Raw genomic sequence first — 114,479 nt, 5'->3', positions numbered from 1 at the left:
GATCGGCGCCAGGATGCGGCGCACCATCAGGAAACCGGACATGCCGATCGAGCGGGCCGCCTCGATCTCCTTCGGCGACACGGCGCGGATACCGCCGCGAAAAATCTCCGCCGTGTAACCGGCGGTGCAGAGCGCCAGCGACAGCACGGCGCAGACCATCGGCTCGCGCAGGAACGGCCAGAGGAAGGAATAGCGGATGACGCCGAACTGGCCGAGGCCGTAGAACACCAGGAACATCTGGATCAACAGCGGCGAGCCGCGGAAGACGAAGATATAACCCTTGGCAAAACCCGACAGATAGCGGTTGCCGCTGACCCGCATCGTGACGATGACCAGCGCCAGCAGGCCGCCGAAGAAGATCGAAAGCGAAAACAGGATCAGCGTCGTCGGCACGGCTTTCAGCAGCGTCACCATGGTCGAAGCGAGAAAGGTGAAATCCATCGTCGCCTCCTTACGCCTGGCCCATGGCGGAGGCCGGCATGCTGCGATTGGCGCGGCGCTCCGCACCGTTGAAGATACGGTCGGAAAGGCTGGTCAGGATCAGATAGAGGCAGCCGCCGGCAATGAAGAACAGGAAATATTGCCGGGTCGAACCCGCCGCCACCTGGCTGGTGCGCATCAACTCGGCAAGGCCGGTAACCGAGATCAGCGCCGAATCCTTGAGGCTGAGCTGCCAGACATTGCCGAGGCCGGGAATGGCGAAGCGAAGCACCTGCGGCATGATGATGCGGCGGAAGCGCATGCCGCGATGCATGCCGATCGCCGAAGCCGCTTCGAGCTCACCTTTGGAGATCGCCAGGTAAGCGCCGCGGAACACCTCAGCCTGATAGGAGCCGGAGATAATGCCGACGGCAAGCGCACCGGCGGCAAAGGAAGGCAGGCCGAGAAAACCCTCGTAGCCCATCGCCTTGCCGATCGAGGTCACGGCAGAGGAGCCGCCGAAATAGATGAGATAGATGATCAGCAGTTCCGGCACGCCGCGAAACACGGTCGTATAGACGTTCCCGAGCGCGACGAGGAGAGGATTGCCGGAGAGCTTCGCCCCCGCGACGAGCGCACCCAGCACCGCGCCGATCGCCAGCGCCGTCGCGGTGACGGCCAGCGTCATCAAGGCGGCGAGAATGAGCAGCGCGCCCCATCCCGTCGAGCCGAAGCCAAGCAGTTCCAAGCTTGCCATATCGTCCGTTCCCCGTCCGTGGCAGTATTTTCTGGATCGAGAATAACATGCGGTCTCCGGCGACAAAGCCGGAGACCGGCGCCTGCGGCCAAAGGGCCGAAGCGCTTACTGCTGCGGGCTGACGTCGACCTGGAACCACTTCATCGAAAGGTTCTTGACCGTGCCGTCGGCGAGCGCCGACTTGATCGCCACGTTGAACTTGTCGCGCAGGTCGGTATCGGCCTTGCGGACGCCAAGGCCTTCGCCCTCGCCCCAGATCGAGCCGACGATTTCCGGGCCGGTGAAATCGAGCGTGCCGTTGGCGCTCTTGAAGGCATTGGCGAAATAGACGGCGTCGTCGAAGCCGAGGTCGATACGGCCGTTCTGCAGGTCGAGGTCGCGGTCGGCGCCGGTCTTGTATTCGCGGATCTCGGCAATATCGCCGAAATTGTCATAGACGAACTTGGCGTAGACGGTTGCCGCCTGGATGCCGATCGTCTTGCCCTTGAAGGCCTCCTTCAGCGCATCGATCTCCTTCACGCCGGTCTGGCCGGGCGTCATCTTGATCGTGGCGCCGGTGCCGGCGGCTTTCGCCAGCGGGCTGTCCTTGGCGGTGGCGAAGGCGGCGGGCGTGGCGGCATAGGGAACGGTGAAGTCGATGACCTGCTTGCGCTCCTCGGTGATCGACAGCGCATCCATGATGACGTCGAACTTGCCGGCATTCAGCGCCGGGATCATGCCGTCCCAGTCGGAGGCGACAAGCGTGCATTCGATCTTGGCGCGCTCGCACAGCACCTTGGCAAGCTCCGGCTCGAAGCCGCCGAGCGTGCCGTCGGCATTGGTGAGGTTCCACGGCGCATAAGCGCCTTCGAGCGTGATGGTCGCCTTCGTCCAGTCCTTGGCAAAGGCAGGGGCGGCAAAGGTGGAAAGGGCGGCGACGCCGCAAAACAGGATGGCGCTAAATTTCATTGATGAATTCTCCTCTGGAGTTGAAACAGACCTTGCGGCACCGCCGATCTCCGCCGGCTTGCCCTTTCCGTCCTATTTTTGCCTCAAGGACCGATTGGGAGGTTGTATATGGTACCATATGAGATATTTTGTGATATGCAAGAGGAAAGTCGATTATGTGGCAAATTGCATCCGTGCAAAAGGAATAGGCAATGAAGCGTTCCGGCGAGATGAAGCGCGACTTGGCGGAAAATGACAGCACGCCGCTTTATGCCGGCGTCAAGCAGGTGATCCTCGACCGCATCCACAGCGGCGAATGGCCGCCGAAATACCGCGTGCCGTCGGAAAACGAGCTGGTCGTCGAACTCGGCGTCAGCAAGATGACCGCCAACCGGGCGCTGCGCGAACTTGCCAGTGAAGGCGAACTCGTCCGCATCCAGGGCGTCGGCTCCTTCGTCGCCGAGCGCAAGGGTTATTCGGCGCTGTTCGAGGTGCGCAACATCGCCGAGGAGATCGCCGAACGCGGCCATACCCACGAAGCCTCCGTCGTCGTTCTGGCCCGGGAAACCGCCTCTCCCGAGATCGCCGACGCCCTGGAGCTGGCAATCGGCGCCGCTGTTTTCCACTCGCTGATCGTCCACAGCGAAAACGGCGTTCCGGTGCAGATCGAGGACCGTTTCGTCCATCCCGAGGCCGCGCCCGAATATCTCGAGCAGGATTTCACGAGCCTGACACCGAACGCCTATCTGACCGCCGCCGCCCCGCTCAGCGGCTCCGAGCACGTCGTCGAGGCGGCGATGCCGCAGGCCTGGGAATGCAAGCTCCTGACGATCCTGAAGAGCGAGCCGTGCCTGACGATCCGCCGGCGCACATGGTCGGCGAAACAGGTGGTATCCACAGCCCGCCTCGTCTATCCCGGCTATCGCTACCGGCTCGAGGCGCGCAGCGGCAAGATGTTCGAAGACTAAAAACACCCACGAAGTTGTATATGGAACTTACGGTTATTGCGACGCCGGGGTGAACCGCGCCACCAGCGCGTGACGATCGCCGGGATAGGTGAAGCGCACATGGGTCACCGGGCCGGCACCACTCCAGGTGCGGCGCTCCACGACCAGGCAGGCGGTGTTGCGGTCGATGTCGAGAGCGGCCGCCACCTCAGCGCTGGCGGAGACGGCGTGTATCCGGTGTTCGGCGGTGCTCCACGGCACCTGGTTGAGCAGCCACGGCCCCGGCGCCACGGTGAGGAAATCGGCATCGGCCGCCTCCGGCACGGTCGCAAGGCTGATCAGCCGCTCCTCCAAGCAGAAAGGCCGCGCGCCGGCATTGTGGATGCAGACCACCTCGACGACCGAGGACGCCAGAGGCAGCTCCAGCCGGCGGCTGTCCTCCGCCTTGGCCTTGCGGCTCGTCTTCTTCGACACCGCATAGGAATAGGGCAGGTTCAGCGACTGCACCTCGGCCTTGATGTCGTGGATTTCGAGAACCGCCGATTGCGCCTGCGGTTGGGTGACGAAGCTGCCGGATTTCTTCCGCCGCTCGATCAGGCCAGCCTTGGCGAGCTGGGTCAGCACCTTGTTCACCGTCATCCGTGAGACGTCATACTGTGTGGCGAGATCGACCTCGAAGGGAATGCGATGCCCCGGCGGCCATTCGCCCGAGACGATACGGCCTTCGATGTCGCCTAGGATGCGCTGATGCAAGGTGGTATCCCTGCTTTGATTCATCGCCACGTTCCGATTGGTTTCCCGATCTAGTCCGAATGCCCCGCTCATGAAAAGCTCTTTTTCAGGCGGCCAGCAACTCACCCATCGCAGCAAGGAAGCGGCGGTCGATGGCGTCACGCTTGCGATGGCGACCGCCCTCCACCTGCTTGCGGCCGCGTGCCCAGACGCAATCGACGAAGATGCCGCCGGCAAACAGCCAGTGATCGAGGATCTGGTCGCCTGTGAGATAAGGAGCGGCCGTGGCATCGAGCGAAACGAGATCGGCATGATGGCCTTCGGCGATGCCTGCCGGCGCCTTCAGCGCCGCACCGCCGCCGGCAAGCGCCTGGTTGAACAGCGACAGCGCCGTCGAACCACCGGGTGCTGCAATGACGTTGCGGGCGCGCAGCGCCAGGCGCTGCGAATATTCGAGCTGGCGCAGTTCTTCCGGCAGGGAGATCCGCACGTTGGAATCCGAGCCGATGCCGTAGCGCCCGCCCTCTTCAAGGAAGAGCGGCGCGGCAAAGGCGCCGTCGCCGAGATTGGCTTCGGTGATCGGGCAGAGGCCGGCGATCGCGCCGCTTTTGGCCATCCGCCGCGTCTCGTCCTCGGTCATGTGTGTCGCATGGATCAGGCACCAGCGTTCATCCACAGGCATATGATCGAGCAGCCATTGCACCGGCCGGGCGCCCGACCAGGCGACGCAGTCCTCGACCTCCTTCACCTGCTCGGCGACATGAATATGGATCGGGCCGTCGCCCGCCATCGGCACGAGCTTCGCTAATTGCTCGGGGGTTGCGGCGCGCAGGCTGTGCGGCGCGAGTCCGAGTTCGGCGCCGTCGAGCCGGCCGGTCACCGCTCGGCATCCCTCCATCAGCCTTTCGAAGCTTTCGAGCGAATTGATGAAGCGCCGCTGGCCGTCGATCGGCTGAGCGCCGCCGAAGCCGGAATGGGCATAGAAGACCGGTAGAAGCGTCAGGCCGATGCCGGTCTCCTGGCTCGCCGCGCCGATACGTTCGGCCAGCTCGGCGATATTGGCGTAAGCGCCGCCATCCCTGTCGTGATGGAGATAATGGAACTCACCGACGCGGGAAAAGCCTGCCTCCAGCATTTCTGCGTAGAGCTTGGCCGCGACCGCCTCGACATGTCCGGGCGTCATCGCCAAAGCGAATTTGTACATGACCGTGCGCCAGCTCCAGAAGCTGTCGTTTGCCGGGCCGCGCACTTCGGCAAGACCGGCCATTGCCCGCTGGAAGGCGTGGCTGTGCAGGTTGCCCATGGCCGGGATGATCAGGGCATGGCGCTCATCGCCGGGCGCGGCGGTAACGCCCACCTCGATCCGGGCGAGACGCCCGGCCTCGAGCGTCAGCCGCACGTCCTTCTGCCAGCCTTGCGGCGTCAGCGCAGTCCTCGCGTGAAGTATGGTCATGGCCTTTTCTCCCTTTCTGCCGCGCCGCCGATCTTTCTTTTCCAGAAGAGCGCGCAAAATTTCTCTTGTCACCTGCTTATTATGTATATACATGTTTCGGCATAAGGAAAGGCGCAAAGCTGATGACCGGGAACAATTTTTCAGACGAAACCCCATCTGCCGAGGTCAGGCCGGCGCTGTGGCGCAATGCGCGCCTGGCGACGCTCGCGTCTGACAGAGCCGGGCTCGGCATCATCGAAAAGGGCGCCGTTCTGATCGAAAACGGCCGCATCGCCTTTTCGGGCGCCGAAAGCGAGCTGCCGGCATCGGCCATCGAACGCTCCGACATCGTCGACCTCGAAGGCCGCTGGGTGACACCGGGTCTCGTCGATTGCCACACCCATATCGTTCACGGCGGCAATCGCGCCCGCGAATTCGAGATGCGCCTTGAGGGCGCGACCTATGAGGAGATTGCGCGGGCCGGCGGCGGCATCGTCTCCTCCGTTCAGGCAACCAATGCCCTGTCGGTCGAGGAACTCGTCAGCACGGCTCTGCCGCGGCTCGATGCGCTGCTTGCCGAAGGCGTGACGACGATCGAGATCAAATCCGGTTATGGCCTCAACCGCAGCGGCGAAGTGAAGATGCTGCAGAGCGCCCGCCTGCTCGGCCATATCAGGCCGGTGCGCGTCGCCACCAGCTATCTTGGCGCCCATGCGACGCCGGTGGAATATAAGGGCCGCAACGGCGACTATCTCGACGATGTCGTGCTGCCCGGCCTCGACGACATGTATAATCTCGGCCTTGCCGATGCCGTCGACGGCTTCTGCGAAGGCATCGCCTTTTCGACAGCCGAGATCGCCCGCGTCTTCGACAAGGCCAAAACGCTCGGCCTACCGGTCAAGCTGCATGCCGAACAGCTCTCCAATCTCGGCGGCGCCAAGCTGGCGGCCGCCTATGGCGCGCTTTCCGCCGATCATCTCGAATATCTCGACGAGGAAGGCGTTGCGGCGATGGCCACCGCCGGCACCGTCGCCGTGCTGCTGCCCGGCGCCTTCTACGCCATCCACGAAAAGCAGAGACCGCCGGTGGAGGCGCTGCGGCGGGCCGGCGTGCCGATCGCGATCGCCACCGATTGCAATCCGGGCACCTCGCCGCTCACCTCGATGCTGCTCACCATGAACATGTCGGCGACGCTGTTCGGCCTCACCGTCGAGGAATGCATCGCCGGCGCTACCCGCGAAGGTGCCCGCGCGCTCGGCCTCATCGGCGAGACCGGGACGCTCGAAGCCGGCAAATCCGCCGATCTCGCCGTCTGGAATATCGAGAGCCTTGCCGAGCTCGTCTACCGCATCGGCTTCAACCCGCTTCATACACGCGTCTTCAAAGGCGAAAGGAACGGTCGATGACCATTACGCTCCACCCGGGCTCCGTCTCGCTCAAGGATCTGGAAATCATCTATTGGACCGGGGAGCCGGCAAGGCTCGATCCCGCCTTCGATGCCGGCATCGCCAAGGCCGCCGCCCGCATTGCCGAGATCGCCGCCGGCAACGCGCCGGTTTACGGCATCAACACCGGCTTCGGCAAACTTGCCTCGATCAAGATCGACAGCGCCGACGTCGCCACGCTGCAGCGCAATCTCATCCTGTCGCATTGCTGTGGCATCGGTGCGCCGCTGCCGGAAAATATCGTGCGGCTGATCATGGCGCTGAAACTGGTCTCGCTCGGCCGCGGCGCCTCCGGCGTACGGCTGGAACTGGTGCGGCTGATCGAAGGCATGCTCGATAAGGGCGTCATCCCGCTGATCCCGGAAAAGGGCTCGGTCGGCGCCTCCGGCGATCTTGCCCCGCTCGCCCATATGGCCGCGGTGATGATGGGCGAGGCCGAAGCCTTCTTCGCCGGCGAACGTCTTTCCGGCGCCGAGGCCCTCGCAAGGGCCGGGCTGAAGCCGGTCGTTCTCGCCGCCAAGGAGGGCCTGGCGCTCATCAACGGCACGCAGACCTCGACGGCGTTGGCGCTCGCCGGCCTCTTCCGCGCCCATCGCGCCGCCCAGGCGGCCTTGATCACCGGCGCCATGTCCACCGATGCCGCCATGGGTTCCTCGGCGCCCTTCCATCCGGACATTCATACGCTGCGCGGCCATAAGGGCCAGATCGATACCGCAGCCGCGCTTCGCGGCCTGCTCGAAAACTCCATCATTCGCCAGAGCCATATCGAGGGCGACGAGCGCGTACAGGATCCCTATTGCATCCGCTGTCAGCCGCAGGTCGACGGCGCCTGCCTCGACCTCCTGCGTTCGGTTGCCCGCACGCTCGAAATCGAGGCCAATGCGGTCACCGACAATCCGCTGGTGCTGTCGGACAATTCGGTCGTCTCCGGCGGCAACTTCCACGCCGAACCCGTCGCCTTCGCCGCCGACCAGATCGCGCTTGCCGTCTGCGAGATCGGCGCCATCTCGCAGCGCCGCATCGCGCTGCTGGTCGATCCGGTGCTGTCCTACGGCCTGCCGGCCTTTCTCGCCAAGAAGCCGGGCCTGAATTCCGGCCTGATGATCGCCGAGGTCACCTCGGCGGCGCTGATGTCGGAGAACAAGCAGATGTCGCACCCGGCCTCAGTGGATTCGACGCCGACCTCGGCCAACCAGGAAGACCACGTCTCCATGGCCTGCCACGGCGCCCGGCGCCTGCTTGGCATGACCGAGAACCTGTTCGGCATCATCGGCATCGAGGCGCTGACAGCCGCGCAAGGGGTCGAATTGCGCGCGCCGCTTTCGACGAGCCCGGAGCTTTCGAAGGCAATCGCCGCAATCCGCGGCAAGGTACCGAGCCTTGATAGCGACCGCTACATGGCGGGCGATCTCGCCGCCGCGGCCGAGCTGGTGGCGACGGGCGCGCTGAACGCTTCGGTTTCATCCGGCATCTTGCCGGTTTTGGAGAGCTGAAATGATCGGGAAAGAAAAAGTCCCCTCCCCAACCCCTCCCCACAAGGGGGAGGGGCTAAAACTAGCCTCATGTTCTGCGTTCAAGACTGAATGCAGCGGGAGCCGCGAGGTAAGTCCCTCCCCCTTGTGGGGAGGGGTTGGGGAGGGGTTTTTGCCATGAACACCCCCGTCTTCGAAATCCGCCGGGGCACCTCCCCCGTCATCCTCGCCTTCCCCCACACCGGCACCGACGTGCCGCCGGCGATTTACGACCGCCTCAACGACAACGGCCGGATCCTCGCCGATACCGACTGGCACATCCACGAACTCTATGACGGCCTGCTGTCCGACGCGACGGCGGTGCGCGCCACCTTCCATCGCTACGTGATCGACGCCAATCGCGATCCAGCGGGCGTCAGCCTCTATCCCGGCCAGAACACCACCGGCCTCGTTCCTGAGACGGATTTCGACGGCAAGCCGATCTGGAAGGACGGGCAGGCGCCCGACGAGGCCGATATCGCGGCGCGGCTGCGGGACTTCCATGCGCCCTATCATGCCGCCCTTGCCGCCGAGATCGAGCGCGTCAGAGCAATCCATGGCGTCGCCATCCTCTATGACTGCCACTCGATCCGCTCACACATTCCCTTCCTCTTCGAAGGCAAGCTGCCGGATTTCAACATCGGCACCGATATGGGCAGAACATGCGACGGCGCTATCGAGCAGGCGACGCTCACCGTCGTCGAGGCCGCCGAAGGTTACGACAGCGTGCTCAACGGCCGCTTCAAGGGCGGCTGGACGACCCGCCACTATGGCCGGCCCGCGATCGGCGTGCATGCCATCCAGATGGAGCTTGCGCAATCGACGCATCTCCAGACCGAGACGCCGCCCTATGCCTATGACACCGCTAAGGCGGACCGGCTTCGCATCCATCTCAAAGACATTCTGGCGCGCATCGAACAGATCGCACCGGGCCTGAAACGCTGAAGATAGAAACCTGAGAACAGGGGAACCGTCATGACCAATCCACGCCATAACATCCGCGAAATCCGCGCGCCCCGCGGCAACGAGCTCAATGCCAAGAGCTGGATGACCGAAGCGCCGCTGCGCATGCTGATGAACAATCTCGATCCCGACGTCGCCGAAAATCCGAATGAGCTCGTCGTTTACGGCGGCATCGGCCGCGCCGCCCGCACCTGGGAAGATTTCGACCGCATCGTCGCCACACTGAAGACGCTCACGGAAGAGGAAACGCTGCTGGTGCAATCCGGCAAGCCGGTCGGTGTCTTCCGCACCCATAAGGATGCGCCGCGGGTGCTGATCGCCAACTCTAACCTGGTGCCGCATTGGGCGACCTGGGATCATTTCAACGAGCTGGATAAGAAGGGCCTCGCCATGTACGGCCAGATGACGGCCGGCTCGTGGATCTATATCGGCACGCAGGGCATCGTGCAGGGCACCTACGAGACCTTCGTCGAGGCCGGCCGCCAGCATTATGGCGGCAATCTCAAGGGCAAATGGATCCTGACCGGCGGCCTCGGCGGCATGGGTGGTGCCCAGCCGCTCGCCGCCGTCATGGCCGGCGCCTGCTGCCTCGCCGTCGAATGCAATCCTGACTCGATCGATTTCCGCCTGCGCACCCGCTATCTCGACGCCAAGGCCGAGACGCTCGACGAAGCGCTTGAAATGATCGACCGCTGGACCAAGGCGGGCGAAGCCAAATCCGTCGGCCTGCTCGGCAATGCCGCCGAAATCCTGCCGGAAATGGTTCGCCGCGGCATTCGCCCCGACATGGTCACCGACCAGACCTCGGCGCATGACCCGATCAACGGCTACCTGCCGAAGGGCTGGACGATGGCCGAATGGAAGGCCAAGCGCGAGAGCGATCCGAAGGCGGTGGAAAAAGCGGCACGCGCCTCGATGCGCGAGCATGTCGAAGCGATGATCGCCTTCTGGAACGCCGGCATCCCGACCCTCGACTACGGCAACAACATCCGCCAGGTCGCCAAGGAAGAAGGCTTGGAAAACGCCTTCGCCTTCCCCGGCTTCGTGCCGGCCTATATAAGACCGCTGTTCTGCCGCGGCATCGGCCCTTTCCGCTGGGCCGCCCTGTCAGGCGACCCGGAGGACATCTACAAGACCGATGCCAAGGTGAGGGAGCTGACCCCCGGCAATACCCACCTGCACAACTGGCTCGACATGGCCAGGGAGCGCATCGCCTTCCAGGGCCTGCCGGCGCGCATCTGCTGGGTCGGCCTTGGCGACCGTCACCGCCTGGCCCTGGCCTTCAATGAAATGGTCAGGAACGGCGAGCTTTCCGCCCCGATCGTCATCGGCCGCGATCATCTGGATTCCGGTTCCGTCGCCTCGCCGAACCGCGAAACGGAAGCGATGAAGGACGGCTCCGACGCCGTCTCCGACTGGCCGCTGCTGAACGCCCTCCTCAACACCGCCTCGGGCGCCACCTGGGTATCGCTGCATCATGGCGGCGGCGTCGGCATGGGCTTCTCCCAGCACTCCGGCGTCGTCATCTGCGCCGATGGCACCGATGATGCGGCCAAGCGCCTTGAGCGGGTGCTCTGGAACGATCCGGCGACTGGCGTCATGCGCCACGCCGATGCCGGCTACGACATCGCCCTCGACTGCGCGAGGGACAAGGGCCTGCGCCTGCCCGGCATTCTCGGGAACTGAGCTCCATGCGGATCCTGCGGGCCGGCGATCACAAGCGCATGCCGTGGAAAAACGGCGGCGGCGAAACGGTGGAGATCGCCGTTTCGCCCGAAGCCGCCGGCCTAGCCGGCTTCGACTGGCGCGTCAGCATGGCGACCGTCGCAGCCGACGGGCCCTTCTCGATCTTTCCCGGCATCGACCGCACGCTGGTGATTCTCGACGGCAACGGCATGGTGCTCGACATCGAAGGCAGCCCGCCGGTGCTGCTGACGGCGGAGAGCGATCCGCTGGCCTTCCCGGCCGATATCCCGGTCGCGGCCAGACTCCAGGACGGCGCGATCACCGATCTCAATGTCATGACCCGCCGCGCGGGGCTTGCCCACAGGCTGGTCCGCATCGAAATCGATGGCGGCAGGATCGTGCCGCTGACGTCGTCGACAAGCCTGCTGCTCTGCCACCGCGGCACCCTGTCGTTCCGGCAGGGCGACGAGACCGGCACGCTTGCATCAGGCGATGCGCTGCTGATGACGGATGCGGCGGGAACCGAACTCAAAATCGATGGCAAGGCAATCTGTTATCTTGCTTCGATCGCCACCGGCTGATCTTAGCGCAACCGATTGAAAAAGATGGGCAATCGAAAAACGGCCCGGGCATTCGCGTGAACCGTTGCTATTTCGGGCCATGGACGTCATTCCTGCTTTCGGTCTAAACTTCGCCTTTCTGATGCAGAAGAAGACCTAGACTGCCCACCACGTTGGGTAGCAAGGGAGCAGGCGTGACGGATCCATACGATATTCTCGGCGTTGAACGCGATGCGAATGAGGCGCAGCTGAAGGCCGCCTATCGGCGTCTGGCCAAGGTCGCCCACCCCGATTCGGGCGGAGATACAGACGCTTTCGACAAGTTGCAGAAAGCCTATGGGCTGCTTCTCGATCCCGTCCGCCGCAAGGTTTATGACGATACCGGTTATGACGTCGAACTCGCCGACGCCGCCGAGTTGCAGGCGCTCGTCATGATCGAGAAGCTCGTCACCGACGCAGTGCTCGACGAGCGCCTGCCCGGAAGTTTCGATCCCGTCGCCGTCATGCAGGAAAGCCTTTCCGAGGAACTGCGCAAGGCACGGTTCAGCAAGAGCGAGCTGGAACGCCACGCCTCGCGCATCGGCCTGCATCTGGAACGGCTCGAAAAACAGTCCGGCCGCGATGTGCTCGCGCACATGTTCCGCGCCCGCATCGAAGCGATCGGCAAGGCGGTCGCGGAAACCGAGGCGAAAATCAAGGCAGCCGAACGCGCCGCCGACATGCTCGCCGGCTATGTCTACGACGTCGATCCGTCACCGCTGCCGGAGGCTTCGGTCGCCAATCTCGAATGGATCGAAACGTCGAGAAACCGTTCCACCGGCTGAAGGAGCAATCTGGCCGGGGGTGACCGGAATCAGCGCAGCCCAAGGTATGCCAATGGCGGCTTGCCGAACGCACGTTTAAACATGATCGTAAACGCGGCCGGGTTCTCGTATCCCAATTCCATCGCCACTGAGGTCACAGATTGACCGGCGGAGAGTTGTGGCAAAGCTGAAAGAAGACAGGCCTGCTGCCGCCACCCGACAAAACTCAACCCGGTCTGCTGTCGGAAAATGCGTGTGAAGGCACGCCGGCTCATCCCAAGCTCCCTGCTCCAGTCATCGGTCGTCTGATGAATGTTTGGCTGCCCCACGAACTCCCGGCACTTTTTGGCCAAGCGTTCGTCCGATGGAAACGGCAGTGACAAAGGCAGACTCGGCAGCCGTTCCATCTCGTATAGCGTTAAATCCATCAGTGCCTGACTGCGACCGTCGGCTTCTCTATCGAGAGAAAGCCCCACCACTTCGCCTATCAGACTCCTCATGAAAGAAGTAATCTCAAGAACCTGGCAGTGTACTGGCATCGCTTCTGCGCGGTCGGGTTCGACATACAGGCTTTGCATTCGGACCAGACCCACCGCGCGAACGCTATGCCGCACGCCCGCTGGGATCCACATACCGCGATGCGGCGGCATCACCCATTTTCCTTCCGGTGTGGTCAGGACAATGAGGCCTGAGGTCGCGTTCATAAGCTGGCCGCGTCGATGTTCATGGGGCTCTATCAAAAATCCGTCGGCGTAATCGTGGCCCAGCCCGATCACCGGCCGGGGAAGGTGATCAACCTTATCGATGCGAGGACTGCGCATACCGTGGCCCACTTTCGTAACATTGAGGCCCAACATCGGTGGATGGGTATCAAACCGAGCTTTAAACTGGACTGCACGATGGGGCAACCGCTCCACTCTTCCCTCGAGGTTGTTGAATGTCGATTGCTACATCACCGCCCATTAAAACCGAAACGGCAGTCTTCTCGGTTCTGGGTGCAGCCAGCTTATGTCATTTTCTAAATGACATGATGCAGGCTCTGCTTCCTGCCGTTTACCCGATCTTGCAAAGCAACTTTACGCTTTCGTTCGCGCAAATCGGAATGCTGACTCTCGTCTACAACCTGACGGCGTCAATTCTGCAGCCGTTCATTGGGGCATACACAGATCGGCGGCCTATGCCGTATTCACTCCCAGTCGGCATGGCATCTTCCATGTTAGGCCTCATCACCCTTGCCTATGCCCCAAGCTACGAGGTGCTGCTTGCGGGCGGGGTGTTGCTGGGGCTTGGCTCATCGATCTTTCATCCGGAAACCTCCCGGATAGCGCGTCTGGCTTCAGGTGGTTCGCACGGCCTGGCACAATCCCTGTTCCAGGTCGGCGGCAATTTCGGGTCAGCTGTGGGCCCGCTCGCTGCGGCATTCATTATCCTTCCGCGGGGGCAAGACGGCCTTGCGTGGTTCGCTCTGGCCGCGTTGGCAGGCATGATTATCCTGACGGCTCTGGGGCGCTGGTACAAACAGAATGGCCACGCGGAACGCCCGAACGCTGGCACTGTGGTTCGACACTCGACCCTTTCCCGAAAAAAGGTGTTGGCCGTCATGGCGGTGCTAATCGCTTTGCTGTTTTCGAAATACATCTACCTCGCCGCCTTCACGAGCTATTACATATTCTACCTGATGGAAAAGTTCGGCTTGAGCACTCGGGATGCACAGCTTTACCAGTTTGTGTTCTTCGCGGCGGTTGCGGCCGGCACGATCGCTGGCGGGCCGATTGGCGACAGGCTTGGCCGGAAACTGGTGATTTGGGTTTCCATTCTAGGGGTTCTTCCCTTCACCCTGGTTCTTCCGCATGTGGGTCTTGTCCCGACAGTTGCTTTGAGCGCTATCATAGGTTTCGTCCTCGCTTCCGCGTTTCCGGCGATCGTTGTCTATGGGCAGGAACTGATGCCAGGCCGGGTTGGAATGGTTTCCGGGCTGTTCTTCGGATTCATTTTCGGGATTGGTGGTCTCGGCGCGGCGATGCTTGGCGCATTGGCCGACTGGAAGGGCATAGTTTTCGTATTCGATATCTGCGCCTTCCTTCCGGCGATCGGCATCCTCACCATTTTCCTCCCGAATGTGCGGGAAATCAAAGCATGATGCCGGCGAACTCGCAGGAGGCACTGTGAAAAAGGTAACACTTGTCACCGAGCATCTGAGCACACCAATCGGAACCCTCTTCCTTTTCAGTGAGGAAGACGGGACACTTCGTCTGGCGGATTGGGAAGATCTGTCGGAGCGGATGAACAAGCTTTTGATCCGCCATTTCGGCATCGACTGCTTGATAAACCGAGCCAGCAACCAGCGAAGCCCGTCCCACGAAGCCCTAGAGGCCTATTTTGATGGTGACCTCAACGCCCTTGCAAACGTACGGGTGAAAACCAGCGGAACCCCATTTCAGATCAAGGTGTGGGAGCAACTTTGTCTGATTCCGCCTGGTTCAACGATCAGCTACGCAGAGCTTGCCCGCCGCGTCGGGAATCCGGCCAGCCCCCGGGCAGTGGGCGCGGCGAATGGAGCAAACTTCATAAACATCGTCGTCCCGTGTCATAGGGTGATCGGATCCGATGCCTCATTGACGGGGTATGGGAGCGGCCTTTCGCGCAAACGATGGCTCCTCGATCATGAAAACGGAGCAAAGCCTCTCTTCGTTTGAACAGACCGGTTCAGCGAGAACATGTGCCTAACAGCCTATTTGATCCCGGGGAGGCACTCCATTCTCCCCCAATTGGGGAGCGCCACCGGTGCTCCCCTTTTTTTGCTTAAATGAAAATATCATGGGTCCGTCGGAACTCAATAGGACAGCTTCGGATACCAGTCCGGCGCCCGACCTTCGGGCGTGCAATCGAGCACGGTCCAGAGCGGCATCAGATCGGGCGCGCCGCGCGGGTCCTCGCCGGGATCGGCCGTCACACCGCCCATCTCTCCGCTCCAGAAATGGCGGATGGTGCCGTCGCGCCGCGTGAAGACGTTGAAAGCCGCGTCGTCGCTGCCGTCTTTGCCGATGGCGTGATAGTCGCGGCTGTATTCATCCGTCGTGTCGGAATAAAGCGGCAGGTGATGCCAGCCGCGTTCCTTCTTGAAGGCGAGCAGCCGTTCGAGCGGCGAGCGGGCGACGACGGCAAGCCCGACGCGCTGCTGCATATCAGGTACCTCGCCGTCCCAGGCCGACAGCAGCGAGGTGCACATCGGGCACGGGCGCTCCCGCTCGGGGCCGAACATATAGCTGTAGACGACCAGCGTTTCCTTGTCGGCGAAGAGTTCGCTGAGCGAGATCGGCCCGCCGGCGCCTTCGAAGCGATAATCCTTCTTGACTTCGCCGCCCGGCGGCAGCGCCCGGCGCTGCCTCGCGACACGCTCGATGTGCCGGCGCAACTCGATCTCTTCAGCGAGCAGCGCGTCGCGGGCGCTACGATATTCCTCGGTCTCATTGGGAAACCGGACGCCATTCTTTGCCGCAAGCACGGCTGCAGGGACCAGATGCTGGTTATCCATGACATGTCCTCCTTCTGTTGCCGCGCGTCTCTGACGCGCCCAAGGACGCGCTGAAGCCGCAAGGGGAATTCTAGCACATCGTGGGCATGACGATCGGAGGATGCGAAAATCGACAAGGGCGACGGGAAAAATCCGCCTTTGAGGAGCAGCGGAACAGAAAAACTGCACAAGCGGCCGAGACGGCCGGCATGAAGAGCGTCATGCCGGCCGTTGGGGTTTACGCGGCGCGGGGCCGCGTCTCCGTCTTTCAGTGTTTGAGAACGACCTTCCCGGGAGCACCTGCCGCAACCGCATTCTGGGCAAGGCCGATCTGCTCCAGGGTGAAGGTGTGGGAAATCGGGATCGCCAGCTCACCGGTGGCGGCGGACGCCAGAATAGCGTCGAGAATGGCCGCGTCGGTGCGGTGGTAGAGTTCACGGACGATAACGCGGCCTGCGGCATTGGCGCCTTCCGGCACCGGAACGATGCTCGCTATGGTGCCACCGTCGCGGACATGACCGATGAGGTTGCCGGCCACCGGGCCGGCCGTGCTGATCGCATAGTCGAAGCTCGAGCTTGCGGCGGCAACCGTGATGTCGAGCGCTTCGCCAGCCAGCGCCCGGCCTTCGTTCAGCCGCTCGGGCCGGACGCCGGCAACCGGCTGGGCGCCGATCTGCTTGAGGTATTGAATGGCGGACCGTCCGACCGTGCCGAGGCCGCCGGAAACCAGAACCTGGTCGCCGGCCTTGACGCCGAGCGCTTCCACGGTCTGCCGGCCGGTAAGACCTGCCTTGACCAGCGAGGCGCCCTGCTCGAAGCCGAGGGCGGCGGGCAGCCTTGCGATGGATGTCGAGGGAACGACACCATACTCTGCATGGGCGCCTTTGCCGTTTGCGGCAAAATCGGCGACGACCCGCTCGCCGACCGCAAAACCGGTCACGCCTTCGCCGAGGGCCGAGATGGTGCCGGCGGCGTCACCGCCGAGCACGGCCGGCAGCGGAAGCGGGATATACTGGGCCATGAAGCCCTGGCGGAGAATGAGATCGAAAGGATTGACGGCGGATGCCTCGATCTTGATCAGGACTTCGCCCGGTCCGGGCTTCGGCACCGGAAGGTCCGCGATTTCGAACTGGTCGACATCACCGTAGGATTTGAGAAGTGCCGCTTTCATGGCGTCTCCAGAATTTCAGCGTTGCGTTGCGCCTATGCCCAACTGCCGCCCGGCAGCTGGGCATAGGCGATTTCCGGATGACGCCGTCTCAGGCCGTGGCGGGACGACGCGTGTTGTCGAGCGTCCAGGCTCCGCCGCCGGCAAAGGCGATGTAAAGGAAGATGAAGCAGAACAGGATGGCGCCTTCACCCATGTTCAGCGCCGGCCAGAAGCCATACGGCATGTGGCCCATGAAATAGGCGGCAGCCATTTCGCCCGAAGCGATGAATGCTGCGATGCGCGTTTGAAATCCGACGAGCATCAGAGCAGAGGTGATCACCTCGATTGCGCCTGCAACCAGCAGGAGGGCGGGCAGCGGATAGGGTACGCCTTGAATCGGACCCGGAAACTGCAGAAACTTCATGGTGGCATGTTCGAGGAAGAGCAGGGCCGCCATGATGCGCAGAAGTGCGAGGACGTATGGCGTCCATTTGCCGGTATTGATCATCGAGTTTCTCCAAAGAGGTTGATGGGAGGTCAGACGGCGGAGGCCGCCTTCTTCAGTTCCTGGTTTTCTTTCCAGAGCTTCATCGACATGGCGAAGACCCCATCGACATAGTTCCGGTAAACCGTCATGCCCGCCGGATCACGGCCGGCCTTCGCTGCGAAAAATGCAATGATATCGTCGGATTCGGTGACATAGCGGCCGGGCTCGAGCTGCGCCGAAGGAAAGCTCACTCTGTCGAGATGCGGCGAAAGCTCCGCCCGGATCTTCTCTTCCTGCTCGGTTCCAGGAACGAAGTCGCGGCTTTCCACGTCCGATGCCAGACCCGATTCCAGAAGGAAGAGGCGAACCTTGAGGCAGAAGGGGCAGTTTTCCTTGAGGTAGACGATCGGCTTGAAGGTTTCGCTGGTCATTGCGCATCTCCATGTGATCGAGGGGTCGAGGGCACGCGGCCGAAACGGAAGCTCGATGCGGTGAGCCCGCCGGCGAAGTCCTTCTGGTGATAGGTGGTGGCGCCGGCTTCGTTCTCGGCGGCGCCGACCACCACCATCAGCGGGATGAGATGGTCTTCGCGCGGATGCGCCGCCCGCGCAGCCGGCGCCTGCTGCCATTCGATCAGCCGCTCGGTGCGCTTGTCGCAGGCCGTGTGAACCAGCGTTTCCTGAAGCCAGGCGTCGAAGCGGCGGGACGGCTCATATCCGCCCGTGCCGCGCATGGCCGAAAGGTTGTGATAGCTGAGACCGCTGCCGATAATCAGGACGCCCTCGTCACGCAACGGCGCCAGTGCCCGGCCGACGCTGATGTGCAGCGCCGGATCGTAACCCGCATCCAGCGAAAGCTGCACGACGGGGATGCTCTCTTCCGGATAGAGCGGCTTCATGATGCTGAAAGTGCCGTGATCGTAACCGCGGGTCGGATCGAGCACCGCTTCGATGCCGCTCGCCCGCAGCAGATGCTGCACGTGGTTTGCGACATCGGGCGAACCGGGGGCATTGTAGGTGATGTGATAGAGGTGTTCGGGAAAGCCGTAATAATCGTAGACCATGCCCGGCTTGACGCCCGACGATATGGCAAAACCATCCTCTTCCCAGTGACCCGAGACCACGAGGATCGCCTTCGGCGCATCAACGAGTTCGGCGCGCATGTCGACCAGCGACTGTTCGAGCACATCGAAGTTGCGGCGGAATTCGCCCGTCATATAGGGCCAGGGGCCGCCGCCATGGCTGACGAAATAGGTCGGGAGTCTGGAATTTGTCACCGGAATTGTCCTTCGCATCATTGCCATGAGCATTGGGGGCGGCGCTTCGATGGAAAGATTTTGATTTTTTCTCTGCTATTGATCAATGTGGCGGATATTGAAGAACCATTTCCTGAATGTTGATGACCAATGGATACGTTGACGAGCCTGCGGGTGTTCTGCACCGTCGCCGAACTGAAAAGCTTCACCGCTGCCGCCGATCGCCTTGGCGTCTCACCGGCAATGGCGAGCAAGCATGTGATGCAGCTCGAGAACCGGCTGGGGACGCGGCTGCTCAACCGAACCAGCCGCCATGTCAGCCTGACGGAGACCGGGCGGCTTTATTTCAACCAGACCAGGGAGATGCTCGAACGGCTGGACGAGGTGGAAGACGCCATCGGCAATGTGACGGTGGCGCCCCGCGGTACCCTGAAATTGAGTGCGCCGGTTTGGGCGGCAACCGGCTATTTTACAGACATGCTGGCAGCCTATAACCGGCGCTACCCCGATGTCTGCCTTGACTTGGATCTCAGCGGCCGGCTGGTGAACCTGGTTGACGAAGGTTTCGATCTTGCGCTGCGGGCAACGTCGCAGGACCGGCTCGATCCGGGTCTCGTCGCCCGCCCGCTGACGAATGTGCAGTTTCGTCTCATGGCCTCGCCGGATTACCTCGCGCGAACCGGGCGGCCTCAAAACGTCGCCGAACTCAACGGCCACGCCCTGCTTCGCTACTCCGGCGTCAACCTCGGGGAAAGCATGTCGCTGGAAGGTCCTGACGGCCCACACAAGATCACCTTCCGCACCGTGATGCTCAGCGACAATGAGACAATTATGCATCTCACGGCCCTGCGCGGCATGGGCCTCGCCTTCCTGCCGGCATGGATGGCTGAGCAGGATATCGAAGCCGGCCGTCTGGAGATCGTGCTTCCGGCCATCATGCTCGGTTTCAACAGCACACTTTACGCCGTTTATCCGAGCCGCAAATATCTCTCCGCCAAGGTCCGCACCTTCATCGACTTTCTGACGGCGAGCACCCGGGAGATGGGATAATCCTGCTCAGCGAGAAAACGGCGGGATGAAAAAAATCCCACTTCGGAATCCCGAAATCCCCCCGCTTCGGGATTCCGAAATCCGACGCGTTTTCAGCGCCGTCGCCGCAGGAAAATATACAGCGATTTCAACGGCGCAGCCAATTTCGGGATTCCGAAGTGCTATATAGAGTATGGTGGGAGTTGATCCCCATCGCACCAGCATGAACCCAAGGCCGTTAGAGCCTTTCCTGGTTAGATTGAAGCATTCTGCCGGAGCAGGTTTTCGTCAGGGCAAAGGCGATTGGCGAAGGACATACCTCTTGGTACGTCCGAGCCGATCGCCTTTGATCCTGGCGGAAAAATGCCCGGCCCTTCGGGTTGGCTGAAACGGGCCGGCTGATCGACCGGCCGGCTTGGCCGTAGAGCTGGGCTACGACGCGCGCCGGCCGGTCGACCATCCGACTCCGTTTGAGCCACAGAATGCTTCAATCTAACCAGGAAAGACTCTAGTCCAGCCGATATCCGAAAAGCAAAAAGGGCGCTCGACCCTTGCGGGGAGCGCCCTTATCCTGTCGGACAGCGAACAGTTCGACGACGTCGATACCGCGCGCATCCATTTTTCAGGCAGGACCGCTATATGTGCCCTTTGCGTCGCGGTTTCAAGGGCCGATCTGCGTCATAGTTTTGCGATCTCTAAAAGGCGACACCGGTTACGGGGTTGACCACCGGCCGTTCGCTTTTGTCGCTCGCGCCAGCCGGCTGGACGGCCGGCGGTTCCATCGATACTGCATCGGCAGGTTCTGGCTTGTCGGGGACGGCGCTGACATCTTTGGGTCGCCGCTGCTCGGGCTTTACGTTTTCGTCATTCGTCGACATTGTCTGTCTCCTTTCAAGCAAGAAGTCACGGCCGCCGACATGGTTCCGCTGACGGAATGGAGGATTGCCGATGCTGGACCGGTTTCTGCTGCAAGGCCCGCACGATGCGCGCTTCACGATCCTGCTTGCGCATGGCGCTGGCGCGCCGATGGATTCGGCGTCGATGACGGGGGCGGCGGAGGCGCTTGCCGGCGTCGGTTTTCGCGTCGCCCGTTTCGAATTCGCCTATATGGCCGCCCGCCGCACCGGAGCCCGCAAGCCGCCGCCGCGGGCCGAAACGCTCAATCCTGAATATGAAGCAGCGATTGCCGAACTCGGCGTTGACGGCCCCTTGATCATCGGCGGCAAGTCGATGGGTGGCCGGGTTGCCAGCATGGTCGCCGACGATCTCCATGCCAGGGGAAAGGTCGCCGGCCTGCTCTGCCTCGGCTATCCCTTCCATCCGCCCGGCCAGCCGACGAAACTGCGCACCGCTCACCTCAAAGGGCTGACAGCGCCCGCGCTGATCTGCCAGGGGACCCGCGACGAATTCGGCACGCGCGACGAGGTGCCGCACTACGATCTCTCTGACCGGATCGAAATCCTCTGGCTCGAGGACGGCGACCATGATCTCAAGCCGCGCAAGACAATCTCCGGCTTCTCCGCTGCCGATCATCTCACCACGATGGCGAAAGCCGTCAAGGCTTGGGCCGAGCGCCTTTAGGCGGCCAGTCTCCTGACATCGATGCGACGGTCGGCAGCGAAAACGGTGATTTCGAAGTGATCGGCCTGAACCACGTCGCGAATGTTGCGCGGCCGGTGCGCCGCGATGTTGACGCCGCCTCTCAGCCGGACGCTGTCATAAAGGATGCCGGCGCCGCCGCTCGAACGCACCTCTTCGCCCAGCAGCTGCGACGCCGTATAGCTCTTGCCGTCATAGACATCGGGCCGCGATGTCTGTTCGCCGCGAATATCGAGATAGTCGCCGATCAGGGTGGCCGCGTAGCTTCGATAGGTGCGCACCATTGTCGTCACACCGCGGGCGACAGCCTCGCGCCGGAGATGATGGCCGACCTCGGCGGCGGCTGTGTTGAGATTGTCGGCGGCATACCAGGCGCCGAGATCGGGGCCGTTGAAGCGCATGCCACCGGGGGCGACGTGCAGGAAAGCCGCCATGACGATGCTGGCGTTCGCACTCCCGTAGACCCATTCATCTTCGGGAAGTCGGTGGATGCGGTCGGCGACGAGACGGTCGTTGGTCCAGCCGACGAGTTCCATCACGGCCTCGAGGTCAGCCGCCCGCGCGACCGTGTCGAAAAGCCCGATCGGCGGAAATTGCGACGGGATCAGCCGGTAGGAGGGACGCGGCGCCTCGGCAAAGCGCTCGCTCACCGGAAGACGACGTCCGCATCTTCGTAAGGCGTGAAGGCTTCGTCGAGCCTGTTCGGCGGCATGTAGACACCGCCGCGGGCGCCATCGAGGAAACGGCGCACGGTCATCAGCCCGTCCTGGGTTCCGTTGGTGACGATATCAAGCGGTGGATGGCCGCCGAACACCGGCGCCTGATGCGGCACGCGCAGCCAGGCGACGCCGGCGCGTTCGTCGGCAAACAGCACGCCGAGTGCCTGATGGATGCCGAGCACGGCGGAAATCCGGGTCAGCGTATCGACATCAAGCGTGAAGGCCCCGTGCTCGCGCGCCTGCTTGGCCCAGCTGTGATAGGTCGAGCGCGAGGGGTAACCGAGCACCAGCAGCCGCTGCTCTTCGCTTAAACCCCAGAGATCGGCGATCGCCAGGAAGGTTCGCAAGGCCGGTGCACTCAGCCTTTTGCGATTTGCCGGCGCAAACCTGTCGGTCTCAAGCCGCTGCGGCCCCTGGCCTTCCCGCTCCCTGCGTCGTGCATGCTGCATAACAGCCTCCTGTCTTGAAATAGACATAGTCCAAATCTGGGCAGGCGACAAGCAGATTTAAAGAGCTGAGTCGTTAGGAAACTTCCCTGGCCGCCTCGCGGATCGTCTGCATCAGGATCGATTGCGGCACCGAAGGCACGGCATCGGCGCGCATCGTCAGGCCGACCGGCCCCCTGGTCTCGCCGGTATCGACCGGCAGCAGCGCCAGCCGCCCGTCGGCGACGTCATCGGCCACCACGCCGTTGGAAATGATCCAGATCGCGTCGCTCGAGCGCAGGAAGGCGCGGCCGAAGGAATCCGAGACCGTTTCTATCTGGTTCGGCAGGCTGGAGACGCCGTTGGCGATGAGGAAATTTTCGACCACCGGCCGGATGATCGAGCCCCGCGTCGGCATCAGCACCGTGTACTCGCCGAAACCCGAGAAAGGCGATTGGCCGCCCTTGAGAAGCGGATGGCCGGCGCGCACGGCAAACACCACCTGCTCGGAATAAAGATGCTCGAAGGAAAAGCCCGCCATCTTCTCCGCCCCCGCCAGGCGGCCGACGACGATGTCGAGATCGCCGACGCGAAGCTGCTCCAGCAACACGGAGTTCTCGCCGGTGACGATCTTCACCCGGCTCCAGGTCTGTTCTTTGAGAAAGAGCTCCATCGCCCGCGGCATGATGCGCGACGACACCGTCGGCAGGGCGCCGATGCGGATCGGCGGCGCATCGGCGAACTGCTCCTGCGAGACGGAATCGAGACCCTGGCGCAAAGCCGTCAGCGCCGCCCCGGCATGCCGCAGAAAAACCTCGCCGTACCGGGTGATCTTGATGCCGCGGCCATCGCGCTCGAAGACGTCGACACCTAGCGCCTGCTCCAGCTCGCGGATCGTCTTCGTCACCGCCGGCTGGCTGACATGCAGCAATTCCGCCGCCTTCATAACGCTCTTCTGCCGCGCCACCTCGACAAAGGTCTGCAGATGGCGAAACTTGACGCGGCTGTCGATCATCGCTCGCATAACTCCAAGGTTATAGAAAGCCTGATAAATATCATTTTACTTAACCGGATCAACCGGTCAGTTTCATCTTTAGGAGTATGTGCCGTTGGATGGCCTCCTCCCACCCTCCGTCATCCTCGGGCTTGACCCGAGGATCCATGCCGCGGCTGCTTATGGGTGCCGCGTGGATGCTCGGGTCAAGCCCGAGCATGACGGAAGCGCCAAGGGCTGCCCCTCACCCTAACCCTCTCCCCGCAGGCGGGGCGAGGGGACGTGCCAAACGCAGCGTCGAGGTTTAGGGCGCGGCATATCTCCTTCTCCCCGCTGGCGGGGAGAAGGTGGCGGCAGCCGGATGAGGGGCCGCCCCGGCTGAATTGAGGAGATTGACGTGCAGTTCGCCCGCATAAACGACGTAACGATCCACTATCAGGTCATCGGCGCGCCTGCCGATCGGCCGGTGATCGTCTTCATCAATTCGCTCGGCACGGATTTCCGCATCTGGCGCGATGTCGTGGTGCGGCTGGCCGGGGACTACGCCATCGTACTCTACGACAAGCGCGGCCACGGGCTTTCCGATGTCGGCCAACTCCCCGCGTCGATCGAGGACCATGCGACCGATCTTGCCGGCCTGCTCGATCTGCTGTCGGTCAAGGACGCCGTCATCTGCGGCCTCTCCGTCGGCGGCCTCATCGCCCAGTCGCTCTATCAGCGCCGGCCGGATCTCGTCGGCGCGCTCATCCTCAGCGACACCGCCCATAAGATCGGCACATCGGAAAGCTGGAATGCCCGCATCGCCGCCGTCGAGAAAAACGGCATCGGCAGCATCGTCGACGCCATCATGGAGCGCTGGTTCACGCCTGCCTTCCGCCGGCCCGAGAACACCGCCTATTCAGGCTATTGCAACATGCTGACGCGCCAGCCGGTCGAGGGTTATATCGCCGCCTGCGAAGCGATCCGCGATGCCGATTTCACCGAAGCGGCGAAGAGCGTCGCTGTCCCGACGATCTGCATCGTCGGCGACCAGGACGGCTCGACGCCGCCCGATCTCGTGCTGGCGACCGCGAAGCTGATCCCGGGCGCCCGTTACGAGGTCATCCCGGACTGCGCCCACATCCCTTGTGTCGAGCAGCCGGAGGCGCTGACGGCGATCATCCGCGCCTTCCTCACATCTCTTCCGTCTGGAGAAACCAACCGATGAACGAGACCGCCTCCTCCGAGCGTTACCGGCAGGGCATGGCGACCCGCCGCGCCGTGCTCGGCGACGCCCATGTCGACCGCGCTGCGGCGGCTGCGACCGAGTTCGACCGCCCGTTCCAGGAGCTGATCACCGAAGCCGCCTGGGGTCATGTCTGGTCGCGGCCGGGGCTGAGCAAACGCGAGCGCTCGATCGTCACCATCGCGCTGCTGGCGGCGCTCGGCCAGGACGATGAGGTCGCCATGCATGTGCGCGCCACTGCCAATACGGGTGCGACCCGGGAGGATGTCTGCGAGGCGCTCCTGCATGTGGCGATCTATGCCGGCGTTCCCGCCGCCAATCATGCGATCAAGATCGCCAAACAGGCCTTTGAACAAATGGACGCCGAAAAGGCGGCCTGAGGGAGGAAAATGTCCGAATTACCGAACCGCAAGCCTGAGACCGGCGCCTTCTTCGCCCGCGACCGCGCCTGGCACGCGCCGGCGCTGACCCCCGGCTACAAAACCTCGGTGCTGCGCGCGCCGCAGCGCGCCCTGCTCTCGCTCGACGGCACGATCTCGGAAACGACAGGCCCGGTCTTCGGCCATTCGATGATCGGCGAACTCGACAACGACCTGATCCTGAATTATGCGCGGCCCGGCGAAAGCGCCATCGGCGAGCGCATCATCGTCCATGGACGGGTGCTCGACGAACGCGCCAAGCCGGTGGCCGGCGCGCTGGTCGAATTCTGGCAGGCCAATGCCGGCGGCCGCTATCGCCACAAGAAGGAATCCTATCTCGCGGCGATCGACCCGAATTTCGGCGGCTGCGGCCGCGCCGTCACCGACGAGGACGGCCGCTACCATTTCCGCACGGTGCGGCCCGGCGCCTATCCCTGGCCGAACGGCGTCAACGACTGGCGTCCGGCCCATATCCATTTCTCGATTTTCGGCCATGGCTTTGGCCAGCGGCTGATCACCCAGATGTATTTCGAGGGCGACCCGATGATCTGGAAATGTCCGATCGTCGGCACCATCCCCGACAAGGCGGCGATCGAACAGCTGATCGCGCCACTCGACTGGGGCAACACGATCCCGATGGATTCACGCGCCTATAAATTCGATATCGTGCTGCGCGGCCGCCGCTCGACAATGTTCGAAAACAGGCTGGAGGGCAATTGACCATGCAGCAGCTCGGCTACCTCAAGGAAACCCCGTCGCAGACGGCCGGGCCCTATGTCCATATCGGCCTGACGCCGAATTTCTGCGACATCACGGGCGTCTACGATGCCGATCTCGGCACCCAGATGGTCAACGACAAGACGCTCGGCGAACGCATCACCGTTACCGGCCGCATCCTCGACGGCGCCGGCGCGCTGGTGCGTGATGCCGTTATCGAGATCTGGCAGGCCGACAGCGCCGGCCTCTACAACAGCCCCTCGGAAATGCGCGGCACCGCCGATCCCAATTTCACCGGCTGGGGCCGCTGCCCGACCCGCAGCGAGGACGGCGTCTACAGCTTCGAAACCATCAAACCCGGCCGCGTCCCCTTCAAGGACGGCCGCAGACAAGCCCCGCACATCACCGTCTGGATCGTCGCCCGCGGCATCAATATAGGCCTGCATACGCGGATGTACTTCCCGGAGGAGACGGAGGCCAACGCCGCCGACCCGCTGCTTCTGCGCATCGAACATCGCGAGCGTGTTGCAACCATGGTCGCCGCCCGCGACGGTGCCACCTGCCAATTCGACATCCATCTGCAGGGTGCGAAAGAAACGGTGTTTTTGGATATTTGAGGGCTGGCCAGCGGCTTGTCCTTGAGGTTCAGTGCAAGGAGCCCCCTCACCCTGCCCTCTCCCCGAGGAGAGAGGGGAACAGTGCCATACGAGAGCAGCTGCCTATAAGCGCCGACACCGCCCCAAATCCCTTCTCCCCTCGGGAGAAGGTGGCGGCAGCCGGATGAGGGGGCTACCACCACAAACGAGCAGACCATGACCGCATCGCCCTTCGACCACCCCTTCCTCTCCGGCCTCGTCGGCGACGATGAAATCGCGCCCTATTTCTCCGCCGAGGCCGATATCCGCGCCATGCTCTCCTTCGAGGCCGCGCTGGCGAGGGCGGAAGCCGCCCATGGCCTGATCCCTGCGGAAGCGGCAAGAAAGATCACCGAAATCTGTGCCGGCTTTTCCCCGGATCTCGCCTGTCTTCGATCGGCAACGGCACGGGACGGAGTCGTCGTTCCCGAGCTCATCAAGCAGCTGCGCGCCGAGGCCGGCGAGGAGGCGGCAAAAAGCCTGCATCTCGGCGCCACCAGCCAGGATGTCATCGATACCAGCCTGATGATCCGGCTGAAGGCCGTGGTCTTCCTGTTCACCGGCCGGCTTTCCACGATTGCCGGAGCGCTCGATGGGCTCGACCGCCGGTTCGGCCGCAGCCGGCTGATGGGCCACACCCGCATGCAGGCGGCGATCCCGATCAGCGTCTCCGACCGTCTTGACGCATGGCGCGCACCGTTGGAGACCTATCGCGACCGCCTGACCGAGCAGAGTTTTCCCATTCAGTTCGGCGGCGCCGCCGGCACGCTGGATAGGCTCGGGCCGCAGGCGGCAGCCGTTCGCGCCGCGCTCGCCCAGGAACTCGGCTTGATCGACACCCGGCAATGGCAGAGCCGGCGTCTGCCGATCGCCGATATCGCCGGCCTATTTGCATCGATCTCCGGCAGCCTCGGCAAGATCGGCCAGGATATCGCCCTGCTGGCCCAGGCCGGCCAAGAGATCGAAATCGCAGGCGGCGGCACCTCGTCGGCAATGGCCCACAAGCAGAACCCGGTCGCCGCCGAAACCCTGGTCGCGCTCGCCCGTTTCAACGCGACGGCGCTGTCGGGCATCCACCAATCCCTCGTCCACGAACAGGAACGCTCGGGTGCTGCCTGGACGCTCGAATGGCTGCTGCTGCCGCAAATGGCGATGGCAACCGCCGCTTCGCTGCGGCTGGCGGAGGAATTGGTGGGGAATATCAGGCGGCTTGGAGCGGCCTAAAGCGCGCCACGATCTTTCAGATTGGCTACCTGCGCTTTTGCCTCAGCCGAAACAAGGCACGCTTCATCGAAGGTGCGCATCGTTTCCTTGTCGGCTGTGCCGGCGACGTGCATGGCTTCGACCGAACTGTGGATCGCCTCGAAAGCATCGCTTTTGAATTTACGCTTCGTCTTCATCATCTGCCTCCGCGAGCGCCGCGTCATTGCAATCGCGCGATCCTGAACAACTCCAGCTCCAGTCATCAACCGAGCTTGGCGATTGCCCGCAAATTGTCGGCCGTCGTTGTCGGGAATTCGAAGAATTCGAGATAGGCGGGGATCTGTTCGAACAGCATATCCGTGCCGACCTGAAAGGCGCAGCCGCGGGCCCGGGCCGCCTCCAGGAAAGGGGTGATCTCCTTGCTCATCACCACCTCGCCGACGAAGGTCGATGGGGAGATGCGGTCGACGTCGATCGGCAGAGGGTCACCCCGCCGCATTCCAAGCGGTGTTGCGTTGACGACGATGTCGAAGCCTGTCGGGTCGAGCGAGCCGACCGTCACCCGCAAATGCGGATAATATGTCTTCAACCGGTCGAGCAGCGCGGAGGCGGTCGTCTCGTTGGCGTCGAAGAGCGCGAGATGGGCGACGCCCGCCTTCGCTAGGGATGCCGCGATCGCCGAGCCGACGCCGCCGGCGCCGACCACCAGCGCCTTTGCGCCCTCGACCTTCTTGCCCTTGCGCAGAACACCCCGCACAAAGCCTTCGCCGTCGAACATATCGCCGATCAGCCTGCCGTTCGAAGCAAGACGCACCGCATTGCACGAGCCCGCGACTTTGGCGTTGGTCGAGGTTTCGTCGAGCAGCGCCATCGTCGCAATCTTGTGCGGCATGGTGATGAGCGCACCGTGAATATTGGAGAGCCGGAAGACAAGTTTCAGGAATGCCGGATAATCCTCCGGCATGCAGCCCATCGGCACGACGACCGCATCGATGCCGTTTTTCTCGAAATACGGATTGTAGATCAGAGGCGCCTTGAATGACTCGGTGGGATAACCGAGGTGCGCAATGAGTTTGGTCGTCCCGGTGATCATGTGGCTAGACTTTCTGGGGATCGGCAGAGACGCCGGCGTCAGAGAGGTGGATCATCTGCCCCGAGCGCGCCGATCTTTTGATCGCTTCGACGACCCTGAGGGTGGCAAGGCCCTCCCGCCCGCTGACGAGCGGTGCTGCTTCACCGCGAATGACATCGCAAAAATGGCTGAGCTGACGGCAAAGCGGATCGGCGGCTTCGCAAGCCACGCGCTCCTCGGCAAGCGGCGCCAGCCAATCCGGCTCGGCGGTGCTCGTCCAAAGCGTCAGATCGGGAATGCCGAGCGAGCCCTTCGTGCCGCCGATCTGATAGCAATGTTTGGGATAGCGGGGATATGCCGGGTTTTCGCCGGTGGTCGCCTCCCAGCTCCAGGGTGCGGCCACCGCATCGCTGCCGGTGAGCGTCGCAAGAACGCCGTTTGCGAACCGCAACGAGACGACTGAACTATCCTCGACGGCGGATTGGCGCACGGCGTGCGATTCCATCGCATGCACGGCCTCGACCTCGCCGAACAGAAATCGGAACAGGTCGACATCATGGATCAGGTTGACGAAGATCGGGCCGGCGCCGGCCTCCCGCCGCCACGGGATGTCGAAATAGTCATCAGGCTTGGCGACCCAGAAGGTGCCGTGCACCGCCACGATCCGGCCGAGCCTGCCGCCGTCGACGATCTGTTTGGCCGCCTGGATCATCGGGTTGTGGCGGCGGTGATGGCCGACGAGGAGCGGTATCCCCGCCCTCTCGCCGGCTGTCACCAGCGTTGCGGCAGCGTCGACGTCATCGGCGATCGGTTTTTCGATGAGAACGGGAATGCCGGCGGCGATAATCTCCATGGCATTCTCGACGTGCAGCTGGTTCGGCGTTGCCACGATGACGCCGTCCGGCCGGTCCTCGCCAGGGATGTCCCGGAAGGAGGCGTGGCATCGGATGCCGGCATTGCGGGCAAAGTCGCGGCCGGCCGCAGACGGATCGATCACGGCGGAGAGAACGGTTCCGGGCTCGCATATGACGCGCTCGGCATGGCGTCTGCCGATCAGGCCGGCTCCCATGACTGCAATCTTCAATGGCTTCATGTTCGGCTCCGCAATTGGACGAGGCATCGGCCCTGAGACCGCTTATTTCCGCAGGATTTCTCCGAGAAACTTTCTGGTGCGCTCGTGCCGCGGGTTGGTGAAGAATTCGGCGGGCGGGGCTTCCTCGACGATCGCGCCGCTGGCCATGAAGATCACCCGATCGGCGACCTGGCGGGCAAAGCCCATCTCGTGGGTGACGCAGATCATCGTCATGCCCTCGTCGGCCAGCGCGATCATCGTATCCAGCACCTCCTTGACCATCTCCGGGTCGAGTGCCGAGGTCGGCTCGTCGAACAGCATCACTTTCGGCCGCATGCAGAGCGCGCGCGCGATGGCGACGCGCTGCTGCTGGCCACCCGAGAGCTGGACCGGATATTTGTCGGCCTGTTCCAGGATCTTGACCCGCTCGAGCAGCCCGCGCGCCCGGTCCTCAGCCTCCGCCCTGCCGACGCCGATCCCCTTCATCGGCGCCAGCATGCAGTTCTGCAGCACGGTCAGATGCGGAAACAGATTGAACTGCTGGAAGACCATGCCGACCTCCCGGCGGATGGCGTCGATGGTCTTGGCCTGGTCGCTGAGAACGATGCCGCCAACCCGGATCTCGCCCTTCTGGTAGGTCTCGAGATGGTTGATACAGCGAATGAGCGTCGATTTTCCGCTGCCGGAAGGCCCGCACAGGACGATCCTCTCGCCGCTGCGCACCGTCATGTTGATATCGTGAAGGGCTTGAAACGAGCCGTACCACTTTTCCACCTGCGCCATGGTGATCATGGTTTCCGCGGCCTGGGCGGGAATGGGACTGGTCATCGGTAGAGCTCCAATATTGGCGGCAGGGCCGCATCGAAGAACAGGGGATGCGGTCAGCGCGCGGAAGCGGCAAACTTTCGCTCGAGGCGCGCGCCGAGGATCGTCAGCGGGCAGCACATCAGGAAGTACAGGATGCCGACGACGCCGAAGACCGTCAGCGGCTGGAAGATCTGGTTGGAGATGATGTTGCCGGCCCGAGTCAGCTCGGTGAAGCCGACGATCGAGGCAAGCGAGGTGCCTTTGATCAGTTGCACGAGGAAGCCGATCGTCGCAGGCAGCGAGATGCGCAGCGCCTGCGGCAGGATGACATCTCTCATGCGGGAGATGTAACGGAGGCTGAGCGCCTTTGCCGCTTCCGTCTGGCCGCGCGGAACCGCTTCGATCGATCCGCGCCAGATCTCGCCGAGATAGGCGCTGGCATGCAGCGTCAGGCCGATGGCGACAGCCACCCAGGCATCGAGCATCAGTCCGAGCAGGGCCAGGCCGTAATAGACGACGAAAAGCTGCATCAGAAGCGGCGTTCCCTGGAAGACGGCGATATAGCCGGCGGTCAGGCGTTCCAAAAGCGGGTTGCCCGAGACGCGGGCGAGAGCGACGCCGAGCCCGGCGATGCAGCCGCAGACAAAGCCGACGGCGGACAGGACCACGGTCCATTTCAGGCCGATCAGGAGGAAGACGAACTCGTCGTGACCCATGGAATTCCTCCTACTTGACGGGATATTTGAAGTAGCGGGCCGAAAACGCCGCAAACAGGCGCATCATCACCCAGGAAATCACGAAATAGAAAAGCGTGACCGTGAAGTAGACCTCGAAACTGCGGAAGCTCTCCGATTCGATGCGCTGCGAAACGGAGGTCAGCTCATAGGCCGAGATCGCCGAGGCAATGCTGGTGGTCAGCGTCAACAGCACGAACTGGCTGGTGAGGGACGGATAGATCGCCCGCAGCGCCGGCTTGAGGATGATCAGCCGGAAGACCTGGGCCTTGTGCAGGCCAAGCGCCAGGCCGGCTTCCATCTGCCCCTTCGGGATCGACTGGACGCCGCCGCGAATGATCTCGATCGCGTAGGCGCCGCCGTTGATGCCGAGCGCGATGATCGCCGTCGGCGTCGGATCCAGCCGGATGCCGGCGAGCGGAAGCGCGAAATAGATGAAGAAGATCTGCACCAGGAACGGCGTGTTGCGGATCAGCTCGACGAAGGCGATGACCAGCCCCCGCAGGGGTTTGAGCGCGGAGTCGCGTAGGGCAACGCCGCCGATCCCGATGACGATGGCCAGCAGCATCCCGCAAATGGCCAGCAGGAAGGTCCCGAGGCAGCCGAGCAGAAGGCTCGGCAGCCCATCGATGACAGGGGTGAAATCCAGCTTGTAATTCATGCTTTCGCTGCTCCCGCCATGTCGGCCATTGCTTCGATGGCAAGCTCATAACCGCGGGCGCCGAAACCGATCATGATGGCGGTGGCGACGCGCGAGATCAGCGAATTGTGGTAGATGCTTTCGCGCGCATGAACATTCGAGATATGCAGCTCGATCTTCGGCGGGTCGAACATCTTCAGCGCATCGAGAAGGGCGATCGAGGTGAAGGTATAGCCGGCGGGATTGATGATGATGCCGCAGGCCTGTTTGCGGGCCTGATGCACGCTTTCCACCAACTCGCCCTCGAAATTGGTCTGGCGGAAGTCGATGGCAAAGCCGAGGCTCTCAGCCTTCGCCAGGCACTTCTCCCTGATATCGGCGAGCGTCGTCGAGCCGTAGACGGCGGGCTCGCGCTCACCCAGCAGGTTGAGGTTCGGGCCGTTGAGCACAAAAATGGTTCTGGTCATGTCGCGCACCTCAGGGCCTGGGGCATGGCGGTTGCGTGGACGGGCATTGGCACGCCCGCCTTCATTTCGGTCTTTCTCTGGACGTCAAATTCCCGCGCTAGGAGATCGCCGCTTGCCCCTCATCCGGCTGCCGCCACCGACCGGGGTCGAGCCACGGGTCTCGACCCGTCCTTCGGACCCCCGCTCGCGGGGAGAAGGGGGTATGCGGCAACCTCTCCGTCCCTCGCCAACATCTCGTGGGGTACGTCCCCTCTCCCCGTCCTTACGGGGAGAGGGTTAGGGTGAGGGGCAATCGGCAGCCACCGACGCGAACCAATGCTTGCTCAGTTCGCCGCGAACGGAATGCCTTCCAGCTTTTCCGGGAATTCCGGGACCGGGACCTTCATCCACTTGTCGTAGACGGCCTTGAGATCGCCGTTTGTCTTGATCTTGTCGATGAAGCTATTCAGCGCCGCATTGATTTCCTTCTCGCCGAGACGCGTGCATGCGCCGTTGTAGAGTTTCTGGAATTCAAGCTTGTTTTCGAATTCGCCCGGGCGCGCCTTGTTCACCCTGTCCATGTAGAAGATGTTGCCGCCCAGCGTATCGACCTGGCCGGAGACCAGGGCCTGGACGCTGGCAGCGTCTCCGTCATAGCGCCGGATCGTCGTGCCTTCAGGCGCGTTCTTCGTCACCTGCGTATCCTGCGCTGCACCCTTGGCGACGCCGACGCTGAACTTGGCCATATCGGCATTCGTCTTGATCTCCGCCGATTTGGGACCGATCAGGACGATGGCATTGGCAACATAGGGCTTGCTGAACTGCACGGCCTTGGCGCGATCCGGCAGCATTGCCATGGTCGCGAACAGAACGTCGACGCGCCCCGCCGTCAGCGCCGGAATGCGGTTGTTGACTTCGAGCGGCACGAACTCGACGGAAACGCCCAGTTCCTTGGCGAACAGCGTCGCGATGTCGGCGTCGAGGCCGTCCTGCTTGCCGCCGCTGGTCACAAAGCCCCAAGGCGGGTTGTCGCCCTGAATTCCGACGATGATCTTACCGCGAGCCTTGATTTCGTCCGGCGTGATGGCCGCGGCCGGCTGCGCCAAGGTAACGGCAGCCGCCAGGGCCGCGGCTCCGAGCATCGCCTTGCGGCGCGTCAGCATAGATTTGAACATTATGTTTCCTCCTCTTTGGCGGTCGTTCGACCGGACAGCCACCTCACCTTTTGACTGTGGGAAGAATGATTGCCAGAGACGAACGTGCAAATCAACAGAGTTTTTGAAAATCATATGAGATTTTATAATGCATCAATCTATTTGAATTCCTCAAGAGATTAGCGATAATAGGTGAGAGCGATTTTTCGCAGCTGGCGGTGAATGCCGAAAGGGCTTTGACATGAAGACCTCGATTGCGACTGTGACGATCAGCGGCGAACTGCCGGAGAAGCTCGAGGCGATCGCCCGAGCGGGCTTCGACGGCGTCGAAATCTTCGAAAACGATTTCCTGGCCTTCGACGGAAGCCCGGCCGATGTTGGAAAACTGGTGCGCGACCATGGCCTGGAGATCACGCTGTTCCAGCCGTTTCGCGACTTCGAGGGCATGCCGGAGCCGCTTAGAAGCCGCACTTTCGATCGCGCCGAACGGAAGTTCGACGTGATGCAGCAGCTCGGAACGGATCTGGTGCTCGTATGCTCCAACGTTTCGCCGGCCGCCATCGGCGGCATCGACCGGGCGGCGGAGGATTTCCGGGAACTCGGCGAACGTGCCGCCCGGCGCGGACTGCGGGTGGGCTACGAGGCGCTTGCCTGGGGTCGCCATATCAGCGACCACCGCGACGCCTGGGAGATCGTGCGGCGCGCCGATCATCCGAATGTCGGCCTCATCCTCGACAGCTTCCACACCTTGTCGCGCAAGATCGACGTCAATTCGATCCGCTCCATTCCCAAAGAGAAGATCTTCATCGTTCAGCTCGCCGATGCGCCGCTGATCGACATGGACCTGCTCTATTGGAGCCGCCATTTCCGCAACATGCCCGGAGAAGGCGACCTTCCCGTCACGGCCTTTACCGAAGCCGTCGCTGCCACGGGTTATGACGGCTATTTCTCGCTGGAGATTTTCAACGATCAGTTTCGAGGCGGCCTGTCGCGGCCGATCGCCGCCGATGGTCACCGCTCGCTGATCTATCTCGGCGATCAGGTGCGCCGCGATCTCGGCACCGGCAGCATGACCGGGGCGGCGATGCCGGAAAGGGCTGCCGTCAAGGGCGTCGGCTTCGTGGAGTTTGCCACGGACGAACAGGATGAGGTCGAGCTGGTGGCCTTGCTGCGTACCCTCGGTTTCAGACAGACCGCCGTCCACCGCACCAAGAAGGTCTCTCTCTTCGAGCAGGGCGAGATCCGTATTCTCGTCAATGTCGATCAGGCGGGTTTCGCCAATGCGGCCTATGCCGTGCATGGGACGTTTGCCTATGCCATGGCCCTGGTCGTCGACGATGCCGCAAAGGCATATGCGCGTGCCCTTGCGCTCGATGCCGAGCCCTTCGCCCAGCCTGTCGCGGCCGGCGAACTCGAACTGCCGGCCATTCGCGGCGTCGGCGGCGGCATCGTCTATCTGATCGACGACAAGAGCGCTCTCGGCCGCTTTTCCGAAATCGACTTTCACCCGGTCGCCGACGACACCGGCGCGGCGTCTGCCGGCCTTATTCGCGTCGATCACGTCGCCCAGACGGTCGGCTATGATGAAATGCTCACCTGGCTTCTGTTCTACACGTCGATCTTCGAAACCCATAAGACCCCGATGGTCGACATCATCGATCCGGCCGGAGTGGTGCGCAGCCAGGTCGTCGAAAACCAGTCGGGGGCGCTGCGCATCACCATGAACGGAGCCGAAAACCGCCGCACCCTGGCCGGACATTTCATTGCCGAAAAGTTCGGATCCGGCATCCAGCACCTGGCGTTTTCGACCGGCGACATCTTTGCAACCGCCGAAAAACTTCGCAGCTGCGGTTTCAGATCCCTGCATATTTCGCCGAATTACTACGACGACGTCGAAGCCCGCTTCGGGCTCGATCCCGTCATGACCGAGCGGCTGAAAGCGGAGAACATCCTCTATGACCGCGACGAGCACGGCGAATATTTCCAGCTCTACAGCGGCACTTATGGCGAGGGTTTCTTTTTCGAGATCGTCGAGCGCCGCGGCTATCGCGGCTATGGCGCCCCGAATGCAATTTTCCGCATCGCCGCGCTGAAAAAACAGATGCGCCCGGAAGGAATTCCGAAAGACGCTTATTAGTCAGAGAATGCGGCCGCTCTTCAGCACGTGCTCGACGCCGCTTTGAACATGCCGCCTGACCACCTCGGTTGCGCCGACGACGTCGCGTTGAATGGACAGGTCGAACAACAGCCGGTGGTCGTCGACGACAGGCTTTCCGCGAAAGCTTTCGGCCAGCATATGGTAACGGAGGAAGCGGTCGAAGACCGACGACAGGGTCGCCATCAGCGTCTGCGAATTGCAGGCCGAGACGATCGCCTGATGGAACTCCCAATCGTAGCGGACCCAGTCGACCGTGCGCGACATATCGCCTGCCAGCAGCTTGCGCTCGGCGGCGGCCAGCCGATGATGCGCGGCGACGATGCGCCCCTCCCATTCGAGATTTCCCGCAGCGAATGCGAGGCCGATCGCATGCGTTTCAAGAACGATCCTCAGGTCGGCGAGCTCCAGCAGTTCCCGCCGCGAGGCCGGGCTGACTTCGAAACCACGCTGCCCTTCGGCGACGACGAGGTTCTCCGTGGTCAGGCGGCTCAGAATTTCGCGCAGCGACGAAATGCCGATGGAGTAGCGCTCCTTGGCCTGCTCCAGCTTGATCTTGGCCCCCGGCGGCAAAACCCCCGATATGATATCCTCGCGGATCTGCCGGAAAACGACATCGCTTACGGTTTCGGCCGGATCGTGGACTTGCTTGAGCATGGCTTTTCCTGGTTTGCCGAGAGGTGTGATGGTTCTGACCTTCGAAGAGGCGTCCGTTGCTATTTCAGCGTCCCTTTGGCGAGCGCATGTTCCACCCCGCCTTCGATATGAAACGCAAGCACCCGCTTCGCCGTCTCCGCATCCCGCCGCAAGGCCGCATCCAAAAGCTGCTGGTGTTCTTCGGCGGCGACGTCGCCCCGGTAGGACAGGGCGACCATCTGATATCGCAGATATTTGTCGAAGATCACCGAGTGGGTCTGCATCAGCAGTTTTGATCCGCAGGCGGAAATCAGCGCCTGGTGGAATTCCCAGTCGTAGCGCTTCCAATCCTCGGCCCTGCTGGTATCGCCTGACGCCATGACCTTCTCCATCCGCGCCAATTTGTAATGGGCCGCGACCAGCGGCGCCTCCCATTCCACGTCTCCACGCGCGAACGACTGCTCCAGGGCATGGCTCTCGAGGAGCAGTCTCATCGCTGCCGTCTCCTTGAGGTCGGCAACCGACACCGGAGAAACTTCGAACCCCTTCTGTCCCTCGGCGACGACAAGCCCCTCGGAGGAGAGCCGGTTCAGCACCTCCCGCAGCGTGCTGATGCTGGTCTCGTAGGACTCTTTCAGGCTTTCCAGCTTCAGCTTTTGGGCAGGCGCCAGCCGCCCGAAAATAATGTCGGCCCGAATGCGCCGGTAGCTGCTCTCGGCAATGGTCTCGTTTACGACGGGCTGCAGCATCACCGAGTCTCTTATATTTCCATTATCATCGGATATATCGCTTTTCGGCGAGTCCAATCAAGGAAACATTCGCGCGGAAGCCAGCACAATTTTCTCAGAGGATGCTGTTTTCTCCAGACATGGAAATGCGGATGAGAAATCCGTTCATGCCGCATCGGCATATTCAGCTGTGTTCAGTCTGCCGCAAAGACTTTCAGCGCGAATGGCTTGTCACTGAATTCGGGGGTCGGACGGACGGCAATTGTTTTTTCAATCGCGCGCAACCATCTAATAGGCATGACTTACGGGAAAATGTCCCCGCCCCAGCAGCCCGTTTACCGAAAACGAACCATACCGGGTTGCTTTCCGACGCGAAAGCCGATTGCTTAGGAAAATCTACTTCTTCTTCCGCTAGCGGTTAGGAGAATGCAAGGGGGTACAGGCAAACCCGTGGAATTCTGCTGCTTCGCATCGGGATAAACTATGTTTACGATGGCGATGCGGGAAGGCCGGTTTGAAGAAAGATGACGACAGAACTATTTCAGGTAAAATTTTGGGGCGTCCGCGGCAGTATTCCCGTCTCGGGGCCCGAGTTCGACCGCTACGGCGGTAACACTTCCTGCATCGAAATTCGCTGCGGAGAACACAGGATGATCTTCGATGCGGGCTCCGGCCTGCGCGAGGCCGGCCTGTCGTTGCTCGCCGACGGCGTCAGCGACGTCGACCTGTTCTTCAGCCACTGCCACTACGACCACATCATCGGCCTGCCCTTCTTCAAGGCGATCTACTATCCCTCGATCAACGTCAACATCTGGTCGGGCCATCTGGACGGCAAGATGAGCACACGCGAAATGGTCGAGCAGTTCATCAGGCCGCCCTGGTTCCCGGTTAAAACCGACATCTGCCAGGCGACGATGAATTTCAGCGATTTCCATCCCGGCCAGGTGCTGACGCCACACAAGGGCATCGAGATCAAGACCTTCATGCTCAACCATCCGGGGGGCGCCATCGGCTACCGCATCGAATGGCAGGGCCGGTCGGTCGCTCTGATCTACGACATCGAGCATACCCCCGGCAGCCACGATCCGGTCTCGCTGGAGATGATGAAGGACGCCGATCTCGTCGTCTACGACTGCACCTACAATGAAGACGAGATGCAACGTTTCAAGGGCTTCGGCCATTCGACCTGGGAGCACGGCACCGAGCTGGCGAAGATTGCCGGCGCCAAACGCTTCGCCCTCTTCCACCACGCCCCCTCGCGCACCGACGAACAGCTGGCGCAGATGGAAGTGCAGGCGCAGGCCGCCTTCCCCGAATCCTTTGCCGCCCGCGACAATCAGACCGTGGTGATCTGACAGCTGCAGGCCGCTTTTGCCGCCTGCAGCGGGGAACCGATCCCGAGCCGGACCGTTTTCTCCGTATCGCAAGATCGTCGAAATGGGTATCAGCCATGACCGTGTTTTCCGGACAATGCCTTTGCGGGCAGGTGCGTCTCTCTGTTCGCGGCGAGCCCAGCCGCGTTGGGATCTGCCATTGCATGGACTGCAGGAAGGAAAGCGGTTCGGCCTTCACCTTCTATGGGATCTGGCCCGCCGGCCAATTCGAACATGCGGGGGAAACCGGCGCGTTCCAAGGCCGGCATTTCTGCACCGGCTGCGGTTCGCGGCTGTTTTCCGTCGATGACGAAGAGGCGGAAATCAAGCTCGGCATCCTGTCCGAGGCACCGACGGCCCTGGTGCCACGCTACGAACTCTGGATCAAGCGCCGCGAACCGTGGCTGCGGCCGGTCGAGGGCGCCGAGCAGTTTGAGGAAGACCGACGATGAGCGGCGCCGCCGGAGACGCTCCGACGGCGGCCCTCGTCCAGCATCGCCGGATCACCGTTGCCGGCGTCGAGACGTTTTATCGCGAAGCCGGAAGGCGCGATGCGCCTGTCTTGCTGCTGCCGCATGGATATCCCTGCTCCTCCTATGAATTCCGCAATCTCATGCCGCGCCTGGCTGACCGCTGGCGGTTGATTGCGCCGGACTTCCCCGGTGCCGGCTATAGCGGCACGCCCGACGATTTCGACTACAGCTTCGATGGCTACGCCGCCTGGCTGGAGGCTTTCGTCGACGTGCTGGAGATCGACCGCTTCGCCCTTTACCTCCACGATTTCGGCTCGCCCATCGGTGCGCGACTGGCCATCAAAGATCCCAGTCGCATCGTGGCGCTGATCATCCAGAACGGCGATATTCCCTACGAGGATGCGCTCGGGCCGAAATATGCGGATATCGAGGCGACGTGGTCGCTGCCGCGATCGGAGATGAGGAAGGTGCTGGCCGAGGCGATCAGCAAGGAGACCTTCAAGGAGGAATTCCTCAACGACCTGCCGCCGCCTCTGGCCGCCGCCATCCCGCCGGATCTCTGGACGCTGCACTGGTCGCTGATGACGCCGCGGCGCCAGGAAATCGCCATCGATCTGATCGCCGGGCTGAAAGAGAACCGGGCGTGGTTTCCGCAGCATCGGACATACCTCAGGGAAAACCGGCCTCCGGCCTTGATCGTCTGGGGTCCCAACGACCACTACATGCCGGAACAATCGGCGCGCGCCTATCTCCACGATCTGCCGGATGCCGAACTGCATCTGCTCGGCGGCGGCCACTGGCTGCTCGAGACGCATCTCGATGAGGTCACCGCACTGATGCGAGATTTCCTCGGGCGCGTTCATCCCAGTTGATCGGCCAACTGATCGGCCATCGACCGGCAAGCCTCACGGCTTGAGAAGTGCCGATGCCGCCGACCAGTGGACGGCGGGATGCCGTCCCGTTGCGGCAAACAAGGCCGACAGGAAATCCCAGGCGGCGGCGTCGTGCACCAGATGGTGGGCGAGCACGCCGATCGGCTCGTCGCTGCCGGCAAACCGGTCGCGCAATTCCGCCACCAACTCGGCCACCAGATCCGCCTCGCTCCGCCCGCCGCGCGTGCCGTGCCAGTCGATGATGTCGACATGGGTGTTGAGAAGTGGTATCGGCCCGCCCTGCTTTGCCCGCCCATAGACCGAAAGCGCTGCGAAGCCGAGATCCGGCAGCGCCGGGATGAGGGTGGCGTCGATCCGGTTCCACGGCGGCACCAGCACCGGCAGGAAACGGGCCGGATGGAGCCGCTGCAGCAGCCGGAACCCGTCACCCAGCTCGCCGAGCACGATCTCCGCCGGCCGGTCACTGCCGAGCTCCTGCTTCTTCCGCTCCGGCCCCGCATGGTTGCTATGCGACCAGCCATGCACGGCAACCGTAACGCCGGCCTCTGCCGCCAGCCGAGCCGCCAATGCCTCGCCCGTCAGGCCAGGAATGACGGCCAGCGTCAGGGGCACCTTGCTTTCGCCGCTTAACGCCAGCAGCCGCTCCAGATCAGGCGTCGGCTCGATCGCATCGTCGTCGCGCAGCCACAAGCGGGCCACACGGCCGGCGGCCTGCCAGCGGTCGAGCTCACGGCGCAGCGGCTCCCAGCTCGTCATGTCGGTCATCGCCTTACTCCTGTTGCCGCATTGGCTCGCAAAATTCCGTCCAGCCGCTCGGCCGCCATCGCCAGCGAGCGCTCGCCGAGCACGAAGCGGCGCGCCGCCTGGCCCATGGCGTCGCGCCTCTCCCCATCGTCCAGCAGGGCAGCCACGGCCGCGGCATAGGCGGCGACATCGCCATCCCGCGTCAGCAGGCCGGTCACCCCGGCCTCGACCACCGAAGGGACCCCTGCCGTTTCCTGCGCGACGACAGGCAGGCCGGCGGCCTGGGCTTCGAGATAGGCAAGGCCGTAAGCCTCGCCGCAGCCCGGCCAGACATAGATGCCGCCGCGCCCGAGCAGGCCGGCGATTTCGGCCGCATCCCGCTCGCCCAGCCATTCGATGCGGCCGGCGGGAAAGGCAGAAAACAGCGCCTCCACTTCGTGCCGCATCGGGCCATCGCCGATGACGGCAAGCGTCCAGGGCCGGTCTTCGATCAGCCGCAGCGCTTCTGCGAGCATCGCATAACTCTCCATCTTGTCGCCGGCCCGCATCATCGCCACCACCATCAAGCGCTGCGGATCGGGCGCCGGCGACACCGCCTCGAACAGCGCCGTGCCGATGAAGGGTTTGAGGCCGGCAAGCCGCGCCTGCGGAAAGGCGGCCGAAAGGCCCGCCTGGTCGCGCTCGGTGAAGCTGATATTAACCGCCGCCTGCAGGATCGCCTCGCCCACGCGTTTCTGCACGCCTGCCCAGCCGGTGCTGTCACGTTTGGCCGCATAGGAGGCTTCGGCGGTGACATAGGGAATGGCGAATTCGGCGGAAATCACCGGCCCGAGCGGATCGGGCGATTTGTAATAGGGGTGGTAGCAAAACCAGAGATGAGGTGGAGGCACTGATGCCCATTTTTCCCGCAGCCGCTGCAGCTCGGCATCGATCGCCGGTTCGAGCGTGGCTGCCGCTTCCGGTGTCGCGGCATAGGTGCGGAATTCGGAGGCGACCTCGACCTCATGCCCGGCAAGCTCCAGCGCCTTGATCAACAGCCGCGCCATCAGCCGGTCGCCTGACGGCACCGGATGGTTCGGCGATTTCATCGGCGCGTAGAAAGCCACCCGCATGCATAACCCTCATATGAAGACACTGTGTTTCCAACCGGCATGGCCGGCGGCGAAACTCCGCTATTGTCCATTTCCCTAAAACTTGCGCATAAGCATATGGAATGTGATCGCGATGGAAGCAATTCCGCCTCTTTCTCAATTTCTATGAGCCTGCGGTTGCATCGACAAGAACGGGAATGAATGACGACGGTCTCGGCCACAGGGATTTTTTCGGAGCGTACGATCAGAAGGGCAAGGCTCGGTTCCGGCCTCGTCATTTTCATCTTCGTCCTGCTGCATTTGTCGAACCATGCGATCGGCCTGATTTCAGTCTCCGCCGCCGATAAGGCCGCCCGGCTGTTCATGGCGATCTGGCGCAATCCTCTGGGCACCGCCATTTTCTATTCGTCGGTTCTGATCCACATGGCGCTGGTGCTGCGCGCCATCTATATGCGCCGCAGTCTGGTCATGCCAAAGGGCGAAATGGCGCAGATCGTGCTCGGCCTGCTGATCCCGCTTCTGCTCATCGATCATGTCATCGGCACGCGTATCGCCCATGAACTCTACGGCTATATCGACGACTACGAGACTGTCGTCGGAACGCTGTGGATCAGGGCGCCGGCCAACGGATTGCGGCAGGCCGCCGGTCTCGTCGCCGTCTGGATCCACGGCTGCATCGGCCTGCATTTCTGGCTGCGCTACCGCCCCTGGTATCCGGGCCTGGCGCCGCTGCTGCTGGCGCTGGCGATCCTCGTGCCAGTGCTCTCGCTGCTAGGCTTCGTCGAAATGGGCCGGACGCTGGCCGACCCTTCCTACCAGCAGGCAATCGCCAACAGCCCCTATAAGGCAACGGTCAACGCCCGTTACGCCTCGAACCCGGAAGTGCACCGTCAGGTCTCGACGATCCGCGCCGGGCTCTACGGGGCTTTCTCGGCTTCGTTGCTGATCGTCGTCGCCGCCCGCGCCCGGCGCAAGCTGAAGGAGCGCCTCGATCAGGTCGCCGTGCATTATCCGGGCGGCGAGGTGATCCGCGTGCCGCGCGGCTTCTCGGTGCTTGAGGCAAGCCGGCTCGGCGGTCTGCCGCATTATTCCGTCTGCGGCGGCAAGGGCCAGTGCTCCACCTGCCGTGTGCAGATCCTCGGCGATTACGAGAACCTGCCGACCCCAGACAAGATGGAACAGACGACGCTGAGGCGCATCAATGCCGGCCCCGATGTGCGGCTCGCCTGCCAGCTGCGCCCGAACCGCGATGTCGCGGTGGCGCCGCTGCTGGTGCCGGCGCTCGAGGCCGCCCTTCCCGTCAACAGCCAGGAGACCAGCCCCGGCCGCGAGCGCGAGATCGCCGTGCTCTTCGTCGACATCCGCCATTTCACCACGCTGACGGAAACACGCCTGCCCTTCGACGTCGTCTTCCTGCTGAACCGCTATTTCGCCATCATCGGCAAGGCGGTGGAGCAGGCGGGCGGGCGGCTGGACAAGTTCATCGGCGACGGCGCCATGGCGCTGTTCGGCCTCAACACCGCGCCGGAGGAAGCCTGCCGCCAGGCGCTCAACGCGGCTGCCGCGATCGTCGCCGAGATCGAGAAACTCGCCGCCGAACTCGCCGAGGAATTGGCGCTGCCGCTGCGCATCGCGATCGGCATTCATACCGGCCCGGCCGTCGTCGGCACGATGGGCTACGGCCGGGTGCGCAGCATGACGGCGATCGGCGATACGGTGAATGTCGCAAGCCGGCTGGAAAGCGCGGCCAAGGAATTCGAAGCGGCGATCGTTATCTCCGAGCCGGTGGCGACGCTTTCCGGCGCCGATCTTTCCGGCATCGAAAGCCGTGACATCAGCGTGCGCGGCCGGGCGCTACCCTTGAAAGTCTACGTCATTCCGAGAGAGAAAGCGGCAGAACCGCTCGAAGGAAAAGACTGATGCCCGGCACACCCTGGCTGACCACCAAATATTGGAGCCGCCGGCTGCGCAAGGCGCGCAATGCCGCGGCCTCCCGCTTCTTCGACACCCGCTTCGGCCGCCGGCTGCTGATCGAAAATATCGGCCCGCGCGTCGTCTCGATGACGGTCGATGCCGGCGACCATCTGATGACCTTTTCGCCTTCGGATTACATCGGCCGCAAGGTCTTCCGGAAGGGCCATTTCGAACGCGACGCGGTCGACCGGCTGATCGCCATCCTGCGCGAGCGCGGCCTGCTCCGAAAGGATGCGACGCTGCTGGAGATCGGCGGCAATATCGGCACCCAGACCGTCTATTTCGCCTTGAGCGGTACCTATGCCAGGGTCGTCAGCATCGAGCCGGACCCGCGCAACTTCCCGCTGCTTGCCCTCAACATCCGTCAGAACCGGCTGGAGGAAAAGGTCCGCCTCGTCAACTGCGCCGCCGGCGAGCGCGAAGGCGAGATCGACTTCTTCCTGAACCGCAACAATCACGGCAAGAGCAGCGCCATCCGCCAGAGCCCGACCGACAAGAAGATCAGCGTGCCGGTGAAGCCGGTGTCCGCAATTCTCGCCGGCCTGTCGATCGACCCTGAAGCAATCGGTCTCGTCTGGATGGATATCGAAGGCTACGAGCCGATCGCCTGCCGCTCGATGCAGCCCCTGCTTTCCCGCCGCGTGCCGCTGCATATGGAATTCACGCCTCTGTTCTACGGTCCAGAGGGGACAAAAGCCTTCATCTCAACGCTTGCCGGCTTCTACGAGGACTGCCTCGTGCTCTTCGAGGACCGCGAGGAGGAGATGAAGGTGCGGGATCTGCCGGGGGAGTTTGATCAGTATAACGTGCTGTTTCTGCCGTAGAGGCGGCTTCGGAGCCTCCCGTCTGCGCCCCTTGCGCTAAGGTATCAGCAAAATACTGCCTGCGGCCCGCCCCGACTCCAATTCGATATGCGCTGTTGCAACATCTGCCAGGCTGAATTCGGCAGCAATCTGGCAGACGATCCCTGCCTCCATGGCCTGGACTGTCGCCTGCGCCGCCTCGCGGTATCTTGCGACATCGGCGCACCAGGCCATGATGCTCGGGTGAGAGAGCGACTTGCCAGGCCGAAGCTCCTCGACCGGAACCGGCGGAACCGGCCCGGCGGCTTGCCCGATGGTAACAGCCATCCCGAAAGCCCGCACCGAACGAAGACTTTTGACCAGCATATCGCCGCCTATGCCGTCAAAGGCGACGTCGACGCCGTTGCCATTCGTGAGCCGTTGGACCTCGGCAACGATATCGGCTCCTCGCCCGACGATGAGATGATCCGCGCCGAAGGACTTGGCGAGCACTGCCTTTTCGGGTGTGCTGACGGTGCCGATCACCGTGGCATCGAGCGACTTGGCCCAGCGAACGAGGATGCTCCCAAGCCCACCCGCGGCCGCATGGATCAAAATACGGCTTCCGGCGCGGACATCGCACGTCTTCTTCAGCAGCATATAGGCCGTCATGCCTTTGAGCAGCGAACTCGCAGCCGTTTTCGCCGAAATCGAGTCGGGAAGCCTGATCACTCTTTCAGCGGCAATGGTCCTTGTCGTGCAATAGGCTCCGACCGGTGGTCCCGCATATGCCACCCGGTCGCCCTCCTTCAACTCCGTCACGTCAGGACCGACCGTTGCCACGACACCCGCGGCCTCGGCACCGATCACGGCCGGGTAGGAGGGCATCGGATAGATGCCCTTCCGATGATAGACGTCCAGGAAATTGGTGCCGATCGCTTCATGACGAATTTCTATCTCGCCGCGACCGGGAGGAGCGGAACGATGATCCTGTACCTGAAACCGGCTGACGTCGCCTGGGGCGTTCAACATTATGATCTGATCTGTCATCGTTCGATCTCCTTGATGCGCACAGGCTAGCGGCTGGCCAAGCGTGTGAAAATTCCCTATTGATTCACAATGAATGGGAGAAAATTCACAAAACTCGATTGGGACGACCTGCGGCATTTTCTGGCGCTGGCGCAATCGGGGACGTTTCTCGGCGCAGCAAAGCAGCTCGGCGTCGAGCACGCGACGATAAGCCGGCGCGTCTCATCGCTTGAAGCAACACTGGAACGCAAGCTCATCGACCGCCGCGGGCGGCGCATCATTCTCACTCTGGAAGGCGAGAAGGTCGCCAAGCATGCCGCTGTCATTGCCTTGCAGACTGCCGCGGTCGAGCAGATCGGGCGCAGCAGCGCGACGGAAGTGCGGGGACATGTGAGGATCAGTGCCCCGCCCGCTCTTTCGAGCGCGCTTCTGGCAAAGCCGATCGTAGCGATGCGGAAAGATCATCCGGGTGTGCAGATTACGCTTGTTGGCGAGAAGCGGTTTACGTCGTTGAACAGGCGCGAGGCAGACATCGCGATCCGACTGTCAAGACCGGAAGATGGCGACTATTCGATCACCAAGCTCCAGGAGCTGACGTTCAACCTCTTCGCTTCGAGGCGTTACCTCGAAACCGTTGCACCGTCCGAATGGACGTTTATCGGCTATGATGAAGCGATGAATTCCTCGCCGCAGCAATTGCGTCTCAACGAGGTGGCCGCCGGCCGCCAAATTGCGTTGAGATCATCCGTTCTGGAGTTTCAGGTCGCCGCCGCAAGGCTTGACGGGGGTGTCGTCATGCTGCCCGATTTCGCGGTCCCTTTCGATCTTCAGCGGATCGAGGGCGAACATGCTCTCGTACGGGAACTATGGTTGGTCGTGCACTCCGAGATCAAGGACGTTCCGTCTGTTCGTGTCGTCCTGGACGCGTTGAAGAACGCGTTCAAAAAGAAGCCTCATGCCGACCCGCCCCGTTTGTCCGAGTAGATCAACGATATCGACGAGGGCCGGAAGATCGACGTGCTCGCTTCGCCGCATCGGCAGGCACGGCAACGACGCGGCGACATCCTCACGGGGCGTGGGCGCTACGCGCGCCATCCCGTTAGGGCAGCGGAACCGGCGTGTCGGCGAGCGTTCTGAGATAGGCGATTACATCAAGCCGATCGGCTTCCTCAGGCGCGCCACGGATTTCCATGTCGACGCCAGGCGTTGTCAAAGTGGGACCCGCGAGAAATATGTTGAGGTCCTCATACGTCCAGGACCCCTCCCAAGCCGACAGCGTTTTGGAGTAGCCGTCGAACTTGGTCGAGGCCTTGTCGCGCCCGACGACATTCCACAGGCTCGGCCCCCTGGTCGGTCCACCTTGCGCAAGGATGGCATGACAGGAGGAGCAGTTGGGGGCAAAGAACGCCGCGCCCTTTGCCGGGTCGCCGTTCGCCAGCTTCGCGGAAATCGGCTCGGGTTTCAGAATGGTGACGCCATGCGCCAGCAGATAGGCGGCGATATCGGCATGATCGTCGTGTTTTGCAAGATGGTAGGCCGTGACAATGGCCGGCAGACGGGCGGGGTCGCCCCGGATCCAGACGGCATTGACGTCTGCCCCGGCTTCCACGAGCAGCTTGACACAATCCAGACAGCCGTTCGCGACCGCGAAGTGCAGCATGCGCTCGCCCCTTGCTGCGGCATTAGGGTCAGCGCCATGCGCCAACAACAGCCGCACGAGGTCGACGGCGTTCGTCAGGACAGCGCCGGTCAGCGGCAGGCCCATCGCCGACGGATTGTTCACACCCGCCCCGCGCTCGATCAGCAATTCCACGACTTCGGAATGGCCACTACGAATTGCCAGGAAGAGAGGTGTGGCGCCCTTGTCCTGCTCCTCGATGTCGGCGCCGGCATCGAGCGCCGCCGCGATCGCGGTCAGGTCGCCGCTCCTGACCGCCTCGTGAAGCGGACCGCCTTGGGCGGTTACAACAGCACTCAAATAGATGAGAAGGCTTCCGATCAGCTCACGCATCTGGCTCTCCCCCGGCCAATACGGTGATCGACAATGATATACCCGATCACACCCACCGGCCAGCGCAACCTAGCGCGGCTACAGGGGCGGCAGACGACGTTTGACAGAAGTGCCCTTGATGACAGCCGTGCTGGTGACGGCGTGTTCGGAGAGAGCTTCGAGAACATCGTCCATTTGCTCGATCGAATGGACGACCAAGCGGGCGAGGAATGGATCGTCGCCGGTAATCTTGTCGCATTCGACAAACTCCGGGCGCTCCTGAATGAGCCTTTCGACAAGGTGCAGCTTGCCCGGTAAAGGCCTGATCCTCACCATGGCCCGTATCTGATAGCCGATCGCACGCGTATCCACATCAACGGTAAATCCTCGGATAACACCGGTCGCCTCCAGCCTGCGAACGCGCTCCGAAACACTCGGCGCGGACATGCCGACGAGGCGAGCAAGCTCGCTCATCGACAAGCGGGCATCCGAATCGAGCGTTGCCAGAATGCGCGCATCGGTCTCGTCTAGCGTCGAGTTTCCAGATTGAAGGTTCCGAGGTGCCTTTGCCTTTGACATAGAGAGGAAGTTAACCGCTGATCCTTTGTGTTTCCATATAAAACTGCCGCGTCACATCGCATGATCTCCGCCAAAAGGAGAACATCGTGCTGCTTGGGATCATCGCCGGCCTTACGACTTGCGCATTGTGGGGGCTGACGTTCGTCGCCCCGCGCGCCGTCGCGCCGTTCACCGCGTGGGATTTGACCATTGCCCGCTACGGCATCTTCGGTCTTGCCTGCCTGCTACTGATGATCAATCGACGGTTTCGGCCTGCTGGAATGGCGCCGTCCCGGCTTTTGGTCGGCCTGCTTCTCGGGGGCGCGGGATATGTGGGATACTTTGTCAGCGCCGCCTTCGCCGTCCAGCTCGCGGGCGCTGCTATTCCCCCTGTCATCATCGGCACCATGCCGGTGCTTCTGGCGATTATCGCCAATATCCGTGACCGCTCTGCCCCATGGCAGGTTCTCGCCTTGCCTTTGATGCTGATCGCGGTCGGGGTAGCGATCGTCAATATCGCGACGATCCACACAGCAGATCCATCTACCAAGGCGACAATCACTCTCGGCATCCTCGCCAGCTTCGTGGCGCTTGCAATCTGGATCGTCTACGGGTTGGCAAATGCGGCCGTGATGCAGTCAGCCGACGCGCCGGACGGGCTGCAATGGACAGGGCTGCAAGGCATCGGCGCGGCGCTTGGGAGTCTGCTCCTGCTGCCGCTGGCTTCGTTCGATCTGGTGGATACGGCGTCGATTTCCGACGTCGCGAATTTTGCCGGTTGGGCGTTGTTAATGGGGCTGGGCGGCTCCTGGTTTGCGACCTGGTGCTGGGTGATCGCATCACGTCGCCTGCCGCTGGTTCTCTCCGCCCAGCTCATCGTTGCGGAAACGTTGTTCGGCCTCGCCTACGGCTTCAGTTTCGAGGCGCGTTTGCCGTCTTCTGTGGAGGCGATTGGCGCAGCATTGCAGTTCGTCGGCGTCTGTGCTGCCGTCGCAGTGTTCAGCAAGCGGCCTATCCGACCTGTCGCAAAATTCATATCACGCATGAACGCATCTCAGCGGAGGCCGCACGAACGTTAACAAACCGGAGTCCGCATCCAACGACATTGGCGGTGCTGATGTCTGATCGGCTTCCCAAGCTCCCCGCCACTCTAAGCCGGTGCCCGCTTCGAGCCATAACCGACCGATGTTGTGGTCGTCACATGATACCGCTTACGACCTCCGATACAGAAAATACCGCCCTTCCTTGATCCCCTCCGGCAGCGGCAGCGCCACCAGCTCGGCGTGCTCCAGCGGCAAGCCGCTGACGGCGATGCCGTTTGGGGCCAGCACGCCGGCCATTAGTTGCGGCAGCCAGGTGAGCGTCACGGCGTCGATCTCGTCATGGCCGGTGCCGATATCGGCATGGGCGAGCGCCGCACCGATGCCGAGGAAGGCCTGGCCGGATTCGCGGATATTGCCGGTTACCATATCCTCCGCCGCCGGCGTCGAGGCCGAATAGGAGCGGACCTCCCAGTCGAAGGCGACGATGCGGCGGCCGGGGAAATTTTCGCGCAGGTGATCATAGGTGCGGCCGTTGCCGAGGCCGAACTCCAGCACCGGGCCGTCGATTTCGCCGACCAGATCGATAATCGCGTTCAAAATGTCGCGCTGCGCCGTCAACCGGCGAATGAAGCTGTCGAGGCGGCTCATCTAATCCATATCCGTCATGAAAAATCGTGAGCGCGTGCTAACACATGAAACCTTGCCAAGTCGATTGCCGTAAATGGGAAATGGCGTTGCAGTGGCAACATGGGTCTGTGCTAAGCTGGATGACATGAAAACCGTGACCGACGAAGAATTCTTTGCCGCCGTGCCGCTGTTCAGCGCCTTCGAGGGCGTGACCGATGCCGCCAATTACCGGCCGCTGCCGGATGGGTGGGTGCTGGCGCTTGCCGATATCGTCGGCTCGACGCAGGCGATCGCCGGCGGCCGCTACAAGGACGTCAATATGGCGGGCGCCAGTGTCATTTCGGCGGTGCTGAATGCCGTCGGCAAGGGCGATTATCCCTTCGTCTTCGGCGGCGACGGCGCGCTGATCGCGCTTCCCGGCTCGCTGGAGCAGGCGGCGCGCGAGGCGCTTGCCGCCGTGCAGGTCTGGGTTGAGGAAGATCTCGCCCTGATGCTGCGCGTCGCCATCGTTCCGGTCGCTGACACCCGCGCCGAGGGCCTCGACGTGCGCGTCGCACGATATTCGGCAAGCCCGCATGTCACCTATGCGATGTTCTGGGGCGGCGGCACCAGCTGGGCGGAACGGCAGATGAAGCTCGGCCATTACGCCGTCGGGCGCGCCGCCGCCGGAACACGCCCCGATCTCACCGGCCTCTCCTGCCGCTGGAGCCCGATCGACGCGCAGAACGGCGAGATCGTCTCGATCATCGCCGTTCCCGGCGAAGGCCGGCCGGGCGAGGAATTCCGCGACCTCGTCAACGGCATCGTCGCCATCACCGGCGAGCAGAACCGCGGCAGCCATCCGGTGCCGGCCGACGGCCCGAACTTCGCCTTCTCGCTGCACGGCATCAACCGCGAGGCCAAGGCCACCGCACCCGCCGGCCGGCGGTTGCGTCAGAAGCTCTTCATCGTCCTGCAGCTCGCCATCACCGTCCTCTGCTACAAGCTCGGCATTCCGCTCGGCCGTTTCGATGCGCGCCGCTACAAGCGCGATGTCGCCGGCAATTCCGATTTCCGCAAATTCGACGACGGGCTGAAGATGACGGTCGACGTCGACGCCGACCATCTGAAACGCATCGAGACGCTGCTCGAAGCGGCGCGGGCCAAGGGCGTCGCCCGCTACGGCCTGCATCGGCAGGCCTCGGCGCTGATGACCTGCTTCGTGCCGACGCCGATCTCGCGCGACCACATGCATTTCATCGACGGCGCGTCAGGCGGCTATGCGGTGGCCGCCAGCCGGATGACCGGAAAATCGCTTTCCGGCGTTGCCGTCACGCCTTGATGACGTGATCGGCCGAAAGGCCGAGCCGGTTGAAAACGTTGCGGGTGTCGATGATCAGCGCAGCGCTTTTTGCCAGCGCCGCATAATCGACGCTGTCATGGTCGGTGGCGACCAGTACCGCATCGTAGCCGGCGATAGTATCAGGCGTCAGCGCCACCGACCGGCGGCCCTTCAGCGCCTGGTATTCACGTGTCGGCGGGATCTCGGCGACGAAGGGGTCGTGATAATCGGCCCGTCCGCCGCGTTCCTCGATGATCTCGATCAGCCGCAGCGACGGGCTCTCTCTTATATCGGCGACGTTTTTCTTGTAGGCGAGCCCGATCACCAGCACCTTGCTGCGGCTCAGCGCCTTGCCGGCGCGGATATCGAGCGCTTCGGCAAGCTTGCCGACGACATAACGCGGCATCGCCGAATTGATCTCACCGGCGAGCTCGATGAAGCGGGTGGGGAGTTCGTATTCACGCGATTTCCAGGTGAGGTAGAAGGGATCGATCGGGATGCAATGACCACCGAGGCCCGGGCCGGGATAGAAGGGCATGTAGCCGAAGGGCTTGGTCTTGGCCGCGTCGATCACTTCCCAGACGTCGATGCCCATCGCCGCATAGACGGTCTTCAATTCGTTGACGAGGGCGATGTTGACCGAGCGGAAGATGTTTTCGGTGAGCTTCACCGCCTCGGCCGTCGCATTCGAGGAGACCGGAACGACGGTCGAGACCGCCGCGCCGTAGAAGGCCCTCATCAGCGCCAGCGCCTCAGGCCCGTCACCGGCGACGACCTTCGGGATGGTGGCGGTGTGATAATGCTGATTGCCGGGATCCTCGCGCTCCGGCGAGAAGCCGACGAAGAAATCCGAACCGGATTTCAGCCCGGTGGATTCGAGAATGACCTTGACGATATCGTCGGTCGTGCCGGGATAGGTGGTCGATTCCAGCACCACCAGCTGGCCGAGGCGCAGATGCTGGGCGATCGAGCGCGAGGTCGCCTCGACGAAGGAAAGGTCGGGATCGCGATGTTTGGTGAGCGGCGTCGGCACGCAGATGATGATGACGTCGCAGGCGGCAAGACCGGCGAAATCGGTGGTCGCCTCGAAGCGTCCCGCATCGATCTCGGCGGCGAGTGCCGCATCGCTGACGGCATCGATATAAGAGCGGCGGGCAGCGAGCGCCACCATCTTGGAAGGGTCGATGTCGAAGCCGGTGACCGCAAAACCGCTGCGCGCCACCGCCATTGCCAGCGGCAGGCCGACATAACCGAGCCCGATGACGCCGGCACGCGCCGCGCGGGTTTCGATCTTCTGCAAAAGCGTATCGAAGGTGGAGGTGGCCAAGGCGGGATCTTTCAAACGGGGAAGAGGAAGCTGATCTAATGCATGATCGCGGTGAATTAAACCCGGGGGTCGCTTCTCCCCGGCGGCAATAGCGTCGGTCGGCGACTAAGACCCCTCCCCAACCCCTCCCCACAAGGGGGAGGGACTTAACTTGCCGCATCCTCTCACTCAAAAATCATCGCCGAGAACGCCGAGGTCGGAAAATGGGCAGGTTGGCGCCGCGGGTTAGTCCCTCCCCCTTGTGGGGAGGGGTTGGGGAGGGGTCTTGGGTTGTCAATCGACGGCATGGCTGCCCAAAACCCCTTAGCCGGGGTGTGGCCGAAATGCCCCGGCACAATCCTTTGTTGCAACTTGAGCGCACAAAAAAATACCGGTCCCATTGTTTCGCAATTGCAGCATCCCTATTTTGACTTTTGATAATGAACCACCGTGAAAGGACAACCCGTCCGGTCCTCCGATACGGGGAGCAGAGGGTGCCGCTGCCAGGCTCTCGGCAGGTCGTTGACAAATAATACCGCTCGTACATCCTGATTTCCTTGTGACCTGCGCATGAAAATGTGCCGGCCGAGGGATTTTTTTCTCTGGGATGGCGTGCCTTATGAGGATCATACCGAGAATGAGCACGATCGAATCCAGCGTCTCCTCCATCCTGTTGGACCGGGTCGCTGAATGGCTGACGAACTCTTCGCTGGCCGGAGACGAGCTTGAAAACATCGTGCGCGGCTTCTGTGAAAGGATCGCGGCGGCCGGGCTGCCGATCGCGCGCGTGCATCTGACCTTTTCGATGCTGCATCCGCTCTATGACGCGCTGAGCTTCACCTGGCGGCGCGCCAGCGGCGTCACCATTGAGGGTTTCCGCATGCCGGCCGGGCAGAAGCCGGACCGTTTCCTCCAGAGCCCCTATTATTACCTGCTCGACAACAACCTGCAGCACATCCGCCGCCGGCTGATGCAGGAAGGGCCGGCCGAATTCCCGATCTTCGAGGACCTGCGCAAGGACGCCATCACCGATTACCTTGCCTTCGTGCAGCCCTTCGGCGACGGTTCGGTGCAGGGCATGATGGGCTCCTGGTCGACCGACCACCATAACGGCTTTTCCGACGATATGATCGATGCGCTGATCAGGATGCAGAACCATCTGGCGGTCGCCGCCAAGATGGCGGTGCTCGGCAAGCTCGCCAACAACATGCTGACCACCTATCTCGGCGGTGACGCCGGCAAGCGGGTGCTGAACGGCCAGATCCGCCGCGGCGACGGGGAGACGATCCGTGCGGCGCTCGTCATGGGCGACATGCGCGAATCCACCATGTATGCCGAAAAGGAAGGCCGCCAGGCCTATATCGACACGCTGAACCAGTTCTTCGACGCGATCGCCGCCCCCTTCAACCGCAATGGCGGCGAGATCCTGAGCTTCCTCGGCGACGGCTTCCTCGCCGTCTATCCCTGCGGGCGCCACAAGGACCCGTCGAAAATCGCCTGCGAGGCAGCCCTTTCCGCCGTCCATCAGGCGCAGGCGCGGGTCGCCGAGCTCAACAGGGACCGCGAGGCGAAAGGCCTCAGCAAGGTCGGCTACGGCATCGGCCTGCATGTCGGCAACGTCATGTTCGGCAATGTCGGCCTCAAGGACCGGCTGACCTTCTCTGCCTTCGGCTCGGCGGTCAATGAGGTGCAGCGTCTGCAGATCCTGACCAAGAAATACGGCCGCGAGGTCGTCGCCAGCCAGGCATTCGCCGGTTATTGCGGCGGCGAATGGACGACGCTCGGCGAAGAGAAACTGCGCGGCATCCGCCAGAAGGTGACGGTGCTGCAGCCGCGGGCGCCGGCCCCCGCGATCAACGTCGAGGAGGGCTTCCGCGAGGCTGTTCAGAACGGGCTTTCTGAAGCCGAACAGGTCATTCTTCTGCACCGTGACGCGAAGAAGCACGTCGAGCGTACAACCGTGGAGAAGTTCATCCAGTAAAAGCGCGAACGTCTGCCAAAATTTTACGCGTCTCGCCTGGGGAACTTCGGCGGAATGCTACGGTTTTCCCTGGATTGTCATCTGCTAGACACCCCGTTTGCGGTACGATAGTGTGCCTTAACGGGAACACAGAAGACTGGGGAATTTCATTGGTATGGCGTCTGCAGCCGATTTGTTGCGTATTGAAAATCTCGACGTCTCCTTCTCGGTTTTCGGCGACCGGCTTCGCGTCGTAAAGGAAGCCAATCTTCGCATTCTTCCGGGCAAGGTCACCGCTCTCGTCGGTGAATCCGGCTCCGGCAAATCGGTGATCAGCCAGTCGGTGATGGGCATCCTGCCCAATCCGGCGAGGGCCTCCGGCCACATCCTCTTCACCGATCCGCTCGACGGCAGCACGACCGATATCCTGTCGCTCTCGCGTGACAGCGAGGAAATGCGCGACCTGCGCGGCCGGCGCATGGCGACGATCTTCCAGGAGCCGATGACCTCGCTCTCGCCATTGCACACGGTCGGCAACCAGATCAGCGAAGTGCTTTTGATCCATACCGAGATCGACAAGCAGGAAGCGCGTGAGAAGACCGAGGAGATGCTCGGCCTGGTCGGCTTCTCCAATCCACACCGCACCTACGACATGTATCCGTTCGAACTGTCCGGCGGCATGCGCCAGCGCGCCATGATCGCCATGGCGCTGATTTGCAGGCCGGCGCTGCTGATCGCCGACGAGCCGACGACGGCGCTCGACGTGACGATCCAGGCGCAGATCCTCGAATTGCTGCGCGAGCTGCAGGCCAAGCTCGGCATGGCGATGCTGCTTATCACCCACGATCTCGGCATCGTCGCCAACATGGCCGACGAAGTCGTCGTCATCTATCACGGCGAAATCATGGAGGCCGGGCCGGTCGAGGCGATCTTCCGCAATCCGCAGCATCCCTATCTCAAGGCTTTGATGGCCGCCGTTCCGCATTTCGACATGAAACCCGGCGAGCGGCTCAAGGCGCTGCGCGACGTGCCCGTCAATCTCGAGACCCTCGTCGGCAAGAAGAAGCCGCTGCAGGCGGAGGCGCCGGGCACACTGCTTTCGGTCGCCAACCTGTCGAAGACTTATAAGACGCGCAAGCGCAGTCTGCTCGGCAAGCACGAAGCCGCTGTCGTGCACGCCGTCGACGATGTCAGCTTCGACATTCGCCGCGGCGAATGTCTCGGCCTCGTCGGCGAATCCGGTTGCGGCAAGACGACGCTCAGCAAGATCCTGATGCGCGCCATCACACCCGACGGCGGCTCGGTGGTGTTCAACGACGGCAAGGACGTGATCGATGTGCTTTCGGTGCGCGGCGAAGCGCTGCAGGATATGCGCACCAAGATCCAGATGGTGTTTCAGGATCCGGTCTCCTCGCTCTCGCCGCGCATGACGGTGCGCAACATCCTCAGCGAACCGCTTGAAATTCACGACCGCGGCGACAGTGACGAGCGCAAGCGCAAGGTCGAAGGCTTGATGGCGGCGATCGGCCTCGACAAACGTTACCTCAGCCGTTACCCGCACAGTTTTTCCGGCGGTCAGCGCCAGCGCATCGGCATTGCCCGTGCGCTGGCGCTCGGCCCGAAGCTCGTCATCCTCGACGAGCCGGTCTCGGCACTCGACGTCTCCGTCCAGGCGCAGATCCTCAACCTGTTGAAGGACCTGCAGAAGGAGCTGGGGCTGACCTATCTGTTCATTTCGCACAACCTCGCCGTCGTCGATTACATGGCCGACCGCATCGCCGTCATGTGCAAGGGCCGCATCGTCGAGATCGCGCCGCGCGAGATCATCCTGCGCGATCCGGTGCATCCCTATACGAAATCGCTGCTCGCCGCCGTCCCCTTCCCCGATCTCGACCGGCCGCTCGATTTCAAGGCGCTCCGGGAAAACGGCGCCGCCGACAAGCAGAATTGGGGCGTGACCTTCACCGCCGAGCATGACGACGCCTCCGAGCTTGCCTATGCCGATCTCGGCGACGGCCATCTGGTGCGCGCCCGCAAAGGCGCCGATGCCAAGGAGTTGCGCTGATGGTGACGCGTCGCATTTTTCTGGGCGGCCTGGTCGGCGCGGCGATCGCCCCCACAGTGCTTCGGGCTGAGCAGGGCGGCGAGCCGGAATTTCTCAAGGAGCGGCTGGCATCCGGCAGCCTGCCTGGTATGGCCGAGCGCATTCCCGCCCGCCCGCGCATCGTCAACCTGAAGGAGATGGGGCTCGAACCCGGCAGCTACGGCGGCACGGTGCGAACCATCATCGGCAGCCAGCGCGATATCCGCTTCATGACGATCTACGGCTATGCCCGCCTGATCGGCTACAACAAGCACCTGCAGTTCCAGCCGGATATTCTCGCCGATTTCAGCTCGGAAGACGACACTGTCTTTACCTTCAGGCTGCGCGAAGGCCATAAATGGTCCGACGGAGAGCCGTTCACGGCCGACGATTTCCGCTACTGGTGGGAAGACGTCATCCTCAACGAGAAGCTGACGCCGGGCGGCGGCGCGCTGGAACTTCGCCCGCATGGCAGCCTGCCGCGCTTCGAGATGCTCGATCCGCTGACGGTGCGCTACAGCTGGGACAAACCCAACCCGATGTTCCTGCCAACGCTCGCCGGCCCCATCCCGCTCGTCATCGTCGGACCGGCGCATTATCTCAAGCAGTTCCATAAGAAGTTCCAGCCCGACCAGGCGAAAATGGAACAGATGATGCAGGCCAACCGCGTCAAGAAATGGCAGGACCTGCACATCAAAATGGCCCGTTCCTACCGGCCTGAGAATCCCAACCTGCCGACGCTCGATCCGTGGCGCAACACGACGGCGCTGCCGGCCGAGCAATTCGTCTTCGAGCGCAATCCGTTCTTCCACCGCGTCGACGAGACCGGCCGGCAGCTTCCCTATCTCGACCGCTTCATCCTCAACGTCTCCTCCTCGTCGATCATCGCCGCCAAGGCAGGCGCCGGCGAGGCCGACCTGCAGGCGACCGGCATCGACTTCAACGACTACACCTTTCTGAAAGAAGCTGAGAAGCGCTTCTCGGTGAAGGTCAATCTCTGGAAGGTGGCGCGCGGCTCGCGCATCACGCTGCTGCCGAACCTCAACTGCGCCGACGAGGTATGGCGCGGCCTCTTCCGCGACGTACGCCTGCGCCGCGCCTTGTCGCTGGCAATCGACCGGCACGAGATCAACATGGTCGCCTTCTACGGCTTGGGCACGCCGAGCGCCGACACCGTCCTGCCCGACAGCCCGCTGTTCAAGCAGGAATATGCCGATGCCTTCGTGAAGTTCGATGCCGACGAGGCCAACCGCCTGCTCGACGAGATCGGCCTGACCAAGCGCGGCAGTGACGGCATAAGGCTGCTACCGGACGGGCGGCGCGCCGAGATCACCGTCGAAACCGCCGGCGAGAGCAATCTCGACACCGACGTGCTGGAGCTGGTGCACGATCACTGGGCCAATATCGGCCTTGCGCTCTATACCCGCACCTCGCAGCGCGACGTCTTCCGCAACCGCGCCATGAGCGGCTCGATCATGATGTCGATCTGGTACGGCCTCGACAATGGCGTGCCGACGGCCGACATGTCGCCCTCGGGACTGGCGCCGACCCTCGACGATCAGCTGCAATGGCCGCTTTGGGGCATGCATTACCTCTCCGCCGGCCAGGAGGGTGCCGCCCCCGATCTGCCGGAGGCGGCCGAACTGGTCGACCTGCTCAAACAATGGGGCTCGACGGCGAAATTCGAGGAGCGTCAGGTGATCTGGCACAAGATGCTGTCGCTCTATACCCAGCAGGTGTTCTCGATCGGCCTGATCAACAGCACGCTGCAGCCGATCCTTCGCGCCGCCAAACTGCAGAACCTGCCGGAGAAAGCCCTCTACGGCTTCGATCCCACCTCCTATCTCGGCATCTACATGCCGGATGCATTCTGGTACAAGGAGGCCTGAGGCGTGCTCAGATATATTCTCTGGCGCATCGCCGCCATGGTGCCGACGCTCTTCGTCATTTCGGCGCTGGTTTTCACCATCATCGAGCTGCCGCCGGGCGATTTCTTCGAGAGCCAGATCGCCGAGCTGCGCGCCTCCGGCGAGACCGCCAACCTCCAGGAAATCGAGGAGATGCGCCAGCAATACGGCTTCGACAAGCCGGAGATCGTGCGCTATTTCTACTGGGTCGGCGGCATGCTGCACGGCGATTTCGGCTATTCCTTCGAATACCAGATGCCGGTTTCCGACGTAGTCGGCGAGCGCCTGTGGCTGACGATCCTCGTCTCCTTCACGACCATCCTGCTCACCTGGCTGATCGCCTTTCCGATCGGCATCTATTCGGCCACGCACCAGTACAGCTGGAGCGATTACGGGCTGACCTTCCTCGGCCTGCTCGGCATCGCCATCCCGAACTTCATGCTGGCGCTGATCCTGATGTATTTCGCCAATATCTGGTTCGGCATCTCGATCGGCCATCTGATGGACCAGCAATATATCTCGGCGCCGATGAGCTGGGAGAAGGCACGCTCGATCCTCTCCCACCTGTGGATCCCCGTGATCATCGTCGGCACGGCGGGTACGGCCGGCATGATCCGCCGGCTGCGCGCCAACCTGCTCGACGAAATGCAGAAGCAATATGTGACGACGGCGCGCGCCAAGGGCCTGCATCCGATGCGGGCGCTGCTCAAATATCCGCTGCGCATGGCGCTCAACTTCTTCGTCGCCGATATCGGCTCGATCCTGCCGTCGATCATTTCAGGCGCCGAGATCGTCGCGATCGTGCTGTCGCTGGAGACGACCGGGCCGATGCTGATCAAGGCGCTGCAAAGCCAGGACATGTATCTGGCCGGCTCCTTCCTGATGTTTTTGGCCTTCCTCAACGTCATAGGCGTCTTGATCTCCGACATCGCGCTCGGCTTCCTCGATCCCCGCATCCGTCTGCAAGGCAGGAGCACCAAATAATGTCGCCCCTTCCCGCACCCGGCGCGCCGCTTCCCCATTACGTCTCGACCGCGCCTTTCGATCCCTTGGCGACAGAGACCATGACGGCGGCGCAATCGCGCATCCATCTCGCCTCGCAGAAGCAGCTGATGTGGTGGAAGTTCAAGCAGCACCGGCTGGCCTTGATCTCCGGCATCTTTCTTGCCGCCGTCTACCTGATGATCCTGATCGTCGAATTCCTGGCGCCCTATGGCCTGCACACGCGCAATGTCGATTTCATCCACGCGCCGCCGCAGCAAATCCATTTCTTCGACAAGGGCAATTTCGTCGGCCCCTTCGTCTACGGCCGCAGCATGACGCTCGATCTCGACACGCTGCACCGCGTCTATACCGACAGGCCGAACGACGTGCAGCCGATCCGGTTCTTCTGCCGCGGCGATAGCTATAAATTCTGGGGCTTTGCCGCCTCGAATTATCATCTGGTCTGCCCGGCGATCGGCGGCCAGATGTTCCTGCTCGGCACCGACCGGCTCGGCCGCGACGTGCTGTCGCGCATTCTCTACGGCGCGCGGATATCGCTGACGATCGGCCTGATCGGCATTTCGATCAGCTTCGTGCTCGGCATCGTCATCGGCGGGCTTGCCGGCTATTGGGGCGGCATTTTCGATCTGATCGTCCAGCGCCTGATCGAAGTGCTGCAATCGCTGCCGAGCCTGCCGCTCTGGATGGCGCTGGCCGCCATCATGCCGGTGACCTGGAGCCCGATCGTCATCTATTTCGGTATCACCGTCATTCTCGGCATCATCGACTGGACCGGGCTAGCGCGTGCCGTGCGGTCCAAGCTCCTGGCGCTGCGCGAGGAGGATTACGTCCAGGCGGCCCAGCTGATGGGCGCCAGCACGCCGCGCATCATCGGCCGGCACCTGGTGCCGGGCTTCATGTCGCATCTGATTGCCTCGGCGACGATTTCGATCCCCGGCATGATCCTCGGCGAGACCGCGCTCTCCTTCCTCGGCCTCGGCCTTCGCCCGCCGATCACCAGCTGGGGCATTCTGCTGACCGAGGCAAAAAGCGTCAGCGTCATCGCCTTTTATCCTTGGCTGCTCTATCCGATCATTCCTGTTGTTCTTGTCATTTTGGCGTTCAACTTTCTGGGAGACGGCTTGCGTGATGCGGCAGATCCCTACAAATAGCAGAAAACCCGGCGGCGCCTCATGGCACCGCCTCCGCCACGTGGCCTCCGGACGGTGGGGGTACTAACGCATGTTGTTCACCCCGGAGGGAACACCCATGGCCAGACGTCTCGAAGATGCGCGCATCCTCATGTACAGCCACGACACCTTCGGCCTCGGCCATCTCAGGCGCTGTCGTGCCATTGCCCATGCGCTGGTCGAGGATTATCGCGGCCTCAACATCCTGATCATTTCGGGTGCGACGATCGCCGGCGCCTTCGATTACCGCGCCCGCGTCGACTTCGTGAAGATCCCGAGCGTCATCAAGCTGCGCAACGGCGAATATACCTCGCTTGCCAGCCATATCGACCTGCACGAGACGCTGAAGATGCGCGAATCGAGCATTCGCCACACGGCCGAAACCTTCCAGCCCGACATTTTCATCGTCGACAAGGAGCCGATGGGGCTGAAGGGCGAGGTCGAGGATACGCTTGCCTATCTCAAGGCCCGCGGCACGGTGCTGGTGCTCGGCCTGCGCGAGGTTATGGACGCGCCGCATCTGCTCGAGGCCGAGTGGAAGCGGAACGGCATCATGCAGAAGATCGACCAATATTACGACAGCGTCTGGGTCTATGGCCCGCCTGACTTCTACGATCCTTTGATCGGTCTCGACGTGCCCGCGAGCCTGCGCCGGAAGATGGATTTCGTCGGCTTCCTGCAGCGCAGCGTCTCCAAGGGCAAGACCTCGATCAACGCCCGCAAGGATAATTACCTGCTGGTCACCACCGGCGGCGGCGGCGACGGTTCCGATCTCGTCCACGACGTGATGAACGCCTATGAGGCCGATCCAACACTGACGCAGAAGGCGCTTGTCGTGCTCGGGCCCTATATGCCGGCCGCCGAGCGCGCCAAGCTGGTGCAGAAGGGCGAAGCCATTCCCTATATCGAGGTGATCGAGTTCGACAACCACATGGAAGAGCTGATCGACGGCGCCACCGGCGTCGTCGCCATGGGCGGCTACAACACCTATTGCGAGATCCTCTCCTTCGACAAGCCGGCCCTCATCGTGCCGCGCGTCAAGCCGCGCGAGGAACAGCTGCTGCGCGCCAAGCGCGCCAGCGAGCTCGGCTTGGTCGACATGCTGCTGCCGGAACAATCGGTTGATCCCACCATCATGGCCGAGGCGCTGAAGCGCCTGCCCTCGCGCCTGCCACCGTCGAAGAGCGGCAGCAATATGCATCTCGAAGGGCTCGACCACATCTCGCAGACGGTCGGCCGATGGATCGACGGCCGCGCCAGCCACCTTTCCCTCGTCGCGGAATAGGGCACAGCCTTGCCGCCACGCCGCAAGATTCTCGTCGTGCTGAAAGGCTATCCCCGCCTTTCGGAAACCTTCATCGCCCAGGAGCTGCTCGGCTTGGAAAAGGCCGGCTTCGACCTGACGCTGATTTCGATGCGCCGGCCGACCGACAAGAAGCGCCATCCCGTGCATGACGAGATCAAGGCGCGGGTCGTCTACCTGCCGGAATATCTGCACGAGGAGCCGATCCGCGTGCTGAAGGGCCTGATCGCCGGATTCTCCAAACCCGGCTTCAAGGCGCTGATCAAGCGTTTCCTCGCCGACCTGCCACGTGACATCTCCCGCAACCGCTTCCGCCGTCTCGGCCAGGCGCTGGTGCTGGGGCGCGAATGGCCTGATGGCGGGCAATGGCTGCATGCCCATTTCATCCATACGCCGGCTTCGGTGACGGAATATGCCAGCATCCTGACCGGCACACCCTGGACCTGTTCGGCGCATGCCAAGGATATTTGGACGTCGCCCGACTGGGAGCTGCAGGAAAAGCTCGGCAGCGCCCGCTGGGCCGTCACCTGCACCCGGACGGGCTATGAGCACATGCGCAGCCTGACCTCCCGCAAGGACGCGGTGCACCTCAGCTACCACGGTCTTGATCTCGCCCGGTTCGGCGCTTTTGCCGGCGAGCGGTCGGAGAGGACCGGCAGCGACGCCGACGATCCCGCCTTCATTTTGAGCGTCGGCCGCGCCGTCGAGAAGAAGGGCTACGATGTGCTGTTGCGCGCACTCGCCCTGCTGCCCGCCGACCTTCATTGGCGCATGGACCATATCGGCGGCGGCGAGGAGCTTGCGAAGCTGAAGGCATTGGCCGCCGAGCTCGGCCTCTCCCACCGCATCGTCTGGAAGGGCGCCATGGCGCAGGAAGACGTGCTCGATCATTACCGCCGCGCCGACCTCTTCGCGCTGGCCTGCCGGATTGCCGCCAATGGCGACCGCGACGGCCTGCCGAATGTGCTTGTCGAAGCCTCGAGCCAGCGACTGGTCTGTGTTTCCACGACGGTATCCGGCGTGCCGGAACTCTTGAAGGACGGCGAAAACGGCCTGGTCGTGCCGCCGGAAGATCCGGCGCTGCTGGCCAAAGCGCTGGAGGCGGCGATCCGCGACCCGGCCTTGCGCAAGCGCCTCGGCGATGCCGCCGAAAAGCGGGTGCGCGACGATTTCGACTATCACTCCAGCATCCGGCAGCTCAGCGGCCTGTTCGAGGCCGAATGGCAGAAGGCGTCATGACGGCACCGCGTATCTTCTTCTACGTCCAGCACCTGCTCGGCATCGGCCACATCGCCCGCGCCAGCCGCATCGCCAACGCCCTTGTCAAGGATGGTTTCGACGTCACCGTGGTCACCGGCGGCCTGCCGGTGCCGGGTTTTCCCGGCGAAGGCGTCAAGACCGTGGCGCTGCCGCCGGTCGTCGCCAGCAATGCCGGTTTCTCCGGCCTCGCCGATGCAGATGGCCGGCCAGCGGGCGAGGAATTCCTCAATGCCCGCCGCGATCTGCTGCTTGAGGCCTTTCATGCCGCCAGGCCCGATGTCGTCATCATCGAAGCCTTCCCCTTCGGCCGGCGGCAGATGCGCTTTGAACTGCTGCCGCTGCTGGCGGCGATCGACACGGCCGAACCGCGGCCGAAGCTCCTCAGTTCGGTGCGCGACATCCTCCAGGAAAACCGCAAGGCCGGCCGCGACGCGGAGACCGCGGCACTGGTCAGGGCGCATTTCGATGCCGTGCTCGTCCACGGCGATCCCGGCTTCATCAGGCTGGAGGACACTTTCCCGCTGACGGCGGAGATTGCCGACAGACTGCGCTACACCGGCCTCGTCGCCGCGCCGCCGGCGCCGGAACCGAGCGAAACCTTCGACATTATCGCATCGGCGGGCGGCGGCGCGGTCGGCGCCGCGCTGATCGGCGCGACGAAAGAGGCGGCAGCCCTGCTGCCGGCCGATCTTCGCTGGCTGCTGATAGCAGGCCCGAACCTGCCGGAGGCCGATTTCGCCGCGCTGTCGCAGGACGTCGCCCCAAACGTGACGCTGGTGCGTTTCCGCAAGGATTTTCCCTCGCTGCTGCGCGGCGCGAAGGTTTCGATCTCGCAGGCCGGCTACAACACGGTCGGCGACCTCCTGCGCAGTCAATGCCGGGCGATCCTCATCCCCTTCGTCGCCGGCGGCGAGACCGAGCAGACGGTGCGCGCCGAACGGCTGCAGGCACTCGATCTCGCCGATATCCTGCCGGAAACGGGACTGACATCAGGCCATGTCAAGGAAGCCGTCGAAAAGGCGCTCACAGCAGCAGGGCGCGGCGCGGTATCGCTCGATCTCGACGGGGCGGTGAAGACCGCCGGCATCATCCGCGCCATGCTGACCGGCAATTGAAAGCTTTGAGGATTTCGACGAGCGCCCGCGGTTAAAGAAGCGGGCGCACGGTTTCGGCACGGCCCGGCAAATCTCATCCTGCCAGTATCTGGCAGCAGCAAGCCTGTATAAGCTTATCTCATGTCTCGTTCCGAACGCCTCCTCGACCTTCTCCAGGTATTGCGCCGCCACCGCCGGCCGGTCAGCGGCGGGGTGCTGGCCGACGAGATCGGCGTCAGCATCCGCACCCTCTATCGGGATATCGCCAGCCTTCAGGCCCAGGGCGCCGCGATCGAGGGTGAACCCGGCGTCGGTTATGTCCTGAAACCGGGATTTCTGCTACCGCCGCTGATGTTTCCGCCTGAGGAAATCGAAGCGCTCGTGCTCGGCTCCCGATGGGTGGCAGACAGAGGGGACGATCACTTCCGCGATGCAGCGCGCAATGCGCTGGCGCGGATCGCCGCCGTTCTGCCGCCCGAATTGCGCGACGCATTGGAGGCCTCCGCCCTTCTGGTGGGGCCAGGCGTCAAACTCCCTGTCGACTCGGTCGATCCGGCCCTGCTGCGCAAGGCGATCCGCACCGAACGCAAACTTTCGCTGTCCTATAGCGACGGCGCCGGCGTGGCGTCGGAGCGTGTGGTGTGGCCGTTCGCGCTTGCCTTTTTCGACCAGGTGCGCCTCCTCCTCGGCTGGTGCGAACTCCGTCAGGATTTCCGCTCGTTTCGCACGGATCGGATCGTTCATGCGCAAGTGCTCGACGCGCGCTATCCCAAGCGCCGGCAGACGCTGCTGAAACAATGGCGGGAGACCCAGGGAATATCGGCCCCCGAACATTAGAAGGGCACAGATATATGCGGCAGGTGGATCATGCAAAGAACGGAACGGGGCGAAAGCCGTGTTCGTCAACGGTGGGTTTTCCTCCTGAACGTAGCCGCCAGGCAGTTTCACATACTCCCATGAGAGCGGGATAGGCTCTAAAGCACGTGCTCCCGAACGGCATACCCGGCGTTGCGCATAACATCGACGACGCGGCCGGTATAAATCGCGTTCCAGTATGATGGCGGTGAAGACTCGATGCCCTGATCGACAGATTTTCCTGTCGCGGAAGCGGCCGACACGATGAAGATTCACGACGCGCAGAAGGCTTTTGCGACTTTCGCACTTGTTTAGCTCCACGGTCGTTGTCTTGCGCAAGTGCTCGTCGTCGATCCAGTCGAGGGTGAACAGTGTCCGCTCGCGATCCGGCCGTCTGCCGGGGCGCCCGGGCAAGACCGCTCTTCAGCTAAGTGTTCGGCTGCGGGATTGCCAGCCCATCCACCAGAGTGGCAATGGCTGCCTCCAGCGGCGCCGATCCGACTTTTTCTGGCACCAGAAGTCCATCGATCGCGAGCAGGGTGATGCCGTGAATAAGCGCCCATGCGGCGGTCGCCTGTCCCCTGACTGGCCGCTTGCGAATGGTGCCAGCAGCCTGACCGCGTCCGAGCATGTCAAGCACTACGTCGAATACAGCGAGCGCCCTTTGATCGAGATGCATTCCTACGGCCCGCCCCTCCTCCGCGCTGAACATCAGGCGATATAGGGCCGGGTTATCGGTTCCGAACGCGACATATGCCAGAGAAATCGGAGTGATTTCCTCGAGCAGAGATCGGGGGGCTTCCGGTTTCGCCTTCACTAGCGCCTCGCGTAGTCGATCGAACCCAATCATGGCGAGTTCTACCAGAAGAGCAGTCCTGTCCGGAAAGTGCTTGTAGGGCGCCGCGTGGCTGACGCCTGCCCGACGGGCGACTTCCCGCAGCGTGAACTGCCAGTCCTTCTCTGTCCGAAGCATGTCCAGAGCAGTTTCAATAATCGCACGGCGGAGATCACCGTGATGATAGGGGCGGTGGGGTGTAGCCTGCATGGTACCTCGAAGTTTCTCTCAGAAACATTGTTGACACTGGTAACTTTGTCGCCTATTTAAAGATTATGTTTCTTCTGCCTACATCGGAATGCACCATGAACGCCATAGCAAAAAGTCACCGACGCCGATCAAAAGGATGCAGTCTGCCAGCGGAATAGGTGCCTATCACGGCGTCGAGAGCTTCAGGCGACTGAGCCATGCCAAAGGCATCTATGAGCAGGGACGGTGGAATATTGTGAAACTGCTCCAGCCCCATTCGGAACACTCACCGAACGCATCTTGAGCTTCCTGCTCCGGTAAACGTTCGAATTCTATACGGGCAAGTAAAGGCCAACATTGTGCCAGCTCCCCCAGAGATCACGTAATTAAAAGGAAAACAGATGCAACACGTTGCTAACGCGGAAACGCAAACGTCCCTCGTAGGAAAATTGAATGGTGCCGCAGCGAAGCGGGCCCTGATCACCGGTGCGTCCAGTGGCATGGGTCTCGAATACGCCGAACTTTTGGCAGCGCAGAAGGTAAATCTCGTGCTCGCCGCCCGGCGCAGGGAGCCGATGGAGAAGCTGGCCATAGAGCTTCGGCAGAAATATGGTGTCGAGATCGTCGTCGAACCGATCGATCTTGCAGTCCCTGGTGCTGCCGCTCGCTTGAAAAGCAGTCTGGACGACAAGTCGCTGCAGATCGATATTCTGGTGAACAATGCCGGGTATGGGTTGCATGGGGACTTTCTGGACACCCCGCTGGAGCGCACGACCGATATGATACAGCTCAACATCACGGCGGTAACGGAACTGAGCTTTATCTTCGGACAGCATATGGCAACCCGCGGGTCGGGACAGATACTTCTCATAGGGAGCATTCTGGCATTCCAACCCGTCCCTGGGTTTTCTGCCTATGCAGCAACGAAGTCTTACGTGCTGTCGTTTGGAGAAGCTTTGCACGACGAACTCAGCCCTCGAGGCGTGACTGTCACCTGCCTTTGCCCAGGACACACCGAAACCGGATTCGATTCGGCCGCTAGCGCCCCTGTTTCGCGCATGCTGCGCCTTCTGACGATGAAGCCCCGCCCCGTCGCCGAAAGCGGTCTCCGCGCGCTGTCACAAGGCAAGCCCTCCGTAGTTGCCGGGTTCATGAACAAGATCATCATATTTTCAAATCGCCTGACACCGCGTTCGATGCAACGAGCCGTCATGAAAAGCGTTACGGGCGGATAGAACTGCAGTCGGCCGGCGACCGACACGTTCGTTGCCAGTCTGTCGATCTTGGCAGCCAGTGTGCATTTTCAGGAAGGTCGGCCTCCGGATGGCAACGGCGAATCCCGCCCGTATCACTATCTGTGTCCATCTGATGCTCGGGGCTCGCATCGAGACGTACGATACTGCCAGAATTTGGCAGTATCGGGTCATAAGGTTCTGCTGTCCAACGAACAACAGGAGAGCCTTATGACGGCCAGCAACAGCATTCTTCTCTACGTGACCGACGCGCCGGCGAGCGCCCGCTTCTACGCCAAGCTGCTCGGCACGGAGCCGGTGGAAGCGAGCGAGACCTTCGCCATGTTCATCTTGCCCTCCGGCCTGGGGCTCGGTCTCTGGGGCAAAGCGGGCGTCGAGCCCGCGCCGGCAGCGGCGGGCGGCGGCTCCGAAATTGGGTTCAAGGTCGCCGCCACCGACATGGTCGATGCGACCCATACTGACTGGCAGGCCAAGGGCGCGAATATCGTCATGGCCCCGACCGATCTCGATTTCGGCCGAAGCTTCGTCGCCGCCGATCCCGATGGGCACCGCCTGCGCGTCTACACCGTGACGGAGGTTTGAGCCATGGCCAAAGCCTGGATCGCCGTCGCCTCCGCAGAGCATGTGCGCATCGGCCGTCAAGCCGGCTTCATGCAGGTCTGCCACGGCAAGGCATCACCCCTCAGGCGGATCACGCCCGGGGATCGCGTGATCTATTATTCGCCCACCGTGGTCTTTGGCGGCAAGGACCGCCTTCAGGCTTTCACCGCGATCGGCATGGCCCGCGACGGCGCGCTTTACCAGGTGGAGATGGAAAGCGGTTTCAGGCCCTGGCGGCGGGATGTCGACTGGCAGCCTGCGCAGGAAACCTCGATCCGGTCGCTGCTCGGCCGCCTCGCCTTCACCAGGGTCGGCCCCAATTGGGGCTATCAGCTCCGCTTCGGTTTGTTCGGCATCGGCGACGAGGATGCCGATATGATCGCGGAAGCGATGAGCCATGCCAATCCGAATACCATGCTTCGCGACGTCGCGGCGTGAACCCGACCGCCCGGACCAATGACCGGCCCTCGGATTTTTCCGGGGGCTTCTTTGCGCGCAGCGCCGATCCCGGCAAGATTGCGGACCGGCTCGGGGATAAAATTATCCAGCAATTGCAAGCCTTACCGCCTCCTTTGCGCGTCTTTTCAAACGCGCGGCGCTGTAATCCAAAAATCCTGTGATATAAGCAATGTTCCGGCGAGAATCGGCACGTCTGCAGCCGGTCGCTTCGCCTTGTATTCATTGCGATATCGGCGGTCCGGCTGCATGGTCCTGTTCTCAGAATTCCTCCCCATCCCGGCCCCCGGAATTTCCCAGCACGCTGACGGTTAAGCCATGGAAAAAAGCCTCGCCCGCTACATCTGGAAGAACACGCGGCTGCAGCAGCTGTGGATTCTGGCTGTCGTCGCCGCCTCGATGGTGCCCTATTTCCTGTCCTTCGATCTGCCGAAGCAGATCGTCAACGGACCGATCCAGGGCGACGGTTTCGAAGGTCCGGGCGCAAGACAGACCTTCATGCACATCGCCTACGACATTCCGCTGATCGGCCATGTCGAATTCTTTCAAGGCTTGCAGCTCAACCGCTTCCAGATGCTGATGGCGCTCAGCCTGGTGTTTCTGGCGCTGGTGGTGCTGAACGGCCTCTTCAAGTTCTATATCAACACCTATAAGGGCCGCCTCGGCGAGCGCATGCTGCGCCGTATCCGCTTCGAACTGATCGACCGGGTCTTACGTTTTCCGCCCATCCACTTCAAACGGGTGAAATCGGCCGAGATCGCCACGATGATCAAGGACGAGGTGGAGCCGATGGGCGGCTTCACCGGCGATGCCTTCGTCTCGCCTGCCCTTCTCGGCGGCCAGGCGATCACGGCGCTCGCCTTCATCATCGTCCAGAATTTCTGGCTCGGCATGATCGCAGCCGGCATCGTCGGCGTCCAGGCCGTCGTCATCCCCCGCATGCGCAAGCGCCTGCTGGACCTCGGCCGCCAGCGGCAGCTGACGGCCCGCGAACTTTCCGGCCGCGTCGGCGAAATCGTCGACGGCATCGGCACGATCCACGGCAACGACACATCAAACCTCGAGCGCGCTGACATCGCCTCGCGGCTCGGCCGGATCTTTTCGATCCGCTACGACCTTTACCAGTGGAAATTCCTGGTGAAGTTCATCAACAACTTCCTCGCCCAGGTCACGCCCTTCCTGTTCTATGCGATCGGCGGCTACCTGGCGCTGCAGGGCCGGCTCGACATCGGTCAGCTCGTCGCCGTCATATCAGCCTATAAGGACCTGCCCGGGCCGCTAAAGGAACTGATCGATTGGGATCAGATGCGCCAGGACGTGCAGGTGAAGTACCAGCAGGTCTACGAGCAGTTCAACGTCGAGCCGCTGATCGACAGCCGCATCCAGGAACTGGCGACCGCACCCGTCGGCGCGCTGACCAGCGCGCTCGTCGTCACCAATCTCTCACTCTCCGACGACAGCGGCGCCCGCCTCGTCGACCACGTCTCCGTCGAGATCAAGCCGAACGAGACGGTGGCGATCGTCGGCCCGAACGGCAGCGGCGCCGAAGCCTTCGCGGAAGCGCTCGGCCGTATGGTCTGGCCGGACTCCGGCCGCATCACCATCGACGGGCGCGACCTGCTGGACCTGCCGGAATCGATCACCGGCCGGCGCATCTCCTATGCCTCGGCCGACACTTTCTTCTTCCACGGCTCGCTCGCCAGCAATCTGCTCTACGGCCTCAAACACGCGCCGATGACCGATCCCGTCTACGACGAGAAGGAAGCGCTCGAATATAAATGGCATTCCGTCGAGGCGGTGAAGGCCGGCAATCCGACGCTCGATCTCAACAGCGACTGGGTGGACTACCAAGCGGCCGGTGCCAGCGGGCCGGAAGATCTGCTGAAGGCCATCCGCCCGGTGCTCGACGCCGTGCTGATCTCGCAGGACATCCTCGATCTGGCGCTGCGCTCGAACGTCAATACCGACGTACATGTGGCAGTCAGCGACCACGTCGTCGCCCTGCGCGCCTCGCTCCGGGACCGGCTGCGCGACGAAGGGCTCGACGGCATCGTCGTGCCCTTCGATTTCGACGCCTATAACGCCCAGGCGACGGTCGGCGAAAACCTGCTGTTCGGCACCATGAAGCGGCCGCTGATGACCAACCGCCGGCTGGCTGCCCATCCCTATTTCCAGCAGCTGTTCCGCGAGACGGGGCTCAGCACCGATCTCTACGCCATGGGCCTCGAGATCGCTGAGAACGCCGTCGAACTCTTCCACGACCTGCCGCCGGACCATCCGTTCTTTCAGCAGCTGACCTTCATGACGGCGGACGACATTCCGACTTACCAGGCGCTGCTGCAGAAGCTGCAAAGCCGCCGCTTCGAAGATGCGACGCCCGAGGAACGCTCGGCCATCATCCGGCTGAGCTTCGCCTATATCGAGCCGCGTCACCGCTTCGGCCTGCTGACCGACGAGCTGATGGACAAGATCGTCAGCGCCCGCAAGCAGTTCCACGAGCATATCCCGGCCGATCTCGCCGAGCTGATCGAGCGCTACGACGCCGAGCGTTTCACCCCGTCGGCCAGCCTGATGGACAATGTGCTCTTCGGCCGCATCGCCTATCAGCAGGCCGATGCCTCCGACCGCATCCGCGCCATCATGGGCGAGCTTTTCGACGCGCTCGATCTTTATGACGATGTCCTGTCGATCGGGCTGGAATTCGACGTCGGCTCCGGCGGCAAGCGGCTGACCATGGTGCAGCGGCAGAAGCTGAATCTGGCGCGTGCATTGTTGAAACGCTCGGACTATTTCATCTTCAACCGGCCGCTGTCGGCGCTCGACCAGCGCGTTCAGGATCAGATCGCCCGCAACATCGTCGAAGACCTGCACGAAGAAGGCAAGCGGCCGGCGATCATCTGGGTGCTCTCCAATGCGCGGCTCGCCGAGATGTTCGACCGGATCCTGCTCTTCGACCGCGGCGGGCTGGCGGAAGCCGGAAACTATCCGGAACTTTCCGAGAAAAACGGGATGTTCAAGGAACTGTTATCGTAATATTCTATTGCAGCGGCGATGGTAGGCGTTCCCGGGGGGACGCCCGGAATTGAAGGCGCCTGGTTCCAAGAACCCTGCGTCAGGGGATTGAAACGCTCATGCTGTTGAGAGACGAAGTCGAAATGCTGCGCCGGGTGCCGATCTTTTCGAGGATTGCGCCGGCCAAGCTCAAGCTTTTGGCCTTCACCTCCGACCGCATGACCTACAAGGCCGGCCAGGATCTCTTCCATCAGGGCGATGTCGGCGACGCCGCCTATGTCATCCTCTCCGGCAGCGCCGACATCATCGTCTCCTCGCCGGCCGGCGAGATCAAGGTCGCCGATGTCGAGCTCAATTCCATCGTCGGCGAAATCGCCATCCTCTGCGACGTCTCGCGCACGGCCACGGTGCGCGCCACCTCGCCGCTCGAAGTGCTGCGCATCAGCAAGGAGCACTTCCTCAAGCTGCTGAGCGACTTCCCCGAAATGGCCGTCGAAATCATGCGCGTGCTCGCCGACCGCCTGAACCACACCACCGCCGAACTGACCGCGGCCCGGGCGGCGAAGCAGCCGCAGATGGCGCAGTAAAACGCATTTGGCATTGCGGCGGCCATTGCTGGGCGCCATGAAGAAGGCGCAGTATTTCCACTTGACTGACGTTCTGGCGAATACGATAGATCACGACAAAAGATGTGCGTGAAATGACCAGTTCGCGCGTTCCATCGATTCGTCCGGGCCGGCCGATCTCCGGCTGATCGATGAGCAAATCGGTCTGACGCTCGATCTCATCAAGTTGGCTTATCGCGGCGCCGACATTCTGGTCGGCGATAAACTGAATGGCTCTTTTGCGATCGGATGCAGCTTTCGCAAGCCAGACGAGCTTCACTTGCTCTCGCCCTTAAGCCGCGCCAACAGTTCCGCCCGTTCGCGCGCCATCTCTTCCTTGACGACTTCGTGCGGGATCCAGACCGCGTTCGGATCATCGGCTTCCCGAATCGCTTCCTCGACCTGTTCGCGGAACCACTTGTCGTATTCCGCTGCCTCATGGGTCCGACGCAGCGCCGCGGCCCGATCCGGCCGCGATGCCGTCTCGGGAACGTAATCGGCCGCATCGACATCGAACTGCGAGATGCCGACATCCTTGAGATAGGACACCAGCGTATCCATGCGCTTGAACACACGCACCTGCCGGCTGCGCTGGGCGGCGAGCGGACGCTCGGCCTTGCCGTAGCGGATGACGACGGACCAGCCGCCGGTTTTGCCGACGACATGCGCGGCATCGACCGCGCCTGCATCGACAAGACGGGAAAGGGTCGAATGATCGATGGTTTCCGCGGCCATGGCATATCCTCGCTGATCGCGGATATGATATGCAATTAATTATAGATTGCAATGCATTTAATAATTGAGTTGCATTGCCCGAAATGAAAGTTCGCTTTGATTCTTCTGCCCGGTCGGTGCCGATAGCCGCCCCTCACCCTAACCCTCTCCCCGTAAAAACGGGGAGAGGGGACGTGCCCAGTGAGAGCTTGGCGAGAAACGGAGAGGTCGCGGCTCAGTCCCTTCGCCCCGCAAGCGGGGAGAAGGTGCCGGCAGGCGGATGAGGGGCGGGCCTCGACGCCCCGCCTATTCGCGCTGTTCCAGCGCCCTGCTGAAGGCGAGCGCCGCCAGTGTGCAGATGGCGCCGGAGAGCAGGTAGTAGCCGACGAAGGTCAGGCCGAAGCGGCTGGAGAGGCTGAGCGCCACCAGCGGCGCGAAGCCGGCGCCGATCAGCCAGGCGAGGTCCGAGGTGAAGGCAGCCCCGGTATAGCGATAGCCGCGGCCGAAGCGCGACGAGATCGAGCCGGTCGCCTGGCCGAAGGACAGGCCGAGCACGCCGAAGCCGATGATGACGAAGGCGTCGTGGCCGTTATTGCCGGAGGCGATCAGGATCGGCCCGACGAAGCTGAAGACGGCGATCAGGACGGCGCAGATCGCAAGCTGGGCGCGCCGGCCGATACGGTCGGCGATCAGGCCCGAGGCGATGATGGCGACGATGCCGACCATGGCGCCGACCACCTGCACCACCATGAAGGCGCCGATCGGCTGGTTGCCGTAAAGGCTCATCCAGCCGAGCGGGAAGATGGTGACGAGGTGGAACATGGCAAAACTGGCGAGCGGCACGAAGGCGCCGATCAGAATGTCGCGGCCGTGAACGCGCAGCACGTCGAGGATCGGTGCGGCCTCCAGCTCGTGCTGCTCGAGCAGCGTGCCGAATTCCTTGGTCATCACCAGGCGCAGACGCGCAAACAGCGCCACGACGTTGATCGCGAAAGCGACGAAGAAGGGATAACGCCAGCCCCAGGAGAGGAAATCCTCACTGGAAAGATTGGCGACGAAATAACCGAACAGCGTGCTTGCCAGCGCAAAGCCGATCGGCGCGCCGAGCTGCGGGATCATCGCATACCAGCCGCGGCGATTGGCCGGCGCGTTGAGCGCCAGCAGCGAGGCAAGCCCGTCCCAGGCGCCGCCGAGGGCAAAGCCCTGGCCGAGACGGAAGAGCGCCAACAGCGCGATCGACCAGACGCCGATCTCCTCATAACCCGGCAGGAAGGCGATCGAGGCGGTGGAGCCGCCGAGCAGGAAGAGTGCGATCGTCAGCTTGGTGCCGCGCCCATACATCCGGTCGATGGTCATGAAGACGACGGAGCCGACCGGGCGGGCAAGGAAGGCCAGCGAGAAGATGGCGAAGGAATAGAGCGTCGCCGTCAGCCTGTCCGGCGCGAAGGGGAAGACCAGCTGTGGAAAGACCAGGACCGAGGCGAGGCCATAGACGAAGAAATCGAAGAATTCCGACATGCGGCCGATCACCACGCCGACGGCGATGCTGCCAGGCGAAACCGGTTTGTCGTCGTGAATACGCCGCGCGTCGCGTTCCAGCGACGATGATGACGGCCCGTAATGCGATGTTGTTGCCATAAACGCCTCCTCGTTAAGGCGCTTCCGGCAAGGCGCCCCAAGCGTGATCTTGATCAAACCCGCAGGCTTATCAAGTCCGTAAGACTGAAATAGTTGATCATCACGGCGCAAATGAAGCGCAGATAGGAAAAATTGCATGACCCGAATGGTGATTTTCCCCTGCAAATGCTGGCCCGGCCGGTTCTTGGGGATATATTGGACTGAAACATGCCCCGGCGACAAATCCTTCTGGATTTCATCAGGATTTCAACGCTATAGCACACCATGATTTACGCCGCAGTGCGGCATGCTTGCTGCACTGCGACCAAAGGCCTCATGTCGCGATCAGGTTCAGTGCTTTAGTCGCGAGACAAACGAAACAACAAGAGCTTAGAGACGTGCCAAAACTCATGAAGTTTTCCCGCCTTCTATCCGTCTTGCCGCTGCTTTTCCTGGCAGGATGCAACATGGTGGTCATGGCGCCCTCAGGCGACATCGCCGTGCAACAGCGCGATCTCATCGTCATTTCGACGGTGCTGATGCTTCTGATCATCGTCCCGGTGATCTTCCTGACGCTGCTCTTTGCCTGGCGCTACCGCCACTCCAACACGGCCGCAACCTATGCGCCGGAATGGCACCATTCGACCCGCCTCGAAATCATCATCTGGGCTGCACCCCTGGCGATCATCATCGCGCTCGGCGCCGTGACCTGGATTTCCACCCATAAGCTCGATCCCTACCGGCCGCTCGACCGCCTCGATGCGGCGCGCGCCATTCCGGCCGATACCAAGCCGCTGACCGTCGAGGTCGTGGCGCTCGACTGGAAGTGGCTGTTCTTCTATCCCGAACTCGGCATCGCCACCGTCAACGAGCTTGCCGCGCCGGTGGACCAGCCGATCAATTTCAAGATCACCGCCTCCTCGGTGATGAATTCCTTCTATATCCCCGCCCTTGCCGGCCAGATCTACGCCATGCCTGGTATGGAGACGACGCTGCACGCCGTCATCAACAAAGAAGGCGAGTATGAGGGCTTCTCCGCCAATTACAGCGGCTCGGGCTTCTCGCATATGCGCTTCAAGTTTCACGGCCTTCCCCGCGAAGGCTTCGACGCCTGGGTGGCCAAGGTCAAGCAGCAGGGCACGATGCTCAACCGCGACGCCTATCTGAAGCTCGAAAAGCCGAGCGAGAAGGAGCCGGTGCGCTACTATGCCGGTGCCGATGCCGACCTTTACAACGCCATCCTCAACATGTGCGCCACACCTGGCAAGATGTGCATGAACGAGATGATGCATATCGACATGATGGGCGGCGGCGGCAAGGAGAGCGTGGAGAACCGCGAGAAGCTGCAATATGACAACCGCCATGCCGACGAAGGCATCGTGGCGCCTGCCGCCACCGTGCCGGCAACGGGCGCTCCGGCGCGCAGCGAACCGGCCAAGTCAAGCGATGGCAACAGCATGCAGCACGACATGCCCGGCATGGACAGCACGCCCGGTACGGACATGCAGCATGACGGCCATTCCATGCCCGGCATGACCAACGGCGCCGATCCTGCGCCGGCGCAGCTCAACAACAACAATTAACCTGGCGCTTTGCGTCGCAAGACATAATGAACGGGTTGTTCCATGTTTTCCAATCCTGACCTCCTGAAGTTCGTCTTCGGCCGGTTGACCCTCGATGCCATCCCCTATCACGAGCCGATCCTGGTCGTGACCTTCATCGGCGTCGTCATCGGCGCCATCGCGGTGCTCGGCCTCATCACCTATTTCAAGTTCTGGGGCCCGCTCTGGAACGACTGGATCTGCAGCGTCGATCACAAGAAGATCGGCATCATGTATGTGATCCTCGCCGTCATCATGCTGTTGCGCGGTTTCTCCGACGCCATCCTGATGCGCATCCAGCAGGCGATCGCCTTCAACGGGTCCGAGGGTTATCTGCCGCCGCACCACTACGACCAGGTGTTCACCGCCCACGGCGTCATCATGATCTTCTTCGTGGCGATGCCCTTCGTCACCGGCCTGATGAATTTCGTGGTGCCGCTGCAGATCGGCGCGCGCGACGTCTCCTTCCCCTTCCTGAACAATTTCTCCTTCTGGATGACCACCGCCGGCGCGATCATCATCATGCTGTCGCTGTTCATCGGCGAATTCGCCCAGACCGGCTGGCTTGCCTATCCGCCGCTGTCGGGCGCCGCCTATAGCCCGGGCGTCGGTGTCGACTATTATATCTGGGGCCTGCAGGTGGCCGGTGTCGGAACGACGCTGTCGGGCATCAACCTGATCGCCACCATCGTCAAGATGCGCGCGCCGGGCATGACCTTCATGAAGATGCCGGTCTTCACCTGGACGGCGCTCTGCACCAACGTCTTGATCGTCGCCTCCTTCCCGATCCTGACGGCAACGCTCGCCCTGCTGTCGCTCGACCGCTACGCCGGCACGAACTTCTTCACCAACGACCTCGGCGGCAATCCGATGATGTACATCAACCTCATCTGGATCTGGGGCCATCCGGAGGTTTACATCCTGGTGCTGCCGGCCTTCGGCATCTTCTCCGAAGTCGTCGCCACCTTCTCGGGAAAACGCCTGTTCGGCTACGCCTCGATGGTCTACGCCACCTGCGTGATCATGATCCTGTCCTATATCGTCTGGCTGCATCACTTCTTCACGATGGGCTCGGGTGCTTCCGTCAACTCCTTCTTCGGCATCACCACGATGATCATCTCGATCCCCACCGGAGCGAAGATCTTCAACTGGCTGTTCACCATGTATCGCGGCCGCATCCGCTTTGAGGTGCCGATGCTGTGGACGGTCGGCTTCATGGTGACCTTCGTTATCGGCGGCATGACCGGCGTCATGCTTGCCGTGCCGCCGGCCGATTTCGTGCTGCACAATTCGCTGTTCCTTATCGCCCACTTCCACAACGTCATCATCGGCGGCGTTCTCTTCGGCATGTTCGCCGGCGTGAACTACTGGTTCCCGAAGGCCTTCGGCTTCAAGCTCGATCCCTTCTGGGGCAAGCTGAGCTTCTGGTTCTGGCAGATCGGCTTCTGGTTCGCCTTCATGCCGCTCTATGTGCTCGGCCTGATGGGCGTCACCCGCCGCATGAGCCAGTTCGAGGACCCGTCGCTGCAGATCTGGTTCATCATCGCCGCCTTCGGCGTCGGCCTGATCGCGCTTGGCATTGCCGCCTTCCTGATCCAGATCGTCGTCAGCTTCATGAAGCGCGAGGAACTGCGCGACGACAGCGGCGATCCGTGGGACGGCCGCACGCTGGAATGGTCGACCGCCTCGCCGCCGCCGGACTACAACTTCGCCTTCACGCCCGTCGTCCACGACCATGACAGCTGGTACGACATGAAGAACCGTGGTTATGCGCGTCCGCTTGAGGGCTTCCGGCCGATCCATATGCCGAAGAACACCGGCACCGGCGCCATCCTCTCAGGCATCAGCGTCGCGCTGGCCTTCGGCCTGATCTGGTACATGTGGTGGCTGGTCGTCGCCTCCTTCGTCGCCCTGCTGGTCGTCGCGATCGGCCATACCTTCAACTACCGACGCGACTTCCACATCCCCGCCGAAGAGGTGACCGAAACGGAAGGCAAGCGCACCGCGCTGCTTGCCGAGCAGGTGTAACCATGAGCGATCAGACCATCGACACGGCCGCAAAGCCTGAATTCTACCTGACGGAAGATCATCATCCGGAGAACAGCACCAATCTCGGCTTCTGGCTCTACCTGATGAGCGACTGCCTGATCTTCGCGGTGCTGTTTGCCACCCACGGCGTGCTCGGCCGCAACTATGCGGCCGGTCCGTCGCCGGCCGATCTCTTCGATCTGCCGATCGTCGCCCTCAACACCTCGATGCTGCTGTTCTCGTCGATCACCTACGGCTTCGCGATGCTGCAGATGGAGCGCAACGCCAAGGCGGAAACGCTGTTCTGGCTCGGCGTCACCGGCCTGTTCGGCGCCGCCTTCATCGGGCTCGAGCTCTATGAGTTCATCCATCTGATCCACGAAGGCGCCGGGCCGACGCGCAGCGCCTTCCTCTCCTCCTTCTTCACGCTGGTCGGCACGCACGGTCTGCACGTCACCTTCGGCATCATCTGGCTGATCACGCTGATGGTGCAGGTGTCGATGCACGGGCTGGTCGAAGCCAATCGCCGCCGCCTGATGTGCCTGTCGATGTTCTGGCACTTCCTCGACGTCGTCTGGATCGGCGTCTTTTCCTTCGTCTATCTCCTGGGAGTTCTCGGATGAGTTCGCAAGCACCCGCGCATGAGGATGCCCACGAGGCCCATCACGGCCACAGCCACGGTCATCAGGCCGGCCACGGCACCTTCCGCAGCTACATGATGGGCTTCGCGCTCTCCGTCGTCCTGACCGCCATTCCCTTCTGGCTGGTCATGGCAGGCGTGTTCGCCAGCCCGGCGGTGACGGCGGTGCTGGTAATGGGCATCGGCGCCATCCAGATCGTCGTCCATATGGTCTTCTTCCTGCATATGAACCCGCGCAGCGAGGGCGGCTGGACGATGATGGCGCTGATCTTCACCATCATCATCGTCGCCATCGCGCTCTCCGGTTCGCTCTGGGTCATGCATCATCTCAACAGCAACATGATGCCGATGAGCCCCGAGATGATGAAGAACATGCCGTGATCATCACCGAGCGCCGGCGGCAGCGTCGCCGGCATCGGGTCAGCCGATGAGCGAGTCTTTCCCGGACAAATCGGAACGGCGGCCTTTTCAGGCAAAACGCATGATCTTCTGCGTCTGCCTGGCCCTGCTTGTCGCAGCCCTCGCGGCGCTCGGCACCTGGCAGGTGCAGCGCCTCGCCTGGAAGCGCGATCTCATCGCCCGTGTCGATGAGCATGTGCATGCCGCACCAGTGTCGGCACCGGCGCAGGCCGATTGGGGCAAGGTCAGTGCCGCCGATGACGAATATCGCCGGGTGATCGCAGGCGGGACGCTGGCGAACGACAAGGAAACGCTGATCTACGCCTCCACGGTGCTCGGTCCGGGGTATTGGGTGATGACGCCGCTTATCCTTGCCGACGGCACGGCCATTCTCGTCAATCGCGGCTTCGTGCCGATCGACAGACGCGATCCGGTCACCCGTCGCGCCGGCGAATTGTCAGGTCCGGTCGAGATCACCGGCCTCATGCGGATGACCGAGCCGAAGGGATCGCTGCTGCAATCCAATGACCTCGCCGCCGACCGCTGGTATTCGCGCGATATTGCGGCAATCGCTGAAGAGCGCGGCATCGGCGCGGTCGCGCCCTATTTCATCGATGCCGATGCGACCGCCAATCCGGGCGGCCTGCCGGTCGGCGGCCTGACCATCATCCATTTCCCCAACAACCATCTCGTCTATGCACTCACCTGGTACGGGCTGGCGGCAATGGCGCTCGCCCTGCTGGCGTTCATCCTTCGCGGCGAGATCGGAAGAGGCCGCCGGGAGTAGTGCGGCCCGGCAATTGGTTGCGCCGGCTGGCTTCAGCGCAACCGGATTAATATCGTGTAAAGCGATCTCCGATATTTCTGACCGGAACAGAATAGATAAAGCTGCACATGAACCGGCCGGATTACATTCCCAGTCTCGATGGCCTGCGCGGTATCGCCGCGCTGCTGGTCGTTCAAGCCCATGTCGGACTTATCTTTCCCGGCACATCGGCGCATGTAACGACCATGGGCAGCGAAGCCGTCGGCTTGTTTTTTGCCCTCAGCGGCTTCCTGATGGCCCATCTCTACGGTTCGCGGCCGGTGACCAGAGAAAGCGTGCTTGATTTTCTGGTGAGCCGCTTTGCCCGCATCTATCCGGTTTATCTCGCTGCCGTTCTGCTCGTGGCGATGCTGTCCGGCATACAGAATCTGGACTTCGTCCAGCCCATCACCGGCGCCACGGACTTTGTCCGCCATGTCCTTCTTCTCGGCTCGAGTGGTGTCTTCTGGTCGATTCCACCCGAAATTCAATTCTATCTGCTCTTCCCGATCCTATGGCTTTGCCTGGCCCGCCCGCAGCGCTACAGCGGCGTCATCGTCGGTTTCGCAGTCATCGTCGTCGTCGATGGTCTGCTGGAATTGCCTGGACCTGGAATATTGCTCGTTTCCAAACTCCCCTACTTTCTTTTCGGCGCACTTGCCGGGCGGATGCATTCCTACTGGGATAGATGGACGCCATCCGCGCTCACGGGAATTTTGACGCTGTTCCTTCTGGTGGTGTTCTTCACCTACCGGAATCTCGCGCCTGGTTTTTCCCCTGAATTCTGGAGCCTGCAAAGCGCGGCCGCCGCAGCCGTCATCGTGGCGCTCGTCGCACGACAACCTCCCATTGCCGCCCATGTCCTGGCAGCCGCACCGGTGAGGTTTCTCGGGACGATCAGCTTCTCCCTCTATCTTTTCCACGTCCCCATCATGTTCCTGGTGCATCGGAGTTTTGAGACTGTGATGCCGGAACCGGCGCTCATCGCGGTGGCGCTGTTCGTTGCGGTGGGAGGCGCATGGTTCCTGCATGAGACGATCGAAGTCCCGAGCCGACGCCTGCTCGTCGGCTTCTGGCAGCATCACCGGTGGCGCGTTACCGCGCGCGAAACTCCGGCTGAGCAGGTCGAACGAGCCATCCTTGACCTGCAGGAGACCGAAAAGCGCCTCCTGAGCGGCGCAGCTTCAGTCACGGCGGGCGAACTGCGGGAGGGAACAGGTGGCGATGTCATCCAGGATGATGGCGGCGAGAAGCGTCGCGCCTAGAGCATGATGCCGAAAAGTGTGAGCGGTTTTCGGACGACATCATGCTCTAACTCTTTAATTGAGAACAGGATTCAGATTTTAGGCCAACCGAGCCTAAAATCATCCTGTTCTAGCACAGCCGCTCCAGCTCGTTAATTTTGCGCAATTCCGGACGGAAAGCCGCGTCACATTTTTCCTGGCATTGCTCTAAGAAGCCACCCGGCTGATCGCATCGGCGAGTTGCGCCTGCGAGAAGGGTTTGCCGAGGCGAGGCAGGTTGGCCATGCCCGTTCCTTCGGGGAGCTCGGCGTAACCGGTTGCGAGAATGATCGGCATCTCCGGCCATTCCCCGCGGATCGCCTCGGCGAGCTCGGCGCCGGTCATGCGCGGCATGGCATGATCGCAGATGACAAGATCGACCGGCTGCCGGCGCAGGATCTCAAGCGCTTCGGGACCCGCCATCGCCTCGAACACGGTATGACCGAGATCCTCCAGCATCAGCGTGGTATTCATCAGCACCAGGCCATCGTCGTCGACGGCGACGATGCGCAGCCGGCGCGGCGCATTTGCTGCGCGTTGCGGCGGCTCGGCCGCGACCTCGGTCACCTGCTCGGCATGGACGACCGGGAACCACAATTCGGCCGTCGTGCCTTCGCCGACGCGGCTCTTCAGCATCAGGCGGCCGCCGGACTGGGATGCAAGGCCCTGCACCATGGAAAGGCCGAGACCGGTGCCCTTGCCGACACCCTTGGTGGTGAAGAACGGCGTGACGGCCTGCTCCATCGTCTTTGCATCCATGCCCTCGCCTTCATCGATCACCGCGATCCTCACATAGCGGCCATGCGGCAGCGGACCCTTGCCTGACGGCACGGTCTCCTCGGAGGCGCGCAGCGCGATCCGGCCGCCGGAAGGCATGGCGTCGCGGGCGTTGACCACGAGGTTGAGGATCGCCATCTCCAGTTGGTTCGGATCGGTGACGATCGTCGGCAGCCGGACGGGATAAGAGGTCTCGATCCTCGTCAGCGGCCCGAGCGAACGGCTCAGCATGTCCATCATGCCGCGCACCAGCCCGGAGACGTCGATCGGCTCCATATGCAGTTCCTGCCGGCGGGAAAAGGCCAGCATACGCTGCGTCAGCGCCGCGCCGCGCTGCGCCCCCTGCATGGCATTGTCGACAAGCGATGTCAGCGACAGATCCTGCGGCATGCGTTTCTTCAGGATTTCCAGACTGCCGAGCACCGCCATCAGCAGATTGTTGAAATCATGGGCGATACCGCCGGTCAATTGGCCGATCGCCTCCATCTTCTGCGACTGAAACAGCTCTTCGCGGGCCTGCTCCAGCGCCCGCTGGGTCTCCATCTTCTCGGTGATATCGCGGGTGATCTTGGCAAACCCCAGCACACCGCCTTCATCGTCGCGGATGACGTCGATAACGACGCTGGCCCAGAAGCGGGTGCCGTCCTTGCGGACGCGCCAGCCTTCCCGCTCGAACCGGCCTTCGGCGCGCGCGATGCCGAGGGCCATCTGCGGCACGCCGGCTTCGCGGTCCTCCGGGGTATAGAAGGTCGAGAAATGCCGGCCGATGATTTCATCGGGCCGATAGCCCTTGATGCGCTCGGCGCCGAAATTCCAGCTGCTGACATTGCCGTCGGGATCGAGCATATAGATCGCATAATCCGAAACGCCCTGGACCAGCCGGCGGAATTGCTCCTCGCTCTGGCGGATCGCCTTTTCGGCCGCTCTGCGTTCGGTCAGGTCCCGGGTGATCTTGGCATAGCCGATGAGGTCGCCGGAGGGACGGCGGATCGGGTCGATGATCACATGCGCCCAGAAGCGGGTTCCGTCCTTGCGCTGGCGCCAGCCCTCCCCCTCGAACCGGCCGTGCTCCTTGGCGGTTGCGAGCGCGCGCTCCGGAATTCCCGCGGCGCGGTCCTCTTCCAGATAGAAGCGGGAAAAATGCTCGCCGAGAATTTCCGAGGGCTTGTAACCTTTGAACCGCTGAGCACCGGTGTTCCAGCTGGTGACGATGCCTTCGGGGCTGAGCATATAGATGGCGTAGTCGGTGATGGCATCGACTAAAAGGCGAAAGCGCCCCTCTTCGTTAAGGGACGTATCTTGTCGATTCAGCACTTCCATCGGCCCCTCTTACTCACCAGCGCTTTATAACGCGGCGGCAGGGCGGATGGTTCCGAAGCGGCCTCAAAATTTCAGACCGCCTTGACCTGCGGATAGAACTGCGCGCCGACCCGCTCGGCAGCGGCATAGGCCTGCTGGACGATCTCCGGCACCAGATCGATATCCGGCAGGCTGCCGAGGCCGAGCGGGCCGATGGCAAAAAGGCCGGCGACGGTCGAGCCGTCCTCCAGGAAGGGCTCGCCGCGCGCATTGACCGCCAGCCCGAGCGAGAGTTCGTCGGGCATGGCGAGGCCGGCGGAAAACAGGCTCTCGATCAGCGGCGCGGATAGATCCGGCGCCTGACAACGGCAATCGATGACGCGCTCGGCATGGATGACCTCCTCGACCATGGAACCGGCCGGCGTGAAGAACAGGCCGCTGAGGCCCCGGCGGCCGGCTCGGCCGCGGCGCAAAACGGTGCGGCCTTCGGCGAGCTCGCGTTTCAGGCGCAGATGCATCGCCTCCGGCAGGCGGTTGCGATGGCTGTCGTAGATTGCCCGCAAATGCCGGTTGAATTGGTGTTTGTGGCGCGCCGGCAGCGAACGCCAGAGCGAGCGGGCGTGTTTCCTCAGGCCGTTCATCACCGATTGCCAGCTTCGGCCCTCCTCCTCAGCCTCGCGGCAGGCCTGGCGGACGAAACGCACGATGTCGGGCAGGCTCTGCGGCAGCGTTTCGGCCGGAAAGACCGGATCGGCGGAATTCGGCGTATGGCTCTGGGGCAGGAAACCGCGCCGGGAAATGATCGTCACCTGGCCGGCGTAACCGGCATCGCGCAGTTGCAGCAACTGGTCGACGACGCGGATGCCGCTGCCGAGCAGCACCGCATGCGGCCGCGCGACAAGCCGCTGCGCCCTGACCGGCGAAGCCTCCTCGCCGCCGGCGCCCTCACCGTTCAGGCCATAGCCGGTGGCCAGCATCACGGTGTCGAACAGCGGATTGGCCGGATTGGCGCTTTCGAGCAGGAAGCGGTTGCCGTGGCTCCTGCGGATCGCCACCACCGGATCGTTGCAGACCTGGACGGTGATGTCCCGGCGCGCGGCCAGCGCTTCGGAGAAACGCTGATAGACATAATCGCTGAAGATTTCCTTCGGCACGAAGATCTGCCGGAAACCGGGGATGGCGGCCGGCACGGCGGCGCGGAAGGCCGTATTGCTGCAGAGCCAGTCGTTGAAGTCGTCGCTGTCGCCGACTGCGACCGAGAGATCGCGCACACGGGTGTTGAGGATCGTCGAGGCGCGTACCGAGGCCAGCGCCTGCCCGCCGCTGACCGAGGAATTTGGATCGAACAGCTGCAGATGGAAGGGCGCACGCACCGTCTTCATCAGCGCGATCGCCATCATCATCCCGGAAAAACCGCGCCCGACGATGGCAATGCGCGGCACGGCTGAGATCTGCGCCGCCGCATTGGCCCTGGCGGAAAAAAGTCCTTGAACCGTCATCGCAACTCCTTGGCGGCTTCATCCGCACCGTGTGTCGATCGAGGTTTCAACGCATGGATAGCGGGTCATGCGTTGATGAGGTTCATGCGGCCATTCACGAACATTTGCCGCGGAAGCGAAGTCCGAGCCGGAGGCCCCGGAAGTGCACGGGCGGAGCAATCACGCCCGTCTATAGTCTATCAAACTAGTCGTGTATGAAAGCGCCAAATGGCGCCCGTGGCAAGAGCTTTGTTGCCACGGGGATTCAAGTCTTTGAAAGATAAACGATTTAGACGGGCCGACTTCAGCCTTCCTCGCCTGGATATGGCTTGGCCTTCAGCAGGCTCGCCAGATGCGCCGTGTTGCGCGCCAGCATGTCGACTGATGTCGTCACGACCTTCGGCACCTTGTCGAGGTCGACGAAATTCTTGGAACCCATCGCCTCGCCGACCCAGTAGGCGACGGCATTGGCCGGAATGGTGAAGCCGACATCGTTCAGCGCCTGGAAAAGCTCGGCCGACACATGATGGGCGCCGTCCTCGTTGCCGACGACGGCGACGGCCGCGACCCTGCCATAGGAGACCATGCGGCCCTGGTCGTCGGTCTCGTCGAGGAAGGCGTCCATGCGCTCCAGCGCCCGCTTGCAGACGCTCGACGGCTGGCCGAGCCAGATCGGCGTCGCCATGATTAGGATGTCGGCGGCGAGCAGCTTGGCGCGAATATCGGGCCAGTCGTCGCCTGCGCCTTCGTCGGATGTAACGCCCGGCTTGACGTTGAAATCGGCAAGCCGCAGCACGTCGGTCGTGACGTCATATTCGGACAGTGCCTTGTCGATGAGACCGATCATCCGGTCGGTGGAGGACGGCTCCTTGGCGTCGCTGGTCTTCAGTGTTGCATTGAGAGCGAGGGCTTTCAGCGGCATGGATCTCTCCCCGGTAACGGCTGCCTGACAGGGTTTGCCTGCTGCAACCCACCCGCGCGCCGATTGTTCCCGCAAGGATGCGAGGCGACCTCACGTAAAAATAACCAGTTGGTGAATTCTTTACTTGAACCCCCAAATGGAATCGGCAAAAGTGACGAGGCTATCAATCCTTTCATGGATTTGCCGTCTTTTCGGGCCAGCGTCCGACCACACATCTATTGGAAAAACACCGTGAGCAGCGATGCGTTAATACGCGCGACGAAGCCTTCGGCTTCGATGGCGCTTGCAACTGCGGCAGGCTGGGGCCGAGGCCTCTTCACATTGGTGCGCATCACCATGATGGCCTTCCGCCACCCCTGGCAATCGGGCTTTGCGATCGGCGCCACGCTTGTCGCCTCGACCTTCCAGCTGATGATCCCGCGCCTCCTCGGCCAGGCCGTCGACCACACGCAGATGGCGATGAGCGGCGGCGCGGCCGGCCAGGCGGCGCAGGACGCGCTTCTGACCACGGCGCTGCTGCTGCTCGGCGCCAGCGTGCTGCGCGGCCTCTTTACCATGGTGCAGAACTATTACAGCGAAGCCGTCGGCCACCACATCGGCTACGAATTGCGGCTGGCCTGCTATGAAAAGATCCAGCGGCTGTCCTTCAGCTTTCACGACACCGTACACTCCGGCGATCTGATCACCATCGGCCTGCTCGATCTCGAAGGCGTGCGCATGTATTTTTCCACCGCGCTCGTCCGGATGATCCTGCTCACAGTGCTGATCGGCATCGGCGCCTATATGCTGCTGTCGACCGACATGGTGCTCGGCCTTCTCGCGCTCTCCTTCGTGCCCTTCGTCGGCTGGCGCTCTTCGGTGACGCAGCTCAGGCTGCGCGCCACCTGGCTCGACCTGCAGGAGCGGCTGTCGGTGCTGACCCGCATCATGGAGGAGAATCTCGGCGGCATCCGCGTCGTGCGCGCCTTTGCCGCGCAGGACCACGAAATGTCGAAATTCGAGGCAGCCTCGAAAAATGCATTGGCGCTCGCCCATCAGCGCGTCGGCATCCGCGTGATCAATACCAGCGCCATGACCTTTTCCTTCTTCGCGGCGATGGGCCTGGTGCTTTTCGTCGGCGGCGGCAAGGTGATGTCGGGCGAGATCACCGTCGGCACGCTCGCCTCGTTCCTGACCTTCATGACCATATTGCAGATGCCGGTGCGCCAGCTCGGGCTGATGGTCAATGCCTTTGCCCGCGCCTCCACCTGCGGCTCGCGCCTCTTCAACCTGCTCGATCTCGATATATCGATCAAGGACGCGCCGGATGCGAGGGACTTGGCGGTGACGGACGGCGTGCTGCGCTTCGAGAATGTCAGCTTCGCCTATCCCGGGTCGGAAAAACGCACCGTGCTCCACGATGTCTCCTTCGAGGCTCGGCGCGGCCAGACGATCGGCATCGTCGGGCCTCCCGGCAGCGGCAAGTCGACCATCGCCCATCTGATCCCGCGCTTCTACGACGTCACCGGCGGCAAGATCACCATCGACGGCCAGGATATCCGCAAGGCGACACTGCAATCGCTGCGCCGGGCCGTTGCCGTCGTCCAGCAGGATTCCTTCCTGTTCACCACGACGATCGAAAACAATATCGCCTATGGCGACCCCTGGGCGAAGGAAGGCCGCATCGAACGCGCCAGCGAAAGTGCCCAGCTGCACAATTACGTGCTCGGCCTGCCCACCGGCTACGGCACCGTCGTCGGCGAGCGCGGCGTTTCGCTGTCCGGCGGCCAGCGGCAGCGTCTTTCGATCGCCCGCGCGCTGATGCTGAAGCCTGCGGTGATGGTGTTCGACGATTCCACCGCGGCGATCGACGCGGCCACCGAGCAGCGCATCCGCAGCGCCATGCGCCGCTATGCCGCCGACCGCGTGACGATCATCGTCGCCCACCGCCTGAGCTCGCTGATGCATGCCGACCAGATCCTGTTCGTCGAAGACGGAAGGATCGTCGAGCGCGGAACCCATGCGGCGCTGCTGGCGCTCGGCGGACGCTACAAGGCGCTCTATGAACTGCAGGTGCGGCCGGGCGACGAGGTGTTGAGCGCGTAACTCCCTTCTCTTCCCACCAGGAAGAAGAAGACAAGCAATGAATGTGCGGGCCAGCGGATCAATGGCCGCAGGAGGAGTGTGATGGCCGAGGAACTGGAAACCGAGCGTCCCGACGTTCGCGAGGATGGGCGCCGCCCGCCGCGGGCGGTGGTCGGTTCGCATCGCGTCGAGGAGGAGATGTTCGGCAAGGCCTTCGACGGCAACATCGTCAAGCGCATCTGGGCTTTCGTTCATCCCTATCGCCGCCAGGTCGCCTGGTCGGTCGTCGCCGTCCTCACCTTCACGATGATGCAATTGCTGATCCCGCTGATCATCCGTTACGCCATCGACCACGGCATGTCGCCGGGCGGCAGCCATTCGGCGCTGATCTGGTCGATCGCCGCCTTCGCCATCGCCATCCTTATCAACTTTGCGGCAAGCTACGCGCAGGAGACGCTGGTCGGCGGCGTGGCGGAGGACGTGCTCTTCGATATCCGCAGGGCGATGTTCTCGCATCTGCAGCGTGTCTCGCTCTCCTTCATGGACAAGACCGAAGTGGGGCGCCTGATGTCGCGCCTGCAAGGCGACGTCAATTCGATGCAGGAATTCCTCGAAACCTCGGTTCTCTCGGTCGGCGACATCGTGCTGCTCTTCGGCATCGTTTTCGTGATGCTCTATCTCGATTTCAAGCTGGGGCTGCTGACGCTTTCGGTGTTGCCGGTGCTGTTCATCGTCCGGCTGTTCTGGCTGCCGCTCGCCCGCAAATCCTTCATGGCCGCCCACGAGACCAATTCGGTTGCAGCCGGCGCCCTTGCCGAAGCCATCCACGGCGTGCGCGCCGTCCAGAGCATGGACCGGCAGGGCGTCAACTTCACCCTTTACGACGACAAGGCGCATGCCAACTTGCAGACGCATCTGACGGCGGCGCGTTATGCACAGGTGATGGTGCCGATCGTCGACAGCCTGACGGGCGTCGCCATGGCGCTGGTCATCGTCGTCGGCGGCGCCCGCGTTCTCAACCAGGCGCTCGATGTCGGCGTGCTCGTCGCCTTCCTGTTCTATATCCAGCGCTTCTTCGACCCGATCCGGTCACTGACGCTGCAATATTCGGTGATGCAGCGCGCCATGGCGTCGGGCCAGCGGCTGACCGAGGTGCTCGACGTGCCGGTCGACATCAAGGACGCGCCCAATGCCAAGGCGCTATCGCGCGACATGGACGGCTCGGTCGAATTCAAGGACGTCGTCTTCGGCTACAACCCGAAGCATCCGGTGCTGAAACATGTGAGCTTCAAGGTCAATCCCGGCGAGACGGTGGCGCTCGTCGGGCCGACGGGCTCGGGCAAATCGAGCTGCATGTCACTGATTCACCGCTTCTACGACGTGCAGCAGGGCCAAGTGCTGGTCGGTGGCCACGACGTGCGCGACCTGACGCAGGATTCGCTCGGCGCGCAGATCGCCATGGTGCTGCAGGAACCCTTCCTCTTCACCGGCACCGTCTTCGAAAACATCCGCTACCACAAGGCGGAAGCGACGCGTGAACAGGTGATCGAGGCGGCCAAGGCCGTCGGCGCCCATGAATTCGTCATGCGCCTGCCCGATGGTTACGACAGCGTTCTCGGCGAGCGCGGCGGCAATCTTTCGCTCGGCCAGCGCCAACTTTTGAGCTTTGCCCGCGCGCTGGTGGCGGATGCGAAGATCCTGGTGCTCGACGAGGCGACGGCCAATATCGACAGCTACACCGAGATGCTGATCCAGAAGGCTTTGGTGAAGCTGCTCGAAAATCGCACCGGCCTCGTCATCGCCCATCGCCTCGCCACGATCCGCGAGGCCGACCGCATCATCGTGCTGCAGAACGGCGAGATCATCGAAAGCGGCGACCACCGGCAATTGATGAAGAACGGCAAGCTCTATTCCAGGCTCTATAACCTCAACTACGCCTCCTTCGACGATATTCCCGAAGACGTGCTGGAAGAGACGACGGCGACGCAATCGGCGACCTAAGACTAAAGCCGGATGACATGCGTTAACGCATGTTGCAAAGATTGAACGAACCAACGATTTGCTGCCGCATTTCTCTTTTATCCGGAGTGCGAATGCCACTGAGGAGAAAATTATGAAAAGAATCATCAGCAGCCTGTTGATCGCGACGGCCCTTGTTGGATCGGCTATTCAACCTGCTGCCGCACGCGACCACCATCGCCATCACGACAATACCGGCCGCATCATCGCCGGCGGCGTTGCCGCAGGCGTCGTCGGCGGCCTGATCGGCGGCGCACTCGTCAATGGCGGCGGCCCTCGCTACGTCGATGAAGGCCCGCGTTATGTGGAGAGCCCGCGCTATGTCGAGCAGCCGAGATGCTGGTATGAGGACCGCGACGTCCGCAACCGCTATGACGGCGGCTACCACGCCGAAACCGTGCGGGTCTGCGAGTAGACCTGAAGTTTTGAAGTGGTGCTGAATTCGTCAGTGCCGCTCGACCCTGAGCCGAGGCTGTGTTGCGCAGCCTCGGTTTTTTTAGTTCATATCAACGGCATGCCGGCCTGAAGAGCCGCCCCTCATCCGGCTGCCGCCACCTTCTTCCCGTAAACGGGGCGAAGGGACCAAGCCGCGACCTCTCCGTCCCTCGCCAACGTCTCGCGGGGCACGTCCCCTCTCCCCGTCAGAACGGGGAGAGGGTTAGGGTGAGGGGCAGCCTTTGGCACGAATCGGTCGGTCATCACAACAACAGTACTTTCGCAAAAATTTCCGCCTGCCCGCATCTGTCATGCAACTGTCGGAGACTAGCAACAGCTGAGAGCCGCCCAACGCGCCGTCGCACTGGTGGAACGCCGGCTTGCGAGCCCATCATCTGCCGAAGCTTCCAGCCGTAACCTCCCCTCCCATGGCTTTTCGCAGGCGTCGTCCTGTGGCAAGAAGGGTCATGACACCAGGCGCCGCAAAGGGAGGAAGATCGCCAGAGATGAAGGGAATTCGCCAGCTCGCCGAGCATCTCGACATTTCGATCGGCACCGTGTCCCGAGCGCTGAACGGCAAGCCCGACGTCAATGACGAAACGCGCCGGCGCGTGCTCGCCGCCGCCGAAGAACTCGGATACGTCGCCAACCAGTCGGGCCGCAGCCTGCGCCAGGGCATGACCAACGTCATCGGGCTGATGCTGGAAGTGAGCCGCGAGACGGTCGAAAACAGCGACGACTTTTTCCTCGGCGTCACCGACGGGCTGCAGAGCGTTTTTTCCCGCCACAAGCTCGATCTGGTCATGCTGCCCTGCCCTGACGACGAGGATCCGCACGAATATCTGAAGCGCATGGTGGCGCGCCGCCTGGTCGACGCGCTGATCATCTCGGCGACGCGGCGCACCGACCGGCGCATCGAGCTTCTGGAAAAGGCCCGCATCCCCTTCGTGGCGCTCGGCCGCAGCGCGTCGGGCGGCAGCTATACCTGGATGGATCTCGATTTCGAGGGCGTGGCGGCGCGCGGCGTCGACCGGCTGGTCGCCAAGGGCCATCGGCGGATCGCGGTGGCCGCCCCCTCCTCCGATATCAACCTCGGCTATATCTTCCTCGACAGTTACCGCCAGGCGCTGCAGCGCCACGGCCTTGCCTTCGACCCGGCGCTGGTCATCCGGGTCAAGTCGAGCGAACAGGGCGGCTATCAGGCCGGCCACGAACTGCTGATGATCGACGAGCGGCCGACCGCGATCATCCTGATCCATGAACTGATGGCGATCGGGCTTTACCGCCGGCTGGCCGAAGCCGGCATCGTTCCCGGCCGCGACCTTGCCGTCGTCGGCTTCCGCGAGGAGCCGCGCACCCATTTCCTGCAGCCGTCGCTGACCTCCTTCCGCATGTCGCTGCGCGATCTCGGCGCCCAGCTCGGCGAAACCCTGCTCGCCAGCATGCCGGCCTATGCCGAGCACTATCCGCAGGGCGCCCGCAACCGGATCTGGCCGCTGGAACTCGTTCCCGGCGAAAGCGACGCTTTCACGCTGACCGGCTGAAGCCCTCAGACCCGGCTCGGCGCCACCGGAGGCTCCCGGCTCGACAGCTGACGCGTGACGAAGAAGACCAGGAGGGCGCCGGCGGCAAGGCAGGCCGCCAGGAAGAACATCGGCGCGATCGTGCTGCCGCTCTCATCCTTGATCCAGGGCACGACGTTCTGGGCGACGAAGCCGCCGAGATTTCCGACCGAATTGATGGCGGCAAGGCCGGCGGCCGCCCCCGCGCCCTTCAGGAAACGCGAAGGCAGGCTCCAGAACACCGGTTGCGGCGCGAAGATGCCGGCCGCGGCAACGCAGAGGAAGGCGAATTGCAGGGCGTGGTTCGGGATCAGCGCCGAAAGCAGCAGGCAGGCGGCGCCGATGAAGGCGGGAATGACGATATAGGGCGTCTTCGATTGCGCCTTGTCGGCCATGGCGGGCACGACATAAAGCGCCACCGCCACGAGCAGCCAGGGAATGACGTTGAGAAATCCATTGACCGTGTTGGTGACGCCGAAGGCCTTGACGATGGTCGGCAGCCAGTAGCTGAGCCCGTAGGCCGACAGCGGAAAGGCGACATAGCAAAGCGCCATCAGCAGCACACGCGGGTCGATGAGCGCCTTGAAACCATCTCCGGCATTTTCGCCCATGCCGGCATTTTCCGAGGCGAGCCGGCGTTCGAGCCAGGCCTTTTCCTCGCCGCTCAGGAAGCTCGCATTCTCCGGCCGGCCGGGAAGATAAAAGAAGGTGACGATACCGGCGAGGACGGCCGGAATGCCGGTCGCCAGGAACACCCATTCCCAGCCGGCAAAACCGTAAAGGCCATCGAGATCGAGCAGCAGACCGCCGAGCGGCGCGCCGACGGCATTGGCGATGGCGCTGAAGATCATGAACAACCCGACCATCCTGCCGCGATAGGCGGCGGGAAACCACAGCGTCAGCAGATAGAGCACGCCCGGAAAGAAGCCGGCCTCGCACACCCCGAGCAGGAAGCGCAGGATATAGAACATCGTGGCGTTCTGGGTGAAGGCGAGCGCAACAGTGACGATGCCCCAGGAGACCAGGATGCGGGCGAACCAGACGCGGGCGCCGAGTCTTTCGAGGAACAGGTTGCTCGGCACCTCGAAGAGAAAATAGCCGATGAAGAACAGCGAGGCGCCAAGGCCATAGGCATATTCGCTCATCCCGAGCGCGTCGACCATCTGCAGCTTGGCGAAGCTGACATTCTGCCGGTCGATATAGGCGATGAGATAAAGGACGCCGAGAAACGGCATCAGCTTCCAGGTGATTTTCGAGATCAGCCGCTTCTCATCAACCATGCGTATTCTCCGGAATGACTATGCTACGTCGGAACGTAGATAGCGCCGCCCGTCAATATTCAATTGCGCGAGGTATTTTCTCTGGTGCCGCAACCCAGATTGGTGGCCGCACCCGGGGTTCGGGTGCGGCCGGTGTTTGACTATTCGGCAGCTGCGACGGCGGCACGGCGGCCGATCGTTGCCTGGGTCAGCACGAAGGCCGCGAAGGCGCAGACGGCGATGCCGGCGGCCATCGGAGCGGCGGTGCCGTCGAAGAACAGGCTCGAGATCACCATGGCGACGGCGGCGATGACGAAATGCAGCGTGCCCATCAGCGACGAGGCGGTGCCGGCGATGGCGCCGTGATCCTCAAGGGCGAGCACCGCGCTCGTCGGGATGACGAGGCCAAGAAAGCCGTAGCCGATGAACAGGAAGCTCGCCAAGACGGGCAGCTGGTTGAAGCCTGAGGCCATCACCACCGCCATGGCCACCATCGCCAGCGCGAAGGCGCTGACGGCAATGCGCATGACGCGCACCAGACCGAACCGTTCGCCGAGCCAGCCGGTCGCCTGCGACACCGCGAAGAAGGAGACGGCATTGATCGAGAAGGCGAAGCTGTATTGCGTCGGCGTCAGCCCGTAATGCTGGATCAGCACGAAGGGCGAGTTGGCGAGATAGACGAGGAAGCTCGAAATGCCGAGACCGCCGATGAAGGTCAGTGTCAGGAAATTGCGGTCGGCAAGCAGCAGCCGGTAGGCCGCCATGGCGCTTTTCAGGCCGCTGCCGCTACGCTCCTTGGCCGGCCGGGTTTCCTCGAGCTGGGTGGCGAGCAGGACGAGGCCGATGAAAGCGGCGATCATCACCGCCCAGAACACGCCGCGCCACCCGTAGAATTCGATGACGGCGCTGCCGGTCAGCGGCGCCAGGATCGGCGAGATCGAGAAGACCAGCATCAGCAGCGACATCAGGCGCGCGGCCTGCACGCCGGTATGCATGTCGCGGACGATGGCGCGCGGGATGACCATGCCGGCTGCACCGCCGATGCCCTGGACGAAACGGAAGGCGATCAGCGTTTCGATGTCGGTCGAAAGCGCACAGCCGATCGAGGCGACAGCGAAGACGCCGATGCCGAGATAGAGCGGCAGCTTGCGGCCCCACATATCCGACAGCGGCCCGTAGACGAGCTGGGCGAGCGCAAAGGAAATGAAGAAGGCGAGAAGGGTCAGCTGGGTGACGTTGTTATCGGCATGCAGATCCTGGCCGATGGATGGCAGCGCGGGCAGATACATGTCGATGGCGAAAGGCCCGATGGCCGATAGAAGGCCGAGAATGAGGGCGATGCGAAAGAAGGGAGCCGTCATAATGGTGATCTTTCACAAAAGCGCGAGCGGAAGCGTTGGATCGTCGTTCCGCCGCATTGCTCTTAAGGGTTCGATGATGATTGTTCGCGCGCGAAGACGAAGTTGGGAGCTCATATCTTCAGCGGAACCAGGCGTGTCAACAAATTTGGACACTGATGTAAAATTAGACGCCATTGTCTAAAACGTCAAGACGCCTTATCCTCGTTTCCATGAAAGATCGCATGACACCGGCAATCCGGATGGGAGGGCATACGCAGCGTGGGCAATGCGCCAAGCGCATGTCGATCCTCGATGCCGCCGCCGACGTCTTCTGCCGCCAGGGTTTTGCCGGCGCCAGCATCGACGAGATCGCCGCGGTCGCCTGCGTCTCGCGCCAGACTATCTACAATCACTACCGCGAAAAAGAGACGCTGTTCGTCGCCGTCGTCGAGGACGTCATGAACCGCGCCAATGCCATGCTCTTCTCGGTGCTGTCGAGCTTCCCCGAGAAGGCCGACAATCTGGAGGACGGGCTGACGGCCTTTGCCGTGCGCCTCAACAAGAACTGCATCTGCAATCACGACGGAAAATTCCTGCGCAAGCTGGTGCAGACCGAGGGCGAGCGCTATCCGCACCTCTTCGAAAGCTGGCGCCAGCAGGGCCCGGGCAAGCTGACCACCGCCCTGTCCGCGCTTCTCGCGCGGCTTGCTCATACCGGCGCGCTCGTCATCGACGATTTCGACGTCGCCGCCCGGCAGTTCGTGGCGCTCGCCAATGCCGACCTGCAAATGATGACGCTTTTCGGAGGTACGCCAACCGACGAAGAGCTTGAGAAGGCGGCGCGCAACGCCGTCCGCACCTTTCTCAAGGCTTATGGTAGGCCGGGGGCCGATGGTGCCGGCCGTGCACCGCAGCTTGCAGCCATATCACGCTGACCAGCTTCGCAGTCAGGCCCTTGCCGTCAGGCAAAGACCGTCATCTGCGAGGGCACGACCGCGAACATGCCGACGCGGCGCGCGGCAAGATAATTCACCAGCTGCTGGACGACAGACGGCATGACCGGCTTCTGCACCACGCCGACCGCGCCCTTGACACCATCGGCGACGACCTCGGGATTGCCGGTCATGAAGACCACCGCAATGCCGTATTCTCTAGCCAGCCGCCGGCCGATCTCGGGCCCGGTCGGGCCGTCGGCCAGATTGACGTCGACGAAGGCGATATCGGCAAGCGGCGCCAGCCGCAGCGCCTGTTCGCGATCGCTCGCAAGGCCTGCCACCTGCATGCCCATGTCTTCCACCGTCGCCCCCAGATCCAGGGCGATCAGGAATTCATCTTCGACGATCAATACTCTCTGTCTCATGAGATCATCTCGTTGCCAGCGCCGCACGACATTGGTGGCCATGATACGTCCCCTTGTTTACGCCATACTTCGAAAGAGGGATCCGCTCCGGCAGTGTCCCTGCGCGAAACTCCTGGTCGTAACGGGCAACTTGACGATATGTTCCGCGGTGGAACGTGATTTTCTGGAATTAAGATATTGTTAACGTTGATAAATTCCTAATGAGAAAGCCGGCAAAGCAAAATCGGTGCTAAATTGTGTCCAATCTCCATCGCGCACCTTCTGGATGAAAGCGCGATGACACGATATGGTTATTCCACTGGCTTGAAGATCGGGGCTCCCGTTGAAAACCAAACTTGTCGTCCTGGCTATGGTGGTCGTCAGCCTGTTCGCCTATACCAAATTGATGGCCAGGATCGGCTCGGGCTCACCGCCTGCGGACGCGCCGCTCGCGCAGCAGGCCGACCTCATCCGCGTTTATAAGTCCCAACGCCGCATGGTCCTTCTCAAAGGGGATGTTCCGATCTCGACCTATCGGATTTCCCTGGGGCAGGCTGCCGATGCAGGCCCCAAGCAACGGGAAGGCGACGAAAAAACGCCGGAAGGGCATTATGAAATCGACTGGCGCAATCCCAAGTCCATGGCGCATCTCAGCCTGCACATTTCCTATCCGAGCCCGGACGACCGGCGCAACGCCGAATCCAACGGCTTTCCGCCCGGCGGCAATATCATGATCCACGGGCTTCCCAATGGCTGGGGCCTGCTCCAGCAAGTCCATCGGCTGTGGGATTGGACGGATGGCTGCATTGCCGTCACCAACGCCGAGATGCGCGATATCTGGGCCCGCGTCCCCGATCATACGCCGATCGACATCATGCCCTGACGGGCAATCACCCCTTGGCCTTCCTGACGAGAACCGGCTGGCTGCGATAGTCGGCCGGGAAGAGCGACTTCAGATTCTCGATTTTCGGCAGGTCGTTGTAGACGATATAGGGATAGGTCGGATTGAGCGTCAGGAAATCCTGATGATAGGCCTCGGCCGGATAGAAGCCGGCGGCGTCGGACACTTTGGTGACGATCGGCTGGGCGAAGACATGCGCCTTGTCGAGCTGGCCGATATAGCGCTCGGCGATTTTGCGCTGCTCCGGACCGGTGACGAACAGTGCCGAACGATATTGCGTGCCCTGATCCGGCCCCTGGAAATTCAGCTGCATCGGGTTGTGGGCCACCGAGAAGAAGATCTGCAGCAGCCTGCCGTAACTGACCTCTTTGGGATCGAATTTCACCTCGACGGATTCGGCATGCCCTGTCGCACCGGTGCTGACGGTTTCGTACTGCGCCGTTTTGGCCTCACCGCCGGCATAACCGGAGACGGCGCTCTTGACGCCCTTCACATGCTGGAAGACGCCCTGGACGCCCCAGAAACAGCCGCCGGCGAAAATGGCGGTCTCGGTGCCGGAGCCGCCCGCTTCGTCGACATCCGGCGGCGGGATGACGACGGCATCTTCGGCCGCGCCGGCGGCACCCGCGCAGATTGAGAAAATAGTGGCGGCCAGCAGTGCGGCGAGGCTCCTGCGGCGGCAAGACGTGAACATGGGCGCTACCTCCAGCGATTGCCCAAATCCTTGCGCATCCTTGCAAAAGCCGCAAATCACAAGCTGGTCACTCACGCCGATGTGACAGCCGGACGAAAGCTTCTGTGCGAAGACGAAACAGCGCGCGAGTCGAGTTGACAATCTCGCGTAGAGTGACGAGAGTGCCCGCCGGTCAGAGCCTGCATCGCCTGTATCCTTGGGGGGAACCTATGTCCGTGCGCTCGTTCTTTGCTTTCGCGACAATCGCATTTTTTTCCATGATCGCCGTCAGTTTTCCCGCAGCCGCTGCGGAAACCAAGCGCGATATTCAGACGATCAAGGACGCCGATTTCTTCGGCTTCGATCTCCGCACCGAGCAGAACGTCTCGCTCGATCAGTGCAAGACCTCCTGCATCGGCGACAAGAGCTGCAAGGCCTTCACCTACAATCCCAAGGTGAAATGGTGTTTCCTGAAATCCGATTTCAAGACGATGAACGCCTTCCCCGGCGCCATCGCCGGCAAGATCGTCGAGACATCCGCGCAGAAGGAGCCGGATCTCGGCGCCGCGCCGCGCCTGACCTTCCTGTCCAACGACCTCATCCAGCAGGCCCACGACTTCAAGGATAATCTCGCGCTGACCGACGGCCAGCAGGGCCAAGGCGTCGACAGCCTGACGGCCAATGCTCGTCTCGACATGACCGCCAACAATCTGACGGACGCGCTGACAGCCTTCCACGGCGCGCTGTCGATCACCCCCGGCGATGCCGATCTCTGGCTCGAAACCGCACGTGCGGCCATTTCCTACGGCAGCACCGAAAGCAGCGTCACCGGCCAGGCCGTGCTCGACGCGCTGAACGGCTACGAGCTGACCCGCACCAAGGCCAAGCGCGCCGAGGCGCTGTCCGTGCTCGCCACCGCGCTGGAACGAAACGCCAATTACCGCCCGGCGCTCTATGCCTACAAGGCGAGCCTGGCGCTGGTTGCCTCCGACGAGGTGCAGACCGCCTATGTGCAGCTGAAAGCGACGCAGGGTTTCCGCATCACCGAGCACACCGTCGATGCCGACAGCGCCACGCCGCGCGCCTGCGTCACCTTCTCCGAAGCGCTCGTCAAGACCACCGATTATACGCCCTTCGTGACGCTGAACGGCGCCGCCCCCAAGGCGCTGGAAACCAAGGACAAGCAGATCTGCGTCGAGGGTCTGACGCATGGCGAGACCTACAAGATCGCCTTCCGCACTGGCCTGCCGTCATCCGTCGACGAGACGCTCGAAGCGCCTGTCAGCATCGACGTCTATATCAAGGACCGCAGCCAGATGGTGCGCTTCACCGGCGATAGCTTCGTGCTGCCCTCGACGGCGCGTCGCGGCATCCCGATCGTCTCGGTCAACCTGGCTTCTGCCAACCTCAAACTCTACCGCATCGGCGATCGCGCCATCGCGCCGCTGTTGACCAATTCGCAGTTCCTCAGCCAGCTCGACGGCTACAGCGCCCAGAACATCCAGGATCAGAACGGCGAGCTCGTCTGGCAGGGCTCGATCGACATCGCCAACGAACTTAACAAGGACATCGTCACCAGCTTCCCGGTCGACGAGGCGCTGCCGGAGCGCAAACCCGGCATCTACGTCATGACGGCAACGGCGCCGAACGGCCCGGCGCAGGAGTGGGATTCGCAGGCGACGCAATGGTTCCTCGTCTCCGATATCGGCATCACCACCTATGCCGGCACCGACGGGCTCAACGTCTTCACCCGCTCGCTCGCCTCGGCCAAGCCGATTGCAGGCGTCGAGCTGCAGCTGCTCGCCAAGAACAATGAAGTGCTCGGCACCGCGACGACAGACGAAGACGGCCGCGCCACCTTCACCGCCGGGCTGATTCGCGGCACGGCGGCGCTGACGCCGGCCGTCATCGCCGCTAAGAACGGCTCCTCGGATTATGTCTTCCTCGACATGACCCGGGCCGGCTTCGACCTCTCCGACCGCGGCGTTACCGGCCGTGCCGCACCCGGCGCGATCGACGTTCTGACTTTCACCGAACGCGGCATCTACCGGGCCGGCGAGACGGTGCATGCGCAGTCGCTAGCCCGCGACACCGACGGCAACGCCATCGAGAACCTGCCGCTCACCTTCATCTTCAGCCGCCCCGACGGGGTCGAGGACCGGCGGATCGTCAGCCAGACCAGCAATCTCGGCGGTTACAGCGTCGATTTCCCGACCCAGGAAAACGCCATGCGCGGCACCTGGACGATGAACATCTATACCGATCCCAAGGGCAGCGCGATCGCCAGCAAGAGTTTCCTGGTCGACGATTTCGTGCCGGATCGCACCGACATGGAAATCAAGACCGACGCCAAGGAAATCGGCGCGGATATGCCGGCGACGATCAATGTTTCCGGCAAGTATCTCTATGGCGCCCCGGCCGCCGGCCTGACGCTCGAGGGCAATGTCGTCGTCAAGCCGACGCGCGAGAGCGCCGCCTATAAGGGCTTCCTCTTCGGACTGGCCGACGAGGAGGCGAGCGAGGATTCGCGCCTGCCGATCGAAGGCCTGCCGGAACTCGACGAAAACGGGCAAGCCTCGACCGATCTCACCATCGGCGAGCTGCCGGCAACGACACAGCTGCTCAACGCCACCGTCTATATCAGCATGCAGGAAGCCGGCGGCCGCGCCATCGAGCGCTCGCTGACCCTTCCGGTGAAGAATGAGCGCGCTTCGATCGGCATCAAGCCGGAGTTTTCCGACGAGCTGCCGGAGAATTCGATCGCCAATTTCACGGTGATCGGCGTCAACGCCGACGGCGAGAAGCAGGAGACCAAGGGCCTGCGCTGGAAATTCTACAGCCTCAACCGCCAATACCAGTGGTATCGCGAGGGAACGGCGTGGAAATACGAGCCGGTCTATACCGCCGAGCAGATTGCCAACGGCAGCGTCGACGCGACCACCGACGGCGGCAAAATCTCCGTGCCTGTCACCTGGGGCCGCTATCGCCTCGAGGTGGAAAGCCCGGATGCCGACGGCCCGACCTCCAGCGTCGAATTCGACGCCGGCTGGTTCGTGACCTCGACCTCGACCGAAACACCGGACGGGCTGGAAATCGCCCTCGACAAGGACAGCTACAAGGTCGGCGACACCGCCAAGCTGAAAGTCACCTCGCGTTATGGCGGCGAGCTGATGGTAACGGCCGGAACCGAAAAGCTGGTCGCGGTGCAGAACGCCACGATCGGCGAGACCGGCGGCGAGCTCGACATCCCCGTCACCGCGGACTGGGGCGCCGGCGCTTATGTCACAGCCACGCTCTTCCGTCCCGGCGACGCCCAGGACAGCCACATGCCGATGCGCTCGATCGGCGTCAAGTGGCTGAAGGTCGATCCCGAGCAGCGGGCGCTGCAGGTCAAGCTCGACACGCCGGAAAAAATGCTGCCGCGCGGGCCGTTGAACATCGGCCTGCAGGTGGCCGGTGCCGGCGCCAATGAGGATGCCTATGTCACGGTTGCCGCCGTCGATGTCGGCATTCTCAACCTGACGCGCTACGAACCGCCGAACCCTGAGGATTGGTATTTCGGCCAGCGCCAGCTCGGCCTTGAAATCCGCGACCTTTACGGCCGCCTGATCGACGGCTCGCTGGGTGCGACCGGCAAGCTCAGGACCGGCGGCGACGGCGGCGCCATTGCGCTGCAGTCGAGCCCGCCGACACAGAAGCTCGTCGCCTTCTTCTCCGGTCCGGTGAAGCTCGACGCCGAAGGCAAGGCCAACGTCTCCTTCGACATTCCGCAATTCAACGGCACGGCCCGCGTCATGGCTGTGGCATGGTCGAAATCCGGTGTCGGCCACGGCGTCAAGGATGTCATCATCCGCGATCCGGTCGTCGTCACCGCCAGCCTGCCGAAATTCCTCGCCCCCGGCGACAAGGCCAATCTGCGCCTCGACATCGCCAACACCGATGCGCCGGCCGGCGATTACAAGCTGCAGCTGACCGGTAACGACGCGGTCGGCATCGAACAGGCCTCCGCTGCGCAGACGATCCGCCTCGAAGCCGGGGCGAAATCCGAGCTGACGCTGTCGCTCATCGGCAAACAGCCGGGCGCCGGCAGCGTCTCGATCAACCTCTCGGATGCTTCCGGCCTGTCGCTCGACCAGACCGTCGACGTGCCGGTGCGCCCGTCATCCCTGCCGATCACCGAACGCAGGGTGCTGGCGCTGAAGCCCGGGGCAAAGCTTACCGTCGACAAGAACCTGCTCGCCGACAGCGTGCTGCCGGGTGCTGCCATCAGCGTCAACGTCACCCGTTCGGCCGCCTTCGATATTCCGGCACTGCTGATGACGCTCGACCGTTATCCGTTCGGCTGCGCAGAGCAGACCACCAGCCGGGCGCTGCCGCTGCTCTACCTCGCCGAAGTGGCGAAGCAGGCCGGCATCGCAAACGACGACGACGTGCACAAGCGTGTGCAGGATGCGATCTACCGCGTGCTCTCCTACCAGGCCTCGGCCGGCAGCTTCGGTCTCTGGGGACCGGATTCGGGCGACGTCTGGCTGGATTCCTACGTCACCGATTTCCTGACGCGGGCTCGCGAAATGAAATACGACGTGCCGGAAAGGGCCTTCGTGCAGGCGCTCGAAAACCTGCAGAACACCCTCTCCTACACCACCGACATCAAGGGCCAGGGCGACCAGATCGCCTATGCCATCTATGTCCTTGCCCGCAACAAGAAGGCGGCGATCAGCGATCTGCGTTATTACGCCGATACGATGATCAACGACTTCCCGACGCCGCTTGCCAAGGCGCATATCGCGGCAGCACTGGCGCTCTACGGCGATGCCCAGCGTTCGAAGAACATCTTCCTCGACGCGCTGCAGATGTCGCAGCAATCGATGGTATCGCGCGTGAACCTGTCCCGTACCGATTACGGCACGATCCTGCGCGATGGCGCGGCGATCCTGGCGCTCGCCGCCGAAAGCCGGCCGGTGCCGCCCGTCGTCCCCGATCTCGCCAAGGCCGTCGCCAAGGAATGGGGCCGCAGCAAATACAAGAGCACCCAGGAAGAAGCCTGGATGCTGCTTGCCGCACGCGCCATTCAGGGCGGCGATGACGGGTTGAAGGTCGACGTCAACGGCGCGGCCCATACCGGCGCCTATATGGCCCGCATGACCGGCGATGCGCTCGCCGACCATCCGCTGACGCTGACCAACCAGACGAACGACACGGTCTCGGCCATTGTCACCACCGTTGCCGCTCCGACCGTGCCGCTGCCGGCCGGCGGCGACGGCTTCCTCATCGAGCGCAGCTATTACACGCTCGACGGCGAAGAGGCGAATGTCAGTGAGGCCAAGCAGAACGAACGCTACGTCGTCGTCATCCATGTGCGCGAAAGCAATGACTGGCCGTCGCGCATCGTCATTACCGACCTGCTGCCGGCCGGCTTCGAGATCGACAATCCGAACCTCGTCGACAGCGCCCAGATGACGAATTTCGACTGGATCGGCGAGATCTCCACCGCCCATACCGAATTCCGCTACGATCGTTTCGTCGCCGCCTTCAACCGCGCGGCGGGCGACAACCGCGAATTCAATGTCGCCTATGTCGTGCGCGCCGTCACTCCCGGCACCTACGACCATCCGGCCGCAAGCGTCGAGGACATGTACCGTCCGGAGCTTTCGGCCCGCACCGCGACCGGCAAGATGGAGGTCGTAGCGGCACAACAATGAGGCTGTGGCGCAAGTTTGCGATCGGGTCCGCCGCCGGCATTCTTCTTGCCGGCGCGGCTCTTTTTGCGCTCGACGCCGCCGACAAGGCTTTCCCACCGCCGCTCGACAAAGCGGATGTGGTGTCCGCCGAGGTGCTCGATGCCGATGGGCAATTGCTGCGCGCCTTTGCGACCTCGGAAGGCCGCTGGCGGCTGAAGACTGGAGTTGCCGACGTCGATCCGCAATTCCTGCGTATGCTGATCGCCTATGAGGATCAGCGTTTCTACGATCACGGCGGCGTCGATGCCTGGGCGCTCGGGCGGGCCGCCACGCAATTCATCCGCAACGGCCGCATCGTCTCCGGCGCCTCGACGCTGTCGATGCAGGTGGCGCGGCTGATCGAGCCGCGCGCGGGGCGCTCGCTTTCGGCAAAACTGCTGCAGCTGGCGCGCGCCGTGCAGATCGAGCGGCGGCTGTCGAAGGAGCAGATCCTCGACCTCTATCTCACCCACGCCCCCTATGGCGGCAATGTGGAAGGTGTGCGGGCCGCAAGCCTTGCCTATTTCGGCAAGGAGCCGCGCCGCCTGACCGTCGCCGAAGCCGCCCTGCTCGTCGCTCTGCCGCAATTGCCGGAACGGCGCCGGCCGGACCGCAATCTCCAGGCGGCGAAAGAGGCGCGCAAGCGCGTGCTCGACCGGGCCGCTGTGGCCGAGGCCGTCGGCGAGGGCGAAGCCGAGCGGGCGGAGGCTGTCGCTGTCCCGATGCGACGCATGCAATTGCCGGCGCTCGCCGCCCATGTCGCCGAAGCCGCGCTGCGCAAGCAGCCGGATGTCCTGAAGCACCAGACGACACTGAAAAAGCAGGTGCAGCAGGGGCTGGAGGCCGTCGCCCGGGCCGCGGCGATGAAACTCGGGCCGAAGCTTTCGCTCGCCATGGTGATGGCCGATGCCCAGACCGGCGCCATCGTCGGCGAGGTCGGATCGGCCGATTATTTCGACGCCAGCCGCTCCGGCTGGATCGATATGACCCGCGTCAACCGCTCGCCCGGCTCGACGCTGAAGCCCTTTATCTACGGGCTCGCCTTCGAACAGGGCCTCGTTTCTCAGGAGACGATCATCGAGGACCGGCCGGCCGATTTCTTCGGCTACCGGCCGCGCAATTTCGACATGAGCTATCAGGGCGACGTCACCGTGCGCGAAGCCTTGCAGCTCTCCTTGAATGTGCCGGCCGTCAAACTGCTCGACGCCGTCGGCCCGTCGCGGCTGCTGGTGCGCTTCCGCCGCGCCGAGGTGCGTCCGGCTTTGCCGCCGAACGAGACACCGGGACTGGCGATCGGTCTCGGCGGCGTCGGGCTCACGCTCAAGGATCTGGTGCAGCTCTATACGGCGCTCGCCAATCGCGGTCAGCCGGCAAGGCTCGGCGATGGCATCACCGGCACACCTGGCAAGCTCGACGGTGAACCGCTGCTGGAGCCGGTCGCGGTCTGGAACGTCGCCGATATTCTCTCCGGCGTCATCCCTCCCGCCGGCGCGCCGCAGCGCGGCATCGCCTACAAGACCGGCACGAGCTACGGCTATCGCGACGCCTGGTCGGTCGGCTATGACGGGCGTTATGTGCTCGGTGTCTGGGTCGGGCGGCCGGATAACAGCGCCGTGCCGGGATTGACCGGCTATGGTACCGCCGCCCCCATCCTGTTCGAAGGCTTCGCCAAATCGGGCATTGCCACGACGCCGCTGCCCCGCCCGCCCGCCGGCGCCGTGCGCATCGCCCAGTCCGAGCTGCCGATCAGCCAGCGGCGGTTTGCGTTGAATGCCAGCGGCCTGCTTGTCGCCTCCGGCCGGGAGCCCGCGCCCCAGATCGTCTATCCGCCCGAGGGCGCCCATATCGATCTCGGCGCCGGCGCCGGCGATCTGTCGCCGCTGATGCTGAAGCTGCAGGGCGGCCGCGCGCCCTTCCGCTGGCTTGCCAACGGCAAGCCACTGCCCGATCTCTCGCGCCGGCGCACGCAGCAGTGGCTGCCGGATGGCGGCGGCTACTCGAAACTGACCGTTATCGACTCGGCTGGACGCGCCGCCAGTGTGGGCGTTTTCATCGACTAGCATCGGCCCGAAAATCGGAATCGCTTTTCGGAAAGCACGATGCGTAGATTCAACAATGTTACAGCGTCCTTTGCGCGTCTCACAAGACGCGCGGCGCTGTAAGGGAACCAAACCCCTGATACAACCGTTGGGTAGAGGCTCCCTCCAACGTCAGACGGCCTCATGACACTTCCGACCGCGACCTACCGGATACAATTCCGCAACGGCATGACTTTCGATCGCGCCTGCGGCCTCGTTCCCTATCTCAAGAGGCTCGGCATCAGCCATCTCTATGCCTCGCCGATCTTCACCGCAGTCAGCGGTTCGACTCACGGCTATGACGTCACCGATGCCAACGACATCGACCCGGCGCTCGGCGGCCGGGCGGGGTTCGAGCGGCTGACGGAAAGCCTTGCCGCCGCGGGCATGGGACTGATCTTGGACATCGTGCCGAACCACATGGCCGCTTCGCCGCAAAACGGCTGGTGGCGAGACGTCCTGACGTTCGGCCGGCAAAGCGCCTATGCCGGCCACTTCGACATCGACTGGAGCGAGCCGCTGACCCTGCCGCAGCTCGGCCAGGATTTCGATCGCGCGCTTGCTGCCGGCGAGCTGCGGATCGTGCTCGACGAAACCCATGGCGATTTCGCCTTCGGCTATTTCGAAACGCTGCTGCCGCTCAATCCCCGCAGTTACGGCGCGATCGCAAACCAGCTCGACGATCCGGTGGCGACGAGAATGGCCGAGGCCGCAGCCGTCACGTCAGGCGAGGACTTCGCCCGCGCCATGCGCGACATCCTCTTCGAAGGCGGTGATCGCGCCGTGCTCCGGCAAAAGCTCGAGGATATCTCGGCCGATCGCGATTTCCTCAACAGCCTGCATGAGGGACAGCATTGGCGGCTCACCTATTGGAAGGAGGCGGCGCGGCATCTGAGCTATCGCCGCTTCTTCGAGGTCACCGGCCTTGTGGGAACCCGCGTCGAAAATCCTTCCGTGTTCGAGGACATGCACCGGCTGACGATCGAGCTGGTGCGCCACGGCAAGGTGCAGGGCCTGCGCATCGACCATGTCGACGGGCTTGCCGAACCCAAGGCCTATCTCGACCGGCTGAGGGATGCGGTTGGGCCGGACACCTATATCGTCGTGGAAAAGATCCTCGGACCCGGCGAAGTGCTGCCGGAGAGCTGGCCGGTTTCGGGCACCACGGGATATGAGTTCACTGCGGCGCTCAGCGAACTCTTTATCGATGGCGGCGGCCTGCGCAGATTGGACGATGCCTATCGCAGCCTCGCCGGCGAGATCGGCGATCTCGACGAGGGCCGGCGGCTCGCCAAGCGGCTGATGGTCGAGCGTAATTTCGCCGGCGAAACCGGCAGGCTGGTGTCGATCGCGGCGGGCATCTTTCCCGACATCGATAAGAACGAGATCGCCGCGGCGCTTGCCGAACTGCTGATCGCCTGTCCCGTCTATCGTACCTATGGCGATGGCGGGCCGCTCGCCTGGCAGGATTCAGCCGTCCTTGCCGCGACCGCATTGCAAGCCATGGCCCGGCTCGATGACCGGCGCGCCCTCGACCATGTGCTGCGGCTTCTCGAAGGCAAGGTCGACGGGCATGCGGCCCACGAATTTCGGATCCGCTTCCAGCAATTGAGCGGGCCTGTGATGGCGAAAGCGACTGAGGATACGCTGTTCTACCGCTATAACAGGCTACTTGCCGCAAACGAAGTCGGCGGCGAACCCGGCAAGACGCCGGATGGCCCGGAGGGATTCCATCGCCGCATGGCCGAACGGGCGCGGCTGCAGCCACACGGGCTTTCGGCCAGCGCCACCCACGACACCAAACGTGGCGAGGATGCGCGCGCTAGGCTCTATGCCTTGAGCGAGGGTGCGGATGTTTTCGTGCAGGCGGTGGCGCGCTGGCGTGAGCTGAACCGACCATGGCTGACGGAGCTGCCGGATGGTGCGGCACCGGAGCCGAATGTCGAATGGATGCTGTATCAGGCACTGGCCGGCGCCTGGCCGGAGGATTTCGATAGGGGGCAGACGCAAGACCTTCGCGAGCGCCTGATCGATTATGCCGTCAAGGCGGTACGCGAGGCGAAACTCCACACCGGCTGGATCGAGCAGGATGCCGCCTATGAAGACGCGGTGACGGCTTACGCGGCGGCGCTGGTTTCACCCGAAAATGATGCCTTCCTCGAGGATTTCGAAAGGGTGCTGCAGCCTTTCATCGCCGCGGGTTACCTCAACAGCCTGTCGCAGACGCTGCTCAAGCTGACGGCGCCCGGCATTCCCGACATCTATCAAGGCTCCGAGGGTTTCGATTTCAGCCTCGTCGATCCCGACAACCGCCGGCCGGTCGATCATGCGCGGCTGGCGGCCTGGCTTGCTGAAGCCGGGCCGATCGCCAGGCTGCAGGCGGCGGCATTGAAACAGCGGATCATCGCGATCGGCCTGCAGCTGCGCCAGCGGCAACCGGCGCTCTTTGCCAAAGGCGACTATCTGCCGCTGAAGGTGACGGGCAGCCGGCGCGAACACGTGCTGGCGTTTGCCCGGGTGCACAGGGATAATTTTGCCATCGTCGCCGCGCCCCGCCTGATGTTCGGCTGGCTCGACCCCGGCGTGCTCTTTGCCGGCCCGGAATTCTGGGAGGATACGGCGATCGCCGTCCCCTCCCCTCTTCACGGGCTGAAGGCGGATCTCGTGACCGGCAAGACGATCGAACCCGGCGGCAGCATTGCGGTCGCCGCCCTGCTCGGCAGCCAGCCGGTCGGGTTGATCAGCCCGATCTGAGGATCGGGCAACAGCGCGGTTGCCTTCGAAAAATCGGCCTCGCCAAAATTAGCGCTTGACCTTCCAGTTGCTGGAAGGTGGATAAGCCTCTCCAACTGCCCTTCGGGCATCGGAGATAGTCATGAATATCAAACACGATCATCATCACGACCACGCCCATAATGGCGATCACAGCTGTTGCGGCCAGGGCCCGGAAAAGACTGCCGGCGTCATAACCCGCGATCCGGTCTGCGGCATGACCGTTGATCCGGAGGTCGGCAAGCCATCGCTCGATCACGCCGGCCGTCTCTATCATTTCTGCTCCGAGGGCTGCCGGACGAAATTTGCCGCCGCGCCGCAGGACTATCTGACGGCGAAGGACCCTGTCTGCGGCATGGCCGTCGACCGCGCGACGGCAAAACATTTCGTGAAGGTCGAGGGCGAGAAATTCTACTTCTGCTCGGCCGGCTGCCAGACGAAATTCGAAGCCGATCCTTCGGCCTATCGCGACGGCCAACGCCCGGCGGCAAAGCCGGCGCCGAAGGGTACGCTCTATACCTGCCCGATGCATCCGGAGGTCGTCAGCGACCGGCCTGGCGACTGCCCGAAATGCGGCATGGCGCTGGAGCCGATGGGTATTCCGCCGGCCGATGAAGGCCCCAACCCGGAACTTGTCGACTTCACCAGACGGCTTTGGGTCAGCGCCATCCTGGCCCTGCCGCTGCTCGCTCTCGGCATGGGACCGATGCTCGGCCTGCCTTTGCGGGAGATGATCGGCGAGCCACAGACGACCTATATCGAACTGCTGCTGGCAACGCCGGTGGTGCTGTGGGCGGCGCTGCCGTTTTTCCGCCGCGCCTGGGCCTCCCTCGTCAACCGCAGCCCGAACATGTGGACGCTGATCGGTCTCGGCGTCGGCACCGCTTATCTCTACAGTCTCGTCGCCACGCTTACGCCCGGCATCTTCCCGATGAGTTTCCGCGGCCATGGCGCAGCCGTGCCGGTCTATTTCGAGGCCGCCGCCGTCATCGTCGCCCTGGTCTTCGTCGGCCAGGTGCTGGAATTGAAGGCGCGCGAACGCACCGGCTCGGCGATCCGCGCTCTGCTCGACCTCGCGCCGAAGACGGCGCGGCGCATCGATGCCGATGGCAGCGAGCTAGATGTGCCGGTGGACGAGATCCAGACCGGCGACCGGCTGCGCGTGCGCCCCGGCGAGCGGGTTCCGGTGGACGGCTCCGTCCTCGAGGGCCAGTCAACCGTCGACGAATCGATGATATCGGGCGAGCCCTTGCCGGTGGAGAAATCGAAGGGCGACGCACTGACCGGCGGCACCATCAACAAGAACGGCTCCCTCGTCATGTCGGCCGAGAAGGTAGGCGCCGACACGGTGCTATCGCGCATCGTCGACATGGTCGCCAAGGCGCAGCGTTCGCGGGCGCCGATCCAGGGTGCGGTCGACCGGGTGTCGGCCTTCTTCGTGCCGGCGGTCGTCGCCACGGCCATCCTTGCCTTCATCGTTTGGGCAGCGGTCGGCCCGGAACCGAGCCTCGCCAATGCGTTGCTTGCCGCCGTCGCCGTTCTGATCATCGCCTGCCCCTGCGCGCTCGGGCTTGCGACGCCGATGTCGATCATGATCGCGACGGGGCGTGGCGCTGGCGAAGGCGTGCTGATCAAGGACGCCGAAGCGCTGGAGCGCTTTTCCAAGGTCGATACGCTGATCGTCGACAAAACAGGTACGCTGACCGAGGGAAAGCCGAAGCTTACCGACGTCGTCGCCTTCGGTGGAACCGAGGAAAACCGGCTGCTGTCGCTGGCGGCAAGCCTGGAGCGCGGCTCCGAACATCCGCTGGCCGAAGCGATCGTTTCCGGCGCCGAAGAGCGCGATGTCGCGTTCGTCGAGGTCACCGGTTTCGAGGCAAAGACCGGCAAGGGTGTTCAGGGTCTTGCGGGTGGCACGATGGTGGCGCTCGGCAATGCGGCGATGCTTGCCGATCTCGGCGTCGATCCTTCGGCGCTGGCTCAGAGGACCGAAGCCCTGCGCGGCGAGGGCAAAACGGTGATGTTCGTGGTGGTCGACGGCGCGCTTGCCGGCCTCGTCGCCGTTGCCGACCGGATCAAGCCGACGACGGAAGCCGCCATCAAGGCGCTGCACGATAGCGGTCTCAAGATCATCATGGCGACGGGCGACAATGAGCGGACGGCGCGGGCGGTGGCAAAAAGCCTGGGGATCGACGAGGTTCGCGCCGACATGCTGCCGGAGGGCAAAAGCGCACTGATCGACGAACTGCGCGCCAAGGGCGCCGTCATCGCCATGGCCGGAGACGGCGTCAATGACGCACCGGCGCTCGCCGCCGCCGATGTCGGCATCGCCATGGGCACCGGCGCCGACGTTGCGATGGAAAGCGCCGGCATCACCCTAGTGAAGGGCGATCTCACCGGCATCGTCAGGGCGCGGCGGCTGGCGGAGGCGACAATGCGCAACATCCGCCAGAATCTCGGCTTCGCCTTCGGCTATAATGCGCTCGGCGTGCCGGTCGCAGCCGGCGTGCTCTATCCGATCTTCGGGCTGCTGCTGTCGCCGATGATCGCGGCGGCGGCGATGAGCCTCTCGTCCGTCTCGGTGATTGCAAATGCGCTGAGACTGCGCTTTGCAAAATTATAGGAGGTGACGATGAATATCGGCGAAGCATCTGAGCGTTCAGGCCTGCCTTCGAAGACCATCCGCTACTACGAGGATATCGGCCTCATCCGTCCCGAAAGGGGCGGCAACGGCTATCGCGACTATGCCGCAACCGATGTTCACAAGCTGCGCTTCCTGCAGCGCTCGCGCGGTCTCGGCTTTTCGGTCGAGGAGTGCCGGCAATTGCTGGCGCTCTACGAGGACAAGGCCCGCGCGAGCGCCGACGTCAAGGAGATCGCCGAGGCCAAGCTTGCCGAGATCGACCGCAAGATCCGAGATCTCTCGGACCTGCGGCGCACGCTGGAGCATCTGGTGCATGCCTGTCACGGCAACGACAGGCCGGACTGCCCAATCCTCGAAGGGCTTTCGGACGGCGGCTGAGAATGTCGGAAGCCGCAGGCGGCGGCGTCAGGAAAGCTGCGGCATGTTCTGATTGGCCGCCTGCGCGGATGGAGCCCGCCCGTCTTCGCCGTCATCCAGCCGATGCTTGATCGCAAGGGCGTAGATCACATCGAGAATATTGCGGTCCCGGAGATGAGGATCGATGAGAGCGAGAAGCGAGGCCCGGACGATCTTCTTGCTGGTGGCGTTTGGACAACGCGCCTTGACGAAATCATAGAGCGCCTGATCCGTCAGCCCTTCCATGGCGCCGTCTACGAGAGCTTCGTAGACCCGCTTCTTTTCCTTCATTCTTGCTTTTCCCCTTCAAATCAGCGGCGTCATGATCTGTCATGTAGTTGTCATAAACAATCGCGGATTTACGCTGCGGCGATGGCGTCGTCGGCCCGTATGATTTTTTTATCGTCCCCGGGAATAAAATCCGCCCGGCTTGCGTATACTCAATCATGGAACGCAAAGACCGCCCCTTCGACGTCATCGGACAGCTTGCAGCGCTCAGGCGCTACGCTCGCTCGCTGGTGCGCAATTCGGACGAGGCTGAGGATCTGGTGCATGACGCGCTGGTGCGGGCGCTCGAGAAGAAAAAGAGCTTCCGCAGCGGCGGCAATCTGCGCACCTGGCTGCTCTCCATCCTGCACAACGCCCATATCGACCGTCTGCGCCAGAACCGATCGCTGACGCGCCGCCATGACGAGGCGGCTGTCGAGGCCGAACAGTCGCTGCCGGCCGGCCAGGAACATGCCGTGCGGCTGCAGCAGGTGCGCGACGCCTTTTTCGATCTGCCGGAGGAGCAGCGCGAGGCGCTGCATCTCGTGGCGATCGAAGGCCTTTCCTACCAGGAAGCCGCCAATGCGCTGGGCATTCCTGTGGGCACGCTGATGTCGCGCATCTCCCGCGCCCGCGCGCAATTGCGCGAATTCGAGGAGAAGACGCCGCGCATTTCGCATCTGAGACTGATTGGAGGGGATGGCAATGAAGGCAATTGATCCGATCCTCGATGTCGATCTCGACGCCTATGTGGATGGCGAACTCGATGTCGCCCGCCGCATCCAGGTGGAATCCTATCTTTCCGGCCACCCGGCGATTGCCGCCAAGGTCATGGCCGACCTCAGCATGAAGGGCGAGTTGCGCCTGGCGCTTGCCGGCGAAAGCGCCTTCGGCCGTCCCGAGACCCGCGATGCCGCCCGCCGGCTGGAACGGGGCCTTTCCTATGGCCGCATTTTCCATTCCATGCAGCGCATTGCCGCTGTTGGTATTCTGGTGACCGCCGGCTGGGTGGCGCACAATTCCTTCGGCGCTTTCTCGGCAACCGAGGTATCGGCATCGGTCCCGGCACCCGCCTATGTCGAGGATGCCGTCCGCGCCTACCAGACCGCCGCCCTGCGTCAATCGATGCCGCCGCAGACGCCGGCCACCTACAGCGCCGACGACATTCGTGCCGCCACCGCGATCGTGATGCCGGAACTGCCTCAGGATTGGAAGGTCGCCGACGTGCAGATCTTCCCGTCCGAATTCGGCCCCAGCGTCGAAATGGCGATCGAGCAGTCGGATGGAAAGCGGCTGTCGCTTTTCGCCGTCCGCCCGGGCGCCTTCGAGGTCAAGCCCGTCAGCCATCTGGCGCTTGAGAAGGCAGAAGCCGCCTATTGGCAGATCGGCGAGGTCGCCTATGCGCTGATCGCCGACGAAAGCGGTCTCAATCTCGATCAGGCGGCCGAACGGCTCGCCCGCTCGCTCTATTAGTTCAAACCGAGGAGATCAGCATGAACCCGATCAATTCCCGCTATGGCGCCGTGGCCGGCTCCCAGGCCGTCTTCGACGAGGGCCTGCGCCAGCATATGCTGCGCGTCTACAATTACATGGCGCTCGGCCTGGTTATCACCGGCCTCGTCGCCTTCGTCGTCGGCTCGACGCCGGCGCTCTACGTGCCGATCTTCGGCTCGCCGCTGAAGTGGGTGGTGATGCTGGCGCCGCTCGCCTTCGTCTTCTTCTTCTCGTTCCGCATCCAGACGATGTCGGCCAGCACCGCGCAGATCACCTTCTGGGCCTTCTGCGCCGTGATGGGCCTGTCGCTCGCCTCCGTCTTCCTGGTCTTCACCGGGATGAGCATTGCGCGGACCTTCTTCATCACCGCCACGATGTTCGGCGCCACCAGCCTCTACGGCTATGTGACGAAGCGTGACCTCTCGCGCATGGGCTCGTTCCTGATGATGGGCCTCATCGGCGTTGTCATCGCCAGCATCGTCAACATCTTCCTGGGTTCGTCGGCGCTGCAGTTCGCCGTCTCGGTGATCGGCATCGTCGTCTTCGTCGGCCTCACCGCCTACGACACGCAGAACATCAAGGAACAGTATTCGGAAAACTACGATCAGGAATCGAACCAGAAGCTCGCCGTCTTCGGCGCTCTGTCGCTCTACCTGAACTTCGTCAACATCTTCCAGCTTCTGCTCAACTTCACGGGCGAGCGGGAATAAGGATCGCGCTTCCGGGGGCAAAGGAAGCGCAAGAGCGCCCGGTCTGCTGTCTGTGACAGGATGGCAGATCGGGTGTTCACTTTAAATACATGGATAAACAAAGAGCCAGAGTGGCCGGGTCAACGACCCGGCCGTTTTCGTTTCAGATAATGCCCCAGGCGCGGTAGCGGCCGCGGCCGGTGATCTCACGAATGCCGATCTCGTTGACGAGGTTCAGCGCGCCGCGTGGCGTAATGCGCAGATGGCGGGCGATCATCGCCGCCGAGACCATCGGCCGCGACAGGATGAAATCGGCAAGATCCGGCAGGCTGCTGTTGGAACGGCGGCCGCGAAAGCGCAGCTCCATCTGCGTGCGGGCAAGCGACAGCCGGTCGAGTTCCTTGAGGCCGGCGGCAGCCCCCAGATGCATCGCTTCCAGGAAGGCCTGCAGCCGCGTCGCCCGGTCGCGCGCGCGGCGACGTTCATGACGCACCAGCTTCAGCCCACCGTAAAAAGAAAAGAGATGCGACGCGACCTTGCCGCGGGCGCGCAGGTGTCCGGCGACCAGAAGACCGCCGAGCCAATGCTGGCGCCGCAATGGCTCGATCCTTTCCCAGGCTTCGAAAAGGATGATCGCGCCGAGAACCGGCGGCAAGCTGTCGGCCAATGGCAAGAGGCCGCGCCACTCGGCAAGCCGCTTTTCCTCGTCCCATTCGTCGTCACCCAGCAAGCCCAGAGGATCGTCATTGCGCCGTGACGGGGCAGAGACAGGCGCCTCGCTTGCCGGCACCTTGCCCGTATGGATGTCGAGGAGCTTCTGCGAACGGGCAAGAAGCGCGTCGATCTCGGCCATCTCGGCAGCGAGCGGCCCGTCCTCATCCCCGCCCTCGTCGTCGGTCTCGAGCGGAACCGCAGGGCTCTTGACCTCCGGCGCCGTCCCCTCCCCTTCCCCGAGCGTCGCCGTCAGCGTCGCCAGCCCCGCGGCTCCGAGCGCCCAGGCCGGTTCGCCGGTCCAGATGCGCCGGCGGGCCCGCAGCACGGAATGGGCGATCGTCAGCTCGTGGCTCGGCGCCCGGCTATCCATATGCGCATCGTGCAAAACCAGATCCTCGACATGCACCAGTTCGCCGGCCACCCACAGCGCGCCGGCAGCATCGAAGAAATGACTGCGTTCGGCAAAGCCCTCACCGACCGACGAACGCACCACCCGTTCGTCCAGCCGGGCCAGCGCATCCTCTGCCGCGGCAAAGGATGGAAGCAGAGTTTGAAGCATCGCAGCGTCGATATCGTAGCGCATTGTTAAGCTTTACGGTTTTTCACAAATGGAAGCAAAACAGATGTTTCCTTCCGCCATCTATGACATGGTTAACGGCGCATTTCAACAAATGGCTAGGGAAGGAAGCGGTCGCGACGCCGGAGCGGGCCGCCGCTCAATTTGTAGCGGTCGCAGCTGGCGCGAAACTTTTTCATGGCCCT

At 62.8% G+C, this 114,479-nt stretch carries 104 protein-coding genes and 1 pseudogene (1 of these 105 running past the window's edge); 60 read left to right on the top strand and 45 right to left on the bottom strand.

From position 1 onward, the window contains the following. From AMK05_RS28125 to AMK05_RS28115, 3 genes are all read right to left on the bottom strand, one after another. A protein-coding gene (locus AMK05_RS28125; RefSeq protein ID WP_040111352.1) for an ABC transporter permease crosses the window boundary here: on the bottom strand, positions 1-441 show its 5' portion. The gene continues 264 nt to the left of window position 1, outside the view; 441 of the gene's 705 nt are visible here — the first part of the coding sequence; the start codon lies at positions 439-441; its stop codon lies beyond the left edge, outside the window. A 10-nt stretch (positions 442-451) separates the two neighbouring features. Then, positions 452-1,177: an ABC transporter permease gene (locus AMK05_RS28120; protein WP_064843112.1), complete on the bottom strand. Its 726-nt coding sequence runs from the start codon at positions 1,175-1,177 to the stop codon at positions 452-454. 105 nt (positions 1,178-1,282) lie between these two features. Continuing rightward, positions 1,283-2,125 carry a transporter substrate-binding domain-containing protein gene (locus AMK05_RS28115; RefSeq protein WP_064843110.1) on the bottom strand — a complete coding sequence of 281 codons (843 nt, stop codon included), beginning with the start codon at positions 2,123-2,125 and terminating at the stop codon, positions 1,283-1,285. A 191-nt stretch (positions 2,126-2,316) separates the two neighbouring features. Here AMK05_RS28115 and hutC (AMK05_RS28110) point away from each other — a divergent pair, with 191 nt between their 5' ends. Next, a complete protein-coding gene (gene hutC / locus AMK05_RS28110) occupies positions 2,317-3,072 on the top strand; it encodes a histidine utilization repressor (protein WP_064843107.1) in 756 nt (251 codons plus the stop codon). Between the two features lie 33 nt (positions 3,073-3,105). Here hutC (AMK05_RS28110) and hutC (AMK05_RS28105) read toward each other — a convergent pair whose 3' ends face one another. Together hutC (AMK05_RS28105) and AMK05_RS28100 are read right to left on the bottom strand one after the other, a co-directional pair. After that, complete coding sequence (hutC, locus tag AMK05_RS28105) at positions 3,106-3,828, bottom strand: histidine utilization repressor (protein ID WP_064843104.1); 723 nt, start codon at positions 3,826-3,828, stop codon at positions 3,106-3,108. Between the two features lie 61 nt (positions 3,829-3,889). Next, positions 3,890-5,236, bottom strand: coding sequence for a formimidoylglutamate deiminase (locus AMK05_RS28100; RefSeq protein WP_064843101.1), 1,347 nt, complete (start codon positions 5,234-5,236; stop codon positions 3,890-3,892). A 122-nt stretch (positions 5,237-5,358) separates the two neighbouring features. Between AMK05_RS28100 and hutI the strand changes: the two genes are divergently transcribed. The 6 genes from hutI (at position 5,359) to AMK05_RS28070 (ending at position 12,204) form a co-directional block, all read left to right on the top strand. Next, on the top strand, positions 5,359-6,621 hold the full coding sequence (hutI, locus tag AMK05_RS28095) for an imidazolonepropionase (protein WP_064843098.1): 1,263 nt from the start codon (positions 5,359-5,361) through the stop codon (positions 6,619-6,621). Then, complete coding sequence (gene hutH, locus AMK05_RS28090; protein WP_064843096.1) at positions 6,618-8,153, top strand: histidine ammonia-lyase; 1,536 nt, start codon at positions 6,618-6,620, stop codon at positions 8,151-8,153. Before hutI ends, hutH begins: the two co-directional genes overlap by 4 nt. Positions 8,154-8,309: 156 nt before the next feature. Further along, positions 8,310-9,116: an N-formylglutamate deformylase gene (gene hutG / locus AMK05_RS28085; protein WP_064843093.1), complete on the top strand. Its 807-nt coding sequence runs from the start codon at positions 8,310-8,312 to the stop codon at positions 9,114-9,116. Between the two features lie 30 nt (positions 9,117-9,146). Beyond that, a complete protein-coding gene (gene hutU, locus AMK05_RS28080) occupies positions 9,147-10,820 on the top strand; it encodes a urocanate hydratase (RefSeq protein ID WP_064843090.1) in 1,674 nt (557 codons plus the stop codon). Between the two features lie 5 nt (positions 10,821-10,825). Further along, positions 10,826-11,401, top strand: a complete 576-nt coding sequence (locus tag AMK05_RS28075; protein ID WP_064843088.1) for a HutD/Ves family protein — start codon at positions 10,826-10,828, stop codon at positions 11,399-11,401. Positions 11,402-11,574: 173 nt separating this feature from the next. Next, the gene (locus AMK05_RS28070; RefSeq protein WP_064843087.1) at positions 11,575-12,204 is read left to right on the top strand and encodes a J domain-containing protein; all 630 of its coding nucleotides are present in this window, start codon (positions 11,575-11,577) and stop codon (positions 12,202-12,204) included. Between the two features lie 29 nt (positions 12,205-12,233). On the opposite strand, the gene AMK05_RS28065 is transcribed toward AMK05_RS28070, so the two are convergent. After that, positions 12,234-13,100 (bottom strand): AraC family transcriptional regulator, encoded by an 867-nt coding sequence (locus AMK05_RS28065; RefSeq protein ID WP_335723783.1) that lies wholly within the window; start codon positions 13,098-13,100, stop codon positions 12,234-12,236. 20 nt (positions 13,101-13,120) lie between these two features. Here AMK05_RS28065 and AMK05_RS28060 point away from each other — a divergent pair, with 20 nt between their 5' ends. Together AMK05_RS28060 and AMK05_RS28055 are read left to right on the top strand one after the other, a co-directional pair. Next, entirely contained in the window at positions 13,121-14,323 is a 1,203-nt protein-coding gene (locus AMK05_RS28060) for an MFS transporter (protein WP_064843085.1), read from the top strand. A gap of 25 nt (positions 14,324-14,348) precedes the next feature. Continuing rightward, entirely contained in the window at positions 14,349-14,879 is a 531-nt protein-coding gene (locus AMK05_RS28055) for a methylated-DNA--[protein]-cysteine S-methyltransferase (RefSeq protein ID WP_064843083.1), read from the top strand. 137 nt (positions 14,880-15,016) lie between these two features. Here AMK05_RS28055 and AMK05_RS28050 read toward each other — a convergent pair whose 3' ends face one another. The 5 genes from AMK05_RS28050 to AMK05_RS28030 form a co-directional block, all read right to left on the bottom strand. Further along, entirely contained in the window at positions 15,017-15,718 is a 702-nt protein-coding gene (locus AMK05_RS28050) for a DUF899 family protein (protein ID WP_064843080.1), read from the bottom strand. Positions 15,719-15,965: 247 nt separating this feature from the next. Beyond that, a complete protein-coding gene (locus AMK05_RS28045; RefSeq protein WP_064843078.1) occupies positions 15,966-16,868 on the bottom strand; it encodes an NADP-dependent oxidoreductase in 903 nt (300 codons plus the stop codon). An 88-nt stretch (positions 16,869-16,956) separates the two neighbouring features. Then, positions 16,957-17,355 (bottom strand): DoxX family protein, encoded by a 399-nt coding sequence (locus tag AMK05_RS28040; RefSeq protein WP_049733018.1) that lies wholly within the window; start codon positions 17,353-17,355, stop codon positions 16,957-16,959. A gap of 29 nt (positions 17,356-17,384) precedes the next feature. Continuing rightward, positions 17,385-17,765, bottom strand: a complete 381-nt coding sequence (locus AMK05_RS28035) for a glutathione S-transferase N-terminal domain-containing protein (protein ID WP_064843076.1) — start codon at positions 17,763-17,765, stop codon at positions 17,385-17,387. Beyond that, positions 17,762-18,610 carry a DODA-type extradiol aromatic ring-opening family dioxygenase gene (locus AMK05_RS28030; protein ID WP_145924777.1) on the bottom strand — a complete coding sequence of 283 codons (849 nt, stop codon included), beginning with the start codon at positions 18,608-18,610 and terminating at the stop codon, positions 17,762-17,764. The genes AMK05_RS28035 and AMK05_RS28030 overlap by 4 nt, the downstream gene beginning before the upstream one ends. A gap of 129 nt (positions 18,611-18,739) precedes the next feature. On the opposite strand from AMK05_RS28030, the gene AMK05_RS28025 reads away from it, so the two are divergent. After that, complete coding sequence (locus AMK05_RS28025; protein WP_064843072.1) at positions 18,740-19,639, top strand: LysR family transcriptional regulator; 900 nt, start codon at positions 18,740-18,742, stop codon at positions 19,637-19,639. A 674-nt stretch (positions 19,640-20,313) separates the two neighbouring features. Here AMK05_RS28025 and AMK05_RS28020 read toward each other — a convergent pair. Further along, positions 20,314-20,496, bottom strand: a complete 183-nt coding sequence (locus AMK05_RS28020; RefSeq protein ID WP_064843069.1) for a hypothetical protein — start codon at positions 20,494-20,496, stop codon at positions 20,314-20,316. A gap of 70 nt (positions 20,497-20,566) precedes the next feature. On the opposite strand from AMK05_RS28020, the gene AMK05_RS28015 reads away from it, so the two are divergent. Continuing rightward, positions 20,567-21,199, top strand: a complete 633-nt coding sequence (locus AMK05_RS28015; RefSeq protein ID WP_064843067.1) for an alpha/beta hydrolase family protein — start codon at positions 20,567-20,569, stop codon at positions 21,197-21,199. Here the strand turns inward: AMK05_RS28015 and AMK05_RS28010 are convergent. The 3 genes from AMK05_RS28010 to pcaQ form a co-directional block, all read right to left on the bottom strand. Beyond that, positions 21,196-21,867, bottom strand: a complete 672-nt coding sequence (locus AMK05_RS28010; protein ID WP_064843066.1) for an RES family NAD+ phosphorylase — start codon at positions 21,865-21,867, stop codon at positions 21,196-21,198. The genes AMK05_RS28015 and AMK05_RS28010 overlap by 4 nt on opposite strands. Next, the gene (locus AMK05_RS28005) at positions 21,864-22,385 is read right to left on the bottom strand and encodes an MbcA/ParS/Xre antitoxin family protein (protein WP_064843064.1); all 522 of its coding nucleotides are present in this window, start codon (positions 22,383-22,385) and stop codon (positions 21,864-21,866) included. Before AMK05_RS28005 ends, AMK05_RS28010 begins: the two co-directional genes overlap by 4 nt. Before the next feature lie 73 nt (positions 22,386-22,458). Next, positions 22,459-23,376 (bottom strand): pca operon transcription factor PcaQ, encoded by a 918-nt coding sequence (pcaQ, locus tag AMK05_RS28000; protein WP_064843061.1) that lies wholly within the window; start codon positions 23,374-23,376, stop codon positions 22,459-22,461. Between the two features lie 376 nt (positions 23,377-23,752). Between pcaQ and pcaD the strand changes: the two genes are divergently transcribed. From pcaD to AMK05_RS27975, 5 genes are all read left to right on the top strand, one after another. After that, positions 23,753-24,562, top strand: a complete 810-nt coding sequence (pcaD, locus tag AMK05_RS27995; protein ID WP_064843058.1) for a 3-oxoadipate enol-lactonase — start codon at positions 23,753-23,755, stop codon at positions 24,560-24,562. Continuing rightward, entirely contained in the window at positions 24,559-24,960 is a 402-nt protein-coding gene (gene pcaC, locus AMK05_RS27990; RefSeq protein ID WP_064843055.1) for a 4-carboxymuconolactone decarboxylase, read from the top strand. The genes pcaD and pcaC overlap by 4 nt, the downstream gene beginning before the upstream one ends. Before the next feature lie 9 nt (positions 24,961-24,969). Then, the gene (pcaH, locus tag AMK05_RS27985; protein WP_064843053.1) at positions 24,970-25,719 is read left to right on the top strand and encodes a protocatechuate 3,4-dioxygenase subunit beta; all 750 of its coding nucleotides are present in this window, start codon (positions 24,970-24,972) and stop codon (positions 25,717-25,719) included. A 2-nt stretch (positions 25,720-25,721) separates the two neighbouring features. Then, on the top strand, positions 25,722-26,333 hold the full coding sequence (pcaG, locus tag AMK05_RS27980) for a protocatechuate 3,4-dioxygenase subunit alpha (protein ID WP_064843050.1): 612 nt from the start codon (positions 25,722-25,724) through the stop codon (positions 26,331-26,333). A 195-nt stretch (positions 26,334-26,528) separates the two neighbouring features. Then, entirely contained in the window at positions 26,529-27,575 is a 1,047-nt protein-coding gene (locus tag AMK05_RS27975; RefSeq protein WP_064843048.1) for a 3-carboxy-cis,cis-muconate cycloisomerase, read from the top strand. Here the strand turns inward: AMK05_RS27975 and AMK05_RS27970 are convergent. The 8 genes from AMK05_RS27970 to AMK05_RS27935 form a co-directional block, all read right to left on the bottom strand. Beyond that, complete coding sequence (locus AMK05_RS27970; protein ID WP_237352278.1) at positions 27,572-27,754, bottom strand: hypothetical protein; 183 nt, start codon at positions 27,752-27,754, stop codon at positions 27,572-27,574. The genes AMK05_RS27975 and AMK05_RS27970 overlap by 4 nt on opposite strands. Positions 27,755-27,816: 62 nt before the next feature. Beyond that, complete coding sequence (locus AMK05_RS27965; protein ID WP_064843042.1) at positions 27,817-28,647, bottom strand: shikimate dehydrogenase family protein; 831 nt, start codon at positions 28,645-28,647, stop codon at positions 27,817-27,819. 4 nt (positions 28,648-28,651) lie between these two features. Further along, positions 28,652-29,719: a Gfo/Idh/MocA family protein gene (locus tag AMK05_RS27960; protein ID WP_064843040.1), complete on the bottom strand. Its 1,068-nt coding sequence runs from the start codon at positions 29,717-29,719 to the stop codon at positions 28,652-28,654. Positions 29,720-29,761: 42 nt separating this feature from the next. Next, complete coding sequence (locus AMK05_RS27955) at positions 29,762-30,526, bottom strand: amino acid ABC transporter ATP-binding protein (RefSeq protein WP_064843038.1); 765 nt, start codon at positions 30,524-30,526, stop codon at positions 29,762-29,764. Positions 30,527-30,579: 53 nt separating this feature from the next. After that, on the bottom strand, positions 30,580-31,221 hold the full coding sequence (locus AMK05_RS27950; protein ID WP_064843035.1) for an amino acid ABC transporter permease: 642 nt from the start codon (positions 31,219-31,221) through the stop codon (positions 30,580-30,582). 10 nt (positions 31,222-31,231) lie between these two features. Next, a complete protein-coding gene (locus AMK05_RS27945) occupies positions 31,232-31,900 on the bottom strand; it encodes an amino acid ABC transporter permease (protein ID WP_064843033.1) in 669 nt (222 codons plus the stop codon). Continuing rightward, a complete protein-coding gene (gene aroQ, locus AMK05_RS27940) occupies positions 31,897-32,346 on the bottom strand; it encodes a type II 3-dehydroquinate dehydratase (RefSeq protein WP_064843031.1) in 450 nt (149 codons plus the stop codon). The genes AMK05_RS27945 and aroQ overlap by 4 nt, the downstream gene beginning before the upstream one ends. A gap of 323 nt (positions 32,347-32,669) precedes the next feature. Further along, complete coding sequence (locus AMK05_RS27935) at positions 32,670-33,500, bottom strand: transporter substrate-binding domain-containing protein (RefSeq protein WP_064843029.1); 831 nt, start codon at positions 33,498-33,500, stop codon at positions 32,670-32,672. Positions 33,501-33,720: 220 nt separating this feature from the next. Between AMK05_RS27935 and AMK05_RS27930 the strand changes: the two genes are divergently transcribed. Continuing rightward, positions 33,721-35,616: a bifunctional sugar phosphate isomerase/epimerase/4-hydroxyphenylpyruvate dioxygenase family protein gene (locus AMK05_RS27930; RefSeq protein WP_064843026.1), complete on the top strand. Its 1,896-nt coding sequence runs from the start codon at positions 33,721-33,723 to the stop codon at positions 35,614-35,616. Here AMK05_RS27930 and AMK05_RS27925 read toward each other — a convergent pair whose 3' ends face one another. Together AMK05_RS27925 and AMK05_RS27920 are read right to left on the bottom strand one after the other, a co-directional pair. After that, positions 35,617-36,291: a GntR family transcriptional regulator gene (locus AMK05_RS27925; protein ID WP_064843024.1), complete on the bottom strand. Its 675-nt coding sequence runs from the start codon at positions 36,289-36,291 to the stop codon at positions 35,617-35,619. It abuts the gene before it with no gap. A 59-nt stretch (positions 36,292-36,350) separates the two neighbouring features. After that, a complete protein-coding gene (locus AMK05_RS27920) occupies positions 36,351-37,019 on the bottom strand; it encodes a GntR family transcriptional regulator (RefSeq protein WP_064843022.1) in 669 nt (222 codons plus the stop codon). Positions 37,020-37,522: 503 nt separating this feature from the next. Here AMK05_RS27920 and AMK05_RS27915 point away from each other — a divergent pair. From AMK05_RS27915 to AMK05_RS27905, 3 genes are all read left to right on the top strand, one after another. Continuing rightward, the gene (locus tag AMK05_RS27915; RefSeq protein ID WP_064843020.1) at positions 37,523-38,353 is read left to right on the top strand and encodes an MBL fold metallo-hydrolase; all 831 of its coding nucleotides are present in this window, start codon (positions 37,523-37,525) and stop codon (positions 38,351-38,353) included. Between the two features lie 95 nt (positions 38,354-38,448). Then, complete coding sequence (locus AMK05_RS27910) at positions 38,449-38,823, top strand: GFA family protein (protein WP_064843018.1); 375 nt, start codon at positions 38,449-38,451, stop codon at positions 38,821-38,823. After that, positions 38,820-39,716, top strand: a complete 897-nt coding sequence (locus tag AMK05_RS27905) for an alpha/beta fold hydrolase (RefSeq protein ID WP_064843014.1) — start codon at positions 38,820-38,822, stop codon at positions 39,714-39,716. The genes AMK05_RS27910 and AMK05_RS27905 overlap by 4 nt, the downstream gene beginning before the upstream one ends. A 33-nt stretch (positions 39,717-39,749) precedes the next feature. On the opposite strand, the gene AMK05_RS27900 is transcribed toward AMK05_RS27905, so the two are convergent. Further along, positions 39,750-40,502, bottom strand: coding sequence for a polysaccharide deacetylase family protein (locus AMK05_RS27900; RefSeq protein ID WP_064843012.1), 753 nt, complete (start codon positions 40,500-40,502; stop codon positions 39,750-39,752). Further along, positions 40,499-41,593, bottom strand: a complete 1,095-nt coding sequence (locus AMK05_RS27895) for a glycosyltransferase family 4 protein (protein WP_064843009.1) — start codon at positions 41,591-41,593, stop codon at positions 40,499-40,501. Before AMK05_RS27895 ends, AMK05_RS27900 begins: the two co-directional genes overlap by 4 nt. 180 nt (positions 41,594-41,773) lie before the next feature. Between AMK05_RS27895 and AMK05_RS27890 the strand changes: the two genes are divergently transcribed. Together AMK05_RS27890 and AMK05_RS27885 are read left to right on the top strand one after the other, a co-directional pair. Beyond that, positions 41,774-43,492 carry an adenylate/guanylate cyclase domain-containing protein gene (locus AMK05_RS27890; RefSeq protein WP_064843007.1) on the top strand — a complete coding sequence of 573 codons (1,719 nt, stop codon included), beginning with the start codon at positions 41,774-41,776 and terminating at the stop codon, positions 43,490-43,492. Continuing rightward, the gene (locus AMK05_RS27885) at positions 43,492-44,370 is read left to right on the top strand and encodes an FkbM family methyltransferase (protein WP_064843005.1); all 879 of its coding nucleotides are present in this window, start codon (positions 43,492-43,494) and stop codon (positions 44,368-44,370) included. Before AMK05_RS27890 ends, AMK05_RS27885 begins: the two co-directional genes overlap by 1 nt. A 36-nt stretch (positions 44,371-44,406) precedes the next feature. On the opposite strand, the gene AMK05_RS27880 is transcribed toward AMK05_RS27885, so the two are convergent. Next, complete coding sequence (locus AMK05_RS27880) at positions 44,407-45,378, bottom strand: quinone oxidoreductase family protein (protein ID WP_064843003.1); 972 nt, start codon at positions 45,376-45,378, stop codon at positions 44,407-44,409. A 69-nt stretch (positions 45,379-45,447) separates the two neighbouring features. Between AMK05_RS27880 and AMK05_RS27875 the strand changes: the two genes are divergently transcribed. Further along, positions 45,448-46,341: a LysR family transcriptional regulator gene (locus tag AMK05_RS27875; protein WP_064843000.1), complete on the top strand. Its 894-nt coding sequence runs from the start codon at positions 45,448-45,450 to the stop codon at positions 46,339-46,341. A gap of 115 nt (positions 46,342-46,456) precedes the next feature. Here AMK05_RS27875 and AMK05_RS27870 read toward each other — a convergent pair whose 3' ends face one another. Both AMK05_RS27870 and AMK05_RS27865 read right to left on the bottom strand, forming a co-directional pair. Beyond that, entirely contained in the window at positions 46,457-47,368 is a 912-nt protein-coding gene (locus AMK05_RS27870) for an ankyrin repeat domain-containing protein (RefSeq protein WP_064842998.1), read from the bottom strand. A gap of 78 nt (positions 47,369-47,446) precedes the next feature. Beyond that, the gene (locus tag AMK05_RS27865) at positions 47,447-47,926 is read right to left on the bottom strand and encodes an Lrp/AsnC family transcriptional regulator (RefSeq protein WP_064842994.1); all 480 of its coding nucleotides are present in this window, start codon (positions 47,924-47,926) and stop codon (positions 47,447-47,449) included. A gap of 86 nt (positions 47,927-48,012) precedes the next feature. Here AMK05_RS27865 and AMK05_RS27860 point away from each other — a divergent pair, with 86 nt between their 5' ends. After that, positions 48,013-48,984 carry a DMT family transporter gene (locus AMK05_RS27860; RefSeq protein WP_064842992.1) on the top strand — a complete coding sequence of 324 codons (972 nt, stop codon included), beginning with the start codon at positions 48,013-48,015 and terminating at the stop codon, positions 48,982-48,984. A gap of 132 nt (positions 48,985-49,116) precedes the next feature. Here AMK05_RS27860 and AMK05_RS27855 read toward each other — a convergent pair whose 3' ends face one another. Continuing rightward, on the bottom strand, positions 49,117-49,596 hold the full coding sequence (locus AMK05_RS27855) for a class I SAM-dependent methyltransferase (protein ID WP_064842989.1): 480 nt from the start codon (positions 49,594-49,596) through the stop codon (positions 49,117-49,119). A gap of 124 nt (positions 49,597-49,720) precedes the next feature. Here AMK05_RS27855 and AMK05_RS27850 point away from each other — a divergent pair, with 124 nt between their 5' ends. Beyond that, positions 49,721-50,896, top strand: coding sequence for a DUF3095 domain-containing protein (locus tag AMK05_RS27850; RefSeq protein ID WP_064842986.1), 1,176 nt, complete (start codon positions 49,721-49,723; stop codon positions 50,894-50,896). On the opposite strand, the gene AMK05_RS27845 is transcribed toward AMK05_RS27850, so the two are convergent. Continuing rightward, complete coding sequence (locus AMK05_RS27845; protein ID WP_064842984.1) at positions 50,886-52,223, bottom strand: nucleotide sugar dehydrogenase; 1,338 nt, start codon at positions 52,221-52,223, stop codon at positions 50,886-50,888. The two genes, AMK05_RS27850 and AMK05_RS27845, sit on opposite strands and share 11 nt — an antisense overlap. Positions 52,224-52,839: 616 nt before the next feature. Between AMK05_RS27845 and AMK05_RS27840 the strand changes: the two genes are divergently transcribed. From AMK05_RS27840 to AMK05_RS27800, 9 genes are all read left to right on the top strand, one after another. After that, positions 52,840-54,183: an adenylate/guanylate cyclase domain-containing protein gene (locus tag AMK05_RS27840; RefSeq protein WP_064842982.1), complete on the top strand. Its 1,344-nt coding sequence runs from the start codon at positions 52,840-52,842 to the stop codon at positions 54,181-54,183. Between the two features lie 154 nt (positions 54,184-54,337). Continuing rightward, positions 54,338-56,227, top strand: coding sequence for an ABC transporter ATP-binding protein (locus AMK05_RS27835; RefSeq protein ID WP_064842979.1), 1,890 nt, complete (start codon positions 54,338-54,340; stop codon positions 56,225-56,227). Next, the gene (locus AMK05_RS27830) at positions 56,227-58,134 is read left to right on the top strand and encodes an ABC transporter substrate-binding protein (RefSeq protein WP_064842977.1); all 1,908 of its coding nucleotides are present in this window, start codon (positions 56,227-56,229) and stop codon (positions 58,132-58,134) included. Before AMK05_RS27835 ends, AMK05_RS27830 begins: the two co-directional genes overlap by 1 nt. 3 nt (positions 58,135-58,137) lie before the next feature. After that, positions 58,138-59,136, top strand: a complete 999-nt coding sequence (locus AMK05_RS27825; protein ID WP_003595069.1) for an ABC transporter permease — start codon at positions 58,138-58,140, stop codon at positions 59,134-59,136. Next, complete coding sequence (locus tag AMK05_RS27820) at positions 59,136-60,308, top strand: ABC transporter permease (RefSeq protein ID WP_064842974.1); 1,173 nt, start codon at positions 59,136-59,138, stop codon at positions 60,306-60,308. Before AMK05_RS27825 ends, AMK05_RS27820 begins: the two co-directional genes overlap by 1 nt. Before the next feature lie 97 nt (positions 60,309-60,405). Then, positions 60,406-61,611, top strand: a complete 1,206-nt coding sequence (locus tag AMK05_RS27815) for a glycosyltransferase family protein (RefSeq protein ID WP_064842972.1) — start codon at positions 60,406-60,408, stop codon at positions 61,609-61,611. Between the two features lie 9 nt (positions 61,612-61,620). Continuing rightward, positions 61,621-62,868, top strand: a complete 1,248-nt coding sequence (locus AMK05_RS27810; protein WP_064842970.1) for a glycosyltransferase — start codon at positions 61,621-61,623, stop codon at positions 62,866-62,868. Next, on the top strand, positions 62,865-64,004 hold the full coding sequence (locus AMK05_RS27805; protein WP_064842968.1) for a glycosyltransferase family protein: 1,140 nt from the start codon (positions 62,865-62,867) through the stop codon (positions 64,002-64,004). The genes AMK05_RS27810 and AMK05_RS27805 overlap by 4 nt, the downstream gene beginning before the upstream one ends. Before the next feature lie 120 nt (positions 64,005-64,124). Continuing rightward, positions 64,125-64,820, top strand: coding sequence for a helix-turn-helix transcriptional regulator (locus tag AMK05_RS27800; protein ID WP_064842965.1), 696 nt, complete (start codon positions 64,125-64,127; stop codon positions 64,818-64,820). A gap of 445 nt (positions 64,821-65,265) precedes the next feature. Here AMK05_RS27800 and AMK05_RS27795 read toward each other — a convergent pair whose 3' ends face one another. After that, positions 65,266-65,883, bottom strand: a complete 618-nt coding sequence (locus AMK05_RS27795) for a TetR/AcrR family transcriptional regulator (RefSeq protein ID WP_064842963.1) — start codon at positions 65,881-65,883, stop codon at positions 65,266-65,268. Between the two features lie 380 nt (positions 65,884-66,263). On the opposite strand from AMK05_RS27795, the gene AMK05_RS27790 reads away from it, so the two are divergent. From AMK05_RS27790 to AMK05_RS27770, 6 genes are all read left to right on the top strand, one after another. Continuing rightward, positions 66,264-67,097, top strand: a complete 834-nt coding sequence (locus tag AMK05_RS27790) for an SDR family NAD(P)-dependent oxidoreductase (RefSeq protein ID WP_064842961.1) — start codon at positions 66,264-66,266, stop codon at positions 67,095-67,097. A 228-nt stretch (positions 67,098-67,325) separates the two neighbouring features. Beyond that, entirely contained in the window at positions 67,326-67,697 is a 372-nt protein-coding gene (locus AMK05_RS27785) for a VOC family protein (RefSeq protein WP_064842958.1), read from the top strand. Between the two features lie 3 nt (positions 67,698-67,700). Continuing rightward, the gene (locus AMK05_RS27780; protein ID WP_064842956.1) at positions 67,701-68,153 is read left to right on the top strand and encodes an EVE domain-containing protein; all 453 of its coding nucleotides are present in this window, start codon (positions 67,701-67,703) and stop codon (positions 68,151-68,153) included. Then, a complete protein-coding gene (locus AMK05_RS34935; protein WP_143535770.1) occupies positions 68,150-68,335 on the top strand; it encodes a hypothetical protein in 186 nt (61 codons plus the stop codon). The genes AMK05_RS27780 and AMK05_RS34935 overlap by 4 nt, the downstream gene beginning before the upstream one ends. A gap of 154 nt (positions 68,336-68,489) precedes the next feature. Continuing rightward, positions 68,490-71,204, top strand: coding sequence for an ABC transporter ATP-binding protein (locus AMK05_RS27775; RefSeq protein WP_064842954.1), 2,715 nt, complete (start codon positions 68,490-68,492; stop codon positions 71,202-71,204). A 98-nt stretch (positions 71,205-71,302) separates the two neighbouring features. Further along, a complete protein-coding gene (locus AMK05_RS27770; RefSeq protein WP_004679746.1) occupies positions 71,303-71,770 on the top strand; it encodes a cyclic nucleotide-binding domain-containing protein in 468 nt (155 codons plus the stop codon). A gap of 13 nt (positions 71,771-71,783) precedes the next feature. Here AMK05_RS27770 and AMK05_RS34120 read toward each other — a convergent pair. The 3 genes and pseudogenes from AMK05_RS34120 to AMK05_RS27760 all read right to left on the bottom strand — a co-directional run. After that, positions 71,784-72,068: pseudogene (locus AMK05_RS34120) on the bottom strand (type II toxin-antitoxin system RelE/ParE family toxin); the annotation flags it as partial. Further along, positions 72,065-72,523, bottom strand: coding sequence for a hypothetical protein (locus AMK05_RS27765; RefSeq protein ID WP_064842951.1), 459 nt, complete (start codon positions 72,521-72,523; stop codon positions 72,065-72,067). The pseudogene AMK05_RS34120 and the gene AMK05_RS27765, both read right to left, overlap by 4 nt. 285 nt (positions 72,524-72,808) lie before the next feature. Beyond that, entirely contained in the window at positions 72,809-74,140 is a 1,332-nt protein-coding gene (locus tag AMK05_RS27760; RefSeq protein ID WP_064842949.1) for an MFS transporter, read from the bottom strand. A 377-nt stretch (positions 74,141-74,517) separates the two neighbouring features. Between AMK05_RS27760 and cyoA the strand changes: the two genes are divergently transcribed. From cyoA to AMK05_RS27730, 6 genes are all read left to right on the top strand, one after another. Beyond that, entirely contained in the window at positions 74,518-75,702 is a 1,185-nt protein-coding gene (cyoA, locus tag AMK05_RS27755) for a ubiquinol oxidase subunit II (RefSeq protein ID WP_064842947.1), read from the top strand. A 42-nt stretch (positions 75,703-75,744) separates the two neighbouring features. After that, positions 75,745-77,748: a cytochrome o ubiquinol oxidase subunit I gene (gene cyoB / locus AMK05_RS27750; protein ID WP_064842945.1), complete on the top strand. Its 2,004-nt coding sequence runs from the start codon at positions 75,745-75,747 to the stop codon at positions 77,746-77,748. A gap of 2 nt (positions 77,749-77,750) precedes the next feature. Beyond that, complete coding sequence (gene cyoC, locus AMK05_RS27745; protein ID WP_064842943.1) at positions 77,751-78,371, top strand: cytochrome o ubiquinol oxidase subunit III; 621 nt, start codon at positions 77,751-77,753, stop codon at positions 78,369-78,371. After that, complete coding sequence (cyoD, locus tag AMK05_RS27740; protein ID WP_064842940.1) at positions 78,368-78,769, top strand: cytochrome o ubiquinol oxidase subunit IV; 402 nt, start codon at positions 78,368-78,370, stop codon at positions 78,767-78,769. Before cyoC ends, cyoD begins: the two co-directional genes overlap by 4 nt. Before the next feature lie 46 nt (positions 78,770-78,815). After that, positions 78,816-79,574, top strand: a complete 759-nt coding sequence (locus AMK05_RS27735; RefSeq protein WP_064842938.1) for an SURF1 family protein — start codon at positions 78,816-78,818, stop codon at positions 79,572-79,574. Positions 79,575-79,681: 107 nt separating this feature from the next. Next, the gene (locus AMK05_RS27730) at positions 79,682-80,857 is read left to right on the top strand and encodes an acyltransferase family protein (protein ID WP_064842936.1); all 1,176 of its coding nucleotides are present in this window, start codon (positions 79,682-79,684) and stop codon (positions 80,855-80,857) included. Between the two features lie 186 nt (positions 80,858-81,043). Here AMK05_RS27730 and AMK05_RS27725 read toward each other — a convergent pair whose 3' ends face one another. The 3 genes from AMK05_RS27725 to AMK05_RS27715 form a co-directional block, all read right to left on the bottom strand. Further along, entirely contained in the window at positions 81,044-82,972 is a 1,929-nt protein-coding gene (locus AMK05_RS27725; protein WP_064842934.1) for a hybrid sensor histidine kinase/response regulator, read from the bottom strand. A gap of 71 nt (positions 82,973-83,043) precedes the next feature. Then, entirely contained in the window at positions 83,044-84,450 is a 1,407-nt protein-coding gene (locus tag AMK05_RS27720) for an FAD/NAD(P)-binding protein (protein WP_064842931.1), read from the bottom strand. A gap of 283 nt (positions 84,451-84,733) precedes the next feature. Further along, positions 84,734-85,351 (bottom strand): flavodoxin family protein, encoded by a 618-nt coding sequence (locus AMK05_RS27715; protein ID WP_064842929.1) that lies wholly within the window; start codon positions 85,349-85,351, stop codon positions 84,734-84,736. A gap of 276 nt (positions 85,352-85,627) precedes the next feature. Between AMK05_RS27715 and AMK05_RS27710 the strand changes: the two genes are divergently transcribed. From AMK05_RS27710 to AMK05_RS27695, 4 genes are all read left to right on the top strand, one after another. Beyond that, positions 85,628-87,436, top strand: a complete 1,809-nt coding sequence (locus AMK05_RS27710) for an ABC transporter ATP-binding protein (protein ID WP_082935796.1) — start codon at positions 85,628-85,630, stop codon at positions 87,434-87,436. Positions 87,437-87,517: 81 nt separating this feature from the next. Then, positions 87,518-89,416, top strand: coding sequence for an ABC transporter ATP-binding protein (locus AMK05_RS27705; protein ID WP_064842924.1), 1,899 nt, complete (start codon positions 87,518-87,520; stop codon positions 89,414-89,416). Positions 89,417-89,528: 112 nt separating this feature from the next. Beyond that, positions 89,529-89,849: a hypothetical protein gene (locus AMK05_RS27700; RefSeq protein WP_064842921.1), complete on the top strand. Its 321-nt coding sequence runs from the start codon at positions 89,529-89,531 to the stop codon at positions 89,847-89,849. Positions 89,850-90,375: 526 nt separating this feature from the next. Continuing rightward, on the top strand, positions 90,376-91,413 hold the full coding sequence (locus tag AMK05_RS27695; RefSeq protein WP_064842919.1) for a LacI family DNA-binding transcriptional regulator: 1,038 nt from the start codon (positions 90,376-90,378) through the stop codon (positions 91,411-91,413). Between the two features lie 5 nt (positions 91,414-91,418). On the opposite strand, the gene AMK05_RS27690 is transcribed toward AMK05_RS27695, so the two are convergent. Both AMK05_RS27690 and AMK05_RS27685 read right to left on the bottom strand, forming a co-directional pair. Continuing rightward, positions 91,419-92,711 (bottom strand): MFS transporter, encoded by a 1,293-nt coding sequence (locus AMK05_RS27690; protein ID WP_064842916.1) that lies wholly within the window; start codon positions 92,709-92,711, stop codon positions 91,419-91,421. A gap of 140 nt (positions 92,712-92,851) precedes the next feature. Then, on the bottom strand, positions 92,852-94,051 hold the full coding sequence (locus AMK05_RS27685) for a multidrug effflux MFS transporter (protein WP_064842913.1): 1,200 nt from the start codon (positions 94,049-94,051) through the stop codon (positions 92,852-92,854). Between the two features lie 173 nt (positions 94,052-94,224). Between AMK05_RS27685 and AMK05_RS27680 the strand changes: the two genes are divergently transcribed. Further along, positions 94,225-94,965, top strand: a complete 741-nt coding sequence (locus AMK05_RS27680; RefSeq protein ID WP_064842911.1) for a TetR/AcrR family transcriptional regulator — start codon at positions 94,225-94,227, stop codon at positions 94,963-94,965. A 26-nt stretch (positions 94,966-94,991) separates the two neighbouring features. On the opposite strand, the gene AMK05_RS27675 is transcribed toward AMK05_RS27680, so the two are convergent. Further along, complete coding sequence (locus AMK05_RS27675) at positions 94,992-95,432, bottom strand: response regulator (RefSeq protein ID WP_064842908.1); 441 nt, start codon at positions 95,430-95,432, stop codon at positions 94,992-94,994. 280 nt (positions 95,433-95,712) lie between these two features. On the opposite strand from AMK05_RS27675, the gene AMK05_RS27670 reads away from it, so the two are divergent. Next, positions 95,713-96,252: a L,D-transpeptidase family protein gene (locus tag AMK05_RS27670; RefSeq protein ID WP_064842905.1), complete on the top strand. Its 540-nt coding sequence runs from the start codon at positions 95,713-95,715 to the stop codon at positions 96,250-96,252. Positions 96,253-96,259: 7 nt separating this feature from the next. Here the strand turns inward: AMK05_RS27670 and msrA are convergent, their stop codons facing one another. Further along, positions 96,260-96,964, bottom strand: coding sequence for a peptide-methionine (S)-S-oxide reductase MsrA (gene msrA / locus AMK05_RS27665; protein WP_064842903.1), 705 nt, complete (start codon positions 96,962-96,964; stop codon positions 96,260-96,262). A gap of 209 nt (positions 96,965-97,173) precedes the next feature. Here msrA and AMK05_RS27660 point away from each other — a divergent pair, with 209 nt between their 5' ends. The 5 genes from AMK05_RS27660 (at position 97,174) to cueR (ending at position 110,535) form a co-directional block, all read left to right on the top strand. Beyond that, positions 97,174-102,645, top strand: coding sequence for an alpha-2-macroglobulin family protein (locus AMK05_RS27660; protein WP_064842901.1), 5,472 nt, complete (start codon positions 97,174-97,176; stop codon positions 102,643-102,645). Next, on the top strand, positions 102,642-104,723 hold the full coding sequence (gene pbpC / locus AMK05_RS27655) for a penicillin-binding protein 1C (RefSeq protein WP_064842899.1): 2,082 nt from the start codon (positions 102,642-102,644) through the stop codon (positions 104,721-104,723). The genes AMK05_RS27660 and pbpC overlap by 4 nt, the downstream gene beginning before the upstream one ends. A 162-nt stretch (positions 104,724-104,885) precedes the next feature. Beyond that, positions 104,886-107,495, top strand: coding sequence for a malto-oligosyltrehalose synthase (gene treY / locus AMK05_RS27650; RefSeq protein WP_064842896.1), 2,610 nt, complete (start codon positions 104,886-104,888; stop codon positions 107,493-107,495). 121 nt (positions 107,496-107,616) lie between these two features. Beyond that, positions 107,617-110,136: a heavy metal translocating P-type ATPase gene (locus tag AMK05_RS27645; protein WP_064842894.1), complete on the top strand. Its 2,520-nt coding sequence runs from the start codon at positions 107,617-107,619 to the stop codon at positions 110,134-110,136. A 9-nt stretch (positions 110,137-110,145) separates the two neighbouring features. After that, positions 110,146-110,535, top strand: a complete 390-nt coding sequence (gene cueR / locus AMK05_RS27640) for a Cu(I)-responsive transcriptional regulator (protein ID WP_064842891.1) — start codon at positions 110,146-110,148, stop codon at positions 110,533-110,535. 27 nt (positions 110,536-110,562) lie between these two features. Here the strand turns inward: cueR and AMK05_RS27635 are convergent, their stop codons facing one another. Next, a complete protein-coding gene (locus AMK05_RS27635) occupies positions 110,563-110,844 on the bottom strand; it encodes a hypothetical protein (RefSeq protein ID WP_064842889.1) in 282 nt (93 codons plus the stop codon). A 155-nt stretch (positions 110,845-110,999) separates the two neighbouring features. Here AMK05_RS27635 and AMK05_RS27630 point away from each other — a divergent pair, with 155 nt between their 5' ends. From AMK05_RS27630 to AMK05_RS27620, 3 genes are read left to right on the top strand one after another with little or no spacing between them, the layout of a single operon-like run. Continuing rightward, complete coding sequence (locus AMK05_RS27630; protein ID WP_064842887.1) at positions 111,000-111,539, top strand: sigma-70 family RNA polymerase sigma factor; 540 nt, start codon at positions 111,000-111,002, stop codon at positions 111,537-111,539. Continuing rightward, a complete protein-coding gene (locus AMK05_RS27625; RefSeq protein ID WP_064842885.1) occupies positions 111,526-112,293 on the top strand; it encodes an anti-sigma factor family protein in 768 nt (255 codons plus the stop codon). Before AMK05_RS27630 ends, AMK05_RS27625 begins: the two co-directional genes overlap by 14 nt. 20 nt (positions 112,294-112,313) lie before the next feature. Next, the gene (locus AMK05_RS27620; protein ID WP_049736331.1) at positions 112,314-113,024 is read left to right on the top strand and encodes a Bax inhibitor-1/YccA family protein; all 711 of its coding nucleotides are present in this window, start codon (positions 112,314-112,316) and stop codon (positions 113,022-113,024) included. 142 nt (positions 113,025-113,166) lie between these two features. On the opposite strand, the gene AMK05_RS27615 is transcribed toward AMK05_RS27620, so the two are convergent. Then, complete coding sequence (locus AMK05_RS27615; RefSeq protein WP_064842882.1) at positions 113,167-114,300, bottom strand: RHE_PE00001 family protein; 1,134 nt, start codon at positions 114,298-114,300, stop codon at positions 113,167-113,169. Positions 114,301-114,479: the final 179 nt, after the last annotated feature.

The sequence above is a fragment of the Rhizobium sp. N324 genome, assembly GCF_001664485.1.
GTDB lineage: Bacteria > Pseudomonadota > Alphaproteobacteria > Rhizobiales > Rhizobiaceae > Rhizobium.
Note: the sequence above shows the minus strand (reverse complement) of the source record. Positions and strands in the feature narration are given on the sequence as shown.

Coding starts and splice junctions, on each gene's coding strand:
- AMK05_RS28120 (WP_064843112.1), bottom strand. CDS start 1,177: ATGGCAAGCTTGGAACTGCTTGGCTTCGGCTCGACGGGATGGGGCGCG.
- AMK05_RS28115 (WP_064843110.1), bottom strand. CDS start 2,125: ATGAAATTTAGCGCCATCCTGTTTTGCGGCGTCGCCGCCCTTTCCACC.
- hutC (WP_064843107.1), top strand. CDS start 2,317: ATGAAGCGTTCCGGCGAGATGAAGCGCGACTTGGCGGAAAATGACAGC.
- hutC (WP_064843104.1), bottom strand. CDS start 3,828: ATGAATCAAAGCAGGGATACCACCTTGCATCAGCGCATCCTAGGCGAC.
- AMK05_RS28100 (WP_064843101.1), bottom strand. CDS start 5,236: ATGACCATACTTCACGCGAGGACTGCGCTGACGCCGCAAGGCTGGCAG.
- hutI (WP_064843098.1), top strand. CDS start 5,359: ATGACCGGGAACAATTTTTCAGACGAAACCCCATCTGCCGAGGTCAGG.
- hutH (WP_064843096.1), top strand. CDS start 6,618: ATGACCATTACGCTCCACCCGGGCTCCGTCTCGCTCAAGGATCTGGAA.
- hutG (WP_064843093.1), top strand. CDS start 8,310: ATGAACACCCCCGTCTTCGAAATCCGCCGGGGCACCTCCCCCGTCATC.
- hutU (WP_064843090.1), top strand. CDS start 9,147: ATGACCAATCCACGCCATAACATCCGCGAAATCCGCGCGCCCCGCGGC.
- AMK05_RS28075 (WP_064843088.1), top strand. CDS start 10,826: ATGCGGATCCTGCGGGCCGGCGATCACAAGCGCATGCCGTGGAAAAAC.
- AMK05_RS28060 (WP_064843085.1), top strand. CDS start 13,121: ATGTCGATTGCTACATCACCGCCCATTAAAACCGAAACGGCAGTCTTC.
- AMK05_RS28050 (WP_064843080.1), bottom strand. CDS start 15,718: ATGGATAACCAGCATCTGGTCCCTGCAGCCGTGCTTGCGGCAAAGAAT.
- AMK05_RS28045 (WP_064843078.1), bottom strand. CDS start 16,868: ATGAAAGCGGCACTTCTCAAATCCTACGGTGATGTCGACCAGTTCGAA.
- AMK05_RS28040 (WP_049733018.1), bottom strand. CDS start 17,355: ATGATCAATACCGGCAAATGGACGCCATACGTCCTCGCACTTCTGCGC.
- AMK05_RS28035 (WP_064843076.1), bottom strand. CDS start 17,765: ATGACCAGCGAAACCTTCAAGCCGATCGTCTACCTCAAGGAAAACTGC.
- AMK05_RS28025 (WP_064843072.1), top strand. CDS start 18,740: ATGGATACGTTGACGAGCCTGCGGGTGTTCTGCACCGTCGCCGAACTG.
- AMK05_RS28020 (WP_064843069.1), bottom strand. CDS start 20,496: ATGTCGACGAATGACGAAAACGTAAAGCCCGAGCAGCGGCGACCCAAA.
- AMK05_RS28015 (WP_064843067.1), top strand. CDS start 20,567: ATGCTGGACCGGTTTCTGCTGCAAGGCCCGCACGATGCGCGCTTCACG.
- AMK05_RS28005 (WP_064843064.1), bottom strand. CDS start 22,385: ATGCAGCATGCACGACGCAGGGAGCGGGAAGGCCAGGGGCCGCAGCGG.
- pcaQ (WP_064843061.1), bottom strand. CDS start 23,376: ATGATCGACAGCCGCGTCAAGTTTCGCCATCTGCAGACCTTTGTCGAG.
- pcaC (WP_064843055.1), top strand. CDS start 24,559: ATGAACGAGACCGCCTCCTCCGAGCGTTACCGGCAGGGCATGGCGACC.
- pcaH (WP_064843053.1), top strand. CDS start 24,970: ATGTCCGAATTACCGAACCGCAAGCCTGAGACCGGCGCCTTCTTCGCC.
- pcaG (WP_064843050.1), top strand. CDS start 25,722: ATGCAGCAGCTCGGCTACCTCAAGGAAACCCCGTCGCAGACGGCCGGG.
- AMK05_RS27975 (WP_064843048.1), top strand. CDS start 26,529: ATGACCGCATCGCCCTTCGACCACCCCTTCCTCTCCGGCCTCGTCGGC.
- AMK05_RS27970 (WP_237352278.1), bottom strand. CDS start 27,754: ATGATGAAGACGAAGCGTAAATTCAAAAGCGATGCTTTCGAGGCGATC.
- AMK05_RS27965 (WP_064843042.1), bottom strand. CDS start 28,647: ATGATCACCGGGACGACCAAACTCATTGCGCACCTCGGTTATCCCACC.
- AMK05_RS27960 (WP_064843040.1), bottom strand. CDS start 29,719: ATGAAGCCATTGAAGATTGCAGTCATGGGAGCCGGCCTGATCGGCAGA.
- AMK05_RS27955 (WP_064843038.1), bottom strand. CDS start 30,526: ATGACCAGTCCCATTCCCGCCCAGGCCGCGGAAACCATGATCACCATG.
- AMK05_RS27950 (WP_064843035.1), bottom strand. CDS start 31,221: ATGGGTCACGACGAGTTCGTCTTCCTCCTGATCGGCCTGAAATGGACC.
- AMK05_RS27945 (WP_064843033.1), bottom strand. CDS start 31,900: ATGAATTACAAGCTGGATTTCACCCCTGTCATCGATGGGCTGCCGAGC.
- aroQ (WP_064843031.1), bottom strand. CDS start 32,346: ATGACCAGAACCATTTTTGTGCTCAACGGCCCGAACCTCAACCTGCTG.
- AMK05_RS27935 (WP_064843029.1), bottom strand. CDS start 33,500: ATGTTCAAATCTATGCTGACGCGCCGCAAGGCGATGCTCGGAGCCGCG.
- AMK05_RS27930 (WP_064843026.1), top strand. CDS start 33,721: ATGAAGACCTCGATTGCGACTGTGACGATCAGCGGCGAACTGCCGGAG.
- AMK05_RS27925 (WP_064843024.1), bottom strand. CDS start 36,291: ATGCTCAAGCAAGTCCACGATCCGGCCGAAACCGTAAGCGATGTCGTT.
- AMK05_RS27920 (WP_064843022.1), bottom strand. CDS start 37,019: ATGCTGCAGCCCGTCGTAAACGAGACCATTGCCGAGAGCAGCTACCGG.
- AMK05_RS27915 (WP_064843020.1), top strand. CDS start 37,523: ATGACGACAGAACTATTTCAGGTAAAATTTTGGGGCGTCCGCGGCAGT.
- AMK05_RS27910 (WP_064843018.1), top strand. CDS start 38,449: ATGACCGTGTTTTCCGGACAATGCCTTTGCGGGCAGGTGCGTCTCTCT.
- AMK05_RS27905 (WP_064843014.1), top strand. CDS start 38,820: ATGAGCGGCGCCGCCGGAGACGCTCCGACGGCGGCCCTCGTCCAGCAT.
- AMK05_RS27900 (WP_064843012.1), bottom strand. CDS start 40,502: ATGACCGACATGACGAGCTGGGAGCCGCTGCGCCGTGAGCTCGACCGC.
- AMK05_RS27895 (WP_064843009.1), bottom strand. CDS start 41,593: ATGCGGGTGGCTTTCTACGCGCCGATGAAATCGCCGAACCATCCGGTG.
- AMK05_RS27890 (WP_064843007.1), top strand. CDS start 41,774: ATGACGACGGTCTCGGCCACAGGGATTTTTTCGGAGCGTACGATCAGA.
- AMK05_RS27885 (WP_064843005.1), top strand. CDS start 43,492: ATGCCCGGCACACCCTGGCTGACCACCAAATATTGGAGCCGCCGGCTG.
- AMK05_RS27880 (WP_064843003.1), bottom strand. CDS start 45,378: ATGACAGATCAGATCATAATGTTGAACGCCCCAGGCGACGTCAGCCGG.
- AMK05_RS27875 (WP_064843000.1), top strand. CDS start 45,448: ATGAATGGGAGAAAATTCACAAAACTCGATTGGGACGACCTGCGGCAT.
- AMK05_RS27870 (WP_064842998.1), bottom strand. CDS start 47,368: ATGCGTGAGCTGATCGGAAGCCTTCTCATCTATTTGAGTGCTGTTGTA.
- AMK05_RS27865 (WP_064842994.1), bottom strand. CDS start 47,926: ATGTCAAAGGCAAAGGCACCTCGGAACCTTCAATCTGGAAACTCGACG.
- AMK05_RS27855 (WP_064842989.1), bottom strand. CDS start 49,596: ATGAGCCGCCTCGACAGCTTCATTCGCCGGTTGACGGCGCAGCGCGAC.
- AMK05_RS27850 (WP_064842986.1), top strand. CDS start 49,721: ATGAAAACCGTGACCGACGAAGAATTCTTTGCCGCCGTGCCGCTGTTC.
- AMK05_RS27840 (WP_064842982.1), top strand. CDS start 52,840: ATGAGCACGATCGAATCCAGCGTCTCCTCCATCCTGTTGGACCGGGTC.
- AMK05_RS27835 (WP_064842979.1), top strand. CDS start 54,338: ATGGCGTCTGCAGCCGATTTGTTGCGTATTGAAAATCTCGACGTCTCC.
- AMK05_RS27830 (WP_064842977.1), top strand. CDS start 56,227: ATGGTGACGCGTCGCATTTTTCTGGGCGGCCTGGTCGGCGCGGCGATC.
- AMK05_RS27820 (WP_064842974.1), top strand. CDS start 59,136: ATGTCGCCCCTTCCCGCACCCGGCGCGCCGCTTCCCCATTACGTCTCG.
- AMK05_RS27815 (WP_064842972.1), top strand. CDS start 60,406: ATGGCCAGACGTCTCGAAGATGCGCGCATCCTCATGTACAGCCACGAC.
- AMK05_RS27805 (WP_064842968.1), top strand. CDS start 62,865: ATGACGGCACCGCGTATCTTCTTCTACGTCCAGCACCTGCTCGGCATC.
- AMK05_RS27800 (WP_064842965.1), top strand. CDS start 64,125: ATGTCTCGTTCCGAACGCCTCCTCGACCTTCTCCAGGTATTGCGCCGC.
- AMK05_RS27795 (WP_064842963.1), bottom strand. CDS start 65,883: ATGCAGGCTACACCCCACCGCCCCTATCATCACGGTGATCTCCGCCGT.
- AMK05_RS27790 (WP_064842961.1), top strand. CDS start 66,264: ATGCAACACGTTGCTAACGCGGAAACGCAAACGTCCCTCGTAGGAAAA.
- AMK05_RS27785 (WP_064842958.1), top strand. CDS start 67,326: ATGACGGCCAGCAACAGCATTCTTCTCTACGTGACCGACGCGCCGGCG.
- AMK05_RS27780 (WP_064842956.1), top strand. CDS start 67,701: ATGGCCAAAGCCTGGATCGCCGTCGCCTCCGCAGAGCATGTGCGCATC.
- AMK05_RS27775 (WP_064842954.1), top strand. CDS start 68,490: ATGGAAAAAAGCCTCGCCCGCTACATCTGGAAGAACACGCGGCTGCAG.
- AMK05_RS27770 (WP_004679746.1), top strand. CDS start 71,303: ATGCTGTTGAGAGACGAAGTCGAAATGCTGCGCCGGGTGCCGATCTTT.
- AMK05_RS27765 (WP_064842951.1), bottom strand. CDS start 72,523: ATGGCCGCGGAAACCATCGATCATTCGACCCTTTCCCGTCTTGTCGAT.
- AMK05_RS27760 (WP_064842949.1), bottom strand. CDS start 74,140: ATGGCAACAACATCGCATTACGGGCCGTCATCATCGTCGCTGGAACGC.
- cyoB (WP_064842945.1), top strand. CDS start 75,745: ATGTTTTCCAATCCTGACCTCCTGAAGTTCGTCTTCGGCCGGTTGACC.
- cyoC (WP_064842943.1), top strand. CDS start 77,751: ATGAGCGATCAGACCATCGACACGGCCGCAAAGCCTGAATTCTACCTG.
- cyoD (WP_064842940.1), top strand. CDS start 78,368: ATGAGTTCGCAAGCACCCGCGCATGAGGATGCCCACGAGGCCCATCAC.
- AMK05_RS27735 (WP_064842938.1), top strand. CDS start 78,816: ATGAGCGAGTCTTTCCCGGACAAATCGGAACGGCGGCCTTTTCAGGCA.
- AMK05_RS27730 (WP_064842936.1), top strand. CDS start 79,682: ATGAACCGGCCGGATTACATTCCCAGTCTCGATGGCCTGCGCGGTATC.
- AMK05_RS27725 (WP_064842934.1), bottom strand. CDS start 82,972: ATGGAAGTGCTGAATCGACAAGATACGTCCCTTAACGAAGAGGGGCGC.
- AMK05_RS27720 (WP_064842931.1), bottom strand. CDS start 84,450: ATGACGGTTCAAGGACTTTTTTCCGCCAGGGCCAATGCGGCGGCGCAG.
- AMK05_RS27715 (WP_064842929.1), bottom strand. CDS start 85,351: ATGCCGCTGAAAGCCCTCGCTCTCAATGCAACACTGAAGACCAGCGAC.
- AMK05_RS27710 (WP_082935796.1), top strand. CDS start 85,628: ATGGCGCTTGCAACTGCGGCAGGCTGGGGCCGAGGCCTCTTCACATTG.
- AMK05_RS27705 (WP_064842924.1), top strand. CDS start 87,518: ATGGCCGAGGAACTGGAAACCGAGCGTCCCGACGTTCGCGAGGATGGG.
- AMK05_RS27700 (WP_064842921.1), top strand. CDS start 89,529: ATGAAAAGAATCATCAGCAGCCTGTTGATCGCGACGGCCCTTGTTGGA.
- AMK05_RS27695 (WP_064842919.1), top strand. CDS start 90,376: ATGAAGGGAATTCGCCAGCTCGCCGAGCATCTCGACATTTCGATCGGC.
- AMK05_RS27690 (WP_064842916.1), bottom strand. CDS start 92,711: ATGGTTGATGAGAAGCGGCTGATCTCGAAAATCACCTGGAAGCTGATG.
- AMK05_RS27685 (WP_064842913.1), bottom strand. CDS start 94,051: ATGACGGCTCCCTTCTTTCGCATCGCCCTCATTCTCGGCCTTCTATCG.
- AMK05_RS27675 (WP_064842908.1), bottom strand. CDS start 95,432: ATGGCCACCAATGTCGTGCGGCGCTGGCAACGAGATGATCTCATGAGA.
- msrA (WP_064842903.1), bottom strand. CDS start 96,964: ATGTTCACGTCTTGCCGCCGCAGGAGCCTCGCCGCACTGCTGGCCGCC.
- AMK05_RS27660 (WP_064842901.1), top strand. CDS start 97,174: ATGTCCGTGCGCTCGTTCTTTGCTTTCGCGACAATCGCATTTTTTTCC.
- pbpC (WP_064842899.1), top strand. CDS start 102,642: ATGAGGCTGTGGCGCAAGTTTGCGATCGGGTCCGCCGCCGGCATTCTT.
- treY (WP_064842896.1), top strand. CDS start 104,886: ATGACACTTCCGACCGCGACCTACCGGATACAATTCCGCAACGGCATG.
- AMK05_RS27645 (WP_064842894.1), top strand. CDS start 107,617: ATGAATATCAAACACGATCATCATCACGACCACGCCCATAATGGCGAT.
- cueR (WP_064842891.1), top strand. CDS start 110,146: ATGAATATCGGCGAAGCATCTGAGCGTTCAGGCCTGCCTTCGAAGACC.
- AMK05_RS27635 (WP_064842889.1), bottom strand. CDS start 110,844: ATGAAGGAAAAGAAGCGGGTCTACGAAGCTCTCGTAGACGGCGCCATG.
- AMK05_RS27630 (WP_064842887.1), top strand. CDS start 111,000: ATGGAACGCAAAGACCGCCCCTTCGACGTCATCGGACAGCTTGCAGCG.
- AMK05_RS27625 (WP_064842885.1), top strand. CDS start 111,526: ATGAAGGCAATTGATCCGATCCTCGATGTCGATCTCGACGCCTATGTG.
- AMK05_RS27620 (WP_049736331.1), top strand. CDS start 112,314: ATGAACCCGATCAATTCCCGCTATGGCGCCGTGGCCGGCTCCCAGGCC.
- AMK05_RS27615 (WP_064842882.1), bottom strand. CDS start 114,300: ATGCGCTACGATATCGACGCTGCGATGCTTCAAACTCTGCTTCCATCC.